Raw genomic sequence first — 112,848 nt, forward strand, 5'->3', positions numbered from 1 at the left:
CACGCCGCCAGCGTTCGTCCTGAGCCAGGATCAAACTCTCCATGAATGTTTACCCGTAATCGGGTGCACACATCACGTTGAGCGGGCATGTCATGGCCGGAATATGGCCGACACACCACTGCGTCCTCGCTGTGTTTTTTTGCCTGCAAGCATCACCCGAAGGCGACCTCACAGGTCTTTTTCAAAGGAACCTCATCCACCGAAGTGGACGGGGTATCAACTTCTGGCGTTGATTTTTGGCACGCTGTTGAGTTCTCAAGGAACGGACGCTTCCTTCGTACTCACCCTCGCGGGTTTTCCTCCGGGCTTTCGTTCTGCTGTGTTGCTTTGTTCTTGCGTTTCCGACTCTATCAGACGTTTTCCGTGTCCGATTTCCTCGGTGCTTTCCAGGTCTTCGCTTTCGCGCTTTCCTTTCCGGCGATTCCGACTCTATCAGATTCTTTTCCGTGTCGTTTCCGACCTGGATTGGAATTCCGATGGCCTTCGGAGGGCCTTTCCCTTTCGGGCGGATCAGACCATATCAGGAGTTCCTGCGGTCCGATTCCCACCCGCCCGCACGACGCGGCCGGACACACGTGTGTGCCGGGGGTTCGTGCGGGGTGGAGACGTAAACGTACTGGAGCGGGGCCCCCGGACGCAAATCCGGTTGCCCCGCTCCCGTCGGGTCGCTACGGCCGGGTCCTCATCAGACCTCGACGACGACCGGAAGGATCATCGGGCGGCGGCGGTAGCTGTCCGAGACCCACTTGCCCATCGTGCGGCGGATGAGCTGCTGGATCTGGTGCGGCTCGGCCACACCGTCGGCCGCCGCACGGGCGATGGCCTCCTCGATCTTGGTGATGACGGCGCCGAAGGCCCCGTCGTCGATGCCGGAACCGCGGGCCTGGATGTTCGGGCCGCTGACCACCTTGCCGGTGGTGCTGTCCACGACGACGTAGACCGAGATGATGCCCTCGTCGCCGAGGATCCGGCGGTCCTTGAGGGACGCGTCGGTGACGTCGCCGACCGAGAGGCCGTCCACGTACACGTAGCCGGCCTGGACCTTGCCCGCGATACGGGCCTTGCCGTCGATCAGGTCGACGACCACGCCGTCCTCCGCGATGACGATGCGGTCCTTGGGGACACCCGTCATCGCGCCGAGCTCGGCGTTGGCGCGCAGGTGGCGCCATTCGCCGTGGACCGGCATCAGGTTCCGCGGCTTGCAGATGTTGTAGAAGTACAGCAGCTCGCCGGCGGAGGCGTGGCCCGAGACGTGCACCTTGGCGTTGCCCTTGTGCACGACATTGGCACCCCAGCGGGTGAGGCCGTTGATCACACGGTAGACCGCGTTCTCGTTGCCCGGGATCAGGGACGACGCCAGGACCACGGTGTCGCCGGGGACGATCCGGATCTGGTGGTCGCGGTTCGCCATGCGGGACAGTGCCGCCATGGGCTCGCCCTGCGAACCGGTGCAGACCAGTACGACCTCCTCGGGCGGCAGGTCGTCGAGGGTCTTCACGTCCACGACGAGACCGGCCGGGACCCGCAGGTAGCCCAGATCGCGGGCGATGCCCATGTTGCGGACCATCGAGCGGCCGACGAAGGCGACCCGGCGGCCGTACTCGTGGGCGGCGTCCAGGATCTGCTGGATGCGGTGCACGTGGCTGGCGAAGCTGGCCACGATGATCCGGTGGTGGGCGTTCGCGAAGACGTTCCGCAGGACGCCGGAGATCTCCCGCTCCGGCGGGACGAAGCCCGGGACCTCGGCGTTCGTCGAGTCCGAGAGGAGGAGGTCGATGCCCTCCTCGCTCAGCCGCGCGAAGGCGTGCAGGTCGGTCAGGCGGCGGTCCAGCGGGAGCTGGTCCATCTTGAAGTCGCCGGTGGCGACGACCAGGCCCGCGCCGGTCCGGATCGCGACCGCGAGGGCGTCCGGGATGGAGTGGTTGACGGCGATGAACTCGCAGTCGAAGGGGCCGAGGGCCTCGCGCTCGCCTTCCTTCACCTCAAGGGTGTAGGGGCGGATGCGGTGCTCCTGGAGCTTGGCCTCGATGAGGGCCAGCGTCAGCTTGGAACCGATCAGCGGGATGTCCGGCTTCTCCCGCAGGAGGAAGGGGACGGCGCCGATGTGGTCCTCGTGGCCGTGGGTGAGGACGATGCCCTCGATGTCGTCGAGACGATCCCGGATGGACGAGAAGTCCGGCAGGATCAGGTCGATGCCCGGCTGCTCCTCCTCGGGGAAGAGGACGCCGCAGTCGACGATCAGCAGTCGGCCGTCGTACTCGAAGACGGTCATGTTGCGGCCGATCTCGCCGAGACCACCCAGGGGGGTGACCCTGAGGCCGCCCTTGGGCAGCTTCGGCGGCGGACCGAGTTCCGGATGCGGATGGCTCAAAAGGTTCTCCTCACCACACACGCCACGCACCCCGGAAGGCACGTGGCGCGCGTGCATTCGTGCACTTGCTGTGTCTGCTTCTGCTGTTGTTCGTTCGTGCTTATTCGGTTGTGAAGTCTGTTGTCAGAGCTGTACCCCGCCCGCAGCAAGATCGATCTTGAGCCGGGCCGTCTCTTCGGCGCTCAGTTCGATCAGCGGCAGGCGCAGCGGGCCCGCGGGCAGGCCCTGGAGGTTCAGTGCGGCCTTGGTGGTCATCACGCCCTGGGTACGGAACATGCCCGTGTACACCGGGAGCAGCTTCTGGTGGATCTCGGTGGCCTTCTGGACGTCCCCGGCGAGGTACGCCTCCAGCATGGCCCGCAGCTCGGGGGTGGTCACGTGGCCGACGACGGAGACGAAGCCGACGCCGCCGACCGACAGCAGCGGCAGGTTCAGCATGTCGTCACCGGAGTACCAGGCCAGGCCGCTGCGCGCGATGGCCCAGCCGGCGGCGCCGAGGTCTCCCTTGGCGTCCTTGTTGGCCACGATACGGGGGTGCTCGGCCAGCCGGACCAGGGTCTCGGTGTCGATCGGGACGCCGCTGCGGCCGGGGATGTCGTAGAGCATGACCGGCAGCCCGGTGGCGTCTGCGACGGCCGTGAAGTGCCGGTACAGGGCTTCCTGCGGGGGCTTGCTGTAGTACGGCGTGACCGCGAGCAGGCCGTGCGCGCCGGCGCTCTCCGCCGCGCGGGCCAGCTCCAGGGTGTGGCGGGTGTCGTTGGTGCCGATGCCGGCGACCACGTGGGCGCGGTCTCCGACGGCCTCCGCCACGGCTCGTACGAGGTCGTTTTTCTCCGCGTCGGTGGTGGTGGGCGACTCACCGGTGGTGCCGTTGACGATCAGGCCGTCGTTGCCTGCGTCCACCAGGTGGACGGCGAGACGCTGCGCGCCGTCGAGGTCGAGTGCGCCATCAGCCGTGAACGGCGTGATCATGGCGGTGAGGACCCGCCCGAAGGGGGTCTGCGGAGTCGAGATCGGAGCCATGGGTAACACGCTACTCGCTGCCATGCTCGCGGTGTCCCCTCGGGGGACGTCAACGGGGTGTTGGACGCCGGCACTGCCTGCTCGGGGGTTCAAGCAGTGCCGGGTCCGTTTGATCAGCCTAGATGAACTTTACGAAACGCCGCAATACGGACACTTCGCACTTGACTCGGCGGATCTGTACGCCAGGGGTGTACCGGGCCTTACGGGGCAACGCGTCCGTTGGCGTTGAAGGCCGCGTACGTGAGCGGCATGAGCTGCGCCCAGTGCTGCTCCATCCTCTCGCCGACCATCTCGATCTCCCGCTGCGGGAAGGACGGGACCGCCGCCAGCTCGTGCTGGGTGCGCAGGCCGAGGAAGTGCATCAGCGAGCGCGCGTTGCAGGTGGCGTACATCGAGGAGAACAGGCCCACCGGCAGGACCGAGCGGGCCACCTCGCGGGCCACGCCCGCGGCCAGCATCTCCTGGTACGCCTCGTACGCCCGTACGTAGGAGTCCTCCATGACGCGCGCGGTCAGCTCCTGCTGCGCCGGGGTGCCCTCGACGAAGACGTACTTGCCGGGGCGGCCCTCCTGGACCAGCTTCCGCTCGGCGTCGGGGACGTAGAAGACCGGCTCCAGCTCCCTGTAGCGGCCCGATTCCTCGTTGTAGGACCAGCCCACGCGGTGCCGCATGAACTCGCGGAAGACGAAGATCGGGGCGCTGATGAAGAAGGTCATCGAGTTGTGCTCGAAGGGGCTGCCGTGGCGGTCGCGCATCAGGTAGTTGATCAGCCCGCGCGAGCGCTCCGGGTCCTTGCGCAGCTCGTCCAGGGACTGCTCGCCCGCGGTGGAGACCCGGGCCGCCCACAGCACGTCGGAGTCGGCGGCGGAGTGCTTCACCAGCTCCACCGTCACCTCGCTGCGGAAACTGGGTTTCAGATCTGAAGCGGCGGTCTCGCTCACCGGGGGTCCTTCCACACGTGCGTCCTGGGGCGCGCCCACTCTACGGCGCCGCCGGCGGCCCCCCGCGCGGGCGCACGCGGCGGGCGGAGTGCCGTACGGCCGGGACACAGCGGGCGCACAGCTGACACACAGCCATGAATTTTGCCTAATGCCCCGAAAACCGGCACCAATTGAGCCGCCCGTTCGTCCTACGGGGAGAGCGCACATCCCACCCCGACCCCGAGGAGATTCGTCCTGATGTTCCTCCGGCGCGAACCCGTTCCGTTCGCCTTCGTCTCCGAAGCCGACCGTTTCCGCAGCAATGTCACTCCCCCGCCGCGCGAGCGCCTGGGCAAGGCCCAGTTGGCGGCCCGTACTCTGGTCGGGCTGACCGTGGTCGCGGGGCTCGCCGGCTCACTGCTCTTCGGGATGCCCGCGCTGCAGCCCGTCAAGGTGCCGGAGAAGTCGCAGCAGTCGGCGGCGTCCCAGGGGCGGTAGCCTCACGGGCACAGCCCAACCGAACGTGCATGTGAGTGAGGTCCAGCCGTGCCCCTGCCCTTCCTGACGGCCGACGGCGTAACCGACGCGGACGAAGACGAGGTCCTGGCCCATGCCGACCACGAGCGCTGGCGGCGGCCCTACCGCCCGGGCCCGTGGCGCGTGGCCCTCGCCGCGCTGCTGCTCCTGCTGTCCGCCTTCATGCTGCTCGCCACGATGATCGTCGCCTTCGCCGGCGGCTGGGGCGGCGCCCTGGCCTGTCTGGTGGCCGCCCTCGCGGTGCTCGGCTCGGCGCTGCAGATGCTGCGCGTCGGCGTCTGGGTGAACCGCACGGGGCTGCGCCGGGTCGGCTTCTTCCGCACCCGCACCACCGCCTGGAACGAGATCGGCGAGCTGCGCACCGTGCAGCAGCCCGTGCGCTGGCTCGGCCTGCCGCGCACCGTGCAGGGTCAGGCGCTGACCATGTCGGGGCGGGGCGAGGCGGAGCCGCCGGTGCTGCTGACCGACCACAGCGCCGACTTCCTGTCCCGGGGCGAGGCGTTCGACCGGGCCGCCGACCTGGTCGGCGCCTGGGCCGAGGAGTACCGCAGCCCGGTGCCCGCCTGACACCCGGTCCCCGGGTGGCGGGGACAGGCCGCGGGAGGCCCGTACAGGTGTCAGACCTGTACGGGCTTCTTGTCGTGCAGGGCGATCGCGCGCTGCATGGCCTTGCGCGCCCGCGGGGTGTCCCGGGCGTCGTGGTAGGCGACGGCCAGGCGGAACCAGCTGCGCCAGTCCCCCGGGGCGTCCTCGGTCTCGGCCTTGCGGCGCGCGAAGACCTCGTCGGCGGAGTCGCGCAGGATGCGGCCGTACTGGTCGCGCTCCAGCTCGTCCACGGGCAGCCCGCCCTCGGCCTCCAGCTCGCCGGCGAGCTGGTTGGCCCGGGTGACGAACTGGGTGTTCTTCCACAGGAACCAGACGCCGATGACCGGCAGGATCAGCACGGCCCCGCCGAAGGTGACGGTGAGCCAGGTGCCCTGCTGGATCAGCATCAGACCCCGGCTGCCGACCAGGACGAAGTACACGACCAGGACGGCCGCGGTGAGGAAGTACGTGATCTTCGCGCGCATCGTGAATCAGTCCGGTCAGCCCAGGTCGAGGAAGTGTTCCAGGCCGAAGGTGAGGCCCGGGGTGCGCACCACGCGGCGCGCGCCGAGCAGGATGCCCGGCATGAAGCTGCTGTGGTGCAGGGAGTCGTGACGGAGGGTCAGGGTCTCGCCCTCGCCGCCGAGGAGGACCTCCTGGTGGGCGAGGAGGCCGCGCAGGCGGACGGCGTGCACCGGGACCCCGTCGACGTCCGCGCCGCGGGCGCCGTCGAGGGCGGTGGCGGTGGCGTCCGGCTGGGCGCCGAGGCCGGCCTCGGCGCGGGCGGCCGCGATCAGCTGGGCCGTCCGGGTCGCGGTGCCGGAGGGGGCGTCGGCCTTGTTCGGGTGGTGCAGCTCCACGACCTCGACGGATTCGAAGTAGCGGGCGGCCTGGGCGGCGAACCTCATGGTGAGGACCGCGCCGATGGAGAAGTTCGGGGCGATGAGCACCCCGGTCTCCGGGGAGGCGGCGAGCCAGGTGTTCAGCTGCGCGAGGCGGTCCTCGTTCCAGCCGGTGGTGCCGACCACCGCGTGGATGCCGTGGCCGGTGAGGAACTCCAGGTTCTCCATCACCGAGCCGGGGGTGGTCAGCTCGACGGCGACCTGGGCCCCGGCCTCGGTCAGCGCCTCCAGCTTGTCGCCGCGGCCGAGCGCCGCGACCAGTTCCATGTCCTCGGCGGCCTCGACGGCCCGGACGGCCTCGGAGCCGATGCGGCCCTGTGCCCCGAGGACGGCCACGCGCAGCTTGCTCATAGTCTTTCCTTACCTCCGTACGGAAACTAGGCGACGACCTCGTCGAGGCGTGCGGCCTGCTTCTCCTTGAGCGGGCCGATCACCGCGAGCGAGGGGCGCTGGGCCAGTACATCCTGTGCCACCGCCCGTACGTCGTCCGGGGTGACCGCGGCGATCTCGGCGAGCATGTCGTCGACCGACATCTGGTCGCCCCAGCACAGCTCGCTCTTGCCGATGCGGTTCATGAGCGCGCCGGTGTCCTCCAGGCCGAGGACGGTGGAGCCGGAGAGCTGGCCTACGGCCCGCCTGATCTCCTCGTCGCCGAGTCCTTCGGAGGCGACCTTGTCCAGCTCGTCGCGGCAGATCCGCAGCACGTCGTGGACCTGGCTGGGCCGGCAGCCCGCGTAGACGCCGAAGAGGCCGGTGTCGGCGAAGCCCGAGGTGTACGAGTACACGCTGTAGGCGAGGCCGCGCTTCTCCCGGACCTCCTGGAAGAGCCGGGAGGACATCCCGCCGCCGAGGGCGGTGTTCAGTACGCCCAGGGCCCAGCGGCGCTCGTCGGTGCGGGCGAGGCCGGGCATGCCGAGGACCACGTGGGCCTGCTCGGTCTTGCGGCCCACCAGGTCGACGCGGCCGGCGGTGCGCAGGCGCTTGGTGCCGGTGCGCGGGCCGATCGGGACGGCGTCGGTGCGGGTGAGCGCGCCGGCCTTCTCGAAGGCGGCGCGGACCTGGCGGACGACCTTGTGGTGGTCGACGTTGCCGGCGGCGGCGACGACCAGGTGGGTGGGGTCGTAGTGCTTCTTGTAGAAGCGGCGGATCCGGTCGGCGCCGAGGGCGTTGATCGTGTCGACGGTGCCGAGGACGGGGCGGCCCAGGGGGCTGTCGCCGTACATGGTCTGCGCGAACAGGTCGTGGACCATGTCGCCCGGGTCGTCCTCGGTCATCGCGATCTCTTCGAGGATGACCCCGCGCTCGGCGTCGACGTCCTCCTCGCGGATCAGCGAGCCGGTGAGCATGTCGCAGACGACGTCGATGGCCAGCGGCAGGTCGGTGTCGAGGACCCGCGCGTAGTAGCAGGTGTACTCCTTCGCCGTGAAGGCGTTCATCTCGCCGCCGACCGCGTCGATCGCGGAGGAGATGTCGAGGGCGCTGCGCTTGCCGGTGCCCTTGAAGAGGAGGTGTTCCAGGTAGTGCGTGGCGCCGTTCAGGGCGGGGGTCTCGTCGCGGGAGCCGACGTGCGCCCAGATGCCGAAGGTGGCGGAGCGGACGGAGGGCAGCGTCTCGGTGACGACGCGCAGTCCGCCGGGGAGGACGGTGCGCCGGACGGTGCCGATGCCGTTCTCGCCCTTGAGCAGGGTTTGGGTACGGGCGACGGCCCGCCCCTCCGAGGAGGGGCGGGCCGTCACACGGGAACTACGCGACGTCACTTGTCGGAGTCGTCCTTGTCAGCCTCGTCCGCGGCGTCCTCGCCCTCGATCACGGGGATCAGGGAGAGCTTGCCGCGCTGGTCGATCTCGGCGATCTCGACCTGGACCTTGGTGCCGACCGCGAGCACGTCCTCGACGTTCTCCACGCGCTTGCCGCCGGCGAGCTTGCGGATCTGCGAGATGTGCAGCAGGCCGTCCTTGCCGGGCATGAGGGAGACGAAGGCACCGAAGGTGGTGGTCTTGACGACCGTACCCAGGTAGCGCTCGCCGACCTCCGGCATGGTCGGGTTGGCGATCGAGTTGATCGTGGCACGGGCGGCCTCGGCGGCCGGGCCGTCGGAGGCACCGATGTAGATGGTGCCGTCGTCCTCGATCGTGATCTCGGCGCCGGTGTCCTCCTGGATCTGGTTGATCATCTTGCCCTTGGGGCCGATGACCTCACCGATCTTGTCCACCGGGATCTTGACGGTGATGATCCGCGGGGCGAACGGGGACATGGCGTCCGGGGTGTCGATCGCTTCCATCATCACGTCGAGGATGTGGAGGCGGGCGTCGCGGGCCTGCTTGAGGGCCGCGGCCAGGACGGAGGCCGGGATGCCGTCGAGCTTGGTGTCCAGCTGGAGCGCGGTGACGAACTCCTTGGTGCCGGCGACCTTGAAGTCCATGTCGCCGAAGGCGTCCTCCGCACCGAGGATGTCGGTGAGGGCGACGTAGTGGGTCTTGCCGTCGATCTCCTGGGAGATCAGGCCCATGGCGATACCGGCGACGGGGGCCTTGAGGGGCACACCGGCGTTCAGCAGCGACATGGTGGAGGCGCAGACCGAGCCCATGGACGTCGAACCGTTGGAGCCGAGGGCCTCGGACACCTGGCGGATCGCGTAGGGGAACTCCTCGCGGGTCGGGAGGACCGGCACGATCGCGCGCTCGGCGAGCGCGCCGTGGCCGATCTCGCGGCGCTTCGGCGAACCGACGCGGCCGGTCTCGCCGACGGAGTACGGCGGGAAGTTGTAGTTGTGCATGTAGCGCTTACGGGTCACCGGGGAGAGGGTGTCCAGCTGCTGCTCCATGCGGAGCATGTTGAGGGTGGTGACGCCCAGGATCTGGGTCTCGCCACGCTCGAACAGCGCCGAGCCGTGCACGCGCGGGATGGCCTCGACCTCGGCGGCGAGGGTACGGATGTCCGTGATCCCGCGGCCGTCGATGCGGACCTTGTCCTTGATGACGCGCTCGCGGACCAGGGCCTTGGTGAGGCTCCGGTACGCGGCGGAGATCTCCTTCTCGCGGCCTTCGAAGGCCGGGAGGAGCTTCTCGGCGGCGATCTCCTTGATGCGGTCCAGCTCGGCCTCGCGGTCCTGCTTGCCCGCGATGGTCAGCGCCTGGGAGAGCTCGCCCTTGACGGCGGCCGCGAGGGCCTCGTACACGTCGTCCTGGTAGTCCAGGAAGACCGGGAACTCGCCCTCGGGCTTGGCGGCCTTGGCGGCGAGGTCGGCCTGGGCCTTGCAGAGGACCTTGATGAACGGCTTGGCGGCCTCCAGGCCGGCCGCGACGATCTCCTCGGTCGGCGCCTCGGCGCCGCCCTTGACGAGGGCGATGGTCTTCTCGGTGGCCTCGGCCTCGACCATCATGATCGCGACGTCGCCGTCCTCCAGGCTGCGGCCCGCGACGACCATGTCGAAGACGGCGTCCTCGAGCTCGGTGTGCGTCGGGAACGCCACCCACTGGCCGCGGATCAGCGCGACGCGGACGCCGCCGATCGGGCCGGAGAAGGGCAGGCCGGCCAGCTGGGTGGACGCGGACGCGGCGTTGATCGCGATGACGTCGTACAGGTGGTCCGGGTTGAGCGCCATGATCGTGGCGACGACCTGGATCTCGTTGCGCAGGCCCTTCTTGAAGGACGGGCGCAGCGGGCGGTCGATCAGGCGGCAGGTGAGGATCGCGTCCTCGGAGGGGCGGCCCTCGCGGCGGAAGAAGGAGCCGGGGATCTTGCCGGCCGCGTACTGCCGCTCCTCGACGTCCACCGTGAGGGGGAAGAAGTCGAGCTGGTCCTTGGGCTTCTTCGACGCGGTGGTGGCGGACAGCACCATCGTGTCGTCGTCCAGGTAGGCAACGGCGGAGCCGGCGGCCTGGCGGGCCAGGCGGCCCGTCTCGAAGCGGATGGTGCGGGTGCCGAAGGAGCCGTTGTCGATGACGGCCTCGGCGTAGTGGGTCTCGTTCTCCACCAGTGTCTTCTCCATTTTCGTCGTCTCCGTCCGCCGCCCGTGTGGCGGTGGACGGTTGCGGAGAAGCGCTCCTGGCGTGCGGGCCGGTCTTCGATCGAAGCATCCGGTTCGTTGCCCTCCTGGGGCATTCCGGGTGCCACTACCGAGGACCGGCGGCGTGGGAGGGCGCTCCTCCTCTTCAGTTGTGCACGTCTCGTCGTCGGACGTACACGTGCGTCCGTTCCAGATTACAAAGGGTCCGGTCCGTAGCGCACGTACAGCAAAGGGAGCGGCCCCCGGAAATGTGGGAACCGCTCCCTTCACACGTCTTACTTGGCGCCGGCCGCACCGCGGCGGATGCCGAGGCGCTCGACCAGCGTACGGAAGCGCTGGATGTCCTTCTTGGCCAGGTACTGCAGCAGGCGGCGACGCTGGCCGACCAGGATCAGCAGACCACGACGGGAGTGGTGGTCGTGCTTGTGGGTCTTGAGGTGCTCGGTCAGGTCCGAGATGCGGCGCGACAGCATCGCGACCTGGACCTCGGGGGAGCCGGTGTCGCCCTCCTTGGTACCGAACTCGGTGATGATCTGCTTCTTCGTAGCGGCGTCGAGCGGCACGCGTACTCCTCGTTTGGGTCTTCATTGCCGCCGAGTGCCCCAGGTCGAATTCTCTGGGGAGCTTCCGTGACTCGGGAGGCGGGGTCCGCTGAGCGCAGCCCCCAGAGCGTTCCGGAGGCGCGTACACAAACGGCCGTCACACAGCGTACCAGGCTGCCGCTCGGGCTCGTCTCAGCTGGTGAGAGCGCGGGCCCGGGCGTAGACATCGAGCACGGCCAGGGCCAGGGGCACCAGGCAGAGCAGGACCGCCGCCTCGGTGAGGTCGAGCAGCCGCCCCCAGAAGGGTGACAGACCCGTGCGGGGAATGACCAGCGCAATTCCGGCGAGGAGGGCCGCGCCGGCGGCGACGGCGGCCGTCAGCCAGAGGGTACGCAGGTCCAGCCCGGCCCGGTCCTGCTCCAGCAGCAGCGCTTCGCGCAGGGCGGCCGGCGGGTGCAGCGCCAGGCCGAGGACCAGCAGGGCGACGGCGGCGAGCCCGGCGGTGAGGGCGCACACCACCTGGGAGGTGTAGCGGAAGAGGCGGGCGCGCAGCAGCATCGCGAGGCCGGTGGCCAGGGCGAGCAGGCGGGCCCAGGTGCTGTCGGAGAAGCCGAGGACGGCGGCGGCGCCGACGGCGACGGCGGAGCAGCCGCCGACGAGGCCGAGCAGCATCTCGTGGCCGCGGCGGGCCTGGGCGGCGATGGCTTCGGCGTCGAGCGGGGCGGCCTGCTCGGCCGGGTCGGTGCCGGGCCGGTCGCCGTACGGCTCGGTCTCGTAGCGGTCGGGCGTCTGGTAGTCCTCGGTGGCGCTGTGCGGGGCGGCGTAGCCGATGGGCAGCCGGGCGAAGCGGGCGGACAGGCCCGGGAGGAAGGCGACGAGGCCGATGGCGACGGGGGCGCAGACGGCGGCGGTGCCGGTCGCGGAGGCCCCGGTGGCGATCGCGGCGAAGGTGGCGAGGGTGCCGGTGGCGGCGAGGAAGGTGGCCGCGACGAAGGGGGCGTCGCCGCTGGGGGTGAGGGCGACGAGGGCGACGGAGGCGACGAGGACGCAGACGCAGCCGAGCAGGAACTGGAGGCGGCCGGGGCCGTGGCCGGCGGCGGGGCCGGTGATCCCGGAGCCGGCGATCAGCAGCAGCGGCAGGGCGCCGAGGCCGAGGGCGGTGGCGGTGAGCCGGTCGCGGTAGACGCGGGCACGGACCCCGGCGACGGCGGTGAGCAGGAGGCCGAGGGCGCCCGCGACGATGCCGGGCAGGCCGTGCATGTCGTGGCGGACGGGGTCGGCGTACCAGAGGACGAGGCCGAGCATGAGGAGGAGGACGGCGGAACCGGCCAGTCCGGCGCCGCGCAGCATGTCGTCGCTCCAGCGGTGCCGGTCGCGGACGACGGCGGAGGCGACGGCGTCGGAGACGTCGTCGAAGACGGCGGGCGGCAGGGATTCCGCGAAGGGGCGCAGGCTGAGCACTTCGCCGTCGAGGACCTGCTGGGCGGCGAGGGTGCGGGCGCCGTCGAGGACGGTGCCGGAGCGGCGGACGAGGTGGAAGCCGGTGGGGGCGCCGACGGGCTGGGTCTGGCCGGTGAGCCGGAGCAGTTCGGGGTAGACGTCGGCGACGGCGATGTCCTCGGGGAGGGCCACGTCGATCCGGCTGTCGGGGGCCACGACGGTGACCCTGCAGAAACCCGTCGTCCCGGCCGTACTCACCGTTGAGACCCCCCGTGTCGGTGTTCGCGCCCGCGGCCCGATTCGCGGTTGCGCATGCTGCGCGCGTCACCCTACAGGGGGTGCGGGGCCGGGCCGCCTGGCGGAGTGGGGGCGGGGGGCGGCAAGTAGGATCGCGGTCGCGTGGGGGGAGCGCCCCCGCGTACCCGGGACTTGGGGGCGCCGGCTGTGTCGTCCCGTCCGCTGTCGAGGGATGGATGCTCCGGTGAGCCAGATCGTCGTCAAACGCCCGCCGCGGTCCCTGCCGCCGGAGGTTCCCTCCGAGGAGCTGAGGCTGGAGTCCCCGCCCGAACTGCCGCGCGGGCAGCAGGAGGGCATGCTGATGCAGCTCCTGCCGATGCTCGGCATGGGCTCGTCCGTGGTGTTCTTCTTCATGCCGGGTGCGGCGCCGTTCATGCGCATCATGGGTGTGCTGATGCTGGTGTCGACGGTGGCGATGGTGATCGCGCAGCTGGTCCGGCACCGTCGCGGTACACAGGGGCAAATGGCCGATGTGCGCCGGGACTACCTCAAGTATCTGGCCCAGACGCGGCGTCAGGTGCGCCGGACGGCGCGGGCGCAGCGGGACGCGCAGCTGTATCTGCACCCGGCTCCGGAGCAGTTGTGGTCGGTGGTCGCGGAGGGTTCGCGGCTGTGGGAGCGCCGGGTGGGCGACGCGGACTTCGGGCAGGCGCGGCTGGGGCTGGGCGTGCAGCGGCTGTCGACGCCGCTGGTGGCTCCGGAGACGGCGCCGGTGGACGAGCTGGAGCCGCTGACGGCGGGCGCGATGCAGCGTTTCCTCCAGGTGCATTCCTCGCTGGACGGGCTGCCGGTGGCGCTGTCGATGCGGGCGTTCTACCACGTGACGGTGTCCGGGGAGGCGGAGTGCGCCCGGGGTACGGCGCGGGCGGTGGTCGCGCAGCTGGCGACGCTGCATTCGCCCGAGGACCTGGTGGTGGCGGTGGTGGCCGCGCCGGGTGCGGTGGCGGCGTGGGACTGGACGAAGTGGCTGCCGCACACGCAGGTGGCCGGGCAGGTCGACGGGGCCGGTACGAAGCGGCTGTTCGGCGACGACCTGGCCGAGCTGGAGGCGCTGCTGGGGCCGCGGCTGGAGGGCCGGCCGCGGTTCAGCCGGGAGACCTCGCCGGTGCTGGACCAGCCGCATCTGGTGGTGGTCCTGGACCCGGGCTCCGCCCGGGGTGCCCTGGTGCCGCCGGACTCGGTGTTCGCGGCGGCGGAGGGCTTGCAGGGGGTGACCATCGTGGAGGTGGTCGCGGGTGAGCTGGACGAGCCGCGCGGCGGTCTGTCGGTGGTGGTGCGGCCGGGGCGGCTGCGGCTGGAGTCGGGGGCGGGCGTCGCGTACGAGGGCGTACCGGACACCCTGTCGCTGCCGGCGGCCGAGGCGCTGGCCCGGCAGCTGGCGCCGCTGCGCACGGGCGGCGGGGACGACGACGAACCGCTGCTGGCGAACCTGGACTTCACGGACCTGCTGAACCTGGGCGACGCGGCGGCCGTGGACGTGGCGCGGACCTGGCGGCCGCGGTCGGCCGGTGAGCGGCTGCGCGTACCGATCGGGGTGGGTGAGGACGGCGCCCCGGTGATGCTGGACCTCAAGGAGGCGGCGCAGGAGGGCATGGGGCCGCACGGGCTGTGCGTGGGCGCGACCGGTTCGGGCAAGTCGGAGCTGCTGCGGACGCTGGTGCTGGGGCTGGCGGTCACGCACACCTCGGAGACGCTGAACTTCGTGCTCGCGGACTTCAAGGGCGGTGCCACCTTCACCGGCATGGGCCGGATGCCGCATGTGGCGGCGGTGATCACGAACCTGGCGGACGACCTGACGCTGGTGGACCGCATGGGCGACTCCATCCGCGGGGAGCTCCAGCGCCGTCAGGAGCTGCTGCGCTCGGCGGGCAACTACGCGAACATCCACGACTACGAGAAGGCCCGCGCGGCCGGTGCCCCGCTGGAGCCGCTGGCCTCGCTGGTGCTGGTCATCGACGAGTTCAGCGAGCTGCTGACGGCGAAGCCGGACTTCATCGACATGTTCATCCAGATCGGCCGCATCGGCCGTTCGCTGGGCGTGCACCTGCTGCTGGCCTCGCAGCGGCTGGAGGAGGGCCGGCTGCGCGGGCTGGACACGTACCTGTCGTACCGGATCGGTCTGCGGACCTTCTCGGCGGCGGAGTCACGGACGGCGATCGGGGTGCCGGACGCCTACCACCTGCCGTCGGTGCCCGGTTCGGGCTATCTGAAGTTCGGTACGGACGAGATGACGCGCTTCAAGGCGGCCTACGTCTCGGGCACCTACCGTTCGGGCGGCCCGGACCTGTCGGTGGGGGCGCTGCCGGTGGAGCGGCGGCCGGCGCTGTTCACGGCGGCTCCGGTGCCGGTGGTGTACGCGGCTCCCGACCCGGCGCGGCTCGCGGCGCGGGAGGCGCGGGAGGACGACGCCCTCGCGGACACGGTGCTGGACGTGATCGTGGGCCGGCTGGAGGGGCAGGGGGTGCCGGCGCACCAGGTGTGGCTGCCGCCGCTGGACCGGGCCCCGGCGCTGGACCAGCTGCTGCCGGCGCTGGCGCCGGGCGCGGAGCGCGGGTTGCACGCGGAGGGGTACACGCGGCCGGGCGGGCTGGTCGTGCCGCTCGGGCTGATCGACAAGCCCTTCGAGCAGCGGCGCGAGGTGCTGTACCGGGACTTCTCGGGTGCGGCGGGCCATCTGATGGTGGTCGGCGGCCCGCAGTCGGGCAAGTCCACGCTGATGCGGACGCTGGTGTCGGCCTTCGCGCTGACGCACACCCCGCGCGAGGTGCAGTTCTACGGGCTGGACTTCGGCGGCGGCAGCCTGTCGTCGGTGTCGGGGCTGCCGCACGTGGGCGGGATCGCCTCGCGGCTGGACCCGGAGCGGGTGCGGCGCACGGTCGCGGAGGTGGGGGGCATCCTCAACCGCCGCGAGGAGTTCTTCCGCGCGCACGGCATCGACTCGATCGGCACCTACCGGCGCCGCCGGGCGGCTGGCGACCTGCCGCACGAGGCGTGGGGCGACGTGTTCCTGATCGTCGACGGCTGGGGCACGTTCCGCGGCGAGTACGAGGGCCTGGAGCAGGTGGTCACGGACATCGCGGCGCGCGGTCTGGGCTACGGCATCCATGTGGTGATCACCGCGGCGCGCTACATGGAGGTGCGGGCGGCGCTCAAGGACCAGATGCTGGGCCGGCTGGAGCTGCGGCTCGGCGACACCATGGACTCGGAGTTCGACCGGAAGGTCGCGGCGAACGTCCCGCAGGGCATGCCCGGCCGCGGGCAGGTGCCGGAGAAGCTGCACTTCCTGGGGGCGCTGCCGCGGATCGACGGCTCCCACGACACGGCGGACCTGTCGGAGGCGACGACCGCCTTCGTGGAGGCCGTACGGCAGAACTGGGCGGGCGCCTCGGCGCCGGGCGTGCGGCTGCTGCCGCGGCTGCTCCGCGCCGACCAGCTGCCCAAGGGCGGGGAGTTCCCCGAGCGCGGTATCGCGATCGGTATCGACGAGACCGGTCTGGAGCCGGTGTTCGTCGACTTCGACGCCGATCCCTTCCTGCTCGTCTTCGGTGAGAGCGAGTCGGGCAAGACGAACCTGCTGCGGCTGATCGCGAAGCAGATCGCGGAGCGCTACACCCCGGACCAGGCGCGGCTGGTGGTGGGCGACTACCGGCGGACCCTGCTCGGTTCGCTGCCGGAGGAGCACCTGCTGGAGTACGCGCCGATGGCGAACTCCCTCCAGATGCACATGGAGGCGCTGGGCGGGGTGTTCTCGCGGCGGCAGCCGCCGCCGGACGTCACGCCGCGGCAGCTGCGCGACCGCAGCTGGTGGACGGGCCCGGACGTGTTCATCATCATCGACGACTTCGACCTGGTGGCGACGAGCCAGGGCAATCCGCTGGGGCCGCTGGTGGACTTCCTGCCCTTCGCCCGGGACACGGGGGTCCGCTTCATCATCGCGCGCAGCACGGCGGGCGCCTCGCGCTCGATGTACGAGTCGTTCATGCAGCGGATCAAGGAGCTGGGCGCGCAGGGCCTCGTCCTGTCGGGCGATCCCGCCGAGGGCGATCTGGTCGGTACGGTGCGGCCGCGGCCGATGCCGCCGGGCCGGGGCTACTTCGTCTCGCGCCGGCGGGGCACCTCGCTGGTGCAGCTGGGCCGGATGCCGGGCGGGATCTGAGCCGTACTCCCCCGGTGGGCGGGCGGATCGGCGGAAAACTGTCCCGGCCGGGGGCGATGCCCCGATAATCGGCCGTGAAGACCGCACCACCGAGGGAGAGGCCGCTCATGGGCACCCAGCAGGAGAAGGACGAGCTGTACGCGCTCGACATCAGCGGTGTGGAGTGGGAGGGCCCGCCCGGGAGCAGCCCGGACGAGGAGCGGGTGGAGATCGCCCGGCTCCCCGAGGGGGCGGTCGCCATGCGCTCGTCGCTGGACCGGGAGACGGTGCTGCGCTACACGGCCGCCGAGTGGGAGGCGTTCGTACTCGGGGCCAGGGACGGCGAGTTCGACCTGGAGCGGCACCACCACCACTGAGGTGCCGGCCGGCACGGCGAAGGGGCGCGCCCGATGCGGGCGCGCCCCTTCGGCGCGTACGGCGCCCGGGGTGGGTGCCGTACCGGGATCAGTAGGCTTCGGTGAAGAGGGTCGACGCCCGCTTGTCGGTGGCGCGGTAGTCGTCCTTGCCGCGCTCGATGAGCTTGGCGACCTTCTCCAGCTCCGCCTGCATGGTGCTGGCCTTGCCCTTGTACTTGCCCTGGAGGGTGACGTACTCGCGGTGCGCCTCGCCGTCCCAGGTGTCGGTGACGACCTTGAGGGCCTGCTCCATCTGCTCCAGGTCCTTGATGATGTTCCCGGAGACGACCCGGATGCGGTCCGCCATCTGCTGGACGGAGTCGTACCGGACCCGGGTGCCGTCGTTCGCCGTCATGCTCTGCTCCTTCTCGCTGTGACCGACTGGAAAGCGGCGTGTGCTCAGATGCCGTCGAGGCCCGAGCGCTGGCCGGCGCCGGGCTGCGCGGTCTGGACGGCGTTCTTGAACGCGGCGCGCACCTCGTCGTCCTGGGCGTTGCTGAGGTTCTTCGTCTGCGCCACCGCGTTGTGCAGGACGCCGAGGAGCCGGCGGATCTCGTCGTGGCTGTCGTTGAGGGTGCTCTGGGCGGTGATGAAGCCGGAGGCGCCCACACCGGTCCAGCCGGCGCTGACGGTGGCGAGGATGTCGGCCAGCTCACGGGCCTGCTTGGAGACGGCGGTGCCGGTCTCCTGGATCTTGTTCTTCGCCCGGACGACCGGGTCGTCCGCAAGTCCGAAGGTGTTCGTGCTCATCGAAGCTCCTCACTTCTGAATTCGCCGGCGGGAGCGGCGGATCGTGCTGCGGAGCGGACCGGGCGGGCGCGGCTGCGCGCCGCTCGCCCCGGGTCGTCCCCCTCCGCTCCACGCGATCCCCCGATCACACTCGTGAAGCCTGCGCCCACCTTAGCCAGTTCGGCTGCGGCGCCCAACACGGGTCGGGCCCCTCTCGCGGAGGACCCGGACCGTTCACTGCAAACGCCGGCGGCGTGCGCGGGCGTCCCGGACGACGGTCGCGGTGCCCGCGATGACGGCGATCAGGACGGCGCCGATGCCGAGAGCGTACGTGCCGAGGCGTTCCTCGCGCTCCTGGGCCGACTCCGTCAGCCGCAGCGGGGCGGCCTGCGGGGCGGCGGCCGGGGGCGGGCCCGGGTCGGGCACGGGGGCGGTGGGGGGCTGCTGGTCCTGGCCGAGGGCGCGGACCGGGTCGACGACGCCCCATCCGACGTAGTCGTCGCGGCCGTTGACCGAGCGCTCGGCGGTGTTCTCGATCTGCCAGACGATCTGCTGGGCGGTCCAGTCGGGGTGCTCGGCGCGCAGCAGGGCGGCGAGCCCGGCGACGTAGGGGGCGGAGAAGCTGGTGCCGTTGTCGATGCACTGGCCGAAGCCGGGGACGGTGGAGACCATGTCGACGCCGGGGGCGGCGACGCCGATGAAGTCGCCGGGCTGGGAGAACTCGGCGCGCTCGTTGTTGCGGTCGGAGGCGCCGACGGCGAGGACCCCGGGGAAGGCCGCCGGGTAGGTCCTGCGCTTCTGGCCGCTGGTGCCGTCGTTGCCCGCGGAGGCGACGACCACGATGCCGGCGGCGAGGGCCTTGCGGACGGAGGTGCCGAGCTCGGAGTCCGCGGACAGCGGGACGTCGGTGTCCTGGGAGACGTTGATGACCTGGGCGCCCTTGGCGACGGCGTGGTCGATGGCCCGGCTCAGGGAGAGGGCGTCGCCCTTGCCCTGGCCGTCGTTCTGCCGGATCGGGATGATCGTGGCCTCGGGTGCCAGGCCGACGAAGCCGGTGCCCTCCTGGGGGCGGGCGGCGATCAGCCCGGCGACCTTGGTGCCGTGGCCGACGGCGTCGGCGGTGCCGTCGCCGCCCTTGGGGTCGACGAGGTCCTTGCCCGCGCCGGTGTCGAGGGCGGCGGTGAGCTGCGGGTTGTTCCGGTCCACGCCGGTGTCGATGACGGCGACGCGCACGCTCCGGCCGTTCCTGTCCTTGCCCTTGGTCTGCGCCCACAGCTCGTCGAGGAGCAGCCGCTGGAGGGCCCAGGGGCGGTCCGCGATCTGCTGCTTCATGGGGAAGGTGCACTCCCCCGCACCGTCGAGACCCAGGGCGTACGGGGCCCCGGGCGCGGGGGGCGGGGCGGGCGCGGCGGCGGTCAGGGCGAGGGCGGTGGCCGCGAGGGCGAGGGCGGTGGCGGCCAGGGGGCGCGCGGTGGCGGTCAGGGGGCGCGGTCGGGGCATCGGCGGCTTCCTCACGAACCCTGCGGCTGGCGGGCGGAGTTGGTGTCCAGGCGCGGCCCCTTGGACAGGAACTCCGACCACGCGATGGGCACCATGGCCGGGGCGACTCCCCCGTAGCCCAGCCTGATCTGCGCCTGGCTGGCCTCGGGCCGGGTGTTCGCGGCGCCGCCGCCCTTGGCCTGGTCGGGCGCCCCGATCCTGGACTGCTCGGTGTCGCTGTCGCCGTTGGCCTGGACGGCGTACCGCAGGCCGGTGTCGGTGACCAGGAACAGCGCGCCTCCGGCGGTGGTCTGGCGGCCCTGGACCTGGGTGTAAAGCAGGCCCGAGCCGGGGGTGACGTAGGCGCTGGTGCCGCTGGCGGTGATGTCGACGGGGAAGCCCGTGCCCGCCCAGGTGCTCAGGGTCTGGTTGCCCTGGCCGTCGACCGAGCGCAGGACGTTGCAGACGGTGTCGCGGTCCTCGGAGCCGTCCGGGCGGGCGGCCCCGGGCGGGGTGGTCCGGTTGACGGTGCCGGTCTTTCGCCGGGGCCACGCGATGTCGCCGGCGAAGGGCGTGGCGTCCGGGTCGAGGGACTGGAGGTCGGTCTCGCGGGCCTTGCCGTGCATGTCGAGGCCGTCGGTGGCCGGTGCGGAGATCAGCAGCCAGGCGACGAACTCGGACACCGGGGCCACCTTGCCGGGCAGGACCACGTAGTGCTGCGTCCCGGAGCCGGTCTGGGCCTTGAGCACCATGCCGACCTTGTTGTCGGCGGCGGCCAGGCCCGGGACCCCGGCGGCGGCGCCCGGCCTGCCGGGGAGGGCGGGGAAGGCCAGGTCGGCGCCGGGGTTGAGGGTGGCGAGCCAGTCCGGGCCGACCTGCTGGGGGGTGGCGCCCGTACCGACCTGCGCGTTGGTCATCGTCGTGGCGGCGGGGGTGCCCTCGGGGAACTTGTACCGGGTGCCTGCGGCGTCGACCAGGTAGCGCTCGTGGCCCGGGCCGGTGCTCTGCACGTACAGGGACTGGGTGTCGGTGAGCCGGCGGGCGTCGTCGGTGAGGCCCGCCTCGCGGTCGGCGAGCACGAAGGTGGCGGTCTGCACGCCGCGGCCGTTGCCGCCCGGCTGCTGGCAGACGGCCCAGCGCTTGGCCCTGCCCGCCTCCGCCGTGGAGGGCAGCCGGTCGGGGGCGTAGGGGATGCCGATGATGGGGCCGCGCGGCGGCCTGCCCGCGTCGAGCACCTTGTCCTCGACCTGGACCACCTTGAACTTCTTCGGATCCAGCAGGAGTCGGGCGGAGGCGAGGTTGAGCACGGGGTGCAGGCGGGTCTGCTCCTTGCCGTCGGCCTTCGTCGTGAGGACCACGTACCGGGTCGTGGAGTCCTTGCCGACGATGACGCGGGTCCCGGGCTCCGCCCAGCCCTTGGGAGCCGTCGGCTTGAACATGCCCCACGCGCCGAACCCGGCGAGCACCAGCGCTCCGACGACCAGGCCGGGCACGACCGCGCGCAGCGGGCGCGGCGCGCCCTCCTCGGTACCGGTCGCGGAGGGCTGGAGGAAGGCCGCCACGGTGCGCCGCTTCGCAAAGGTGTACGCGTTGAGCTCGTCGCGTCGTGATGCCATGACCGTCTGCTTCTCCCCGCACGGCCCGGCCGGTGGGTCCGGTCCCCGGGCCTCGAAAGTCGGACCGGGCACCTACTATGCCTCTTGACCGGCGGTACGCGGGGTCCGGGTAGGGTGGGGCAGCCGGGGCGCGGCCCCGGGGAGGGACGTGCACGAGTGATGGCCACGGCCGCGGAGCCGCAGACCGGCACGCCCGGACCCGTACGCGGTGGGGTGACCCCGCATCCTCAGTCGAGCGCCGCCCGCTTCGGCCCGTTCCGACTGCAACAACTCGTACTCCTCCAACTCGCGGCCGCCGTGCTGCTGGTGGCGTGGGTCGTGGAGCCGCTGCTGCTGCTCCCCGCCGGCGCCCTCGCGGCGGTGCTGGCGGTGCTCGCGCTCGTACGCCGCCACCGGCGCTCCCTGCCGGAGTGGATCGGCGGGGCGCTGGCCCTGCGCGCGCGGCGCCGCCGGGCCGCCGCCTTCACCGTCCCGGCGGGGACCGAGCCGGGGCTCGCGCCGCTCGTCGAGGCGGATCCGGCGCTGCGCACCCTGACGTTCAGCGACCGCGACCGGCGGCCGGTGGGGATGGTCGGGGACGGGACCTTCCTGACGGCGGTGGTCCAGGTGGACACGGACGCCACGGCGCTGCGGCCCGAACGGGGCGCGCGGCCGCTGCCGCTGGGTCTCGTACGGGATGTGCTCCAGGTGGACGGGATCCGGCTGGAGTCGGCGCAGCTGGTGCAGCACACGCAGCCGGCGCCGGCGCCGCATCTGCCCGAGCGGTCGATGGCCGCCCTCAACTACGCGCCGTTGCAGGCCCGTTCGGGGACTCCTGCGGTGCGGCTGACGTGGATCGCGCTCAAGCTGGACCCGGAGCTGTGCCCGGAGGCGGTCGCGGCGCGCGGGGGCGGGCCGGCGGGGGCGCAGCGGTGTGTGGTGCGGGTGGCGGACCAGTTGGCGAGCCGGCTGGCGGGGGCCGGGTTCACGGCGAGCGTGCTGACGGAGCAGGAGCTGACGGCGGCGCTGGCGACCTCCTCGTGCGCGAACCCGATGGCGATCACCCAGGCGGGGCGCGCGGCGAGCACGGGCCGGCGTACGGAGGAGACCCCGCGGACCTGGCGCTGCGACGACCGGCGGCACACCACGTACTGGATCGGCCGCTGGCCGCAGCTCGGCGGCGGTGCCGGGGCGGCGGGGCTGCCGCAGTTCGTGGCGCTGCTGACCGCGCTGCCGGCGCTGGCCACGAATTTCAGCCTGACGCTGGCTCCGGCGCAGCGGCAGGGTGTGACGCTGACCGGGCATGTACGGGTGACCGGGCGCAGTGATGAGGAACTGGTCGCCGCGCGGCGGGAGCTGGAGCGGACGGCGCGCGGGGTGCGGGCCGGGCTGGTCCGGCTCGACCGTGAACAGGTGCCGGGGCTGCTGGCCTCGCTGCCGCTGGGAGGGGCGCGGTGAGGCGCGGCGTGAGGGGCGGCGTGAGGGGCGGTTTCGGGCTGGTCGGGCCGCGCCGGGAGCGGCATACGGTGCCGGCGGCGGAGCTGGACGCGCTGGGGGTGCCGGTGGGGGACGACGGGGTCGTCATCGGCGTGGACGCGGAGGGGCGGCCGGCGGTGCTCGGCGTGAACCGGCCGACGCCGTACGAGGTGACGCTGATCGGCGGCCTGTGGACGGCCCAGGTCCTCGCGCTGCGCGCGGCGGCGACGGGGGCGCGCGTGGCGGTGGAGACGGGGCGCGGGCAGGTGTGGTCCGCGCTGGCCCGGGAGGCGGGGGGCGGGCAGCCGTGCGTGACCCTGCACGACGTGGGCCGGGTCCCGCCGCAGGGCGCGTCGGCGGGCAGCCCGGTCCTGGTGATCCGCGACTGCGGCATGCGGCCGCCGCGGGGCCGGGTGGCGGCAGCCCCCTGGCAGTCGGTCCTCACCCTGCTCCCGTACCTGAGCCCGACGGCCCCGAGACTGCTGACCCAGTCCTCCGTGGCGGGCATCCAGCGCGTCTCCCCGGACGAGGCCACCCAACTGGCCCCCCTCCTCGGCCTCCCACAGCCGGCGGTGGACGCCCTCCCGACGCTGGGCGACGGCGTCACCCTGTGGTGCACCCCAAGAGACCGCCGCTTCGCCCTGACCCAGGCCACGGAAACGGAAACGGCGCTACTGGGGGCGGCACGGCGGATCGACTGATTGGGGGGGCGGGGGGGGCTTCGGGCTCGGCCCGACGGGGGGTGCGGGCTCGGCCCGACTGGGTTGCGAGCTCGGCCCGACGGGAGTTACGGGCTCCGCCCGGCGGAGGTACGGGCTCGGCCCGGCGGGGCCGAAGTGGCAGGTTGAGCTGATGGGCTCCGCACGGCGGGGGTGGGGCCCTGAGGCGTACTTGGCTCGGGGCATAAAGGAACGAGCTGGACGCAAGCCCCACGCTTCGTCGGACTGGGGCCACCGCCCGCACGCGGGAGGTGTGTACGCAGCGGACGGGGTCACGAGCTTCGCGCGACGCGGGCGTACGCGGTGGGCTGGGGTAATGCGCCCGGCCCGGCGCAGGCGACGGGCTCCGCCCAGAGGGGTGTTCGCGGTGGGCCGCAGCCGCGAGCTGCGCACGGCCGGGACGTATGTGGTGGGCAGGGCCACGAGTCACGCACGGCAAGGGAGTACATGGCGACGGGAACATGAGAGTGGCAAGGCGCGGGGTTATGTAACGGACGGGGCCGCGGGGCCGACGTACTGGGCAGCGGGCACCGCCGGCCGGGGATGCGGCGGGCTGGGGCCGTGGGTCCGGCGCTGCGGAGCTGGACGCAGCGGCCTGCGGTCATGAGCCTTGCCCCGCAGGGGGCATCGGCGGGGGCGGGGCCACGAGCCGTGCTCGGCCGGGACGTAGAGGTGGGGTGGACAGGAGCCATGGGCCCCGCACGGCGGGGGAAACAGGGCGGATGGTTGGCGCGTGCTCCGCATGGTGGGGGCATACGCGGCGGACGGGGGGCGTGGGCCCCGATTAGGCTGGGCGCAGGCGCGGCGCGCGGAGGTTGGCGCCGGACCAGTGTTCGACGAACCAGGAGGACCAGTGAGCGGCGATCGGAACGAGAGGCGCGGCGGGACGTGGGACGTCCCGACGGACGATCAGTCCGACGCGGAGCCCGAAGTGACGGGCGAGTTCACCATCGACTACACCCCGCCGGCCTGGTACACGCAGAGCGCTTCGCCTGCCGTGCAGGTACCGGGGCTGCCCGAGGGCAGCGGCTTCGAGCCGCACCGCGCGTCCGACGTGGAGTCGCCGTCGACGATGCGCATCGCCCCGCCGGCTCCCCGCACCCCGTCGGACTCGGCCCCGCTCCAGGCCCCGCCCCTGCCGTTCGGCCCGGAGGCCCAGCTTCCGGAGCCGGAGGCCATGCCTGCGGCGCCGCTTGACGGGCCGGAGGCCGTGCCTGCGGCTCCGCTGGGCGTGCCTGCTCCCGCCGCAGTGCCTGTGGCTGAGCTCGCCGAGCCTGCGGAGCCGCTGGGTACGCCCGCACCTCCGGAGGCCGCGCCTGCGATGCCGTCTGCACAGCCCGAGGCCCTGCCTCCGGCGCCGCCGCACGCGCCCGCTCCCGTCGCGGCGCCCGCAGCACCGGCCGTCCCGCCTGCGGTGGCGCCCGCCGCGCCTGCGGCACCGTTTGCCGCACCCGTTCCGGCGGACGTCTCCCACCAGGACCCGTACGCGACACCTGCCGACGCCGTACCCCCGGCGGCCGAGACTCCGGCCGTACCGGCACCCGTATCGGTGAACGGCAACGGCTCGGGCTCGTACGCAACTCCCGCCGACGCCCCGGCCGTACCGGCTCCCCCGGCGCCGCTGGGCGCGCCCGGCCCGGTGGGCGGTGCCGACCAGGATCCGTACGCCGCGCCCGCGGCGGCGGTCGCACCGGCTCCGCTCGCGGCACCCGTACCGGTGAACGCCGACGGCTCGGGGTCGTCTGCGACTCCCGCGGATGCCCCGGCCGTACCGGCGCCGTCTGGCGCGCCGGTTCCGGTCGATGCCGACAACCGGGACTCGTACGTGCCTCCGGCGCCACCCGCGCCGGTGAACGCCAACGGCCCCGACCCGTATGCGGCTCCCGCCGGCAGCGTGTCCCCGGCGCCCGAGGTCCCTGCCGCGCCTCCGGCGCCCCCGGGCGTGGCCGCACCGGCTGACGTTGCCGCCGGTCCGGCTCCGTACGTCGCGCCTCCGGCGCCGCCCGGGGCGCCCACCCCTCCTGGTGCCGTCGGCCCCGAGCTGCCCGCCGCGCCGCCCGCGCCGGGCCACACCGGCGGGGTGGACTCGTACGGGAACCCCGTGGACGCCGCGCCCCCGGCGCCGTTCGGGGCGTCCGCCCCTGCCGCCGCCCCGGCCCCGGGCGGGTTCGCGCCGCCGGCTCCCGGGCAGGAGCCGTACGCCATGCCCGCGCCCGTCGATGCGGCTCCGTCGGCGCCGCCCGCGCCCGCCGGATCCGCGCCTCCGGCGCCTGGTCAGGAGCCGTACGGCATGCCTCACGCCCCGGCACCCGCCGCGCCCGCTGACGCCGCCCCGTCCGCGCCTCCGGCTCCCGGCCAGGAGCCGTACGCCATGCCCGCCCCCTCGGCAGCCGCCGCGCCTGCGGCGCCCGGGCAGGAGCCGTACGGCGTGCCGCAGGCGGCCGGGTCCGCCGGGTTCGGTGGGGCCGTCAGTCCTGGGGAAGGGGCGGCGTCCCACGGGGAGAACTCGTTCGGGGGACCCCCCGCGCCGCAGGGCGGGTATGCCTTCCCGCCCGCGGGGCCGGGCGCCCCGCAGTCCTACGACCCCCGCGCCGCCGGGCAGTGGCCCACCGGCCAGGCCAACCAGCCGCAGGCGCAGCCGCATCCGCAGGCCCAGCCCCACGCCGGCGCCCCCCTCGGGTACACCGCCGCCGTCGAGCTGTCCTCCGACCGGCTGCTGCGCGGCAAGCAGAAGCCGCGCAGCAACAACCCCGCCGGCGGCCGCTTCCGCTTCGGCGGGAAGGCCGCCGAGGCCGAGCGTCAGCGCAAGCTGGAGCTGATCCGTACCCCGGTCATGTCCTGCTACCGCATCGCCGTCATCAGCCTCAAGGGCGGCGTCGGCAAGACCACGACCACCACCGCTCTCGGCGCCACCCTCGCCACCGAGCGCCAGGACAAGATCCTCGCCATCGACGCGAACCCGGACGCCGGCACCCTCGGCCGCCGCGTCCGCCGCGAGACCGGTGCGACGATCCGGGACCTGGTCCAGGCGATCCCGTACCTCAACTCGTACATGGACATCCGCCGGTTCACCTCGCAGGCGCCCTCCGGCCTGGAGATCATCGCCAACGACGTGGACCCGGCCGTCTCGACCACCTTCAACGACGAGGACTACCGCCGCGTCATCGAGACCCTGGGCCGCCAGTACCCGATCATCCTCACCGACTCCGGCACCGGCCTCCTCTACTCCGCCATGCGCGGCGTCCTGGACCTGGCCGATCAGCTGATCATCATCTCGACCCCGTCCGTGGACGGCGCCAGCAGCGCCAGCACCACCCTGGACTGGCTCTCTGCCCACGGCTACGCCGACCTCGTCTCCCGCTCCCTCACCGTCATCTCCGGGGTCCGCGAGACCGCCAAGATGATCAAGATCGAGGACATCGTGCAGCACTTCGAGACCCGCTGCCGCGGTGTGGTCGTGGTGCCGTTCGACGAGCACCTGGCGGCCGGCGCCGAGGTGGACCTCGACCTGATGCGGCCCAAGACGCGCGAGGCGTACTTCAACCTCTCCGCGCTCGTGGCCGAGGACTTCCTCCGCGCGCAGCAGGCTTCGCAGAACCAGTGGGGCGCCCAGCAGCAGCACCAGCCTCAGCCTCAGCAGCACCACCAGCCGCCCCAGCCTCAGGCTCAGGCTCAGCCCCAGCCGTACGGCCAGCCCCAGGCGCAGCCCCCGTACCAGCAGCAGCCCCAGGGGCTGCCCCAGGGTCAGCCCCAGCCCTACGGCCAGCCGTACCCCCAGCAGCAGCCCCAGCCCGGCCAGCCCTGGGGCCAGCCGCAGCAGCCCCCGCGCGACCCCCGCCTCGGCTGACCGGCCCCGGCACCGCCCACCCGGCGGCCCCGCACGCGAAGGGCCCGTACCACCCCGGAGGACCACGAAGGATCCGGAGCGGTACGGGCCCTCGCCCGTTCACACGACCCGCGCTCAGCGCCCGCTGTCGTACGCGTCCGTCAGCACCCGCGCCCGCTTCACGTCGTCCGCGATCGCCTCCAGCAGCCCGTCCAGCGACTCGAACTTCGCCATCCCCCGCACATAGGCCAGGAATTCCACGGCCACGTGCTTGCCGTACAGGTCCAGCCCGATCCGGTCGATCGCGTACGCCTCCACCGTGCGCTCGGTGGCGTCGAACTGCACGTTCGTCCCCACCGAGATCGCCGCCGGCATCCGCTCGCCGTCCGCCGTCAGCCAGCCCGCGTACACCCCGTCCGCCGGGATCGCGGTATGCGGCGCCGTCTCCACGTTCGCCGTGGGGTAGCCGAGCTCGCGCCCGCGCTGCGCGCCGCGCACCACCACGCCCTCGACCCGGTGCGGGCGTCCCAGGATCTCGGACGCGCCGTCCATGTCGCCCTCGGCGACGAGCCGGCGCGCCAGCGTCGAGGAGAACGGCACGCCGCCGCCCGCCGTGCCGCGCTCCACCAGGTCCACGACATCGACCTCGTAGTCGTAGGTGGAGCCCAGCTCGCGCAGGAAGTCGACGTTCCCGGCGGCCCGGTGGCCGAAGCGGAAGTTCGGGCCCTCGATGACGGCCCGCGCGTGCAGCTTGTCGACGAGCACCTTGACGATGAAGTCCGCCGGGGACAGCTGCGAGAACTCCGCCGTGAACGGCAGGATCAGCAGCGCGTCCACGCCCAGCCCGGCCATCAGCTCGGCACGGCGGTCGTAGGGGGCCAGGATCGGCGGGTGGCTCCCGGGGCGGACGACCTCGCTCGGGTGCGGGTCGAAGGTGACGACGACGGACGGTACGCCGAGCTCGCGCGCGGTGGCCACGGCCCGTCCGATGATCAGCTGATGTCCCCGGTGCACGCCGTCGTAGGAGCCGATGGTGACGACGCTGCGTCCCCAGTCCTGGGGGATGTCCTCCAAGCCACGCCAGCGCTGCACTGTGACCGCTCCTCGCCCGAACCCGGTTGGTCGTTGAACTGATTGCCGATTGCAGGTCTAAGACTGCCATGCCGGTGGCCCGCGGCCCGCATCGGCGTCCGCTCGCCGCCCGGCCGGTGCCGGGGGTGGCCGCCGACCGCCGCCCGGCCGGTGCCGGGGGTGGCGACCGGCGTGGCGCCCGCCCGGTGCCCGCCGTGGGACCGCCGCCGCCGCGGAAGCTCAGGTCACGTCCGCGGCCGAGCCGCACAGGGTCTCCACCGTCCGCCGCGCGCCCGGCCCCAGCAGGGCCGCCGCGTCCCCGCCCGACTCCGCGAGCCAGCCCGCCACCACCGCCCCGAAGGCCGGTTCGGCGCGGGCCAGCTCCACCGTGCGCCGCTCGAAGACCGCCGGGCCGCCCGGGGCCCGCAGCAGCCGCCGCCCGGTGCGCCGCAGCAGCTCGCGCGTGCGCGCCCGCGGGCGTCCCCCGGTCCCGGCGGCGAGCGCCCCGAGGAAGGCGTCGAGCACGCGCGGGTCCGCCTCCTCCCGCAGCAGTACGGCGGCCAGCTCGCCCCGCAGCGGATACGAGGGCTCCCCGCCCGGCGCCCCCAGTACGGCCGCCAGCTCCACCCGGACCTCCACGGGCGCGTTCCGCAGCAGGTCCAGCACCAGCGGCCGCACCACCGCCTCGGCCGCCGGGCCCTGCTCCAGCCGCCGGTCGACGAAGTACGCGGCGTCCGGCGCGGCCCCGGGACACCGCGCGAGGTGGTCCCGTACGAGCTCACCCGCGCGCCGGGCCAGCCCCGGCGTGGTCAGCGCCGCCAGGGCGCGCAGCACCTCCCCGTCGGCCCGGGCCCGCAGCGCGGCGAAGACCTCGTCCTGGTCGGGCAGTACGGGCAGGGCCGCGACCAGCGCCGCCGCGGGCAGCCGGGAGCCGGGCGCGGCCTCGCGGAAGGAGGCGAGGGCGGCGGGCAGGTGGCGGGCGCGCACCAGCGGGTCGCGCAGCAGCACGGCCAGGGCGCTGCCGTGCAGGGCGGCGTCGGCGGGGCGGGCGAGCAGGGACTCGGCGGCGCGGCGCAGGAGGTCGCGGTCGGCGGGGGTGCGGACGTGGGGGGCGGTGGCGAGGGCGTGGGCGGCGGCCGCGGCCCGCCGCGCGGGGCGCTCGTCCCGCGCCCAGCGGTCCACGGCGCGGGAGAGGGCGGAGGGCTCCTCCTCCGCGAGTACGGCGAGCAGTTCGTCGGCGCGGGGATGCGCGGCGGTGACCAGCGCCTCGGCGAGCTCGTCCACGGCCGGGCCGCGGTGGGTGTGCAGGAGGGCCTGCGCGGCGGTGGCGACGGTGGCCCCGGGGCGGCCGCGCAGCCGGCGGCCGTCGTCGAACCAGGCGCAGAGCAGCGGCTGGACGCGCCGGGGGTCGCGGACGAGGCGGCGGGCGACGGCGTCGAGGTAGCGGTCGCCGGGGGCGGCCACGGCGGGGTCGGCGGGCAGCAGGCGGCGCAGCAGGCCGAGGCGGTCGGGCTCGTCCAGGCGGAGCCGGTTCCAGAACCGGCCGCCGAACTCCCCCGGGCCGGCCCGGACCACGTGCTCGGCGAGGGCGTGCAGGACGGGCAGGTACGGGCGGGCGTCGGGGAGGCCCAGCAGGGACTCGCGCAGCAGCCGGGCGGCCCACCAGAGCCGTTCCGGTGCGGTGGCGTCGGCCTCGACGGCGTCGGCGGGGTCGGCCGTGAGGGCGTCGAGGGCGCGGACGAGGGCGGTGAGCTCCTCGCGCAGCCGGTCCTCGGGGAGGCGGCGCAGGGCTTCGCGTACGGGCCCGAGGCGGTGCCGGGGCACGAGCGGGCCGGGGGCGGCGGGGCCGTGCACGAGGGAGGCGAGCGCGGCGCGGAGGTCGAGGTGGCCGCCCTGGATCCAGTCGGACAGTTCCTCGTGCGCGAGGCGGTAGCCGGGGCCGGCGGGCACGAGCAGGCCCTCGGCGAGGACGGCGGAGGCCCAGCCGGTGCGCCGGGGGAACAGCTCCTCGAAGGCGGCCCGGTCGAGCCGGCCCTGGCCGCGGCCGAGGCAGCGGCGCGCGGCCTCGTGCACCCGCCCGGCCACGCGGGCGGCGAGCCTCCGGATGCCGGGGCCGTGCACGGGAGCGTGCACGGGGGCGTCGGCGGCGGCGATACGGGTGGCCGTGCGCAGGCAGAGGAGGTCCAGGTGCGCGGCGAACACCTCCTCGCGGCCGGGGCGGCCGGCGGTGACCCCGGCGGCGCGGATCCCGGCGAGCAGATGCAGGGTGAGCGGGTGACGGGCGTCGGCCCCGGCCACGGCGCCGGCGGGGATCCCGAGCCGGGCCCGCAGGATCTCGCCCTCGGCGGCGCTGAGATCCCCGAGAACCAGCGCGGGCGGCAGCCCCCCGCCCGCGGCGGCGGCAGCCCGCACCGGGACATGCAGGGCGCCGGGCGGATAGAGGGCCCCGGCCCCCTCCCAGTACTCGGCCCGCGCGACGACCACGAGCCGCGCCCCGACCTCACCCAGCCACGCCACGGTGGCCGCACTCCACTCCCCCATCCGCCGGGCAAGCCCAGGGGCCATCTCCTCCACCCCGTCCAGCACCACCAGCAACCCCCGCCCACCCCCCACCGCAACCCGAGCCACCCTCTCCCCGAGCGGCACAGGCACCCCCGCACCAAAGCCCTGCGCCCCACCCGCACCCGTGACGTACGGACGCTCGCACGCCCCCGGCGCCCCGGACGCCGCCCGGTCACCCCACCGGGGCAAAGCCCCGAGGCCAGCGCGGGCAGCCACCGAGTCGCCAGCGACGGCCCCGGGCGGCACGGCCCAGTCACCCCAGCTCGGGAAATCGCCCCGCCGGGATGACCCCGCGAGGGCGGCCTGAGACGCCGCCGAATCACCGAAGTTGGACTCGCACTGCCCGGCCCAGCCACCCCGGGCCGAGCCCGCCGCATCGACCTGCCCGGACACCGCTTCACCAGAGACGGGCCCACGCCAGCCGCCCCGGACACCCGGTGCCGGATGATCGCTCCGCAGGGTCGAATCCACGACGGCGGCCTGACCACAAACCGGTTCGCCGGAGGCGGCTCCCCGCTGGCAGGCCCACTCACCCCCGGGCAGGGAATCGTCACGCCGAGACGAGGCTGCGACGGCGCCCTGGGCAGACGCCGCGTCGCCGCAGGCGGACCCACGCCGGTCAGCCCAATCACCCCGGTCGGGAGAATCGTCACGCCGGGGCCTAGCCGAGACAGCCGCCGGGGCGGACGCCGATTCGCCGGAGGCGGGCGCGGGCCAGACGGCCCGGTCACCCTCGGACGCAAAGTCGTCCCGCCGGGGCGAAGCCGCCGCGGCCGCCCGAGCAGATACCGCGTCGCCGGAGGCGGCCCCGCCCCGGTCAGCCCAGTCACCCCGAGCCGGGAAATCATCACGTCGGCACGAGCCCGCAACAGCAGCCTGACCCGACACCGGTTCGCCGCAGGCGGGTCCGCCCCCGTCAGCCCAGTCGCCGAGGTCGGGAGAATCGTCACGCACGGGCGTAGCCGCAACACCCGCCCAGGCGGACGCCGAGTCGTCGGAGGCGGGCGTGGGCGGGACGGCCCGGTGGTGCCCGGGTGCAAAATCGTCACGCCAGGGCGGAGCCGCCAAGGCCGACGCCCAGTCGCCGGAGGCGGGTTCCCACCAGGCATACCGGGGCGGGGGGTCCTCCCGCCCCGGCGACGCCGGCAGTGCTGCCTCGGCGGCTGTCAGGGCGCGGTTCGCGGCGTCCGCCAGCGACGTGTCCGTCGCGTGGAGGTCGGCGCCGTGGAGCCAGAGGGTGGGGGCCGGGTGGGGGCCGCGCGCGCGGTCGGCGGTCAGGGCGGCCAGGGCCGTGGTGCGGCCTGTGCCGGGGTGGCCCACCAGGGCCAGGACGGGGCGGGGGCCCGCCGTGAAGGCGGCCAGTCCGGCGGCGAGGACCGGGCGCGGCACCAGGGTGGGCGGAAGGGGCGCCGCGCAGGTTCTCGCCGTGAGTTCCAGGGCTCCCGCGAGGTTGAGGTCCGCCCCGTGCCCCGGCACGGTCGCCCCGTTGTGTTCAAGGAGCGCGGCCAGCGGCCCGCCCGGGTCGGTCGCGGCGGCCGCGCGCAGGGCCACCGCGAAGACGCCCGGGCGCGAGGCGCAGACCAGGGCGGTGCCCAGGACCGCGAGGACCGCTCCGGTCTCCGCGTCGAGCACCGGCGCCCCGCACACCGCACCGCCCAGCGCGAGCGCGTCCCGCCCGTCGGTGCCGATCGCGAGCTCCACGGCCACCCCGTCCGGCACGGGCCACCCCGGCCGGCGGCCCCCCGCCGCGGACGCGACCCGCGCGCCCCCGAGGACCCGCGCCTGCCGCCACCCGCGCGCGGGCAGCCGTACGTACGTCCCCGGTGCGACCTTCCCCCGTACCGCCACCGGAAGCGGCCGCACCCCCAGCCCGTCCGTCCGGACGAGGGCCAGCGCGAGCCCGGGCAGCACGGTGACGTCCGCCGCCCCGGCCTCCCAGGTCCGCCCGGCCGCCGAGCCGCCCGCGCGCAGCACCAGCCCGCCCGGACCGGCCACGGCCTCATGGGCGGTGATCACCGTCCCCCGGTCGTCGGCGACGAATCCGCTGCCGCGCTCCCGCCCGGCCGGATCGCAGATCGTCACGAGCTCCGCCATGGCCGCACCACTCCCGTACCGCTGTACCGCTCCCCCGCCGCACCCCCGTGCTCACGACGGTAGGCAGGTGAAGATCGGCACGGAAAGCACAGGCGGCGAACGCGCCCCCCTACGCTCCCTCCATTCACTCCGAGCGCCTGCTCAGACGGGTGAATACAGGGGTCCGGATGGATAGAGACCTACCCGAGGGGGGTCGTGGAGCGGTGAGCGGCACCGCGTGTGCGCTCACCGCTCCACGTCAACACCCGGCGGAACACCCGGCGGAACAGCCGACGGGATCGGCCGAACCGCCGACGGGATCGGCGGAACAGCCCACGGGCTCAGACGAAGACCGCGAGGGACTTCGCCTTCCCGTTCTTGCTCTCGACCAGCCCGAGCAGCTGCCCCTCGGGGCCGAAGACGGCCACCGTGCGGCCCTCCCCGTACTCCTCCGGCATGTCGATCCGGACACCGTTGGCGAGCAGCGAGGCCCGCCGCGCGTCCAGGTCCCAGCGCGGGAAGGCCGCGGCCGCCGCCTCGCCGATCGGCATGACGGTCAGCTCCTCCTGGAGCTGGTCCAGGGTGCGCGCCCGGTCGAGCTTGTACGGCCCAACCCGCGTGCGCCGCAGCGCCGTGAGGTGGCCGCCGACACCGATGTCGGCGCCCAGGTCGCGGGCGAGGGCGCGGATGTACGTACCGCTGGAGCAGACGACGGAGACGACCAGGTCGACGACCTTCGTGCCGTCCTCGGCCTCCGCCTCCCGCATGTCGTACACCTGGAACGACGAGATGGTCACCGGCCGGGCCGGGATCTCGAAGTCCTCGCCGTCGCGGGCGCGCTTGTAGGACCGCACGCCCTTGATCTTGATGGCGCTGACCTTCGACGGGACCTGCATGATCTCGCCGCTCAGCTTGGCGATCCCCGCGTCCACCGCCTCCCGGGTGACCCCGGTGGCGTCCGCGGAGGAGGTGATCTCGCCCTCGGCGTCGTCCGTCAGCGTGTTCTGGCCGAGCCGGATGGTGCCCAGGTACTCCTTCTCCGTGAGCGCCAGGTGCCCGAGGAGCTTGGTGGCCTTCTCGACACCGAGGACCAGCACGCCGGTCGCCATCGGGTCGAGCGTGCCGGCGTGCCCGACGCGGCGGGTCTTCGCCATCCCGCGCATCTTGGCCACCACGTCGTGCGAAGTGAAACCGGACGGCTTGTCGACGATGACAAGGCCGTCCGGTGTCTTCCCCTGCGTGCTCATTCCGCGGCCGCGTCCTCGGCGTCGTCGTCCTCATCGGGCTTCTTGTACGGGTCGGCCTCGCCGGCGTACTGGGCGCCGGAGGACACCTCCCGCACCTGGGCGTCGGAGGCGCGCGCCTTGTCGAGCAGGTCCTCGATGGTCTTCGCGTTCTCCGGGAGGGCGTCCGCCACGAAGGTCAGCGTGGGCGTGAACTTGGTGCCCGCCGCCCGGCCGACCGCGGATCGCAGGACGCCCTTGGCGCTCTCCAGGCCCGCCGCGGCGCTGGCCCGGTCCTCGTCGTCGCCGTAGACCGTGTAGAAGACCGTGGCCTCCCGCAGGTCGCCGGTGACGCGGGTGTCCGTGATGGTCACGTGCGTACCGAGGCGGGGGTCCTTGACACCGCGCTGCAGCTTCTCCGCCACCACCTCCCGGATGAGGTCCGCCAGCTTCTTCGCCCGCGCATTGTCGGCCACTGGTCCGTCTCCTTCTTTTCTTGCAGACAAGCAATCAGTCTTCATCACCGTGGAACCGCCGCCGTACCGACAGCAGCTCCACTTCCGGACGCGCCGCGACCAGCCGCTCACAGCGGTCGAGTACGTCCGACACGAACCCCGCGTCCCCGCTGACCAGGGCTACCCCTATACGGGCCCTGCGGTGCAGGTCCTGGTCTCCCACCTCGGCCGCGCTCACGGAGAACTTGCGCTGGAGCTCGGCGACGATGGGCCGGACGACGGAGCGTTTCTCCTTCAGCGAGTGGACGTCGCCGAGGAGCAGATCGAAGGACAGAGTCCCCACGTACATGCAGTTCCGGATGTCCCGCCGGTTCGGGTTCGGTGGCTGCCGGGCCGTCGCCCGGCAGGGTCACCAGAACCGTACACGCAACGGCCGGGGCCGATCGACGGATATTCCGCCGACCGGCCCCGGTGTGAAGCGTTACGACACGGTGCGAACCGCCTCGCGCTTACGCGCGCGGCTTCTCGCGCATCTCGTACGTCGCGATGACGTCGTCGATCTTGATGTCGTTGTAGGAGCCGAGGTTGATACCGCCCTCGAAGCCTTCGCGGATCTCGGTGACGTCGTCCTTGAAGCGGCGCAGACCGGAGATGGTGAGGTTCTCCGCGACGACCTTGCCGTCGCGCAGCAGGCGCGCCTTGGTGTTGCGCTTGACCTCGCCGGACCGGATGAGGACACCGGCGATGTTGCCCAGCTTGGACGAGCGGAAGATCTCGCGGACCTCCGCCGTACCGAGCTCGACCTCTTCGTACTCCGGCTTGAGGAGACCCTTGAGGGCCGCCTCGATCTCCTCGATGGCCTGGTAGATCACCGAGTAGTAGCGGACGTCGACGCCCTCGCGGTCCGCCATCTGCGCGGCACGGCCGGCCGCACGGACGTTGTAACCGATGACGATGGCGTCGGAGCCCATCGCCAGGTCGATGTCGGACTCGGTGACCGCACCCACACCGCGGTGCAGGACGCGGATGTCGACCTCTTCACCGACGTCGAGCTGGAGCAGCGAGGACTCGAGAGCCTCGACCGCACCGGACGCGTCGCCCTTGATGATGAGGTTGAGTTCCTGGACCAGACCGGCCTTGAGGACCGAGTCCAGGTCTTCCAGGGACACCCGGCGGACGCGCTTGGCGAAGTTGGCGTTGCGCTCACGCGCAGCACGCTTCTCGGCGATCTGACGGGCGGTGCGGTCCTCGTCGACGACGAGGAAGTTGTCGCCGGCGCCGGGGACGTTGGTGAGACCCAGGACCAGGACGGGGGTCGACGGACCCGCTTCCTCGACGTTGTTGCCCTTGTCGTCGAGCATGGCGCGCACTCGGCCGTAGGCGTCGCCCACGACCATCGTGTCGCCGACGCGGAGGGTACCGCGCTGGACGAGGACGGTGGCGACGGCGCCGCGGCCGCGGTCGAGGTGGGACTCGATCGCGATGCCCTGCGCGTCCTGCTCCGGGTTGGCGCGCAGGTCGAGCGAGGCGTCGGCGGTGAGGACGACGGCCTCCAGCAGGGAGTCGATGTGCAGACCCTGCTTGGCGGAGATGTCGACGAACATCGTGTCGCCGCCGTACTCCTCGGCGACCAGACCGAACTCGGTGAGCTGACCGCGGACCTTGGTCGGGTCGGCACCCTCGACGTCGATCTTGTTGACCGCGACGACGATCGGGACGCCGGCGGCCTTGGCGTGGTTCAGCGCCTCGATCGTCTGCGGCATGACGCCGTCGTTGGCCGCGACCACGAGGATCGCGATGTCGGTCGACTTGGCACCACGGGCACGCATGGCGGTGAACGCCTCGTGACCGGGGGTGTCGATGAAGGTGATGCGGCGCTCTTCGTCGTTGACCTCGGTGGAGACCTGGTACGCACCGATGTGCTGCGTGATGCCGCCGGCCTCGCCCGCGACGACGTTCGTCTTGCGGATGGCGTCGAGCAGTCGGGTCTTACCGTGGTCGACGTGACCCATGACGGTCACGACCGGCGGACGCGGCAGCAGGTACTCCTCGCCGCCCTCGTCCTCGCCGAACTCGATGTCGAAGGTCTCCAGGAGCTCGCGGTCCTCCTCCTCCGGGCTGACGATCTGAACCTGGTAGTTCATCTCGCCCGCGAGGAGCTGGAGGGTCTCGTCGGAGACGGACTGCGTGGCAGTGACCATCTCGCCGAGGTTCATCATGACCGCGACCAGCGACGCCGGGTTGGCGTTGATCTTCTCCGCGAAGTCGGTGAGGGACGCACCGCGCGACAGGCGAACGGTCTCGCCGTTGCCGCGGGGCAGCATCACGCCGCCCACGGACGGGGCCTGCATGGCCTCGTACTCCTGGCGCCTCTGACGCTTCGACTTGCGGCCGCGACGGGCCGGACCGCCGGGACGGCCGAAGGCACCCTGCGTGCCACCACGGGCACCGGGACCACCGGGACGCCCGCCGAAGCCGGGACGGCCGCCGCCACCGGCGCCGGCCGGGCCGCCGCCGAAGCCGCCGCCACCCGGACGGGGACCGCCGAAGCCGCCACCGGCCGGACGCGAGCCCGGACCGGCCGGACGGCCGGCGAAGCCGCCGCCGGGACGACCGGCGCCACCGGGACGGGGACCGCCCGCACCGGGACCACGGCCACCGGGGCCGCCACCGGGACGGGGACCGGGACCACCGGCAGCGGGACGCTGCGGCATCATGCCCGGGTTGGGACGGTTACCGCCGGGAGCACCACCGGGACGCGGGGCGCCGCCCTGCGGACGGGGCATGCCGCCCGGGGTCGGACGGGCGCCGCCGGGACCCTGCGGGCGCGGAGCGCCGCCGGGACCGCCCTGCGGACGGGGAGCACCCTGGCCGCCGCCGGCGCCGGGGGCACCGGGACGCGGGGCGCCGGCCGGACGGGGCGCCTGCGGGCGCGCCATGCCGGTGGAGCCGCCGGAGGTGAACGGGTTGTTGCCCGGACGGGGACCGGCCGGACGGGCGCCCTGCGGGCGCGGGGCCTGCGAGCCGCCGGGACGGGGGGCCTGCGCACCGGGGGTGGCACCGGCCGGGCGCGGGGCGCCGGGACGGGCACCGCCCTGGCCCGGGGCCGCCGGACGCTGCTGCGCCGGACGGGGACCGGGGGCCGCGGCGGGACGCGCCGGGGCGGCCGGGGCCGCCGGAGGCGCGGAGAACTCGGTCGCCACGGGAGCCGCCGGAGCGGGCTTCGGGGCGGCCGGGGCCTTCGGGCCGGGACGCGGGCCGGGGGCGGCGGGCGTCACGGGTGCTGCGGCCGGGGCCTCGGCGGCGGCCGGCTTGGGGGCCGGGGCGCCGGGCTTCGGGGCAGCGGGACGTGCCGCGGCGGCCGGGGAGGGCGCCGCGGGCTTGGCGGGCGCGGCCTTGCGGGGCGCGCCGGGCTTCGCAGCGGACTTGCCGGCGTTGCCGCCGGGCCCCTGCAGTGCGTCAGTCAACTTGCGTACAACGGGCGCCTCGATCGTCGAGGACGCCGAACGGACGAATTCACCGAGTTCTTGGAGCTTGGCCATGACGACCTTGCTCTCCACCCCGAACTCCTTGGCGAGTTCGTATACCCGGACCTTAGCCACTTCGCTCCTTTTAGGTCCGGGTTACGCCGGACCGTCGCTACTTCATGGGCGTACTCATCGCGTACTCATCGAGTGCTCATCGCAATCTCGACCTACTTCCAACTCGCGAGGTACCTGACCGCACGGGGATCCGTGCCGTACTACTTCTTTACGGTGTGGCCTCTGCTTCACCGGCCACGGCGTCGCGCAGGCTCACCGTGTCGAGCGCTCCGGCGGACCGTAGGGCCCGCGGGAACGCGCGGCGGCGGACCGCCTGGTCGAGGCAGACCACGGCAGGGTGCAGGTACGCACCCCGGCCGGGCAGCGTACCGCGAGGATCAGGGACGCATTCGTCCCCGACCGCCACGATGCGCAGCAGATCGCTCTTGGCCGCTCGCTCCCGACACCCCACACAGGTTCGTTCGGGGCATGCGCGGGCTTGCGTCCGGCCAGACACGCCTAAGTCTACCTCCCCGCACCGACCTCTCCCCCGACGAGTGTCGGGAGAAAAATCGAACGGCTGTCGTGTTGTCTTGATCCGCTACCTCGGCAGCGGCCTTCCGAAACCTGTCTACCGTCCCGGAAGGCCGGGACGGTACCGGTTTATTCCCCGCCGCGCTCGCGCTCGTCACCGGCGTCCGGGGACACCTCCGTGTCGGGACGGATGTCGATGCGCCAGCCGGTGAGCCGTGCGGCGAGGCGGGCGTTCTGGCCCTCCTTGCCGATGGCCAGCGAGAGCTGGTAGTCGGGCACGGTCACCCGGGCGGACCGGGAGTCCCAGTCCACGACCTCGACCTTGCTCACCCGGGCGGGTGAGAGGGCGTTGGCGACCATCTCGGCCGGGTCGTCCGACCAGTCGACGATGTCGATCTTCTCGCCGTGCAGCTCGGCCATCACATTGCGCACGCGGCTGCCCATCGGGCCGATGCAGGCGCCCTTCGGGTTGAGGCCCGAACGGGTGGAACGCACCGCGATCTTGGTGCGGTGACCGGCCTCACGGGCGATCGCCCAGATCTCGACGCTGCCGTCGGCGATCTCCGGGACCTCCAGCGAGAACAGCTTCTTCACCAGGTTCGGGTGGGTGCGCGAGAGGGTCACGGACGGACCGCGCACGCCCTTCGCTACCCGTACGACATACGCCTTGAGGCGCAGCCCGTGCGGGTACTCCTCGCCGGGGACCTGCTCCTGCACCGGCAGGATGGCCTCCAGCTTGCCGATGTCGACCAGGACGTTCTTCGGGTCCTTGCCCTGCTGCACCACACCGGTGATGACGTCGCCCTCGCGGCCGGCGAACTCGCCGAAGGTCAGGTCGTCCTCGGCGTCGCGCAGACGCTGGAGGATCACCTGCTTGGCGGTCGTCGCGGCGATCCGGCCGAAGTCCGACGGGGTGTCGTCGAACTCCTTCGGCTCCTGGCCCTCTTCGAGGTCCCTCGGGTCCTCGGTCGCCCACACGACCACGTGACCGTTGGTGCGGTCCAGCACGACGCGGGCGCGGCGGAAGCTCCCGTCGGTGCGGTGGTACGCGATGAGGAGGGCCGACTCGATCGCCTCGACGAGCAGGTCGAAGGAGATCTCCTTCTCCCGGACCAGACCCCGCAGGGCACTCATGTCGATGTCCACGGCTACGCCTCCTCTTCCTTCTTGTCCTTGCGGTTGAACTCGATCTCGACACGCGCCTTGGCGATGTCGGTGTAAGCGATGCGGCGGGCGGTCGCCTTGCGGCCCTTCACGCCCGGGACTTCGAGGTCCAGGCCCTCGTCGTCGGCTGCGAGGATGCGGGCGACCAGTTCCCCGGCCTCCTGCTCACCTCCGGCGGACAGCTGGAACTTCACCAGACGGCCCACGGCCCGCAGGTAGTGACGGCGCTCGGTCAGCGGGCGGTCGGCGCCCGGCGAGCTCACTTCGAGGACGTACTCGTCCTCGCCCATCACATCGGATTCGTCGAGCGTGTCGGAGACCTCGCGACTCAGCTCGGCACACGCGTCCAGTTCCACGCCCTCGTCGGAGTCCACGATGATCCGGAGCATCCGGCGCTTGCCCGCGCGCGACAGCTCGATCTCTTCGAGGTCCATGCCCCTGGCGGCGACGAGCGGCTCCAGCAGTCCGCGCAGCCTGTCGCTCTGGGTGGTGCTCATCCGGGTGACTCCTCGGCCGCGTGTGCTGTTGTGGTTTCCGTCGTGTGTCGTGTCAAAGGGTATCCGGTGTCGGAGGGTGTTGCCGTCCGCCCGCCGGACGGGCCCCCGGGTACGGTGATCACACCCCCGCCCCCGCCATCAGCCCCGTCACCACCCGGAGGACGTCGCCGTGTCCTTGACCCCGCCTTCGAGACCCTCGCGCCGGAGCCTGCTCACCGGAGCCGCCGGAGCGGCCGGTGCCGCACTGCTGACGGGGTGCTCCGACAGCCCTTCCTCCGGCGCGACCGCCGCCCTCTCACTCGAACGGCGGATGCGCGAGGCGGCCGTCCGTGACAGCGAGCGACTGCTGGAACGTTACGACGCCACCACCGCCGCCCACCCCTCCCTCGCGCCGCGCCTCGCCCCGCTGCGGGCCGCCGTCGCCGCGCACACCGCCGCCCTCTCCCCTTCGGCCCCCTCCCGGCCCTCCTCCTCCGCCACCCCGTCCGGCGGTACCGGCGCCGCCGCGCCCACCACGGGCGCCGCGGCCGTGCCGCCGAAGCCCGCCGAGGCGCTGACCGACCTCGCCGACGCCGAGCGGACCCTGTCGGAGTCCCGGACCATCGACCTCGCCGGGGCCCCCGGGGAGCTGGCCCGGCTGCTGGCCTCGGTGGCCGCCTGCGGCGCCGTACACGCCCACCTGCTGACCTCGAACCCGGGAGCCACCGCGTGAAGCCCGAGCCCGCCCCCGCCGGCGGATCCCTCGCCGCCGCCCAGGCCGCCCTCGCCGCCGAGCACGCGGCCGCCTACGCCTACGGGGTGATCGGCGCCCGGAGCACCGGCCCGCGCGCGACCGAGGCCCGCGAGGCGTACGGGGTCCACCTCGCCCGGCGCGACGCCCTCGTGCGCACCGTCCGCGAGCTGGGCGGCGCGCCCCGGCCCTCGGAGGCCGCGTACACCCTGCCGTTCCCGGTGCGCACCCCGGCCGACGCGGAGCGGCTGGCGGCGGTGGTGGAGGACCGGGTGGCGGGGGCCTACTCCGATCTGGTGCGGGCCGCGGAGGGCCCGCTGCGCCGCGAGGCGGCCGACGCCCTGACCGCGGCGGCAGTGCGCGCGGCGCGCTGGCGCGGGGTCGGCGTAGCCTTCCCTGGGCTCGCGGAACGCGCGTAGCGAGCCCTCACCAGCTGAAAGGGATCACGCACGCATGGCTTTCGAACCGCCGCAGCGGCTTGTACGGGCGCTCGGCGAGCTGCCGGGGACGGCGCAGGACACGGACTGGCTGGGGCGGCTGCCCGCCCTGGCCGAGGCCGCGCTCGACCGGCGCGGGATGCGGGCCCAGCGGGTGCAGGCCCCGGGCGGGCGCAGCAGCCTGCTCCTCCTCGTCAGCTACCCGGACGGCACCCCGGCGGCCCTGAAACTGGCGCCCCCGCAGGCCCGGCCCGACCGGGAGCTGGCCGCGCTGGCGCACTGGGGCGGCTTCGGCGCCGTACGCGTGCTGGACACCCGGCATCACGAGGAGGACGGGGCGCTGCTGCTGGAGCGGCTGCACCCGGAGGTCTCGCTGCGCTCCCTGCCCGAGGCCAAGGCGCTGCTGGAGGCGAGCGGCACCCTGCGCCGCCTGTGGGTGGCCCCGCCCGCCGGGCACGTCTGGGAGTCGGTGGCGGAGCGTACGGAGGCCCAGGCGGAGGCCCTGGGCTCGGCCCCGGCGGAGGTACGGGAGCTGGCCGGGGCGGCGCTGGCGGCGCGCGCGGAGCTGGTGGCGGCCCCGCCCGAGGAGCTGCTGCTGCACGGGAACTTCCGGCAGGGCAAGGTCCTGGCCGGCGAGCGCGCGCCGTGGCTGACGGTGGGCCCGGACCCGCTGGTCGGTGAGCGGGCCTACGATCTGGCGCGGCTGGTCCGGGACCGGCTGGAGGACCAGGTGGCCTCCTCGGCGGGGGCGGCCGGGGCCCGGCGGCGGGTGAACAAGCTGGCGGACGCGCTGGACGTGGACCGGGAGCGGCTGCGCGGCTGGACGCTGTTCCGGGCGGTGGAGTCGGGCGTACGGGCGGTGGCGGCGGGGCGGCGGCGGGATGCGGAGCTGCTGCTGGAGTTCGCCTCCTGGTTGTAGGGCATGTTGGAGGGCATACCGTAGGAAAGGTAGGTATGTCGGGCAGGGGGCCGTGATGGTCGAAGAACTGCTGACAGCGGTGGTCGTGGCGGGCGTGGGTGTCGCCGCCTACATGGGCGCCGCCGCCCGGGTGGTGAAGCAGTACGAGCGGGGGCTGGTCTTCCGCTTCGGCAGGCTGCGGGAGGAGATCCGGCCGCCGGGCTTCACGGTGATCGTTCCGGTGATCGACCGGCTCCGCAAGGTCAACATGCAGATCGTGACCCTGCCCGTACCGGCGCAGGAGGGCATCACCCGGGACAACGTGACCGTGCGGGTGGACGCCGTCGTGTACTTCAAGGTGGTGGACCCGGCGAGCGCGGTCGTGGCGGTGGAGGACTACCGCTTCGCGGTCTCGCAGATGGCCCAGACCTCGCTGCGGTCGATCATCGGGAAATCCGACCTGGACGATCTGCTGTCCAACCGGGAGATGCTCAACCAGGGGCTGGAGCTGATGATCGACAGCCCGGCGGTGGGCTGGGGCGTGCAGATCGACCGGGTCGAGATCAAGGACGTGTCGCTGCCGGAGACGATGAAGCGGTCGATGGCGCGGCAGGCGGAGGCCGACCGGGAGCGGCGGGCGCGGGTGATCAACGCCGATGCGGAGCTGCAGGCTTCGCACAAGCTGGCGGAGGCGGCCGAGGTCATGTCGGAGCAGCCCGCAGCCCTGCAGCTGCGGCTGCTGCACACGGTGGTGGCGGTGGCCGCCGAGAAGAACTCCACACTGGTGCTGCCGTTTCCGGTGGAGCTGCTGCGGTTCTTGGAGCGCGCGGCTCCGGCGGTGCCGGGGGCGGGGGCGCCGGTGCGGGATGACCCGGCCTCGGCCGGCCCGGCTTCCGAAGGCCCCGGGTCGGTCGGGGCCGGACCGGAGCCTCCGGGGGGTGGGGTGGAGGCTGTGGATCCGGCTCCTGTGGATCCGGCTCCCGGGGCTCCGGCGCTGGGGGCCGGCGGGCCCGAGGGGCCGTTGCCGGACGAGTCGCCGCCGTAGGCGCGGGGCGGGAGTTTCTCTCCCCGCCCCGCCCTTTCGCCGTTTCCCGGGGCTCCGCCCCGGACCCCGCGCCTCAAACGCCGGCGGGGCTGGAAGTGGGGCTGATCTCAGACTTCCGTGAGCTTCGAGAGGGCTTCGCTCAGCGGGAGTTCCTCGCGGGTGCCCGTCGGGCGGTGCTGGAGTTCTACTATGTCCTCCGCCGAGCGGCGGCCCGCCACAAGGATCCACGGGACGCCGATCAGCTCCGCGTCCGTGAGCTTCACGCCCGGGGAGAGGCCCGGGCGGTCGTCCAGGAGGACCCGCAGGCCCGAGGCGGCCAGGGTGTCCGCCGCCTGTTCGGCCAGGGCCAGCGGGACGGCCTTGCCCGCCGCCACCACGTGCACGTCCGCCGGGGCCACCTCCGCGGGCCAGCACAGGCCGCGCTCGTCCGCGGTCTGCTCGGCCAGGGCCGCCACCGCGCGGGAGACGCCGATGCCGTAGGAGCCCATCGTGACCCGGACCGGCTTGCCCTCGCGGCCCAGCACGTCGAGGCCGAAGGCGTCGGCGTACTTGCGGCCGAGCTGGAAGATGTGCCCGATCTCGATGGCCCGGTCGAGCCGCAGGCCCGCGCCGCAGGAGGGGCAGGGGTCGCCCGGCTCCACGACCACCACGTCCAGGTACTGGTCCACCTCGAAGTCGCGGCCGCAGACCACGTTGCGGGCGTGCGTGTCCGCCCGGTTGGCCCCGGTCACCCAGGCGGTGCCGGGGGCGACGCGGGGGTCGGCCAGGTAGCGGACCTTGTCCAGGCCCTGCGGGCCCACGTAGCCGCGTACGAGGTCGGGGCGGCCGGTGAAGTCCTCGGCGGTGACCAGCTCGACGACGGCCGGGGCCAGGTGCTCGCCCAGCTTGCCGAGGTCCACCTCGCGGTCCCCCGGTACGCCGACGGCCACGATCTCGCCGTCGACCTTGACCAGGAGGTTCTTGAGGGTCGCGGAGGCGGGCACGCCCAGGTACGCCGCCAGGGTATCGATGGTCGGGGTGTCGGGGGTGTCCACCTCCTCCAGCGGCGGGTGCTCGGCGGCGACCGGCGCCAGGGCGAAGGTGACGGCCTCGGTGTTGGCCGCGTAGGCGCAGGAGGGGCAGTCCACGAAGGTGTCCTCGCCCGCCCCGGCGGGGGCCAGGAACTCCTCCGAGGCCGAGCCGCCCATGGCGCCCGAGACCGCGGAGACGATCCGGTGGTCCAGGCCCAGCCGGCGGAAGATGCGGACGTACGCCTCGCGGTGCAGCCGGTAGGACTCGGCCAGGCCCTCGTCGGACACGTCGAAGGAGTAGGAGTCCTTCATCTGGAACTCACGGCCGCGCAGGACGCCGGACCGTGGCCGCGCCTCGTCCCGGTACTTGGTCTGGATCTGGTACAGCATGACCGGCAGGTCCTTGTACGAGGTGCACTGGTCCTTCACCACCAGGGTGAAGATCTCCTCGTGGGTGGGGCCGAGCAGGTAGTCCGCGCCCTTGCGGTCCCGGAGCCGGAAGAGCAGGTCGCCGTACTCCGACCAGCGCCCGCTCACCTCGTAGGGCTCCTTCGGCAGCAGGGCCGGCAGCAGCACCTCCTGGGCGCCGATGGCGTCCATCTCCTCACGGACGATGCGCGAGACGTTGTCCAGGAGCCGCTTGCCGAGCGGCAGCCAGGTCCACACCCCGGCGGAGCTGCGCCGGACGTATCCGGCGCGCACCAGGAGCCGGTGGCTGAGGGTTTCGGCGTCGGCCGGGTCCTCGCGGAGGGTCTTGGCCATGAGGCGGGACATGCGCTGCACGTGTTTCGTGGACATGCCGGGAGGTTACCGGGGTGCCCTCGGCCCCCGGAAACGGATTCAGCCCCTGGCCAGCGGGAGCGGGGCGCCCATGACCGCGTACGGGAGGCTCGCGCTCGGGAAGTGGACCTGGCGGGCGAGGTCGGTGTAGCCGAGGGCCCGGTAGAGGCCGCGGGCGGGGCTCTCGGTGTCGATGGCCGAGAGGATGGAGCGGGGCTCGGCGGCCTCGTCGGTGAGGGTGGTGATCAGGCCGCGGCCGATGCCGTGGCCCTGGAAGCCGGGGTGCACGTGCAGCTCGGTGATCACGAAGGAGGCGTCGAGCCAGCCGTCGTGCCCGCCGGCCCGCAGATAGGGCTCGACGACCGTGGACCACCAGTGCGTACGGTCGTTCGGCATGCCGTAGACGAAGCCGGCGAGGGCGCCGTCCTCGGCGAAGGCCCCGAGGGCGCGGGCGCCCCGGCAGGTCATGTGGCGCTGGACGATGTAGCGCCGGATGCCGACCTCCTCCTCGCTGAGGCCGAAGGCGACGGCCTGCACGCGCAGGGCCTCGTCCACGCGGCCGGCGAGGTCGAGGGGGCCGATACGGACTCCGGATGGCAGCATGCGGCGACCTTACTTCGGGGTAGGGGTGCGCCGGAATGCCACGGCGGGGCCGGTGGCCGGTGTCAGAACAGGACGCTCATGAAGGCGCCGACCTCGCGGAAGCCGACCCGGCGGTAGGCGGCGCGGGCGGCGGTGTTGAAGTCGTTCACGTAGAGGCTGACCACGGGGGCGACATCGCGCAGCGCGTGGGCGACGACGGCGGCCATCCCGGTCTCCGAATGCCCCTGGCCGCGGAACTCGGGGGCCACCCAGACGCCCTGGATCTGGCAGGCGCGGGCGGTGGCGGCGCCGATCTCGGCCTTGAAGAGGACCTTGCCGTCCTCGACGCGGGCGAAGGAGCGGCCGCCGGCGACGAGTTCGGCGACACGGGCCTGGTAGAGCAGTCCGCCGTCCCCGGCCATGGGCGAGACGCCGACCTCCTCGGTGAACATGGCCACGCAGGCGGGCATGATCAGGTCCATCTCGTCCTTGCGGATGCGGCGGACCCGGGGGTCGGCCTCCACGGTGGTGGAGGGGCGCTCGATGACCATGAGGGGCTGGTGGGAGCGGACATCGCGGGCCGGTCCCCAGCTGGGCTCCAGCAGCTGCCACAGCAGCCGGGTGGCCCCGGCGGGGCCGACGATGGAGGAGCAGCGGCGGCCGGTGCGGCGGGCCCGGTCGGCGAAGGCGCGGACGGCGTCGGGGCTCGCGCAGACGGGGACGAGGTTGGCGCCGGCGTAGCAGAGGGAGCGCAGCTCGCCGTCGGCGTACCAGCCCCACATCTCGCCGCCCAGCCGCCAGGGGTCGAGGCCCGCGACCTGGACCCGGGAGGTGACGAAGGCGTTCTCGACCGGCTCGCGTCCGAGGACTTCGAGCGCGGCATCGAGATCACTGGGCTCAAGGACCCGGGTGGTGGTCTGCGTCAACACTGGGGCCTCACCATGCAAGTCTGCTGATCTCCGCACTGTACCCGGAGGGGCCGGGCGATGCCGCGTCCAGAGGTCACGAAAAGGCCCCGGCCCCGCTCCCGAACTGCGGGAACGGGGCCGGGGCCGACAGGCGGGATCCCCGGGTGCGGGGTCCTCGGGCTCAGACCCCGATGGCGACGGAGGGCTCGCCGCTGGCGACGCCGTCGGCCTCCATCTGCGCGGCGATCTTCATCGCCTCCTCGATCAGGGTCTCCACGATCTTGGACTCGGGCACGGTCTTGATGACCTCGCCCTTCACGAAGATCTGGCCCTTGCCGTTGCCGGAGGCGACACCGAGGTCGGCCTCGCGGGCCTCGCCGGGGCCGTTGACGACGCAGCCCATGACCGCGACGCGCAGCGGGACCTCCATGCCCTCCAGGCCCGCGGTGACCTCCTCGGCCAGCTTGTAGACGTCGACCTGGGCGCGGCCGCAGGAGGGGCAGGAGACGATCTCCAGGCGGCGCGGCTTGAGGTTCAGGGACTCCAGGATCTGGATGCCGACCTTGACCTCCTCCGCCGGCGGGGCGGAGAGGGAGACGCGGATGGTGTCGCCGATGCCCTCGGAGAGCAGGGCGCCGAAGGCGACGGCGGACTTGATGGTGCCCTGGAAGGCGGGGCCGGCCTCGGTGACGCCGAGGTGCAGCGGGTAGTCGCAGGCGGCGGCGAGCTGGCGGTAGGCGTTGACCATCACGACCGGGTCGTTGTGCTTGACCGAGATCTTGATGTCGCTGAAACCGTGCTCCTCGAAGAGGGACGCCTCCCACAGCGCGGACTCGACCAGCGCCTCGGGGGTGGCCTTGCCGTACTTCTTGAGCAGACGGGCGTCGAGGGAGCCGGCGTTCACGCCGATGCGGATCGGGGTGCCCGCGTCCTTCGCGGCCCGCGCGATCTCCTTGACCTTGTCGTCGAACTGCTTGATGTTGCCGGGGTTGACGCGGACGGCGGCGCAGCCGGCGTCGATCGCGGCGAAGACGTACTTCGGCTGGAAGTGGATGTCCGCGATGACCGGGATCTGGGACTTCTTGGCGATCACGGCGAGGGCGTCGGCGTCGTCCTGGGTCGGGCAGGCGACGCGGACGATGTTGCAGCCGGAGGCGGTCAGCTCGGCGATCTGCTGGAGGGTCGCACCGATGTCGGAGGTGCGGGTGGTGGTCATCGACTGGACGGAAATGGGCGCGTCACCGCCGACGGCCACGGAGCCGACCTGGATCTTGCGGCTGACCCGGCGGTCGGCAAGCTTCGTCGGCACGGACGGCATTCCGAGAGAGATGGCAGTCATCTGCTGTGCAACCCCAAGGTGTGGATCAAGGTCCCGAGATCGGCGGGCTCCGGCCTTCGAGGTTACGCCAACCACGGGACGCCCCGTGCATCCGAGGGGGTGCGCCACCCGAACGCGGGGAGCCGGGCACGATCCGTGCCCGGCTCCCGGAGGCGTGCGGCGGAGCGCCGCCGCGCCTAGGTGATCTTGATGGGGTTCACCACGTCCGCCACCATCACCAGCAGCGTGAAGCAGATGAACAGCCCCGCGACCACGTACGCCACGGGCATCAGCTTCGCCACGTCGAACGGGCCGGGGTCGGGCCGCCGGAACACCCGGGCGACCTTGCGCCGCAGCGATTCCCACAGGGCGCCGGCGATGTGCCCGCCGTCGAGCGGGAGCAGCGGCAGCATGTTGAACAGGAACAGCGAAAGGTTGAATCCGGCCAGCAGGTTGAGGAAGAAGACCAGCTGGTGCTGGGCGGGGATGTCGAGGGTGAAGATCTCACCGCTGACGCGGGCCGCGCCCACCACGCCCATGGGGCTGTCCTGCTTGCGCTCGGCCCCGTTGAAGGCGGCGTTCCACAGGTCCGGGACCTTGGAGGGCAGGGCGACCAGCGACTGCACGCCGGCCTCCATCATCTCGCCCATGCGGTCGACGGACTGGCCGAAGGACTGGGGTACGTAGCCGGCCGCGGGGGCGAAGCCGAGGAAGCCCGCGGTGACGTACTCGTCCTTGACGTAGCGGCCGCTGCCGTCGGTCCTGGCCACCTTGTTCTCGATCAGGTTCGCCCGGAGGTCCAGGCGCTGCCCGGCCCGCTCGACGGTGATCGTGGCGGGGCCGACGGTGGCGCGGATGTCCTTCTGGAGCGCCGACCAGTCCCCGACCGTCCGGCCGTTGAAGGCCACGATCTTGTCGCCCGCCTTGAGGCCGGCGGCCTTGGCGGGGGCGGCCGGGTCGGTGGGCTGGCACTTGTCGCGCTTCTCGCTCTGCTGGATGACGCAGTCGGAGACGGTGGCGACCGAGGTGGTCTGGGTGTTCAGCCCGAAGGTCATCAGCGTGGTGAGGAAGATCGCCACGGCGAGGACCAGGTTCATGAAGGGCCCGGCGAACATCACGATCACGCGCTTCCACGGCTTGCGCGTGTAGAAGAGCCGGCTCTCGTCGCCGGGCTGCAGCTCCTCGTACGCGGCCGAGCGCGCGTCCTCGATCATCGACCGGAACGGCGAGGTGGAGCGGGCGGTGACCTTGCCGTCCTCGCCGGGCGGGAACATCCCGATCATGCGGATGTAGCCGCCCATCGGGATGGCCTTGATCCCGTACTCGGTCTCGCCCTTCCTCCGCGACCAGATGGTCGGGCCGAAGCCGACCATGTACTGCGGCACCCGGATGCCGAACAGCTTGGCCGTGGAGAGGTGCCCCAGTTCGTGCCACGCGATGGAGACCAGCAGGCCGACCGCGAAGATCACGATTCCGAGCACCGTCATCAGAAGTGTCATGCGCGCGCCTCCGCGGCGGCCCGCGCCGCCATCTCCCGCGCCCGGGCTCTGGCCCAGGTCTCTGCCTCAAGGACGTCCTCGACGGTCAGGGAGGTTCCGGATGCCGGGTTCCCGTGCTCGTCGACCACGGCAGAGACCGTATCCATGATTGCTGTGAACGGCAGCCGTCCGGCGAGGAACGCCTCCACGCACTCCTCGTTGGCCGCGTTGAAGACGGCCGGGGCGGTGCCGCCGAGGGCGCCGACGTGGCGGGCCAGGCCGACGGCCGGGAACGCCTCGGTGTCCAGCGGGAAGAACTCCCAGGTGGAGGCGGTGCTCCAGTCGAAGGCGGGGGCGGCGTCCGGGATCCGGTGGGGCCAGCCGAGGCCGACGGCGATGGGGCCGCGCATGTCCGGCGGGGTGGCCTGGGCGAGGGTGGAGCCGTCGGTGAACTCCACCATCGAGTGCACGTAGGACTGCGGGTGGACGACGACCTCGATCTGCTCGAAGGGGATGTCGTAGAGCAGGTGGGCCTCGATGACCTCCAGGCCCTTGTTGACCAGCGTGGCCGAGTTCACCGTGATCACCGGGCCCATGGCCCAGGTGGGGTGCGCGAGGGCGTCCTCGACGGTCACCTCGGCCAGCTCGGCGCGGGTACGGCCGCGGAAGGGCCCGCCGGAGGCGGTCACCACGAGCTTGCGCACGTCGGCGCGGGTGCCGGCGGCGAGGGCCTGGAAGAGGGCCGCGTGCTCGGAGTCCACCGGGATGATCTGGCCGGGCTTCGCCAGCGCCTTGACCAGCGGGCCGCCGACGATCAGCGACTCCTTGTTGGCCAGGGCCAGGGTCCGGCCGGCCCGCAGCGCGGCCAGGGTCGGCGCGAGGCCGATGGAGCCGGTGATGCCGTTGAGGACGGTGTGGCACGGGGAGGCGGCCAGCTCGGTCGCGGCGTCCGGCCCGGCCAGGATCTCGGGCAGCGCCTCACCCGGCCCGTACTGGGCGCTCAGGGCCTCTTTCAGGGCCGGTACGGCGTCCTCGCGGGCCACGGCCACCTTCTCGGCCCGCAGCAGCCGGGCCTGCTCGGCCAGCAGCCCGACCCGGCCGCCGGCGGCGGACAGGGCGGTGACCCGGAAGCGGTCCGGGTTACGCAGGGCCAGGTCGATGGCCTGGGTGCCGATGGATCCGGTGCACCCGAGGATGACGATGTCCCGGCGGCCGGCCGCGGGGTCGAAGAGGAGGTGCGGATCGGCGAGGGGGGCTGGACGGTCGCTCATGCCCCCATTGTTGCCGCAACTCGGGACGGCCAGGACACGCAGTCCCCCGGAAGACACGGCCCTACGGTACGGAACCGGCCGCGGCGGCTGCCTCGCACAGCTCCGGCACCGTCCCCGTGAAGTCCGGCAGCGCCCGGGCGGCCCGCCACCACGCCCCCGGGTCGTCCCCGAGGGCGGCGGTCAGCCGCGCGGTCTCGGCGTGCGCGGCGAGCACGGGGGCGGGCCAGTCGTGGCGGTCGGGGCCGTCCGCGTCCCCGAGCCAGTGGTCCTCGTCCAGGGCCCAGCAGGCGGGCACCTTGTGCCGGATCACGTCCTCACCGGTGAGCAGCCCGCGGGCGAGGCAGTCCCGGATCCAGCGGATGTCCTCCCGGACGGAGTCCATGGGCACCGCGAGGCTGACGAGAGCCAGCGCCCGCTCCGCCGTGAACTGTCCGGGCTCCCACTCCCCGCGGGGCTCGGGCGGATCCTGCGCCGCCCGCGGCCCGAGCAGCCGGAGCACGGGCCCGAGGGGGGACCGTACGGGCTCCCCGGCGGCGGGGCCGGCCGCGAGGGCGGGATCCCCCGCGGCGATGGCGGCCACCAGCTCCGGCAGCGGGCCGCGGAAGCCGGGGGCGTGGTGTTCCAGGGCCTCCCAGTGGCGCGGGCTGCCGCCGAGCGGGGCCAGGGCGCGGGTGAGGGCGGTGCGCATCCCGGCCTGTTCGGGCAGGGACCAGCGCAGCCCGGTGGTGGCGGGGTGGTCCGCGAGGCGCAGGGCGAGGTGGGCGGGGGCGAGGTGGGAGACGAGCTCCTCGAAGGTGGCCAGCCCCATGCGGACGGCGCGGACGGGCGGCCGGTGCCAGGCGCCCCGGGCCTCGTACGCCGGGCACGCGCGGGTGTCGAGCAGCGCGAGGCAGGTCTCCAGGGGCAGCCCGCCGGCCAGCAGCAGGGCCTCCACGGCGCCGGGCGGCAGGGGGTCCCGGGCGTGCTCGCGCAGGAGGGCGGCCGGGTCGAGCCGGTCGTGCGGCACGCGCAGCAGGGTGAGGGGGGCGCGGGGGCGGCGGCCGTGCCGGCGCAGCAGCGCGAGCAGGGCCTCCTGGCCGAGCGGACCGGGCCCGGCGGGGGCCAGCAGCCCGGGGGCGGGGCCGGGACGGGCCGCGTACCGGGCGGGGCCGGGCAGGCCGGGCAGCGGGCGGCCGACGACGCGGGGGTTGCGGGCGATGTAGCCGCGGTCGGTGTCGCTGCCGTGGCGCAGCAGCAGGGTCACGGTGGGCGCGGACAGCCAGGCGTCCCGGCAGAGGTATTTGCGGGTGGGGCCGTCGAGCCGGTGGATCACGTCGAGGACGACGTGGTCCGGTGCGTGGCGCAGCAGGTGCGCCACGCACCAGGCCAGCCGTCGGCTGGTGCGGTCTTCCTGGGCCGTCGGCATCGTTCGTCCGCCTCGCGCTGTGCTCGCGGGCGCCGCCGGGGCGGCCGCCCGCTCATCCTCGTACGTCTGTCCGACGTCCGGCGATGATCGCAGGTCAGCGGAGGGGGCGGTGGACGTTTTCCCGAGTCGGCGGTCCGGGTGTGGCGTCCGCGATCCAGGGGCCGTCCCCGGAGGCGTCGAGCACGCCCTCCTCCAGCCAGGCGTAGGTGCCGGACAGGACACCGGCGACGACCTTGCGGTCGAGGTCGTCGGTGTTGGACCAGAGCCTGCCGAACAGCTCCTCCACGCGCAGCCGGGACTGCTCGCAGAAGGCGTCGGCGAGCTGGTACGCCTCGCGGCCGTGCTCTCCGGAGGCGCGCAGGTGCTCGGCGCGCACGCACGCGGCGCTCATCGCGAAGAGCTCGGCGCCGATGTCGACGATCCGGCCCAGGAAGCCCTGCTTGGTCTCCATCCGGCCCTGCCAGCGCGACATGGCGTAGAAGGTGGACCGGGCGAGTTTGCGGGCGCTGCGCTCGACATAGCGCAGGTGGGCGGAGAGGTCGGGGTGGCCGCCGGGGTGGAAGGCCCGGTAGCTGCCGGGGACATGGCCGGGGCCGGCGGCCAGCTTGGGCAGCCAGCGGGCGTAGAACCCGGCGGCGCGGGCGCCGGCCCTGGCCTTCTCGCCGAGGTCCTTCTCGGGGTCGATGAGGTCTCCGGCGACGGAGAGGTGGGCGTCGACGGCCTCCCGGGCGATCAGCAGGTGCATGATCTCGGTGGAGCCCTCGAAGATCCGGTTGATGCGCAGGTCGCGGAGCATCTGCTCGGCGGGCACGGCCCGTTCGCCGCGGGCGGCCAGGGACTCGGCGGTCTCGAAGCCGCGGCCGCCGCGGATCTGGACCAGCTCGTCGGCCATCAGGCAGGCCATCTCGGAGCCGTAGAGCTTGGCGAGGGCGGCCTCGATGCGGATGTCGTTGCGGTCCTCATCGGCCATCTGGGAGGAGAGGTCGACGACCGCTTCGAGGGCGAAGGTGGTGGCGGCGATGAAGGAGATCTTGGCGCCGACGGCCTCGTGCTGGGCGACGGGCCGGCCCCACTGCTCGCGGACGGCCGACCACTCTCGGGCGATCTTCAGGCACCATTTGCCGGCGCCGACGCACATGGCGGGCAGTGAGAGCCGGCCGGTGTTCAGCGTGGTGAGGGCGATCTTGAGCCCCGCGCCCTCGGCGCCGATGCGCTGGTCGGCGGGGACCCGCACCCGGTGGAAGCGGGTGACGCCGTTCTCCAGTCCGCGCAGGCCCATGAAGGCGTTGCGGTTCTCGACGGTGATGCCCGGGGAGTCGGCCTCCACGACGAAGGCGGTGATGCCGCCGCGGTGGTTCTCGCTGCGGGGGACGCGGGCCATGACCACGAGCAGGTCCGCGACGACCCCGTTGGTGGTCCACAGCTTCACGCCGTCGAGCACGTAGGCGTCGTCGCCGTCGGGGACGGCCGTGGTGGCCAGGCGCGCCGGGTCGGAGCCCACATCGGGCTCGGTGAGCAGGAAGGCGCTGATGGCGCTGGTGGCGCAGCGCGGCAGGTAGGCGTCCTTCTGGGCCTGGGTGCCGAACATCTTCAGCGGCTGGGGCACGCCGATCGACTGGTGCGCCGAGAGCAGGGCGCCGATGGCCGGGCTGAGGGAGCCGACGAGGGCGAGGGCCTTGTTGTAGTAGACCTGGGTCAGGCCGAGGCCCCCGTACTTGGGGTCGATCTTCATGCCGAGGGCGCCGAGCTCCTTGAGCCCGCGCACGGTCTCGTCGGGGATCCTCGCCTCGCGTTCGATGCGGGCGGCGACGCCGTCGGCGAGCTGGGCCTCGCAGAACTCCCGCAGCCGGGCGAGGAACGCCTCGCCGCGCCGGACGTCCTCGTCGGGCGGCAGGGGGTGCGGGTGGATCAGGTCGAGCCGGAACCGGCCGAGGAAGAGCTCCTTGGCGAAGCTCGGTTTGCGCCAGTCCTGCTCGCGGGCCGCCTCCGCGACCTGCCGTGCCTCGCGCTCGGTCACCTTGGGCCGGGCGCCGCCTGGCTGGACCGGCTGTGCGGGCTGTGCGGGCTGTGTTGCCGACATTCGGGGCTCACCTCGCCGCTGGTACGGGTCGTTACCGATGGGTGCTACCTGTGAGTCGTACCCTGCCCCGCCCGGTGGGAAAAGCGGGGACGGTCCAGCCGGGGGAACGGCGGCGGCCGGGTGGCGTTCTGCCGGCCGGGAAAAGGGGGACGGCCGGAGCCCCCGCACAGTTCGGGCTCCGGCCGTCGGCTCGTTGGCCGTACGAGATCAGATGTCGAGGCCGGTCAGGACCAGGACCCGCTCGTACGTGTAGTCGTCCATCGCGTAGCGGACGCCCTCGCGGCCGACACCCGACTGCTTGACGCCGCCGTAGGGCATCTGGTCGGCACGGTAGGAGGGGGCGTCGCCGATGATCACGCCGCCGACCTCCAGCTCGCGGTGGGCGCGGAAGGCGGTCTGGACGTCGTGGGTGAAGACGCCGGCCTGGAGGCCGAACTTCGAGTCGTTGACCGCGGCGAACGCCTCGTCGGTGTTCTCGACCCGCAGGAGGGTCAGGACCGGGCCGAAGACCTCCTCGGTGGCGAGCTTGACCCCGTCCGGCACGTTCGCCAGGACGGTGGGCTCGTACGAGGCGCCCTCGCGCTTGCCGCCGGTGAGCAGCTTGGCGCCGGCCGAGACGGCCTCGTCCACCCAGGACTCGACGCGCTGGGCGGCGGCCTCGGAGACGAGCGGGCCGACGTCGGTGGCCGAGTCGGACGGGTCACCGGTGACCTGCGCCTGGACCTTCGTGACGACCTTCTCCACGAGGCGGTCGTAGACGGAGGCGTCGGCGATCACGCGCTGCACGGAGATGCAGGACTGGCCGGCCTGGTAGTTCGAGAAGGTCGCGATACGGGTCGCGGCCCAGTCCAGGTCGGTGTCGGAGGACCAGTCGTCCAGGACCACGGCCGCCGCGTTGCCGCCGAGCTCCAGGGTGCAGTGCTTGTGGGGCACCGACTGCTGGATGGCGTAGCCGACGGTGTCGGAGCCGGTGAAGGAGATGACGGGCAGGCGCTCGTCCTTGACCAGCGCGGGCATCTTGTCGTTCGCGACCGGCAGCACCGACCAGGAGCCGGCCGGGAGGTCGGTCTCGGCCAGCAGCTCGCCCAGGATCAGGCCGGACAGCGGGGTGGCCGGGGCCGGCTTGAGGATGATCGGCGCGCCGACGGCGATGGCCGGGGCCACCTTGTGGGCGCACAGGTTCAGCGGGAAGTTGAACGGGGCGATACCGAGGACCGGGCCCTTGACGAAGCGGCGGGTCAGCGCGAGGCGGCCGACACCACCGGCGTCGGTGTCGAGGCGCTGGGCCTCTCCGCCGTTGAAGCGGCGGGCCTCCTCGGCGGCGAAGCGGAACACGGACACCGCACGGCCGACCTCACCGCGGGCCCACTTGACCGGCTTGCCGTTCTCGGCGGAGATCAGCTGGGCGATCTCCTCGGTGCGCTCGGCGAGCCGCTTGGACACGTGGTCCAGGGCCGCGGCCCGTACGTGGGCGGGGGTCGCGGAGAACTCCGCCGTCACGGCGTACGCCGCGGCCACGGCCTCTTCGACCTGCTCGTCGGTGGGCACGCTGACGGTGGCGACCGTCCGGCCGTCCCACGGGGAGTGGACGTCGAAGCTGTCCTCGCCGGTGGCCTGGCGGCCGGCGAGCCAGAAGGCGTGGGTGGAAGTCATGCGAATCCCGGCCCTTCGGATGGGTGCGGTGGGTCCTGACCCCTCCACCGTAGGACTCCGCGGGCGTTTCGGCGTTTGTCCCTGATGGAGCGGCGGGTCGGCCCGCTTCGCCGGTTTGGCGCGGTCACCGGCCGCGCCGTGATCTCTCAGGCGGGGGTGGAGGTGGCTTTCAGGGCGAGCCACAGCTCCATGCGGACGTCCGGGTCCTCCAGGGAGCGGCCCAGGATCTCCTCGACGCGCTTCATCCGGTAGCGCAGCGTGTGCCGGTGCACGCCCAGGTCGGCGGCGGCCGCGTCCCACTGGCCGTGCCGGGAGAGCCATGCCTGGAGCGAGGCCACCAGGTCCCCGCGGCCGGTCGCGTCGTGCTCGCGGAGCGCGCGCAGGGTGCCGTCCGCGAAGGCCCGTACGGCGTCGTCGGCCAGCAGCGGCAGGACCGAGCCCGCCGCCATGTCCTCGTGCTCCACCATCGGGCGGCCCCGGCGGCGGGCCACGGCCAGCGCCTGGTCGGCCTGCTTGAGGGCCGCCGCGACCCCGCCGGGCCCGGCCGGTGCGGACATCCCGATGACCAGCTCGTCCGGCTCGGGCCCGGCCGCCTCCCGGCCCCGGCGGGCCTCCAGGGCCTCCGCGTGGTCCGCGCACGCCTGGACGGCCGCCCCGGCGTCGCAGGCCAGGACGAGGAGCCGGCCCGGTCCGGGGACCACGAGCAGGGCCTCCCCGCTCCGGGCGGCCGCCGACTCGACGGTGTCGGCCAGCAGCGCCAGGCCCTCCGGCTGGGCGGTGCCGGGCAACGCGGGCTCGGCCGCGATCAGCCGGAACGGCGCGTCCAGCAGGGAGCCGTAGAGGTCGCCGGCCACGGCGCGGGCGTGGTCCGGCTCCCCCGCCAGCAGCATCCGCAGCACCGCCGCGCCCAGCCGGGCCTCGGCGTCGTGCAGGGAGCGGGAGCGCTCGGTGGTGAGGGTCAGCAGGGCGACGGCGGAGTGCACGGCGTAGCGCTCGGCCGTGCCCAGCGGGGCGCCGGTGCCGACGGCGAGCGCGCCGCGCGCCCGGCGGCCGGTGCCCAGGGACTGGAGCTCGACGCGGTCCTCGGAGCCGCCGACCACGGCGCTGGCGGGCGCGGGCCGCTCCCGCAGCCGCTCCACGTCGGCGGTGAGCCGGGCGGCGCGGCGCGCGGCCCATTCGGGCGCGGCGGCGACCACCGCGCCCGAGGCGTCGTAGAGCGCGGCCCAGCCGTGCACGTGGGCGGCGAGCCGGGTGAGCAGTTCGGCGGGGCCGTCGGCGGAGAGCGCGGCGCGGGTCAGCTCGCGCTGCGCCTCGAAGCCGGCGGTGACGGCCCGGTACTGGTCGGCGGCGAGGGCGGCGGAGACGGCCTTGCTGATGGCGAGGAACGGGGTCCGGCGTGGCACCTCCAGCAGCGGCATGTCCTCGGCCCGCGCGGCCTCGACCAGGGCCTCGGGCACCGCCTCGTAGTTCACGCCGATCGCGAAGCCGATGCCGACCACTCCGGCCGCGGCGAGGCGGCGTACGTAGGCGCGCATCTCCCGCGGGTCGTCCGCGTCCAGCTTCATGGCGGTGATCAGGAGCAGTTCGCCGCCCTCCATATAGGGGACGGGGTCGGCGAGCTCGCTGACGTGGGCCCAGCGCACGGGGGTGTCCAGCCGGCCCTCCCCGGCCCGGACGCCGAGCTTGAGGGCCGAGTGCTGGACGAGGGAGGCGAGGGTCAGCGGCATCGGTTACCAGGGGCCTTAGCGGGAGGGGGCGGCGTAGGGAGGGCACAGGGGGCGCTAACCACCGCGGCGGGGGCGGGGGCCGGGGCGGGGCCACCGGCCGCGCATTTCGCCGCGCCGTACGAACGGCCCCTCTCGATTCTGCCACCCCGTACGGGTCGCGTCGCGGCTCAGCCCACCCCGTCCAGCCGTACGAGCAGCGGCGCGGCCCGCTCCCCCCGCACGCTGGTGAGCGAGAGCACGGCGTGGCCGGGGGGCACGGCGTGCGCGAGGTCGGAGGCGGACCAGCGCTCGCGCTCCACCTGGCGGACGGTCACCGCGTCGGTGGTGACGGCCTTGCCGGTGACGATCTTGCGGAAGGCGTGGATGGCCCGGGTCAGCGGCTGGTCGGCGAAGACGGTGCGGTGGGTGACGTCGCGGGTCTCCACCCACTCGGTGCCCCATGCCTCGGCGAAGCGCTTGCCGTCCCAGGTGGTGACCCCGGAGAAGGCCATCCGGCAGCCGACCGCGCCGAGCAGCGGGGTCCGCAGCTCCTCGGGTACGTCGTCCAGGGTGCGCAGGGTGAGCAGGACGCCCGCGTGCGCCGAGCGCAGCCGCTGTACGCCGCGCACGGTCTGCGCGGTCAGTGTGTGCGAGGCGTCGTCGAGGGCGAGGAAGGCGAAGAGCGAGCGGTCGGCGCGGGCGGTGGCGGCGGCGGTGAACTGGGCGAGCAGCAGCCGGGCCAGCATCCGGGAGGCGTCGGCGTGCGCGCGCTCGGGCAGGTCCACGCGGACCCGGACCGGGTGCTCCAGGGCGCGCAGCGAGAAGGGGCGCCCCTGGCCGGTGGTGTCGAAGAACCCGGCGAAGGCGGGCCGGTCCAGCAGCGCCACCCGGTCGGCGAGGGCCGGGCCGGGGTCGCCGGGGGCGCCGTGCTGGCGGATGCGCGCTTCGAGCTCGCGCAGCATCGGGTGCGGGGCGGCCAGCTCGCGGCGCAGGGCGTCGAGGGCGGCGGGGACCTGGTCGAGCAGTTCGCGCAGCTCGGGGACGGAGGGGAAGCGGCCGTACGCCGCCCGGAACGGGCCGAGGAGCTGGGCGAGGGCAGTGGCGGCGCGGCGGACGTCGGTGCCGGGGACGTCGGCGACGAACGCCTCGGCGAGGAGGGTGGCGGCCTCGTCGGGGTCGGTGGCGCCGCCGTAGAGGTCGAGGTCGTGGACGGAGGCGGGGTCGCCGATGCGGACGACGACGTCGTAGGCGTCGTCGGGGCCGAGCTGCGCCCCGGCCGCGCCGACGGCGACGACGGCGGCCTGGCCGGCGAGGGCCTGGAGGGCGAGGCTCTCGACGACGGGGCGGACCAGCCGGCGGGTCTTGCCGGTGCCGGAGGGGCCGACGGCGAGGAGGGAGGTGCCGAGGACGTCGGGGTCGAGGGCGAGGGAGGTGCCGCGGCGGGGGTAGGGGTTGCGGATGCCGTCGTCGACGGTGCCGAGCAGCACCTGGCGGGCCAGCAGATCGTGCCGGGCGGCCCGGACGGGCAGGTCGCGCGCGCCGGAGGGGTGCAGGCAGGCGGCGGCCCCCTTGTCCCGCACGGCGTCCCCGAAGGCCCGCATCCGCGAGGGATCGACCCGCACGGACTCCCAGGCCCGCCGGATCCGCGCATAGTCCACATCATTCATCCCCCCACTCCCCACGACCCCCTCCAGCCGCTCCGCCACATCCCCCATCCCGGCCCCACGCACCTCGGACCACCGCAGGGGGTCGTCGTCCGAGGGGTGCTGCGCCGCGGGTCCGGCGGGCGTGGCCGCAGCAGCGGCCGCCGGCGGCGTGGAGCGGCCCCGCGGGCCCCGCCACCCCGCCAGCCGGACGAAGAGGTAGACCACCGGTCCGTACAGCACCGCGTACAACAGGGCGGTGGCGAGCCTGCCCGCGCTCCCCATCTCGCGGTAGGGAAGGTGGCCGAATGCCAGGGCGTCCGCGGGCAGGGTCTTCGTCGCGATGAGCATCGTGACGAACAGCGCTACAGCTGCCGCGCCTGCGATCCGCGCGCCGGAGCCGCGCACCGCGACGAGCCGTTCGAAGGCCAGGCCCCAGGCTCCCAGCCGGCTGAACCAGAAGACCAGCGCTCCCGTCAGCAGCAATTCATATGCCTGCAAGGCCGCTGCGCCGCGGTGATCGGTGGCTCCGCCGCCGAACTCCCACCAGTCCCGGGGTGTGAAGAGCTTCAGCGGCACGTCGGCGTAGGGGATGTAGTTGTTGGTCAGCAGGGACCAGAGCAGTACGCAGGCCAAGAAGGAGATGACCGCACCGATCAGCAGCGATCGGTCGGTGGCGGCCTCTGCCTCCTCCCCCTTCCGGGGCTCGTATCCGAACCGCCAGACCCCCGGTTCGGTCTGCGGCCGCGGGGCCCGGACCCAGTCCGCGAGGGTGGGGCCCACGCTGGGCGCGTGGACCGGTTTCGGCGGGGCCGTGGGAACGCGCGGCGGGGCGGAGGGAGGGGTGGTCGGTCCGGGAACGTGGCCCCCTCGCGTCGCGTGACCGTCGTACGTGCCCTCGGTGTCCATGAAACCCCTGCCCCCTGCCCGTGACGTGCCCTGCGGCGCTCAATCTAGTGCCCGGTACCGGGCCTGGGGCGCGTACAGCGGCACTCCCCACAAGACGCGTCTCTCTGCCTTCCTATGGCCGTCGCGGACAAGGACACGTTGAGATCACTACCGAACGGAGCATGCAGGACCCCCGCTCGCGGGCCTAGCCTGCGGACAAAGAGACAAGTGCGTCCGAAAACACCCCCCAGGAGCCCTCTATGACCGCTGTCCCGCAGGAGCGCAAGATCGTCACCGCGATCCCCGGCCCCAAGTCGCAGGAGCTGCAGGCCCGTCGCCTGGAGACGGTGGCCGGTGGCGTGGGCTCCGTGCTGCCCGTCTTCACCGCCCGCGCCGGCGGCGGGATCATCGAGGACGTCGACGGCAACCGCCTCATCGACTTCGGCTCCGGCATCGCCGTGACCTCCGTCGGCGCCTCCGCCGAGGCCGTCGTACGCCGCGCGTCCGCGCAGCTCGCCGACTTCACCCACACCTGTTTCATGGTCACCCCGTACGAGGGCTACGTCGAGGTCTGCGAGGCCCTCGCCGAGCTGACCCCGGGTGACCACGCCAAGAAGTCGGCCCTGTTCAACTCCGGCGCCGAGGCCGTCGAGAACGCCGTCAAGATCGCCCGTTCGTACACCAAGCGCCAGGCCGTCGTCGTCTTCGACCACGGCTACCACGGCCGCACGAACCTCACCATGGCGCTGACCGCGAAGAACATGCCCTACAAGCAGGGCTTCGGCCCCTTCGCCCCCGAGGTCTACCGCGTCCCGGTCGCCTACGGCTACCGCTGGCCCACCGGTGCCGAGAACTGCGGCCCCGAGGCCGCCGCCCAGGCGATCGACCAGATCAGCAAGCAGATCGGCGCCGAGAACGTCGCCGCGATCATCATCGAGCCGGTCCTCGGCGAGGGCGGCTTCATCGAGCCGGCCAAGGGCTTCCTGCCCGCCATCGTGAAGTTCGCCAACGAGAACGGCATCGTCTTCGTCGCCGACGAGATCCAGTCCGGCTTCTGCCGCACCGGCCAGTGGTTCGCCTGCGAGGACGAGGGCATCGTCCCCGACCTGATCACCACCGCCAAGGGCATCGCGGGCGGTCTGCCGCTCGCCGCCGTCACCGGCCGCGCCGAGATCATGGACTCCGCCCACGCGGGCGGCCTGGGCGGCACCTACGGCGGCAACCCGGTGGCCTGCGCCGGCGCGCTCGGCTCCATCGAGACCATGAAGGAGCTCGACCTCAACGCCAAGGCGAAGAAGATCGAGGCCGTCATGAAGGCCCGTCTGACGGCCATGCAGGAGAAGTACGAGATCATCGGCGACATCCGCGGCCGCGGTGCGATGATCGCGATCGAGCTGGTCAAGGACCCGGTCTCCAAGACCCCGTTCCCGGAGGCGGCCGGCGCGCTCGCCAAGGCGTGCCACGCCGAGGGCCTGCTCGTCCTCACCTGCGGCACCTACGGCAACGTGCTCCGCTTCCTCCCGCCGATCGTCATCGGCGAGCACCTGCTGAACGAGGGCCTGGACCTCATCGAGGCGGCCTTCGCCGCCATCGGCACGGACACCGTCTGAGCCCGGTACGGACGCCTTCCGGGCCCGGGGTGAACGCCCTCCGGGCCCGCGCGTACGACCACGTGCTCGAAGGGCGGGAACGTCCGAGCGCACGATCCACCCCCTACCGACGGTAACGGGCGGACGCTGTGAAGAAGGTGTGGGGGGCCGATGGCGGGAACGCGTTCCCGCTGTCGGTCCCCCTTCCGCTGCCGTACGGTTTCTGCAGATGAGTGAGAAAGCTCGCCCCCGGGCCACCGGAGGCGATACCGGTACAGAGCTTCCCCAGCGCCGTACTGGGCATGCGTTCGCGCACACTCCTCGCCGATCGGACGGCCGTCCGCCCCAAACCCCCCGGGGCGTCCGGCGTGCCGGTCCGGGCGGCCGTCCCGGAACCATCCCCCCTGTTCCGGGACGGCCGGCCATCTTCCGAGGCGCCCTCGCCGCCTCCGCGCTCTGCATCCTCCTCCTCGCGCTGATCACCTGGCAGGTCCTGGCCGGCGGCCCGCTGCTGGACCCGGACGCCCGGATCAGCCGCGCCCTGGTCCGTACCGTGCCCGACGCCGTCACCGAGCGCCTGTCGGACCTCGGGAACATCCCGGTCGCCGTACCGGTGCTGGCGCTGGCCGCCGCGTACGCCGCCCTGCGCGGGAACCGCCGCGGCGCCGCGGCCGCGGTGGTGGCGATGGCCCTGGTCCCGGCCCTCGTGGTGCCGCTCAAGGCGTGGACGGGCCGGCCGGGACCGCTGGAGCCCTGGGCCGCGGGCTACTTCCCCTCGGGCCACACCGCCACCGCGTTCGTCGCGTACACGGGCGCGGCCCTGCTCCTGCGGCCCTACGCCGGCCGCCGCCGGCCGGTGGCCGCCGCCCTGGTCCTGACGGGGGCGACGGCCACGGGGCTGGTGCTGCGCGGCTTCCACTGGCCGCTGGACGTGCTGGCCAGTCTGCTGCTGTGCACTCCGCTGCTGCTGGCGGTCAGGTGGTCCTGCCGTAGTACGCGTCGAAGTTCCGGCTGAACTCCCAGCCGCCGAAGCGGTCCCAGTTCACCGACCAGGTCATCAGGCCGCGCAGGCCCGGCCAGGTGCCGTGGGTGCGGTAGCTCCCGCAGTCGGTGTTCCGCGTCAGGCAGTTGAGCGCCTTGGTGACCTCGGCGGGCGAGGTGTGCCCGTTGCCCGCGTTCGGGGTGGCCGGCAGGCCGATGGCCACCTGGTCCGGGCGCAGGGCGGGGAAGACCCGGGAGGTGTTCCCGGCGACCGGGAAGCCGGTGAGCAGCATGTCGGTCATGGCGATGTGGAAGTCCGCGCCGCCCATGGAGTGGTACTGGTTGTCGAGGCCCATGATCGGGCCGGAGTTGTAGTCCTGGACGTGCAGCAGGGTGAGGTCGTCGCGCAGGGCGTGGATGACGGGCAGGTACGCGCCGGCCCGCGGGTCCTGGCCGCCCCAGGGGCCGGAGCCGTAGAACTGGTAGCCGAGCTGGACGAAGAAGGTCTCGGGGGCCATGGTCAGGACGAAGCCGGGGCCGTAGCGGGCCTTGAGGGTCTTCACCGCGGAGATCAGGTGGACGATGCCCGGGGTGGTGGGGTTGCGGAAGTCGGTGTCGCCGGTGGCCAGGGAGAGGGAGTGGCCCTCGAAGTCGATGTCGAGGCCGTCCAGTCCGTACTCGTCGATGATCCGTCCGACGGAGGAGACGAAGGTGTCGCGGGCGGCGGTGGTCGGGAGCTGCACCTGGCCGTTCTGGCCGCCGATGGAGATCAGCACCTTCTTGCCGGCGGCCTGCTTGGCGCGGACGGCGGCCTTGAACTCGGCCGGGGACTCCACGTTCGGGCATTCGGCGACGGGGCAGAGCCGGAAGCGGATGTCGCCGGAGGTCACCGAGGTGGGTTCGCCGAAGGCGAGGTTGATGACGTCCCAGGAGGCGGGTACGTCGGCCATGCGGACATGGCCGGAGCCGTTGGCGAAGCTCGTGTGCAGATAGCCGACGAGGGCGTGGGCGGGCAGTCCGCCGCCTCCCCCGCCGCCGGTGCCGGTGGTCACGGAGACGGGCGCGCTCGGCGCGGACTCGCCCGCCGCGTTCACGGCGCTGACGCGGAAGGTGTAGGCGGTGGCGGGCGCGAGTCCGGTGACGGTGGCCGAGGCGGAGCCCGTGGGCAGGGGCGCGGCGCCGTCGCGGTGGACGGTGTACGAGGTGGCCCCGGGCACCGCCGTCCAGCCCAGCAGCACCGAGGAGGACGAGGTGGCGGTGGCCGTGAGGCCGGTGGGGACGGCCGGGGGCCGGGGCTGGCCGGGGCCGCCGGGGTCGGGGCCGACGAGGGTGACGTCGTCGGTGAGATGGGCGGGCTGGCCGTACCAGCCGTGCGTGAACACGGTGACCGAGGTGGTGGCCGGGCCGGTGCGGAAGGTGGTGCTCAGCTGCTTCCAGGCGCCCGGGCTCTGCGTCCAGGCGGAGACGTCGGTGGTACCGGTGCCGCTCGCGCCGAGGTAGACGTACGCGCCCTGCACCCAGGCGGTGAGCGTGTACGCGGAGTCGGGCGCGACGGCGACGGTCTGGGCGCAGCGGGCGTTGTCCTGCCCGGCCGGGGTGGCCCGCAGGGCGGAGCCGCCGCCGTGGACGGGGGAGGTGACGGCCGCTCCGCTCCCGGCGGAGCAGTTCCAGCCGTCGAGTCCGGCTTCGAAGCCGCCGTTGCGGACGAGGTCGGCGTCCGCCGCCGCGGCCGGCGGGCCCGCGGCGAGGAAACCGGCGGCCGCCAGGGCGGCGGCCGTGAGGAGGGACCAGGCTCTGCGCACAACTGCCTCCGGAGCATGGGGGGATGGAGCCAGGCTGCTGTCCCGTGAACGGCACAGCGGCGCCCAAGATGGTCCAGACCAATACCCCTGTCAAGGGTTGCGGCACTCCCCCGCCAGCACCTGGGCGGCCGCCTCGTGCATCGCGAGCTCCAGCAGGGCCGGGTCGGTGAGGGTGCCGCGGCCGTCCGGGAGCACCGCCCAGCGCACCCCGCCGGTCGCGCGGCCCGGGTACGGGACCACGATCCAGGTCCCGCTGCCCGCGCCCCGTACCCCCGTGCCGATCCAGCGGGAGGCGGTGCCCGGCGGGACGAAGAAGCCCATTCTGGACTCGCCGAAGTCCGCGAGCACCGGTCCGGGCCGGTCGAGCAGCCGGCCGAGCACGTCGAGGGTGGCCTGCCCCAGCTCCCCCGGCAGGATCAGCACGTCCCAGAGCCGGCCGGCGGGCAGCAGGGCCACCCCGAGGGGGTTGCGCTCCCACTCCCACCGGCAGGCGTCCGGGTCCGGCGCCGCCGAAACCAGCCAGTCCACCGCCGTCTTGTCCCCCGGGGTCTTCATCGCCGGGCCTCCGTTCCCTGTAGGTGAGGCGTTCTCACCAGCAGAGAGCGGGGCGGGGCCGGGCTATGACGCGGGTTTCACCACCTCGTGAAGGTGAACCGGGTCACATGGTGAACGGCGTCAGCGGCGCGAACGGCGGCAGCGGCGCGAACGGCGGCCCGACGGCGCGGCCCACCGCCCCGGCGTCCCGGTCAGCTGTCGAAGCCGAGCCCGAGCCGGTCCATCACCTTGAGCCACAGGTTCCGGTGGCCGCCCCGGGCGTCCGCGCGGGCCAGCGACCACTTGGTGAGGGCGATCCCGGTCCAGGCGAAGGGCTCGGGCGGGAACGGCATCGGCCGGGTGCGCACCATCTCCAGCCGGGTGCGCTCGGTCGACAGCCCGTCGAGCAGGTCGAGCATCACCTCCGCGCCGAAGCGGGTGGCGCCCACCCCGAGGCCGGTGTAGCCGGCGGCGTAGGCCACCTTCCCGGAATGGGCGGTCCCGAAGAAGGCCGAGAAGCGCGAGCAGGTGTCGATCGCGCCGCCCCAGGCATGGCTGAACCTGAGTCCTTCCAGCTGCGGGAAGGCGGTGAAGAAGTGCTCCGCGAGCTTGAGGTAGGTCTCGGGGCGGTGGTCGTACTCCGAGTCGAGCTTCCCCCGGTAGGGGTAGATCGCGTCGTAGCCGCCCCAGAGGATCCGGTTGTCCTTGGTGATCCGGAAGTAGTGGAACTGGTTGGCGCTGTCGCCCAGCCCCGGCCGGTTCTTCCAGCCGACGGCCGCGAGCTGCGCCTCGTCCAGCGGCTCGCTCATCAGCGCGTAGTCGTACACCGGGACGGTGAACGGCCGGATCCGCTTGACCAGCGAGGGGAAGATGTTGGTGCCCAGGGCCACCCGGCGGGCGAGGATCGTGCCGTAGGGGGTCTCCACCGTCATGCCGCGGCCCGCCGGGGCGAGCTTGAGGCCGCGGGTGTTCTCGTAGATCCGCACCCCGAGGTCCAGGCATGCCTGCTTGAGGCCCCAGGCCAGCTTCGCCGGGTTGAGCATGGCCACGCCGTCGCGGTCCCACAGGCCCGCGAGGAAGGTCGGGGAGTCGACCTCGGCGCGCACCGCCTCGCGGTCCAGCCATTCGGAGCCGTCGGCGAGGCCCAGGCGCAGGGCCTCCTGGTGCAGTTCGCGCAGCTCCTCGACCTGGTGCGGCTCGGTGGCCACGTCGATCTCGCCGGTGCGCTCGAAGTCGCAGTCGATGCCGTAGCGGGCCACCGCCTCCTCGATGGCGTCGAGGTTGCGGGCGCCCAGCTCCTCCAGCTTCGCCAGCTCCCCCGGCCAGCGGGCCAGGCCGTTGCCGAGGCCGTGGGTGAGGGAGGCGGCGCAGAAGCCGCCGTTGCGCCCGGAGGCGGCCCAGCCCGCCTCCTTGCTCTCGATGATCACGACATCCCGCCCGGGGTCGCGCTCCTTGGCGATCAGCGCGGTCCACAGCCCGCTGTACCCGGCGCCGATGACCAGCAGGTCGCAGCGCTCGTCGGAGGTCAGGGCCGGCTGGGGGGCCGGCCTGCCGGGGTCGTCCAGCCAGTAGGAGACCGGCTTCGCTTCGGAAAGGGATTTCGCAGCACTGCGCATGGCGACTGGGGCCATGTCTTCCAACTCCCTACGGGAACGTACGAGAAGCACGGGGCCGCGGAACTACTGCGGCTGTGCCTTCTTGCGGCGGTTGCCGGCCCACTGGCCGGCGAGGACCACCAGCACCGCGATGACGAACATCGCCGTGCCGATGACGTTGATCTGCACGGGCGTACCGCGCTGGGCCGATCCCCACACGAACATGGGGAAGGTGACGGTGTTGCCCGAGTTGAAGTTGGTGATGATGAAGTCGTCGAACGAGAGCGCGAAGGAGAGCAGCGCTCCCGCCGCGATTCCGGGTGCGGCGATCGGCAGGGTCACCCGTACGAAGGTCTGCACCGGCCCCGCGTAGAGGTCGCGGGCGGCCTCCTCCAGCCGGGGGTCCATGGACAGCACGCGCGCCTTGACCGCGGCGACGACGAAGCTGAGGCAGAACATGATGTGGGCGATCAGGATCGTCCAGAAGCCCAGCTGGATGCCCATGTTGAGGAAGAGCGCGAGCAGCGAGGCGGCCATCACGATCTCCGGCATGGCCATGGGCAGGAAGATCAGCGAGTTGACCGCGCCGCGCGCCCGGAACCGGTAGCGCACGAGGGCGAAGGCTATGGCGGTGCCGAGGGCGGTCGCCGCGAGCGTGGACCACAGGGCGATCTGGAGCGAGAGGCCGAGGGAGCCGCACAGGTCGGCGACGCCGCAGGGGTCCTTCCAGGCGTCGAGGGAGAACTCCTGCCAGGCGTAGTTGAACCGCCCCGAGGGGTTGTTGAAGGAGAAGACGGTGACGACGAGGTTCGGCAGGATCATGTACGCGAGCGTGCCGAGCCCCGCGATCACGACCAGGTTGCGCCGCAGCCAGGCGAGGGGGGTGCGCATCAGACCAGGTCCTCCGTCCCGGCTCGGCGGATGTAGACGGTGACCATGATCAGCACGATGGCCATGAGAATGAACGACAGCGCGGCCGCCGTCGGGTAGTCGAGGATCCTCAGGTACTGCGACTGGATGACGTTGCCGATCATCCGGGTGTCCGTGGAGCCGAGCAGTTCGGCGTTGACGTAGTCGCCGCTCGCCGGGATGAAGGTGAGCAGGGTCCCCGAGACCACGCCCGGCATGGACAGCGGGAAGGTCACCTTGCGGAAGACCGTGGCGGGGCGTGCGTAGAGGTCCCCGGCCGCCTCGTGGAGGCGGGTGTCGATGCGCTCCAGGGAGGAGTACAGCGGCAGGATCATGAAGGGCAGGAAGTTGTAGGTCAGACCGCAGACCACCGCGAGCGGCGTGGCCAGCACCCGGTCGCCCTCGGTCATGCCGAGCCAGCTGGTGACGTCGAGGAAGCCGACGCTGTTGAGGGCGGCGACCACCGGGCCGCCGTCGGCCAGGATCGTCTTCCAGGCCAGGGTGCGGATCAGGAAGCTGGTGAAGAACGGGGCGATGACCAGCACCAGGAGCAGGTTGCGCCAGCGGCCCGCCTTGAAGGCGATCAGATAGGCCAGCGGGTAGCCGAGCAGCAGGCACAGGGCGGTGGCGGTGCCGGCGTAGAGCAGGGAGCGCAGGAACTGCGGCAGGTACTCGGTGAAGGCGTCCCAGTAGGTCCGGAAGTGCCAGGTGACCTCGAAGCCCTCTTCGAGGGAGCCGGTCTGCACGGAGGTGGACGCCTGGTACACCATCGGCAGCACGAAGAAGACCAGCAGCCACAGGATCCCGGGGAGCAGCAGCCAGTACGGGACCAGCCGCTTGCGTACGGACGCCTTGTGGACCGGCGGTTCGGTGGCGGCGGGCGCCTGGGGCGGCGCGGCGGTGGCGGTCACGCGCTCGCCCCGGCGGTCTCGGCGCCCGCGTCGCCGACGGTGCCGGCGAGCGGGGACTGTCCGGCGTCGAGCCCGAAGGTGTGCTCCGGGTTCCAGTGCAGGACCACCTCGGTGCCCGGGACCAGGCGGGCGTCGCGTTCGATGTTCTGGACGTAGACCTCCAGCCCGGGGCAGGCGGGGCTGTCGACCACGAACTGGGTGGAGACGCCGATGAAGGAGGAGGCGGTGATCCGGCCGGTGACCTTGTTCCGGCCGGCCGCGACCGTGTGCTCCTCGTCGGCGGGGACCAGGGAGATCTTCTCGGGGCGGACGCCGACCAGCAGCTTCCCGCCGGTGCTCGGTGTGGTCGAACATCGGGCGGCGGGCAGCCGCAGGGCGGTGCCGGAGGCCAGGACGGTCACCTCGGAGCCGGCGGACCCCACGGCGGCCTCGATGAGGTTGGAGGTGCCGAGGAAGTTCGCGACGAAGGTGGTGCGGGGGTTCTCGTAGAGGTCGGCGGGGGCGCCCAGCTGCTCGACGCGGCCGCCGTTCATGACGGCGACCGTGTCGGCCATCGTCATGGCCTCCTCCTGGTCGTGCGTGACGTGCACGAAGGTGATGCCGACCTCGGTCTGGATCCGCTTGAGCTCCAGCTGCATCTGGCGGCGCAGCTTGAGGTCGAGGGCGCCCAGGGGCTCGTCGAGGAGGAGGACCTGCGGGTGGTTGATCAGGGCGCGGGCGACGGCCACGCGCTGCTGCTGGCCGCCGGAGAGCTGGTGGGGTTTGCGCTGGGCGAACTGACCGAGCTGGACCAGTTCCAGCATGTCGTCGACCTGCTTGCGGACGGACTTGATGCCGCGGCGGCGCAGGCCGAAGGCTATGTTCTCGAAGATGCTCAGGTGCGGGAAGAGCGCGTAGCTCTGGAAGACCGTGTTCACCGGGCGCTTGTAGGGCGGCAGGTGGGTGACCTCGCGGCCGCCGAGGTGGACCGTGCCGGTGGAGGGCTCCTCCAGGCCGGCGATCATGCGCAGGGTGGTGGTCTTCCCGCAGCCGGAGGCGCCGAGCAGGGCGAAGAAGGAGCCCTGGGGGATGGTGAGGTCCAGCGGGTGCACGGCGGTGAAGGTGCCGTAGTGCTTGCTGATCCCGGAGAGGCGGACGTCGCCGCCCTCGGTCGTGTCAGTCATGGATGGGTCCCGGGGTCGGTGGGGCGAGGAGGTCAGGGGGAGGAGCCCGCGGCGCGGGGCGGGGCGGGGCCGCGGGGCGGGGCCGGGCCTAGGCGCCGATGAGTTTGGCGAACTTCTCCTCGTACGCCGTCTCCTCCTCGCTCGTGAGGGAGCGGAAGGCGTGGGACTTGGCGGTCATCGCCTTGTCCGGGACGATCAGGGTGTTCTCGGCGAGCCCGGCGTCGATCTTCGCCAGCTCCTCGCCCACGCCCTCGACCGGGCAGACGTAGCTGATGTACGCGGCCAGCCGGGCGGCGACCGGGAGCTCGTAGTAGTAGTCGATGAGCTGTTCGGCGTTGGCCTTGTGCCGGGCCCCGGCGGGGACGAGCAGGTTGTCGCTGGAGGTGATGTAACCGGCGGCGGGCACGGCGAACTTGATGTCCGGGTTGCCCTCCTGGAGCTGGATGACGTCGCCCGCCCAGGCCAGGCAGGCCGCGAGGTCGCCCTTGTCGAGGTCGGAGGTGTAGTCGTTGCCGGTGAAGCGGCGGATCTGGTTCTTGTCCACGCCCTTCTGGAGCCGGCCGACGGCCTCGTCGAAGTCGGCGGTGGTGAAGGAGGCGGGGTTCTTGCCCTGGTCGAGCAGGGTCATGCCGACGCTGTCGCGCATCTCGGTGAGGAAGCCGACGCGGCCCTTGAGGGAGGGGTCGTCGAGCAGCTGGGTGACCGAGTCGACCTTCTTCCCGCCGGTCGCCTTCTCGTTGTAGGCGATGACGGTGGATATGCCGGTCCAGGGGTAGCTGTAGGCGCGGCCCGGGTCCCAGTCGGGGCTGCGGAACTGCGGGGACAGGTGGGCGTAGGCGTGCGGCAGGCGCGCCGGGTCCAGCTTCTGGGCCCAGCCCAGCCGGATGATGCGGGCGGCGAGCCAGTCGGTGACGACGATCAGGTCGCGGCCGGTGTCCTGGCCGGCCGCGAGCTGCGGTCTGATCTTGCCGAAGAACTCGACGTTGTCGTTGATGTCCTCGCTGTACTTGACCTGGATCCCGGTGCGCTGGGTGAACTCCTCCAGCGTGGGCCGGGACTTCTCGTCCTCGCTGGTGTCCATGTACTCGGTCCAGTTGGAGAAGACGAGCTCCTTCTCCGCGGCCGAGTGGTCGTCGGAGGCCGCGGCCGCGTCCCCGGGGCGTTTGGCCGGCGGGATACCGCAGCCGGCCAGGGCGGAGAGCCCGCCGAGGGTGAGCGCTCCGACGCCGGAGGCGCGCAGCAGCGAGCGGCGGGTGAGGGCGCCGCGCCCGCCGGTGAGGCTGCGCCGCATCGCGGCGAGTTGCGCCGCCGAGAGGCGGCCGGGCTCGAACTGCTCCATGCTGTGTGGCCTTTCGGGAGGAGTACCGCTGGTCAGGCGGTGGGCGGCTGTCGGTCCCCGAAGATGGTGCGGTGCCAGTCCTTCGCGGCGACCGCGGTGTTGTCGTACATCACATGCTTGACCTGCGTGTACTCCTCGAAGGAGTAGGCCGACATGTCCTTGCCGAAGCCGCTGGCCTTGTAACCGCCGTGGGGCATCTCGCTGATGATCGGGATGTGGTCGTTGACCCAGACGCAGCCCGCCTGGATCTCCCGGGTGGCGCGGTTGGCACGGTAGAGGTCCCGGCTCCAGGCCGAGGCGGCGAGACCGTAGGGGGTGTCGTTGGCGAGGGCGATGCCCTCGTCGTCGGTGTCGAAGGGCAGGACGACGAGGACCGGGCCGAAGATCTCGGACTGGACCACCTCGCTGTCCTGGGCGGCTCCGGTGACGAGGGTGGGCCGGTAGTAGGCGCCGTCGGCCAGTTCCCCGCCCGGCACCTCGCCGCCGGTGACGACGGTGGCGTAGCCGCGGGCGCGCTCGACGAAGCCGGCCACGCGGTCGCGCTGGGCGTGCGAGACGAGCGGCCCGAGGTCGGTGGTGGGGGCGAAGGGGTCGCCGAGGCGGACGGTCTCCATCAGCTCGGCCACCCGGGCGACGAAGGCGTCGTGCAGGGGGCGCTGCACGTAGGCGCGGGTGGCGGCGGTGCAGTCCTGGCCGGTGTTGATGAGGGAGGCGGCGACGGCGCCGTGCGCGGCGGCCTCCAGGTCGGCGTCGTCGAAGACGAGGAAGGGGGCCTTGCCGCCGAGCTCCAGGTGGAGCCGCTTGACGGTGGCGGTGGCGATCTCCGCGACGCGCTTGCCGACGGCGGTGGAGCCGGTGAAGGAGGTCATCACCACGTCGGGGTGGCCCACCAGGTGCTCCCCCGCCTGGCGGCCCGCGCCGGTGACGATGTTGATCACGCCGTCGGGCAGTCCGGCGTCCTTGGCCGCCTGCGCGAACATCAGCGAGGTGAGCGGGGTCAGCTCGGCGGGCTTGAGGACGATGGTGTTGCCCGCCGCGATGGCCGGGAGGATCTTCCAGGCGGCCATCTGGAGCGGATAGTTCCAGGGGGCGATGGAGCCGACGACCCCGATCGCCTCCCGGCGTACGTAGGAGGTGTGGTCGCCGGAGTACTCGGCGGCGGCCTGCCCCTGGAGGTGGCGGGCGGCGCCCGCGAAGAAGGCGGTGTTGTCGATGGTGCCCGGTACGTCGAACTCGGTGGACAGCTTGAGCGGCTTGCCGCACTGGAGGGATTCGGCGTACGCGAAGTCCCCCGCCTGCTCGGCCAGTACGGCGGCCAGCCGGTGCAGGGCGTCCGAGCGCTCGCCGGGGGTGGCCCCGGACCAGCCCGGGAAGGCCCGCCGGGCGGCGGCCACGGCGGCGTCGACGTCCGCCGTGCTCGCCAGCTCGTAGGTGAGGACCTCGTCCCCGGTGGCCGGGTCGATCACGGTGTGTGACCGGCCGGAGGTGCCGGACCTGAGCTGTCCGTCGATGTACTGCGCGCCGTCTGCGAAGCGGTCCTTGACCTGGAAGCGGTTGCCCATCACGCTCTCACGCTCTCCGTAGCTACAGTTCGAGCTACAGCTCGAATTGAGTGCCGATCCTGGCAGAGGTGATGCCCTCGGCCAAGTGATTCCGTTGTTGCCTTTTGATTACGCGACGGAATCGGTCGACCATGTGTCGAGGCGCGCCGGAAATCCCGTACGAAGTGTCCGTGGCGGGTGCCAGACTCGCGTGCATGGAGATGATCGAGGACCTGATCAAGCAGGTCAGTAGCGGTGAACGGGTGAAGTACCTGCCCTTCTGGGGCCACCGGCCGCTGCCCGACGGCCGGCTCGGGCCGAGCTGCCTGAGCCAGTGGTGGCCCTCGCCCTTCACTGTCGGTGACGTCCGGTACGAGACGGCCGAGCACTGGATGATGGCCGGGAAAGCACGGCTCTTCGAGGACGCACGGGCCGAGCGCGACGCGGTGGCGGCGAGGACCCCCGCCGAGGCGAAGAAGGTCGGGCGGCTCGTGCGCGGCTTCGACCCGGCGGTCTGGGAGCGGGAGCGGTTCGCCCTGGTGGTCGAGGGCAGCGTCCACAAGTTCGGCTCCGACCCGGCGCTGCGCGGCTATCTGCTGGGCACCGGGGAGCGGGTGCTGGTGGAGGCGAGCCCGATGGACCGGATCTGGGGCATCGGCCTCGCCGCCGACGACGAGCGGGCGCTGGACCCGGCCCGGTGGCGCGGGCTGAACCTGCTGGGCTTCGCCCTGATGGAGGCCCGCGGCCGGCTGCGCGCGAGCGCCGCCTGACGGGCCGCGCCCTGCGGGCCGCCGGTCGTCCCCAGTTACCCGGCCCCGGCCCCGGCCCCCGGTCAGACCTTCTCGCGGACCCGGGAGTTGTCGTACGGGCTGGGCGGGACGTCGTCGGTCGGGCCCTGGTCCATCAGGCCCACGAACAGGGCGGCCGTCATCAGCGCGCCCAGCGCGATACCGACGGCGCCGAGGATGATGCCCGCGAGGGCCATCCCGCCGTTGTCGGCCTCGCCGCGGGTGGCCTTGCCCTTGCCGACGGCCCCGAAGACGACCGCGGCGATGCCGAGCGCGAGACCGATCAGGCCGACGACGCAGCCGAGCACCGAGAGGATGCCGAGCACGAGGGCGGTGACCCCGAAGCCGTTGCTGAGCGGCCGGCCGTACGCCGGGTAGGCGCCCGGGGCCGGGTAGCCCGCCGGATATCCCGCGTCACCGGGGTACCCGGGGTGCGCCGGCTGCGCGGAGTACCCCGGGGCGCCCGGGTAGCCGTAGCCGGGCGGGGTCGGATATCCGTAGGCCGGCGGGGCGGCGCCGGCTATCGCCTGCGGCGGCGGGGGCGGCTGCGCGCCCGGCATCCCGGCGAGCGTCGGCCCCTCGTGCACGGACGGCGGGGGCACGGCCCCGCCCGGCGGGTTCTGCTGCTGTTTGCCCAGGTCCACCACCGGCCGCTCGGGCGGCGCCCACGGGTCTCGCGGCCCGGAACTGCTGTCACTCATGCGGAGCCCCCTCTCGTACAGCCATGCTACGGGCTGCCACCGACGGTCACGGGCGTGCCTACGATGAGGGGTCCTGCCCGCACCCGCGTCCTTCCGGAGGCATCCCCCATGACCGACCTGCACCCCTTCATCGCGGGGCTGCCCAAGGCCGAACTGCACGTGCACCACGTCGGATCGGCGTCCCCGCGCATCGTGTCCGAGCTGGCCGCGCGCCACCCCGACTCGAAGGTACCGACCGATCCCGAGGCGCTGGCCGACTACTTCACCTTCACCGACTTCGCGCACTTCATCGAGGTCTACCTGTCGGTGGTCGACCTGGTCCGGACCCCCGAGGACGTCCGGCTGCTGACCTTCGAGGTCGCCCGCGACATGGCCCGGCAGAACATCCGCTACGCCGAACTGACCATCACCCCCTACTCCTCCACCCGCCGCGGCATCGACGAGACGGCCTTCATGGCCGCCATCGAGGACGCCCGCCTGGCCGCCGAGAAGGAGCTGGGCGTCATCCTGCGCTGGTGCTTCGACATCCCCGGCGAGGCCGGCCTGGAGGCCGCCGCCGAGACCGCGCGGCTCGCGGTCGAGCACCGCCCCGAGGGCCTGGTCTCCTTCGGGCTCGGCGGACCCGAGATCGGCGTCCCGCGCCCGCAGTTCAAGCCGTACTTCGACCAGGCCCGCGCCGCCGGCCTGCGCAGCGTGCCGCACGCGGGCGAGACCACCGGGCCGGAGACCGTCTGGGACGCCATCCGCGAGCTGGGCGCCGAGCGCATCGGCCACGGCACCAGCGCCACCCAGGACCCGGAGCTGCTGGCCTACCTCGCCGAGCACCGGATCGCCCTGGAGGTCTGCCCGACCTCGAACATCGCGACCCGCGCGGTGACCGACCTGGACCGGCACCCGGTCAAGGAGATGGTCGCGGCGGGCGTGCTCGTCACCATCAACAGCGACGACCCGCCGATGTTCGGCTCCGACCTCAACAACGAGTACGCGGTGGCCGCCCGGCTCCTCGGCCTGGACGAGCGCGGTCTCGCGCAGCTCGCCAAGAACGCCGTCGAGGCGTCCTTCCTGGACGAGCCCGGCAAGGCGAAGCTCCACGCGGAGATCGACACGTACACGAGCGAATGGCTCGCACGCTGAAATCCCCCTGAGAATGGGGGCATGCGCACCCTGACTGCCGTCGGCCACCGCGGCGATCCCTACCGGTTCCCCGAGAACACCCTGCCCTCGATCCGCTCCGCCTTCGCCCGCGGGGCGGACGCGGTCGAGATCGACGTGAGACTGACCCGGGACGGGGTGCCGGTCCTGCTCCACGACGAGTCGCTGCGGCGGCTGTGGGGCCATGACGTACGGCTCGACGAGGTCTCGGCGGCGCAGGTGAAGGAGCTGACGGAGGGTGGGGTGCCCACCCTCCGCGAGGCCCTGACGGCCGCCGGGCCCGGCCGGCTGATGCTCGATCTGCCCGGGGCCACGCCGGAGGCGGTCCGTACGGTCGTGGGCCAGGTCCGCGAGTGCGGGGCGGGCGAGCGCACGTACTACTGCGCGGGCCCCGACACGATGCTGGCGGTCCGGGCCGCGGACCCGGGCGCGGAGATCGCGCTGACCTGGACCACGCTGTCCCCGCCGCGCCGGGTGCTGATCGACGCGGTGACCCCGCGCTGGCTCAACTACCGCTTCGGGCTGGTGAGCCGGGAGCTGACGGACGCCCTGCACCGGGACGGGCTGCTGGTGTCGGCCTGGACGGCGGACACCCGGCGGACGATGAAGGCCCTGCTCGCGGCGGGTGTCGACGCGATCACCACGAACCGGGTGGACACCCTGACGGCCGTCCGGTCCCGCTTCGGCCGCTGACCCGGAGGGCCCCGTACCGCGTACCGGTCACGGGACCGGCAGCGCCTCCAGCCGCTTGATCATGCGGCGCAGGACCAGCAGGGGGATGACGCCGAAGACGCCGAAGGCCATGTCGATGACGCTCCACCAGCCGGGGATGCCCCGGATCGGGCCGCAGATCAGGGCCAGGGGGATGACCCCGGCGCAGGCGATCATTCCGGCGTCGACGATCCAGAGGTTGCGGACCGGGTCGCGGTACACCCCGTAGAAGAAGACGGCTATGACGAGGTGGGCGAAGGCGAGCCAGTCGGTGCCGTAGAGGAGGAAGGGGTAGTCGGCGTCGGCCCGGTCCAGGCCGTCGCCGACCCGGCGCAGCCACTCGTGGTCGATCAGGGCGTTCGCCCAGCGGAGCTCGGTGACCAGGGGGAAGGCGGTGAGCCCGCTGAGGACCAGGCAGACGAGGAACAGGATCAGCCAGGCACGGATACGCCGCTGGAGGGCGCTTCTCTCGCTCATGGAAGAAGCCTACACGCGGAATTGAACACGTTCAGCACATTTCCTGAACGTGTTCAATCCGCTGTGCGCGGGGCGGTCAGAGGCCGACGATCGCGTTCCACCTGCGGGCCAGGGCGCGGCGCTCCACGGAGGTGATGTCCCGGGCCACCGCCAGCCGCCGGCGCATCTCCTCGTCCGGGAAGACCAGCGGGTTCCCGGCGAGTTCGGCACGCTCCCGGTCGCCGGAGCCGGCCAGGACCTCGCGGGCCGCCGGGACCGGGCAGACGTAGTTGACGGAGGCCGCGAGCTCGGCGGCCACCTCCGGGTCGTAGTAGTGGTCGACCAGGGCCTCCGCGTTGGCCTTGTGCCGGGCCAGGTTGGGCACCAGCAGGCTCTCCGCCCAGAGCTCGCCGCCCTCCTCGGGCACCACGAACTCGATGTCCGGGTTGTCCGCCTGGAGCTGGATGGCGTCACCGGAGTACGCCTGGCAGGCCAGCACGTCGCCGCTGCTCAGGTCCGAGGTGTAGTCGTTGCCGGTGAAGCGGCGGATGTGCCTGCGGCGCACCAGGTCCTCGACGCGGTCGCACATCCGGTGGAAGTCGGATTCGGTCCAGCGCGTGACGTCCACCCCGTCCCCCTGCATCAGCAGGGCGAAGGACTCGTCGAGACCGGAGAAGAGGGTGACCTTGCCCGCCAGGTCCGGCTTCCAGAGATCCCGTACGGACCTGATCTCGCGGCCCAGCGCCCGGCGGTCGTAGGCGATCCCGGTGATCCCGGACTGCCAGGGGACGGTGTGCAGCCGGCCCGCGTCGAAGGCGGGGGACCGCAGCTGCGGGTCCAGATGGCGGCCGACGTTGGGCTGCGCCTCCCGGTCCATCCGCTGCGCCCAGCCGAGGTGGACGAAGCGGGCGGCCATCCAGTCACTGACCACGACCAGGTCGTGGCCGGTGTCCTGGCGGTTCATCAGGGCCGGGCCGACCTTGCCGAAGAACTCGTCGTTGTCGTTGATCTCCTCGGTGTAGCGGACCTCGATGCCGGTCCGCCGCGAGAAGGCGTCCAGCGTCGGCCGGCGCTCCTCGTCCTCCTCGTCGGTGTCGATGTAGAGCGGCCAGTTGGAGAAGGAGACGCTGCGCTCCCCCTCCGAGCGGTCCGGGCCCCCGCGCCGCTCCTCGGGTACGTAGGCGGCGGGCACCCCGCAGCCGGTGAGTGCGGCCGACAGGCCCGCGGCACCGAGTCCGGAGAGCATCGCACGGCGGGAGAAGGCGAGTTCAGGCATGCGCACAGCCTCGGGGAACGCAAAAGGGGCGGGCAATAGACAGGGTGTCTACTGCCCGCCCCCACAACGCTCAGCTGTGAACGGTGTGCGCGGCGCGGCCCGTCAGCAGGCGGGCACGGTCAGCCGTCTAGCACGGTCAGCCGTCGAGCGAGGTCATCACGTGCTTGATGCGCGTGTAGTCCTCGAAGCCGTAGGCGGAGAGGTCCTTGCCGTAGCCGGACTTCTTGAAGCCGCCGTGCGGCATCTCGGCGACGAGCGGGATGTGGGTGTTGATCCACACGCAGCCGAAGTCCAGGTTCTTCGACATCCGCATCGCGCGGCCGTGGTCCTTGGTCCACACGGAGGAGGCGAGGGCGAACTCGACGCCGTTCGCGTACTCCAGGGCCTGGGCCTCGTCGGTGAAGGACTGGACGGTGATGACGGGGCCGAAGACCTCGTTCTGGATGATCTCGTCGTCCTGCTTGAGGCCGGAGACCACGGTCGGGGCGTAGAAGTAGCCCTTGTCGCCGACCTGGTGGCCGCCCGCCTCGACCTTGGCGTGCGCGGGCAGGCGCTCGATGAAGCCCGCGACCTGCTTGAGCTGGTTGGGGTTGTTCAGCGGGCCGTAGAGCACGTCCTCGTCGTCGGGCGCGCCGGTCTTGGTGTCGGCGGCGGCCTTGGCGAGGGCGGAGACGAACTCGTCGTGGATGGACTCGTGCACGAGCACGCGGGTGGCGGCCGTACAGTCCTGGCCGGCGTTGAAGTAGCCGGCGACGGCGATGTCCTCGACGGCCTTGGCGATGTCGGCGTCCTGGAAGACCACGACCGGGGCCTTGCCGCCGAGCTCCAGGTGGACGCGCTTGACGTCCTTCGACGCGCTCTCGGCGACCTGCATGCCGGCGCGGACCGAGCCGGTGATGGAGGCCATCGCCGGGGTGGAGTGCTCGACCATGGCCTTGCCGGTCTCGCGGTCACCGCAGATGACGTTGAAGACGCCCTTGGGCAGCACCGAGTCGATGATCTCCGCCATCAGCACGGTGGAGGCGGGGGTGGTGTCCGAGGGCTTGAGGACCACGGTGTTGCCCGCGGCGATGGCCGGGGCGAACTTCCACACGGCCATCATCATCGGGTAGTTCCACGGCGCCACCTGGGCGCATACGCCGACCGGCTCGCGGCGGATGATCGAGGTCATGCCGTCCATGTACTCGCCGGCCGAGCGGCCTTCGAGGAGCCGGGCCGCGCCCGCGAAGAAGCGGATCTGGTCCACCATCGGCGGCAGCTCCTCGCTGGCCGTGAGGCCCAGCGGCTTGCCGGTGTTCTCCGACTCGGCGGCGATCAGCTCGTCCGCCCGCGCCTCGAAGGCGTCGGCGATCTTCAGCAGCGCCTTCTGGCGCTCGGCGGGGGTGGTGTCGCGCCAGCCCGGGAAGGCGGCCGCGGCGGCGGCCATGGCGGCGTCGACATCGGCCTGGCCCGAGAGCGGGGCGGTGGCGTACACCTCGCCGGTGGCCGGGTTGACCACCTCGGTGGTGCGCCCGTCGGCGGCGTCCTTGAACTCCCCGCCGATGTAGTTGCGCAGACGACGCAGTTCGGTGGTCACTCCAGCCACACTCCTGATCACATGTCCAACGGTTGAGACAAATACCAAGCCTAGCCCCTACGCGGAGGCTTTCGACAGGCCCGGACGGCACCAACTACGAAATCAGTGACATCGGAGTCGCCAAACAACGAATTTCATCGGTTCCGTCTTGCGGAACAGACGACTCCTCGTGCACAGTGAGCTCGTGGTCAGTCGAAGCGCAGATTCCAGGAACAGACAACCGTCCCCTTCGGTCGATGCTGTGTCCCTGGCGATCATCGAGCAACTGCAGGAGGACGGCCGCCGTCCCTACGCCTCCATCGGCAAGGCCGTCGGCCTCTCCGAGGCGGCCGTGCGCCAGCGCGTGCAGAAGCTGCTCGACCAGGGCGTCATGCAGATCGTCGCCGTCACCGACCCGCTCACCGTGGGCCTGCGGCGCCAGGCGATGGTCGGCATCAACGTCGAGGGCGACCTCGACCCGGTGGCCGACGCGCTGACCGCGATGGCCGAGTGCGAGTACGTCGTGATGACCGCGGGGTCGTTCGACCTGATGGTGGAGATCGTCTGCGAGGACGACGACCACCTGCTCGAAACGATCAACAAGAAGATCCGCACGCTCCCCGGCGTGCGATCAACCGAAAGCTTCGTTTACCTGAAGCTGAAGAAGCAGACCTACATGTGGGGAACTCGATAGCCCGTGAGCCAGGACCTCTCCAAGACCGCGTACGACCACCTGTGGATGCACTTCACCCGCATGTCCTCGTACGAGAACGCACCCGTCCCCACCATCGTGCGTGGTGAGGGCACCTACATCTTCGACGACAAGGGCAAGCGCTACCTCGACGGTCTCGCCGGACTGTTCGTGGTCAACGCCGGTCACGGCCGCAAGGAACTGGCCGAGGTCGCCTACCGCCAGGCCCAGGAGCTCGCCTTCTTCCCCGTGTGGTCCTACGCCCACCCGAAGGCCGTCGAGCTCGCCGAGCGCCTGGCGCAGTACGCCCCGGGCGACCTGAACAAGGTCTTCTTCACCACCGGCGGCGGCGAGGCCGTCGAGACCGCCTGGAAGCTCGCCAAGCAGTACTACAAGCTGCAGGGCAAGCCCACCAAGTACAAGGTCATCTCGCGTGCGGTGGCCTACCACGGCACCCCGCAGGGCGCCCTGTCCATCACCGGCCTGCCGGCCCTCAAGGCCCCCTTCGAGCCGCTGGTCCCCGGCGCGCACAAGGTGCCGAACACCAACATCTACCGCGCCCCGATCTACGGCGACGACCCCGAGGCGTTCGGCCGCTGGTGCGCCGACCAGATCGAGCAGCAGATCCTCTTCGAGGGCGCCGACACCGTCGCCGCCGTCTTCCTGGAGCCGGTGCAGAACGCCGGCGGCTGCTTCCCGCCGCCGCCCGGGTACTTCCAGCGGGTCCGCGAGATCTGCGACGAGTACGACGTGCTCCTCGTCTCCGACGAGACCATCTGCGCCTTCGGCCGCCTGGGCACGATGTTCGCCTGTGACAAGTTCGGCTACGTGCCCGACATGATCACCTGCGCCAAGGGCATGACCTCGGGCTACTCCCCGATCGGCGCCTGCATCATCTCGGACCGCCTCGCCGAGCCCTTCTACAAGGGCGACAACACCTTCCTGCACGGCTACACCTTCGGCGGGCACCCGGTGTCCTCCGCGGTGGCCATCGCCAACCTCGACATCTTCGACAAGGAGGGCCTCAACCAGCACGTGCTGGACAACGAGGGCGCCTTCCTCAAGACGCTGCAGAAGCTGCACGACCTGCCGATCGTCGGCGACGTCCGCGGCAACGGCTACTTCTACGGCATCGAGCTCGTCAAGGACAAGGACACCAAGGAGTCCTTCACGGACGAGGAGACCGAGCGCGTGCTCTACGGCTTCCTCTCCAAGGCGCTCTTCGAGAACGGCCTGTACTGCCGGGCCGACGACCGCGGCGACCCGGTCATCCAGCTGGCCCCGCCGCTCACCGCCGACCAGGGCACCTTCGACGAGATCGAGGGCATCCTGCGCACGGTGCTGACCGAGGCGTGGACCAAGCTCTGAGCGGCTTCCACCGGACCGGCACCGCTCTGTGAACAGTCTGAGGGTGCAGTAGTCCGATCACACGGCCCGGATCCTTCGTTCGAGTGAGAACGCGAGGGTCCGGGCCGTGTGCTGTCACCGTCCGGGCGGTTCATCTCTTTACATCGCAGTGGCGCCGGTGACCGATGCGGGCGCCGTTTCGTTCCCCCGGACGGAGGTGTACGCCATGGTGTCCCCACCGGACATCGCCCCGCCTGACAATGACGTCCTCTGGGCGAGTTCCCTGCACTACTCCCACAACGGTGCCCCCGGTCTCGCCGGGGTCTCCCTCGGCGTGCGCCAGGGCGAGATCCTGGCCCTGACCGGCCCCCGCGGCAGCGGCAAGACCACCCTGCTGCGCTGCCTCTCCGGGCAGCTGCGCCCCTCCGAGGGCGAGATCTTCTTCAACGGCGTCCCCGTGCACGCCCTGGGCGACCTGGCCCGGGAGCGGCTGCGCCGCGACCGCTTCGGCTGGATCGGCCCCGTGCCGCAGCTGCTGCCGGAGCTGAAGGTGTGGGAGAACGCGGCGCTGCCGCTGCTGCTCTCCGGCTCCTCCCACCGCGCCGCCAAGCAGGCGGCCTGCGCCTGGCTGGACCGGTTCGACATCGCGGGACTCGCCCGCAAGCGGCCCGCCGCCCTGACCCGCGCCGAGTGCCAGCGCGTGGCCCTGGCCCGGGCCCTGGTCACCGTGCCCTCGGTGATCTACGCCGACGAGCCGGCGGCCCCGCTGCACCGCGCCGAGGGCGCACTGCTGCTGCGGGCGCTGACCACCGCGGCCCGCTCCCACGAGATCACCGTGCTGCTGGCCACCGACGACGAGGCCACCGCCGCCGTCGCCGACCGGGCCGTGGCCCTGGTGGACGGCCGGCTCGCCTCCGCGGCTCCCGCCGCCCCGGCGCTCCCCGACACCCCGGAGGGCCAGGCCGCGTGCTCGCTCTCCGCCTAGCCCGCGGCTCCCGGCCCGTCGTCCAGGCCCGGCGCCTGCTCGTCGCCGCCGCCTCCGCCGGGACCGGCTTCCTGCTGCTGTGGGTGCTCGCCTCCGCCGTCGACCGGCCCGCCGGATCGTTCCCTCGCCTGCTGTGGGCGCTGATCCCGGTGGCCGTCACCGTCCACCTCGCCGTCACCGTGGCCCGTGCCGACCCCGCGACCCGGCCCCGCGAGGGGCTGGACGCCGCCGGGCTGGGACCCGTACGGCTCGGGATGGCCGCGGCGATCTCCACCGCCGTCGCCTGCGCCCTCGGCAGCGCCGTCGCCCTGGCCGTCTTCCTCCACCTGCGCGGGGACCTGTCCGGGCTGCCCTTCGACGGGGCCGGGGCCCGCCTGCTGCACGGGGACCAGCCGCTGCCGCTGGCGGCCGCCCTCACCCTGCTGGCGCTGGTCCCGCTGGCCGCCTCGGCCGCCACCGTGCTCGCGCTGCGCCCGCACCGGGCGCTGTCCCCGCAGGCCGCGCTGCCCTGGGGGATCACCCTCACCGCCTGCGGTTTCGCCGTCGAGGCGTACGGGGGCCGCGGGCTCGGGATGCTCGCCGGCTGGTCGCTGACCGCCGTCGGCCTCGCCCTCGCCGGTCCGGGCCTGGCCCACGCCGGCGGCAGCCTGCTCCAGGCGGTACGGCCGGGCGGGCTGCGGCTGCTGGCTGGGCGGGCCCTGCAGGAGCAGGCGCCCCGGATCGGCCCGGCGCTCGGTGTGCTGTGCTCGGTCGCGGCCGGCGCCCTGACCGCGCTCGCCCTGCGCGACCGGGGCGGGCTCCAGGTCCCGCTGGGGCCGCTGACCTGGCCGGCCGTGACCTTCGTCGCCCTGTGCGCCACCGCGACCCTTCTCACATCGGCGGTGGAGGGGCGCCGTGGCGGACCCTCCTGGCGGGAGGCCCTGCTCGACCTGGGCGCCCCCGCCAAGGTCCTGCGTACGGCGGCCGGTCTGCGGGCCACGGCCCTCGTCGCGGTGTGCCTCCCGCTCAGCTTCGGTGTGGCACAGCTGACGTCCCTGGCACTGACCCGCTGACCCGGACAGCCCTTAGGGTGGGCCGAATGGTCAACCCAGACATCGAGATCGAGACGCTCGCCGAATTCGACCAGGTCGCGGCGCGCGGCTCGCTCAGCGGCTACCGGATCCAGTCGGTCAACCTGCTGGAGCGGACCTTCGCCCTGCTGTCCGCCGACACCTCGGCGGCCGTGTTCCTCGGCTGCCCGATGGAGCCCGACGCGGCGGCGAAGGTCCGCGCCGACGGCGCGCTGGTCTTCCCGCCCGTCCCCGGTCTGCCCTTCGACCCGTACCGGGGCCTGCTGTACACGCCGGAGGAGCTGTTCACCGGCCTCCCCGGCGGGTACGAGGCCACCCCGGACGCCGAGGCGTACGCCTGGTTCCAGGAGACCAAGGCCGACGGCGACATCTACTCCTCGATGCTGCGCGCCCTGCACGACGACGCGATATCCGACGCCCTCGACGAGCACCTGGCCGGTGCCCGCGTGGTCGGCGTCATGGGCGGCCACGCCCTGTCCCGCGGCGGTACGGACTACCGGGGCGCGGCCGAGCTGGGCCGGACCCTGGCCCGCTCCGGGCTGACCGTCGCCACGGGCGGCGGCCCCGGCGCGATGGAGGCCGCCAACCTCGGCGCCTACCTGGCGCCCGCCCCCGACGAGGCCCTGCCCGAGGCCCTGGAGATGCTGGCCAAGGCCCCCTCCTTCACGCCGTCGGTGTCCGACTGGGCGACCGCGGCCTTCGCCGTACGGGAGCGCTGGCCCGCCGGCGGCGACTCGGTCGGCATCCCGACCTGGTTCTACGGGCACGAGCCGCCGAACGCCTTCGCCGGCCATGTCGCGAAGTACTTCGCGAACGCCGTCCGGGAGGACGGGCTGCTGGCCCGCTCCAACGCCGGTGTGGTCTTCCTGCCCGGCGCGGCCGGCACCGTGCAGGAGATCTTCGACAACGCGACCCCGAACTACTACGCCTCGCGCGGCGAGCCGACGCCGATGGTGCTGGTCGGGCGTACCCACTGGACCGAGCAGCTGCCGGCCTGGCCGCTGCTGCGGGCGCTGGCCCGCGGCCGGGACATGGAGTCGCGGATCGCGCTGGTGGACTCGGTGGACGAGGTCCCGGGCGCACTCGCCGCGATGAGCTGAGCCGCGCAGGCAACTTCCGGGCCGATTCCCACGTCTGGCAGAGGTACCGCACAACCTGCCAGACGTGAACGGAGCCCTCGGTGCTCATTGGCTTGCTGACCGCAGTCGCGGCGTCCATCTGCTACGGCACGGGCTCCGTGCTGCAAGCCGTCGGATCCCGCCGCGCCGCCCGGATGTCCCCGGCGGCCGCCGGGGTGACCGCGCACGGCGGACCGAATCTGTCGTCCACCGCGAAAGCGGCGATGACCTGGGAGTTCATCCTCGGCACCATCCTGGACTTCGTGGGCTTCGGGCTCGGCGCCCTGGCGGCCCGGCTCCTTCCGCTGTTCCTGTCCCAGACGGTGATCAGCGCCAACCTGGTGATCACCGCCGTGCTCAGCGTGAAGATGCTGGGCATCCGGCTGAGCCGCAAGGAGTGGGCCTCGATCGCCACGGTCTGCACCGCCCTGGTGCTGCTGGCGACGGCGGCGGGCCACGAGGGCGGCCACCACGCGCCGATGTCCACGCACTGGTGGCTGCTGGGCATCACCGTGCTGCTGATGGCGGGCGGCACGGTGGCCGTACGCCTCCTCGGCGGCGGGGCGGCGATCCTGGCGGGCCTGCTGTCGGGCCTGGGCTTCGGCGCCCTCGGCGTCGGCGTGCGCATCCTCGACGGCGTCGACCCCTTCGACCTGGGCACCCTGCTGGCCGACCCGGCCCTCTACGCCATCCTGGTGGCCGGTGTCGGCGGCATGTACCTGCACACCGTCGCCCTGCAGATCGGCTCGGTGAACGGGGCCACGGCGGCGCTGGTCGTCGGGGAGACCGTGCTGCCGGGGGCGATCGGCGTGCTCTGGCTCGGGGACGCCTCCCGGCCGGGGCTGGCCTGGCTCGCGGTCCTCGGCTTCGTGATGGCGGTCGCGGGCGCCGTGGCGGTGGCCTGGTACGGCAAGCACGAGGCGGCGGAGGAGGAGAGCGCCCCGGTGCCGCAGCCGGTCGGCTGACGGCCCGGCGGAGGGCCCGGCGGGCGGCCCCACCGGCGGCCCGCCGGGTGGCGTCACCCGGTCGGCCGCCCCCGGTGGTGGCTCCGCCCCCGCTGCCGCTTGCTGGAGCGGGGGAGAGAGTGAGGGGCCATGGAGCCCACGACCGACCGGCTCAAGACCCCGCGGGCCGCCGGCCTCGCGGGCGTCGCCTTCGCCCTGCTGCTCGCGGCGGCCATCGTGCTGCTGCGCATCGCCGTGCCCTCGGGCAGCGCCGACGAGACCATCGACCCGGACCGGCGCTGGGCCATCCAAGTGGCCCTGGAGATCGTGCCCTTCGCGGGCATCTTCTTCCTCTGGTTCATGGGCGCCCTGCGCGCGCACACCGGCCCGGCCGAGGACCGCTTCGTCGCCACCGTGTTCCTGGGCAGCGGCTTCGTCTTCGTCGCCACCCTGTTCGCCGCCGCGGCCGCCGCGGGCACCGTGCTGTCCGAGGCCACGCCCTCCGACTTCGGCCGCCACTACGCCTACACCCTCCTCGCGACGTACGCCATGCGGGTGGCGGCGGTGTTCGTCCTCGCCACCTCGACCATCGCCCGCATGCTCGGGGTCTTCCCCCGGTCGCTGGCCCTGCTGGGCACCCTGATCGGCCTGGTGCTGCTCGTCATCGGCTCCGGGGTGCCCTGGTCCGAACTGCTCTTCCCCTTCTGGGCGCTGGTCATCAGCCTGCACATCCTGCGGGGCCGCCGAGGCAACCCGCCGGCCGCCCCCGAAGCCCGCCCGGACCCCGCCTGACCCCGCCTGAGCTGGGGTGACGTACTCCGGCAGGCGGCCCCGGGGCCCCACGTGCATGCTGGTGACAGGGGAGGACCCGGGGGTGACGGGGAGGAACAGCCGAGGGAAAGGCAGATCCGTCATGAGGCTTGTCGTCGACCTCAACCGCTGCCAGGGATACGCCCAGTGCGCTTTCCTCGCTCCCGATGTCTTCGCCATGCACGGCGACGAATCGCTGCTCTACAACCCGCAGGCGCCCGCCGAGCAGCGCGAGGACGTCCTGCGCGCCGTGGCCGCCTGCCCGGTCCAGGCCATCCTCCTCGAACTCACCGACGAGGACATGGCGCACCTGCCGGCCGCCGCGGAGGCCGCGGCCGCCGCCGGCCCTGCCCCCGGAGGAACGCGGTGACCGCAGCCGGAACGCACGACGGAGCCCTGGAGCGCCTCAAGCGCGACGGCCGCATCGTCATCGTGGGCGCCTCGCTGGCCGGCCTGCGGGCCGCCGAGACCCTGCGCGACAAGGGCTTCGCCGGTTCGCTCACGCTGATCGGCGACGAGCCGTACGAGCCGTACGACCGGCCCCCGCTGTCCAAGCAGGTCCTGCTGGGCAACGCGGTCGCCGACCACACCGCGCTCCCCCGCCGCCGGGCCGTCGACGCCGAGTGGCGGCTCGGGGTGCCCGCCACGGGCCTGGACATGTCGGCCCGTACGGTCCGGCTGGGCGACGGCGAGGAGGTCCCGTACGACCGGCTGCTCATCGCCACCGGGGTGCGTGCCCGGCCCTGGCCGAACGAGGAGGAGGGCTCCCTGGAGGGGGTCTTCGTCCTCCGCACCCGCGACGACGCCGAAGGGCTCCAGCGGGCCCTGGCGGCGGGCCCGCGCCGGGTGCTCGTCATCGGCGCCGGATTCACCGGCTCCGAGATCGCCTCCGCCTGCCGGGAACGCGGCCTGGAGGTCACCGTCGCCGAACGCGGCGGGGCGCCCCTGGTCGGCGCGCTCGGCGGGGTCATCGGCGAGGTGGCCGCGGAGATGCACCGCGAGCACGGGGTCGACCTGCGCACCGGGGTCATGGTGACCTCCCTGGAGGGCGACCCCTCCGGGCGGGTGCGCGCCGCCCACCTCTCCGACGGCTCCACCGTCGAGGCGGAGGTGGTGGTCGTCTCGCTGGGCGCGCAGCGCAACACCGAATGGCTCGCCGGTTCGGGCCTGGGGGCCGGGCCGCGCGGCATCGCCTGCGACGCGGGCTGCCGGGCCTTCGACATCCGGGGCATCGTCACCGACGACATCTATGTGGCGGGTGACGTGGCACGTTCCCCGCACGCCCTGTTCGGCTACCAGTTTCTGTCGCTGGAGCACTGGGGCAACGCCGTGGCCCAGGCCGACACCGCCGCGCACAACATGCTCAGCGAGAGCGCCGACCGCCGACCCCACCTGTGGGTCCCGGCCTTCTGGTCCTCGCAGTTCGGTGTGAACATCAAATCGGTGGGGGTGCCGCCGATGGGGACGGAGATCCTCATCACCCAGGGCTCCCTGGGCGAGCGTCGGTTCGCGGCCGTGTACGGCTACCAGGGCCGGGTGATCGCGGCCGTCACCTTCGACAACTGCCGCTGGCTGCCCTTCTACGAGCAGCAGATCGAGAGCACCGCGCCCTTCCCGCCGCCCTTCTCCACGGTCGACCGCCGCCCCGAGGGCAACAAGCCGCGGCCGGCGGACTTCCCGGACCCCTCGGTCCCCACGCACGGCCCCACCATCACCCTCAGCGGCTACTCGCCGGCCGACCGGAAGATGACCTTCACCCCCGGACGATGACCTTTCACGAGGATCACGAGGATCACGAGGACCCGTCATGACCCAAGCCATCCTGCGGGAGATCATCGACTACGCGAACCGGGCGAATCCGTACCCGCTGTACGAGGAGCTGCGCAAGAACCCGGTGTCCCACGACGGGGACGGCCCGTACGTGATCAGTACGTACTACGAGATCCACAGCCTGCTGCACGATCCGCGGATCAGCTCCGACTCCCGCAACCTCAAGTCCAGCGGGGACGACCCCCTGAGCGGCCAGGACGAGGAGGCGGGAGCGGCGGCCCTGCCCCCGTCCTTCCTCAAGCTGGACCCGCCCGACCACGACCGCCTGCGGCGTATGACGAACCGGCCGTTCGGGCCGCCGCACGCCCCGCACCGGGTGCACGACATGCGCGAGGAGCTGGGGGGCCTGGTCTCCGGGCTGATCGACTCCATCGCCAAGGACGGGAACCTGGACCGGGTGGACCTGGTCGACCAGTTCGCGTACCCCTTCCCGGTCACGGTGATCTGCCGGCTGCTCGGGGTCCCCCGCGAGGACGAACCGCGCTTCCACGTCTGGGCGGAGACCCTGGCCGCCAGCCTGGACCCGGACCCGGACGCCGATCCCGCCGAGCGCGGCAAGGGCTCCATGGACGCCCGCATGGAGCTGGGCATGTACCTGGCCGGGCTGATCGAGGAGCGCCGCAAGAACCCGGGCGACGACATGCTGTCCCAACTCGCCACCGCGGACGGCCCGGACGGCGCGATGACGACCATGGAGGCGCTGAGCACCTCCGCGCTGCTGCTCATCGCGGGCCACGAGACCACCGTCAACCTCATCACCAACGGCATGCTGACGCTGCTGCGCCACCCGGACGTCCTGCGGCGGCTGCGCGAGAACCCGGACCTGGCGGTCCCGATCGTCGAGGAACTGCTGCGCTACGAGCCGCCCGTGCAGCTGCTGCCGCAGCGCACCACCCTGTCGGACGTGGAGATCGGCGGGGTCACCATCCCCAAGGGCGCCTCGCTGTGGCTGATGCTGGCCTCCGGCAACCGCGACCCGAAGCGGTTCGAGAACCCGGACCGCTTCGACCCCGACCGCCCGGACATCCAGCACCTCGGCCTCGGCAGCGGTATCCACAGCTGCTTCGGCGCCCCGCTGGCCCGGCAGGAGGCCCAGCTGGCCCTGAGCGAACTGGCCCGCCGGCTGGAGAACCCCCGCCTGCTGGAGGACCCGCCGACCTACCGCCAGAACGCCGTCCTCCGCGGCCCCCGCCACCTCCCGATCGCCTGCGACGGCATCCGGCCCTAGACCGCCTCTTCCGGTTCCTCGGGCAGGAGGACCACCTCGGCCGGGGCGAAGGTCACCGCGACCTCCTCGCCCTCGGCCGGGGCCCCGGCCAGCGGGCACTCCGCCTCCAGCGGTGGCCCCGTACGCGGGCGCAGCCGGAGGGTGACGTGCGTACCGCGGAAGGTACGGGACTCCACCGCGCAGCGCAGGCCGTCCGGGCCGGGCACCACCCCGGCCGGGCGGACCAGCAGCCGCTGCTCGCCCTGCGGTGATCCGGCGGGAACGGGGATCTTGCCCCAGGCGGTCACCGCCCACGGGCCCGAGACCGTCGCCGGGACCACGTTCTCGAAGCCGAGGAAGCGGGCGACGAACTCCGAGGCGGGCCGCTGCCACACCTCCAGCGGGGTCCCGGCCTGGGCGATCCGGCCGTCCCGCATCACCACCACCCGGTCCGCCAGGGCGAACGCCTCCCCCTGGTCGTGCGTGACGGCCAGCACGGTGGTGCCCAGCCGCGAGAACAGGCCGCGCAGCTCCACCACGAGCCGTTCGCGCAGGCCCCGGTCCAGCTGGCCGAGCGGTTCGTCCAGCATCAGCAGCCGCGGCGAGGGGGCCAGCGCGCGGGCCAGGGCCACCCGCTGCTGCTCGCCGCCCGAGAGGGAGGCCACGGCCCGGCCCTGGGCGCCGGGCAGCCCGACCAGCTCCAGCAGTTCCGCGACCCGGGCGGCGGAGGCGGCCCGCCCGTCGCCGCGCATCCGCAGGCCGAAGGAGACGTTCGCGCCGACGTCGCGGTGCGGGAAGAGCTGGTGGTCCTGGAACATCAGGCCCACGCCCCGCCGGTGCACGGGTACGGCGGCCTGGTCGGCGCCGCCGAGCAGCACCCGGCCCCCGGAGACCTCCTGGAGGCCCGCGACCACCCGCAGCAGGGTGGACTTGCCGCTTCCGCTCGGGCCCAGGACACACACGATCTCGTGCTCGGCGACCGCGAGGTCCACCCGGTCCAGGGCGGGCCCGGCCGCGCTCCCGCCGAAGCGGACCGAGACCCCTTCCAGGCGCAGCAGGCTCATCAGAACTCCCCGGAGGTGTTGTCGGGTCGCAGTCGCTCCAGCACCAGCAGGGACACCGCGCACACCAGCATCAGAATCGTGCTCAGGGCCATCGCCTGCCCGTAGTTCAGCTCGCCGGCCCGCCCCAGCAGCCGCGCCACGGCCACCGGGAGCGTCGGCCGGTCCGGCCGCGCGATGAAGACGGTCGCGCCGAACTCCCCGAGGGAGACGGCGAAGGCGAACCCGGCCGCGATCAGCAGCGCCCGCCGCACCAGCGGCAGGTCCACCTCCCGCCAGGCCCGCAGCGGCGAGGCACCGAGCACGGCGGCGGCCTCCCGGAGGCGGCCGTCGACGGCGCGCAGGACCGGCAGCATGGTCCGTACGACGAAGGGCACCCCCACCAGCGCCTGCGCCAGCGGCACCAGGATCCACGAGGTCCGCAGATCCAGCGGCGGCTCGTCCAGGGTGATGAGGAAGCCGAAGCCCACGGTGACGGCGGACACCCCGAGCGGCAGCATCAGCAGCGCGTCGAAACCGCGGGTGAAGGCCCCGCCGCGGCGGGTGAGGGCGGCGGCCGCGAGCCCGCCGACGAACAGGGCGATCCCGGTCGCGGCCAGCGCGTACTGCAGGGAGTTCCCGATCGCCTCCAGCGGCGGCACCAGGAAGGTCCCGCCCCCGGCGCCCGCTTCGCCCAGCGCCCGGTAGAAGCCGAAGCCGTAGCCGCCGGGGGCGTCGAGGGAGCGCTCGACGAGCACGCCCAGCGGCAGCACGATCAGCAGCGCGACGGTCAGCAGCACCCCGCCGAGCAGGCTGCGCTGCGCCCAGCCGCGCGGCGGGTGCGTGGTGCGGCCGGGGTCCACCAGCCGCAGCGCGGTCTCCCGGCGGCGCACGGTCCAGGCGTGCACGGCGAGGATCGAGCCGATCGCGGCGAACTGCACCATCGTCAGCACGGCGGCGGTCGGCAGGTCCAGCAGCTGCGCGGTCTGCCGGTAGACCTCCACCTCCAGGGTGGAGTAGGCGGGCCCGCCGAGGATGAGCACGACGCCGAAGGAGCTGAAGGTGAACAGGAAGACCATCAGCGAGGCGGCGGCCACCACGGGCGCCAGCGCCGGCAGGGTCACCCGCCGCCAGGCCGTGAAGCGCCCGGCGCCGAGGACCCGGGCGGCCTCCTCCTGGCGCGGGTCGAGCTGGGCCCACAGCCCGCCGACCGTGCGCACGACGACGGCGTAGTTGAAGAAGACGTGCGCGAGGAGGATGGCCCACACGGTGGTGTCGAGCCGGACCCCGAGCGTTTCGTCCAGCAGCCCGCCACGCCCCAGCAGGGCGAGGAAGGCCGAGCCGACCACCACGGTCGGCAGCACGAAGGGCACGGTCACCACGGCTCGCAGCAGCTGCTTGCCGGGGAACTCGAAGCGCGCGAAGACATAGGCGCCGGGCAGCGCGATCACCAGGGTGAGCACGGTGGACACGAGCGCCTGCCAGGTGGTGAACCAGAGCACGCCGGCGATGTCCGGCCGGCCCAGCACCTCGCCGAAGCGGCCGAACTGCCATCCGTCGTCGGTCCTGAGGCCCCGGCCCACGATCGCGGTGACCGGGTAGGCGAAGAACAGGCCGAAGAAGGCCAGCGGCAGGGCCATCAGGGCCAGCCGTACGAGCGCCGCCCGCGGTCCCCCGGCCGCGGACGGGACGGGGCCCGGCGCGGCGCCCCCCGACGCCGCACCCGTGCCCCTGCCTGCGGTGCCGCCTACTTCACGACGGTCGAGGTCCACGCCTTGACCCACTGCTCACGGTTCTTGGCGATGTTCTCCGGAGTGACGTTCTCCGGCTTGTCGATCACCACGCCGTGCTTGGTGAACAGCTCCGGCAGCGCGGCGTCCTTGGTCACCGGGTTCACGAACATCTGGAGCGGCATGTCCTCCTGGAACTTCTTGCTGATCAGGAAGTCCAGCAGCGCCTTGCCGCCCGCCTCGTTCTTCGCGCCCTTGAGCAGGCCCGCGAACTCGGTCTGGCGGAAGCAGGTGCCGGTGGAGACGCCCGTGGGCGCCTCGGCCGGCTGGGGCTCCCCGTACAGCACCTCGACCGGGGGGCTGGAGGCGTAGGAGACGACCAGCGGGCGGTCGCCCTTGGCCTTCTTGCCGCCCGCGGAGCCGGAGAAGCGCTCGTTGTACGCCTGCTCCCAGCCGTCGACGACCTCGACGCCGTTGGCCTTGAGCTTGGCCCAGTAGTCCTTCCAGCCGTCCTCGCCGTACTTGCCGACGGAGGCGAGCAGGAAGCCGAGGCCGGGCGAGGAGGTCGCGGCGTTCTCGGTGACCAGCAGGTTCTTGTACTCGGGCTTGATCAGGTCGTCCAGCGTCTGCGGCGGGGCGAGCTTCTTGTCGGCGAAGTACGCCTTGTCGTAGTTGACGCAGATGTCGCCGGAGTCGACGGGGGTGACCCGGTGCTCCTTGTCGAGCACGTACTCGGGCTTCACCCCGTCCAGGCCCTTGGCCTCGTACGGGGTGAAGATCCCGTTGTCGAGGGCGCGGGAGAGCAGGGTGTTGTCCACGCCGAAGAAGACGTCGCCGCGGGGCGAGCCCTTGGTCAGGATCTCCTGGTTGAGCGCGGTGCCCGCGTCCCCGGACTTGAGGACCTTGACGGTGTAGCCGCTCTCCCTCTCGAACTCCTTGAGGACCGTGTCGGTCACGTTGAAGGAGTCGTGGGAGACGAGGGTGACGGTGGTGGACTTCGGGGCGTCGCTCGCGCCCGCGCCCTTGTCCTTGGTGTCGCCGCCGCCGCAGGCGCCGAGCGTGGTGACGCCCAGCGCGGCCGCGAGCGTGGCGCCCGCGATCTTCCTGGTGGTGCTCACTGGTGAATTCCTCCTGGGATGTCCAGGAGAAGACGCGGCCCTGGCCGGCGCTCTCTCGGAGCGGACGCCGGGCAGGGCGCAACAGCTTGAGTGGTGACCGAACTTCCTACCCCGAATGACCGGGGCGAGGTTCAGAGGGTCTGCGGATGACGGATACCGCACTCTCAGCGCTGTGGCGCTCCCCTGTCGGAATATGAAATTGGTTCGGCCACAGGGTACCCCGTGGCCGAATCGCTTCGAACAGAATCGGAACCTAGCGCTCCGAAGCGGCCAGCTGGCCGCACGCGCCGTCGATCTCCTGCCCGCGGGTGTCCCGTACGGTCACGGGCACGCCGTGCCGGGCGATCGCCTCGACGAACGCCTTCTCGTCCTCGGGCCGCGAGGCGGTCCACTTGGAGCCGGGCGTCGGGTTCAGCGGGATCAGGTTGACGTGCACCCGCTTGCCCTTGAGCAGGCGGCCGAGGAGGTCGCCGCGCCACGCCTGGTCGTTGATGTCGCGGATCAGGGCGTACTCGATGGAGATCCGGCGGCCGGACTTCTCGGCGTACTCCCAGGCCGCGTCCAGGACCTCGCGGACGTTCCAGCGGGTGTTCACCGGGACCAGGGTGTCGCGCAGCTCGTCGTCGGGCGCGTGCAGCGAGACGGCCAGCCGGCACTTGAAGCCCTCGTCGGCGAAGCGCAGCATGGCCGGGACCAGGCCCACCGTGGAGACGGTGATCCCGCGCTGGGACAGGCCCAGGCCGTCGGGCTCCGGGTCGGTCAGGCGGCGGATGGCGCCGACGACGCGGTTGTAGTTGGCCAGCGGCTCGCCCATGCCCATGAAGACGATGTTCGACAGCCGCGCCGGGCCGCCGGGGACCTCGCCGTCGCGCAGGGCGCGCATGCCGTCGACGATCTGGTGCACGATCTCGGCGGTGGACAGGTTGCGGTCCAGACCCGCCTGGCCGGTGGCGCAGAACGGGCAGTTCATTCCGCAGCCGGCCTGCGAGGAGATGCACATGGTGACCCGGTCGGGGTAGCGCATCAGCACGGACTCGACCAGCGTGCCGTCGTGCAGCTTCCACAGGGTCTTGCGGGTGGTGTCGTCGTCGCAGGAGATGTGCCGGACGACGTTCATCAGCTCGGGCAGCAGCTCCTGCTGGAGCTTGCTGCGGGAGCCCGCGGGGATGTCCGTCCACTCCGCCGGGTCGTGCGCGTAGCGGGCGAAGTAGTGCTGGGAGAGCTGCTTGGCCCGGAAGGGCTTCTCACCGATCGCGGCGACCGCCTCGCGGCGCTCGGCCGGGGTCATGTCGGCGAGGTGCCGGGGCGGCTTCTTCACCCCGCGGGGAGCGACGAAGGTGAGCTCACCCGGAGCGGGACGGGGGGCCATGCGGTACTCCTCAGTACGACGAGGTGGGGGTCACCCCGCGCGTCGCAGGGCCGGTCCGCGGCGCGGCCGCTGGACGGAAAGGGCGCGCCGCATCACGCGGCGCGCCCTCCAGGATAACCCGACCCGCTCCCGTCGGCCGGTGCCGCCGGAACCGGCCGCCCGGCTCAGCCGGTGCCGACGAAGGCCGCCAGCAGCAGCCACACCACCGGGGCGGTGGGCAGCAGCGAGTCCAGCCGGTCCATGATGCCGCCGTGCCCCGGCAGCAGGGTGCCCATGTCCTTGATGCCCAGGTCCCGCTTGATCATCGATTCGCCCAGGTCGCCCAGCGTGGCGGAGACCGCGACCGCCAGGCCGAGCAGCAGGCCCTGCCACCAGGCGCCGCCGTCGATCAGGAACTCCATGCAGAGCGCGCCGGCCACCATGGCGAAGGCCACCGCGCCGAACAGTCCCTCGCGGGTCTTCCCGGGGCTGATGCGCGGCGCGAGCTTGGTCTTGCCGAAGCGCCAGCCCACCGCGTAGGCCCCGGTGTCGCTGACCACGGTCAGCAGCAGGAAGGTGATCACGCGCTGTGGGCCGTCGTCCGGCGTCAGCAGCATCGCGACGAAGGTGGCCAGGAAGGGCACGTAGAACGCGGCGAAGGCGCCGGCCGTGACGTCCTTGAGGTAGTCCTCGGGCGGCTCGGTCATCCGCCAGACCAGCACCGCCAGCACGGTCAGGGCCATGGCGATCCAGGCGCCCTCGGCCCCGCGGACGTACCCGGCGATGACCATGGCGGCGCCGCCGACCGCGAGCGGGACCAGCGGGGCCTTGATGCCCTTCTTCTCCTGGAGCCGGGAGGTCAGCTCCCAGAGGCCGACGACCACCGCGACCACGACCACCCCGACGAAGACCGCCTTGACGATCAGCAGCGAGGCGAAGATCACCGCACCGAGACCGACACCGACCCCTATCGCGGCCCGCAGGTCCCGTCCCGCGCGCTTCTTCGGCGGCGGAGGCGAGGAGTCCTGCGGCTGCTGGGCATGCGGGGGCGGGGGGCTGGGCATGGGCTCCTGCGGCGGCGTATCGGCGCGGAAGAGGGAGCCGCCGTCCGAGGCGGCCCCCCGATCGCGTGCTTCCCGGTCGTCGAAGTCACGGCCGGCGGCATCGGGCACGAAGTGCATGGGCCGAGTGTGAGGGCCCACCTGCGCATCGTATGCGGGACCCGCCGGAACCGGCTCCGGCTGCCAGGAAGAGTCGTTCATCAGACTTCGAGGAGCTCGGCTTCCTTGTGCTTGAGGAGCTCGTCCACCTGCGCGACGTACTTCGCGGTGGTGTCGTCGAGCTCCTTCTCCGCGCGGCGGACCTCGTCCTCGCCGGCCTCCTTGTCCTTGACCAGCTTGTCGAGGGCGTCCTTGGCCTTGCGGCGCACGGAACGGATGGAGACCTTGGAGTCCTCGGCCTTGTTCTTGGCGACCTTGATGTACTCCTTGCGACGCTCACCCGTCAGCTCGGGGAAGGTCACCCGGATGATCCGGCCGTCGTTGCTCGGGTTGACCCCGAGGTCGGAGTCGCGGATGGCCTGCTCGATGTTGCGCAGCGCGGACGCGTCGAACGGCGTCACGATGGCCATGCGCGGCTCGGGGACCGCGAAGGAGGCGAGCTGGTTGATGGGCGTGATGGCGCCGTAGTAGTCCGCCACGATCTTGTTGAACATCGCGGGGTGCGCACGGCCGGTGCGGATCGCGGCGAAGTCCTCCTTCGCGACGACGACGGCCTTCTCCATCTTCTCCTCGGCCTCGAGGAGGATTTCTTCGATCACCACGTGCTCCTGCATGTCTTGAATGGATGGTTCAGGCGGGCGGGCCGGTCCGGGCTCCGGTCCGGCGGCGGACCGCTCAGGCCCGGGTTTCCTCGTCGCTGACGAGCGTGCCGATCTTCTCACCCTTGACGGCGCGCGCGATATTGCCCTCGGCCAGCAGCTCGAAGACGAGGATCGGCAGCTTGTTGTCCCGGCAGAGGGTGATCGCGGTCGCGTCCGCGACCTTGAGGTCGCGGGACAGGACCTCGCCGTACTCCAGCGCGTCGAACTTCACCGCGTCGGGGTTCTTCTTGGGGTCGGAGTCGTAGACCCCGTCGACACCGTTCTTGCCCATGAGCAGGGCCTCGGCGTCGATCTCCAGGGCGCGCTGGGCGGCCGTGGTGTCGGTGGAGAAGTAGGGCATGCCCATGCCCGCGCCGAAGATGACCACGCGGCCCTTCTCCAGGTGGCGCACGGCACGCAGCGGGATGTACGGCTCCGCGACCTGGCCCATGGTGATGGCGGTCTGCACGCGGGAGTCGATGCCCTCCTTCTCCAGGAAGTCCTGGAGGGCGAGGCAGTTCATGACCGTACCGAGCATGCCCATGTAGTCGGACCGGGCCCGGTCCATGCCGCGCTGCTGGAGTTCGGCACCGCGGAAGAAGTTGCCGCCGCCGATCACGACGGCGATCTCCGCGCCGTCGCGGACCACCGCGGCGATCTCGCGCGCGATGGCGTGGACGACGTCGGGGTCGACGCCCAGTCCTCCGCCACCGGAGAAGGCTTCGCCCGACAGCTTCAGCATGAAGCGGCGGCCCTTCTTGAACTGGTCGCTCTTGTCGTCGGATGCGGTGTGGGGGTCCACGCCCTGATTCATGGAGATCTCCTCGTGCACATACGAAGAAGGCCATTGCCGGTGGGTCCTCGCGGTTCCCTCTACGGCAATGGCCTCCTCGTCAGATCTGCGGTCGCCTCGCGCAAGCGCGGACGACTGCTTCAGACCCTACCGGGGTCCGGTGTCCGTCGCGTACGGACGGACTCAGATGCCGACCTTGATGCGGGTGAAGCGCTTCAGGGTGACACCGGCCTCGTCCAGGACCTTCTGGACGGACTTCTTGTTGTCCAGGGCGTACGCCTGGCCGAGCAGCGTGGCGTCCTTGAAGAAGCCGTTGACGCGACCCTCGACGATCTTGGCGATGGCAGCCTCGGGCTTGCCCTCCGCGCGGGTGACCTCTTCGGCGATGCGGCGCTCGGACTCGACCTTCTCGGCCGGGACGTCCTCGGCGGACAGCCACTGCGGGGCGAACGCGGCGATGTGCTGCGCGACGCCGCGGGCGACCTCGGCGTTCTCCTTGTCGAGCTCGACCAGGACGCCGATCTGGAACGGCAGGTCGGGCATCGTGCGGTGCATGTACGCGGTCACGTAGCCGCCGGTGAACTGCGCGAAGCGGTCCAGGACGATCTTCTCGCCGAGGTTGGCGTTGGCCTCGTCGACGAAGGCGGTGACGGTCTGGCCGGGCTTGATCTCGGACGCGAGCAGCGCCTCGATGTCGGCCGGCGAGGTGGCGGCGACGTGCGCGGCCAGCTCGTTGGCGACGGCCAGGAACTTCTCGCCCTTGGCGACGAAGTCGGTCTCGCACTTGAGCTCGACGATGACACCGGAGGTGTTGTCGTCGGCGATCAGGGAGACAACGGCACCGTTCTCGGCGGAACGGCCCTCGCGCTTGGCGACGCCCTTCTGACCCTTGATACGGAGGGCTTCCTGGGCCTTGTCGACGTCACCGTCGGCGTCCACGAGCGCGTTCTTGCAGTCCAGCATGCCGGCGCCGGTGAGCTCGCGGAGCTTCTTGACGTCAGCGGCGGTGTAGTTCGCCATGAGTCTGTGATTCTCTCTCGAAGTCGTAGATCTACGGGTGAACGGCGGAGGCGCCGCGCGCTGGGCGCGGCTCCCCCGCCGTCATCGTCCGTGCTGTGAGTGCCCGGCGCGTGAACGCCGGGCTCCCTCAGTGGGTCAGCCCTGCTCGGCGGCCGGGGCCTCGGTGGCCTCCGCGGCCGGAGCCTCGGCGGCCGGAGCCTCGGTGGCCTCCGCGGCCGGAGCCTCGGCGGCGGCCGGGGCCTCAGCGGCGTCGTCGGCCTTCTTGTCACCCTCGAGCAGGTCGCGCTCCCACTCGGCGAGCGGCTCGGCGGCGGCCTTCTCGCCCGGCTTCGAGTCGCCGGTCGCGGCGCCGGAGCGGGCGATGAGGCCCTCAGCGACGGCGTCGGCGATCACGCGGGTGAGCAGGGTGACGGAGCGGATCGCGTCGTCGTTGCCCGGGATCTTGTAGTCGACCTCGTCGGGGTCGCAGTTGGTGTCGAGGATCGCGACGACCGGGATGTGGAGCTTGCGCGCCTCACCGACGGCGATGTGCTCCTTCTTGGTGTCGACGATCCAGACGGCGCTGGGGACCTTCGACATCTCGCGGATACCACCGAGGGTCTTCTCCAGCTTGGCCTTCTCGCGGGAGAGGACCAGGAGCTCCTTCTTGGTGAGACCCGAGGCGGCGACGTCCTCGAAGTCGATCGCCTCAAGCTCCTTCAGACGCTGGAGGCGCTTGTAGACGGTGGAGAAGTTGGTGAGCATGCCGCCGAGCCAGCGCTGGTTGACGTACGGCATACCGACGCGCGTCGCCTGCTCGGCGATGGCCTCCTGGGCCTGCTTCTTGGTACCGACGAACATGATGGAGCCACCGTGCGCGACGGTCTCCTTCACGAACTCGTAGGCGCGGTCGATGTACGACAGCGACTGGAGCAGGTCGATGATGTAGATGCCGTTGCGCTCCGTGAAGATGAAGCGCTTCATCTTCGGGTTCCAACGGCGGGTCTGGTGACCGAAGTGGACGCCGCTTTCCAGCAGCTCCCGCATCGTGACGACGGCCATGGCCATCTCCTTGGTTTCTCGGTTTGGTTCCTGACGCCCCACCGCGCCCTGCCCCCTGAGAGGGGACCGAGAGACGCTGTCACCAGGCCGTTTCGGGCTGGCGCCGGGGCGTGCGAAGTCGACCCGGTGACCCGGATCGCCACAAGAAGTGTACGGGACCCGGCGGTATGCCGGGTGACGCCGTTGTCCACAGGCGGCGGACTGTCCACAGGCCGCCGCGCCGGGCCGGGGCGGGCGGGACCCTGGGGCCATGACGACACTGCTGCTCAGCCTGCTTCTGACCCTGCTCCCGGTGGCGGCGGCGGTACCGCCACGGCCCGTGGTCCGGCCGCTGCCCGCGCCGCTGTCGGTGGCCCGCTGGTGGGATCCGCCGCCGACGCCGTACGCGGCCGGCCACCGCGGGGTGGACCTCGCGGCCCCGGTGGGCGCGGAGCTGCGGGCCGTCGCCGCGGGCCGGGTGCACCACGCGGGGCAGGTCGCGGGCCGCGGGGTGCTGTCGCTGGCCCTGCCGGGCGGACTGCGCACCACCTACGAGCCGGTACGCCCGCTGGTCGCGGAGGGCGAGCGGGTCGAGGCGGGGCAGGTGGTGGCGGTGCTCACGGCGGGCTCGCACTGCCCGGAGCCCTGCCTGCACTGGGGCCTGCTGGCGGGCGAGACCTACCTCAACCCGCTCGGCCTGCTGGCCCGCCCCACACCGCGCCTGCTGCCCGCGGAGCCCCAGGGCCCCGCCGGGTGACGTGTCAGCCCTGGCGGCTGACGCCGCGCAGGGCCATGGCGACGGCGGTCTCGGTCACCACGTCCGGGTCCTCGGCGGCGCCCAGCTCGATCCGCCGGGCCGCGGCGTCGACCACGCCCTGGAGGAGCATGGCGGACAGCCTCGGCTCGGGCTGGCCAAGGGCGCCGAGGGCTTCGACGATCATCGCCACGAGCCCGCCGTGGGCGGCCCGGATCTTCTCGCGGGCGCCCGCGTCGAGCTCGCTCGCGGAGATGGCCACCACCGCGCGGTGGCGGCGGTCCCCCACCAGTCCCAGCTGGCTGCGGACGTACGCCTCGATCTTGGCCTCGGGCGACTCCTCCCGCGCCATCGCCGCCTCGATCTCGGCGGCCCAGACGGGGAAGTCCACGGCGCACAGCTCTTCGACCACGGCCGCGCGGGACCGGAAGTACTCGTACACGGAGGACCGGGCGAGGCCGGTCCGCTCCGCCAGGGCGGGGAAGGTCAGCGCTTCCGTCCCGCCTTCGGACAGCAGGGTGCGCGCGGCGTCCAAGAGGGCGCCGCGCTGCATCGACCGGTGCTCGGCCACGGAGGCCGCTCGAATCCTGGGCACCCTTCCACTCTACGGAGGGGGTGCAAGCTCACCGCCCCACATCTGCCAACTTTGCGCGGAGTTGCAGAACGGACTTGGTGTGGATCTGGCTGACGCGGCTCTCGGTGACGCCCAGTACATTGCCGATCTCGGCGAGGGTCAGGCCCTCGTAGTAGTAGAGCGTGACCACGGTCTTCTCCCGTTCGGGCAGGGTGTTGACCGCCCGGGCCAGCAGCCGGCGCAGCTCGCGGTCCTCCGCGACCTCCACCGGGTCGTCGGCGGCGGTGTCCTCCAGGGTGTCCATCAGCGAGAGCCGGTCGCCGCCCTCACCGCCGACGTGGAGCAGTTCCTCCAGGGCCACCACGTTCGCCAGCGACAGCTGGCTGAACACGGCGTGCAGGTCCTCGACGCCGATCCCCATCTCCGCCGCGACCTCGCTCTCGGTCGGGGTGCGCCGCAGCTGGGCCTCCAGCGTGGCGTACGCCCGCTCCACGGCGCGGGCCTTCTGGCGGACCGAGCGGGGGATCCAGTCCAGCGCCCGCAGCTCGTCGATCATGGCGCCGCGGATCCGGGTGATCGCGTAGGTCTCGAACTTGATCGAGCGGTCGATGTCGAACTTCTCGATGGCGTCGATCAGGCCGAAGACCCCGGAGGAGACGAAGTCCGCCTGCTCCACATTGGGCGGCAGGCCCACGCTGACGCGGCCGGCCACGTACTTGACCAGCGGCGAGTAGTGCAGGATCAGCTGCTCCCGCAGCCTTCCGTCACCGGAATCCTTGTACGAGCGCCACAGCACCTCCAGGGACGAGGGCGCGGTGGGCCGCACGCCGCCGCGGGCAGCGGGGGGCACGGCGGCGCGGTCGGACCCTGAGGTGTGTGGGGGCATGCTTCGCCTTTGCCGGAGCGGGATTCCTTGGGAGCGTAGCGTGACGAGAGTGTCGCGGTGCGCGAAGAGTACGGGATGGCGCGGGGGCCGAGGGGCGCCCCGCGCGGCGCGGGCGACCCGGGACCGGCGCCTCGCGCCCGGTCCCGGCGACCGCCACCGGCAGCACCGCGTCTCTCATCGGCTTCACTCTTTCACCGGAACTCCCCAGGTCAACGACCGCCTCGCCGGACGGTTCCGCTTTCCGCCCCGCCGTCCTCCTTTCCTGGGCCCAACCGCCAGGCGTCGCCCTGCCGTTCGACGAACCCCAGAGAGTGAAGTTCGTACAGTCTGCCGATGACTTCATCGGTGCCGGTGCCGCAGGCACGTGCCAGCTCCCCCGCCGACACCGGGCCCGCGGCCGGTACGGCTTCGAGCACGCGGGCGGTCCCGGGCTCCAGCAGGTCCCGCGCGCACACCGGCCCGCGCCGCTCGGGGGCCAGCTCCCCGATGGCACCCACCAGTTCGACCACCTCGTCCGCGTCGGTGACGAGCACGGCCTCGCCCCGCAGCAGTTCGTGCACCCCGCCCGAGAGCCCGCTGGTGGCGGGACCGGGGACGCCCATCGTGAAGCGCCCGAGGCGCTGGGCCCGCCGGGCGGTGACCAGCGAGCCGCTGCGGTGCGCGGCCTCCACGACGACCGTCCCGCGGGTGAGGGCGGCGATGACCCGGTTGCGCAGCACGAACCGGCTCGGCGTGGGATGGCTGCCCGGCGGCAACTCGCCCAGGACCAGGCCCTGTGCGGCGATCCGGCGCAGCAGCCCGGCGTGGCCGCGCGGGTAGGCGACGTCCACCCCGCAGGCGAGCACGGCCACCGTGGCTCCGCCGGAGGCGAGGGCCCCGCGGTGCGCGGCCCCGTCGATCCCGAAGGCGGCACCGGAGACCACCACCCAGCCGCGCTCGGCGAGCCCGGCGGCGAGGGTCTGCGCCATGTGCGCGCCGTACGGGGTGCAGGCCCGGGCGCCCACCACGGCCACCGAACCCAGCGCCCAGCGGCGCAGGTCCGGCCGGCCGCGCAGCCACAGCCCGACGGGCCGTTCGTCGCCGAGGTCGTCGAGCTGGGTCGGCCACTCCGGCGAGCCCGGGCAGACGAAGCGGCCTCCCACCGCGGCGGCCACCGCCAGGTCCCGGCGCGGATCCGCCAGCGCGGCCCGCCCCCGGTAGCCATCGAGCCGCTCCGGCTTCACCCCGGGCGGGCTCTCCCAGACGGCCCGACGGTCGGTCAGCAGCCGTATCAGCCCGGCAGCCCCGTGCTCCCGCAGCCATCGCCCGCCATGCGGATCGCCCGGCTCCAGGACCCGGGTCAGCGCGGCCCGCGCCAGCAGCTCCTCGTCCTCCTCGCCGGTGCCGGTCATGTCCCCACCCCCGGCACCGCCATCGCCCCGCGGGCGATCCCGGTCCTCAACTCCAGCGCCACGGCCACGTCCAGGGCCTCGGGCCGGTCCCTCCCCCGCAGGTCGGCCACGGTCCAGGCGACCCGCAGCACCCGGTCCAGGCCGCGCGCGGTCAGCAGCCCCCGCTCCAGCTCCCGCTCGGCCGGGGCCAGCGCCCCGGGTGCGGCCTGCCAACGGGTCCTCAGTTCCTGTCCGGGCACTTCGGAGTTGAGCCGCCACGGGGTGCCGGCGAACCGGGCCCCGGCGCGTTCCCTGGCCTCCCGCACCCGGTGGGCCACGGCGGCCGTGGGCTCGCCCCGGCCGCCCCGCCCGAGCAGGTCGCTGCGGGTCACGGGCTCCACCCCCACCCGCAGGTCGACCCGGTCGAGCAGCGGCCCGGACAGCCGCGCCTGGTAGCGGCGGATCACGGAGGGCGGGCACTCGCAGCCGGTGCCGAGCAGCGTGTGCCGCCCGCACGGGCAGGGGTTCGCCGCGAGCACCATCAGGAACCGCGCGGGCAGCCGCACCACCCCGGCGGCGCGGGCGACCACCACATGCCCCGACTCCAGCGGCTGGCGCAGGGCGTCCAGGGCCCGGCTGTGGAACTCGGCGGCCTCGTCCAGGAAGAGAATTCCGCGGTGTGCGAGGGAGACCGCCCCGGGCCGGGGGATCCCGCTCCCGCCGCCCACCAGGGACTGCATGGTCGCGGAGTGGTGCGGTGCGCAGTAGGGCGGCCGGGAGACCAGCGGCTCCCCCGGCGGCAGGATCCCCGCGACGGAGTGCACGGCCGTGACCTCCACGGAGTCCTGGCGGCTGAGCGGCGGCAGGATCCACGGCAGCCGCTCGGCCAGCATCGTCTTGCCCGCACCCGGTGGCCCGCTGAGGAAGAGGTGGTGCCCTCCGGCGGCGGCCACCTCCAGGGCGCGGCGCGCCGTGTGCTGCCCGGCCACGTCCGCGAGGTCGGGGAAGTCCGCCCCCTCCCCGCCGCCCCGGCCCGGCGCGAGCCCGGTTCCCAGCCCGGCCCCGGGCACCAGCAGCCCGGCGAGCATGGGATCGGGGCGGCCCGGCGGTTCGCCCGGCTCCTCCTCGGGGACGGGCCCGTCGGTGAGGACGGCGATCAGCTGGCGCAGGCTGCGGACGCCGAGCACGGCCACTTCGGGCACCAGCGCGGCCTCGGCGGCGCACTGCTGCGGGACGACCACCTGCCGGTAGCCGGCCTCGGCCGCGGCGAGGACCGCCGGGAGGATCCCCCGGACCGGGCGGACCCGGCCGTCCAGCCCCAGTTCCCCGATGAGCACGAGGTCGGCGATGGCCGCCGGGTCGACCACCTCGGCCGCCCCCAGCACAGCTGCGGCGACAGCGAGATCGAAGCCGGCGCCGGACTTCGGTACGGAGGCGGGGCTGAGCCCCACCGTGAGCTTCTTCTGCGGCCAGGCTGTGCCCGAGTTGACCACGGCGGCACGCACCCGGTCCCGGCTCTCAACGAGGGTCTTGTCCGGCAGCCCCACCAGGGTGAAGGCCGCCACGCCGGGCTCCAGGCCCGCCTGTACCTCGACCACCACCCCGTCGACGCCGACGAGGGCCACCGAGCAGGTGCGTGCGAAGCCCATCAGGCCACCCCCCTGACGTGTTCCACCCGGGCGGCACCGCGCCGGGGCAGCAGGACCCCGACGAGGTCGATGCGCACGCCGCCCGGCGGTGGCCCTCCGTGGTCGGCGAGCCAGCGCCCCGCGAGCCCTCGTAGCCTCTCGGCCTTCGAGGACCGCAGCGCCGCCATCGGATGCTCGAAGTCACCCGCGCGCCGGGTCTTCACCTCGCACACGACGAGGGCGTCCCCCTCGCGCGCGACGATGTCGATCTCCCCGCCGCGGCACCGCCAGTTCCGCGCGATCACGGTCATCCCGGCCTCGGTCAGCCGCCGGGCGGCGAGATCCTCGCCGTACCGCCCCAATGCCTGTCGTGCCACGCCCTTCGCGTTCATCTCGGCACCACCTCCGGCACCGACGATCCCGCGCCCCCGCCCACCGTGTGGATCTTGGTGGACAAACGGGCGGTTGTGGATAACTCCCTCACCCTTCCGGGTGAACCACCCCCCTCCCGGCCCTCCCGCGGCCCCGCGGACCGATCAGCTGCCGGGCAGTTCGAGATCGCTCTTGTTGAGCTCCTCGATGTTCACGTCCTTGAAGGTCAGCACCCGGACCTGCTTCACGAAACGCGCCGGCCGGTACATGTCCCAGACCCAGGCGTCCGCCATCGAGACCTCGAAGAACACCTCGCCCTGGACCGAGTGCACCTGCATCTCGTAGTCGTTGGTCAGGTAGAAACGGCGTTCGGTCTCGATCACGTACTTGAACAGCCCGACGACGTCGCGGTACTCCCGATAGAGCTTCAGCTCCATCTCGGTCTCGTACTTTTCGAGGTCCTCGGCACTCATGGCATGTTCCCCTTCAGCCGTGCGTCCCCCTATTGTGCGCCAGTGCCGTGCGCCCCTAAACGATTTCCGGGGCCAGGACCACCGGCGCGCCCGGAGGACCGTCGACGAGCAGCGTACGGAGCAGCTCGGCGAGTGTGGTCGGGTACACCGTCTCATGGGCCGAGAGAAGTTCCTCGGAGGTCCACCACCTCGCTCCGCTCACGCTGCGCCGTTCCAGTGCGGTGAGCCCCGCCATCCGGGTCTCGGTCTGGCTGGTCCTGGCCAGGAAATACCACTCGTCCTGCTCCCAGCGCCGCCCGTCGAAGGGGAAGGAGCAGTAGCGGTGCCACAGCACCGGCCCCAGCTCCACCTCGGTGATCCCGGTCTCCTCGGCCAGCTCGCGCAGCGCGGCCTGCTCCCGGCTCTCCGCGCCCTCCAGCCCGCCGCCCGGGGTGAACCACCAGTCGTCGGAGGGGTCGGCCGGCTCGAAGCCGTGCAGCAGCAGGATGCGGTCCGCCGGATCCAGCAGGATCACCCGCGAGACCTGCCGGGCCTCCACGTGCCCGCCGCCCGGCCCGCCGGGCACCGACACCGGCCCGCTCCCGCCCGCCCCGTCAGCTGGCACCGGCCCGCTCCCGCCGCCCGCGCCCCAGGACCCGTACGAGGGGCCCGTAGGCCGCCCCCAGCACCACCAGGGCGGCGCCCACGGCCACCACGATCACCTGGAGCAGCAGCGGCCCGGCCTGCGAGACACCGCCGGGCAGCCCCGCGTACGTCCGGGGCCGCTCCACCATCGCCAGGGAGGGCCAGGCCACCGCGTCGACGCGGGCATTGACGTCCGAGCGGGGCACGGTGCCCTGGCCGGCCTCCTGCAGGTGGGACCGCGAGTCCAGGGAGGCGGCGCGGCGGTCGCCCAACAGGAAGAGGTTCCCCTCGGGGACCACCACCTCGAAGGGGGTGCCGGGGGCGGCCGCCGCCTGGCCCGGCGGCATGGCCAGACCGCTGTCCGGGCGGGTGGTGTCGGCGTAGGACTCGTCGAGCGGGGTGCCGTTGACCGTCAGCCCGCCGCCCGCGTCGCAGCACTTCACGGTGTCGCCGCCGACGCCGACGACCCGTTTGACCATGGGCAGGTCGCTCCACATGGAATCAGTGAAGACCACCACGTCGCCCCGGCGCACCTTGGCGCCGTCGATGCGCTGGGCCAGCACCCGGTCGCCGGGCCGCACCGTCGGCATCATCGAGTCCGTCGGGACGGTGTAGGGGCGGTAGACCACCGCGCCCCACACGAAACCGCCGAGGAAGAGCGCAAAGCCGATGGCCACGGCCAGTCCCGACAGCACGCTGCCGAGACCGCCGCGGCCATCCTTGGTCCCGCGTATCGCTTCTGTTCCGCCCATTGCAGCGCCCCCACACCTCGGGATCGTCGGTCTGGGCGGCACCCTACCCGTCGGTACGGCCCGTGGTCAGCCTCCGGCGGCGCCACATGACCAGCGGCACCGCGCCCGCGAGCCCCAGCGCGGCCGGGCCGAGCCCGACCGGCGCGAGACCGGCGGCCCCGAGGCCGAGCGCGGTGGCCGCGGCCTGGTTGCCGATGCCCGGCTGGTCGAAGGTGTCCGGGACCGGCAGGGTGGACCAGCGGGTGACCGGCCACGCGATCACCACGGCCCGCCCAACGACCTTGTCCACCGGCACGAACCCCTGGGTGGAGTCCTGCATGTGGTAGCGGGAGTCCTGGGAGTTCTGGCGGTGGTCGCCCATCACCCAGATCTTGCCCTGGGGCACCTTGATCGGGCCGAACGGCGCGTCGTCGCACGGGGTGTTGCCGGGGTAGATGTACGGCTCGTCCAGCGCCTTGCCGTTGACGACGACCGGTCCCCCCTTCTTGCACTCGACCGTGTCCCCGCCGATGGCGATGGTCCGCTTGATCAGGTCCTTCTCCTCCGCGGACGGCATCAGGCCGATCCAGCTGAGGGCCTTCTGCGCGAAGTTCGGTTCCGGAGTGGGCTCGCCCGACAGCCAGTTCGCGGGGTCGTGGAAGACCACGACCTCGCCGCGCTCCGGCTCGGAGCCGAACCACGGGGTGAGCTTGTCCACCAGCACCCGGTCCCCGCGCTGCAAGGTGTCCTGCATCGAGTCGGAGGGGATCGAGAACGCCTGGACCAGGAAGGTCTTGATCAGCAGGGCCAGCAGCAGGGCGATGCCGATGAGGAGCGGGAGCTCCTTCCAGAACGAGCGGTGCGATTGCGCCTCGGCGCCGTCCTCATCGATCTCGTTCCCGACGGCGTCGTGCGGTCGCTCCTCGCCCTCGTCGCGTCCGGATCGGGCGCCTACCGCCACATCCCCCACATCCACTCCTCTTCTCGCGCTTGCCGCCCGCGTCACGATCGGACACGGGCCCTCCCCTCCCTTAACGAGCGGGAGTTCCCTAAGGCTCGGGAGACCGAGGACACACTATGCGAACGGCGCGCCCGGACGGCGCCGCCTGCGCCCGCGTCCGGACCGCCGCGCCTGGTCCGGCACCATGCGGAAGGTCGCCGGCTGCTCGACGCGGGTCCAGTGCCCGAAGGGCCAGGCGATCACCACGGCCTCCCCGACGACCCCGTCCTCGGCGATGGTGCCCTGGAAACCCTCGTCCAGGTGGAAGCGCGAATCGGCCGAATTGGCCCGGTGGTCGCCCATGACGAAGAGCCGCCCGGCGGGGACCTGCACCTCGAACGGAATATCGGAGGGGGTGTTCCCGGGATTGACGTACGGCTCGTCCAGCGGGGAGCCGTTGACCGTGACCCGGCCCTGGCCGTCGCAGCACTTGACGGTGTCGCCGCCGACGCCGATGACCCGCTTGATCAGGTCCTGTTCGTCGGAGGAGGGCAGCAGGCCGATGAAGGTCAGGGTCTGCTTGATCTGCTTGACCACGACCGGGTCCGGGGCGGGCCGGGCCGCCTCGCCCTTGAGCCAGCCGCCGGGGTCCTTGAAGACGACCACGTCACCGCGCTCGATCTTGGAGCCGAACCAGGGCGTCAGCTTGTCCACCAGGACGCGGTCGCCGATCTGGATCGTCTGCTCCATCGAGCCGGACGGGATGAAGAACGCCTGCACCAGGAAGGTCTTGAGGAGCAGGGCTATGCACAGCGCGGCCACCACCAGCAGCGGCAGCTCGCCCGCCCGGCGCGTACGCCGGCGCCTGCGGATCTTGCGCGCCGTACGCCGGCGCTCGGCCCGGCCGCCCAGCACGACCACGGGATCCCGCTCCGGCTCGGACTTGCGCTGCCGCCGGCCGCGCGGCGGCTCCGGCTCGGCCTCCCGCTCCGCCCGGCCGCGCCGGCGCTCCGGTTCCGGCTCGCGCCGGCCACGCGGCCGCTCCGGTTCCGGTTCCCGCCGCCCGCGCGGCCGCGGCGGCTCCGGCTCGCGCTCCTGCCGGCCCCGCGGCCGGCCGCGGCTACCCATGCCTGCCGCCGGTCCCGCCCGACCGCGCGAGCGGCCAGCCGATCCAGTCGGCCCGCCCGATCACCTTCTCCACCGGCACCATCCCCCCGCCCGGCTCGCCCAGGTGGTCCCGGGAGTCCCGGGACTGGGAACGATGATCTCCCATGACCCACAGGGTCCCCAGGGGTACGACGATCCGGAACGGCACCGTCGAGGGCGCGTCACCGGGATACAGATAAGGCTCCGCCAGCGGGACCCCGTTGACCGCGACCCGGCCGCCCGCGTCGCAGCACACCACGTCGTCCCCGCCGACCCCGACGACCCTCTTCACGAAATCGGTGTCCGACGGCTCGGCCAGCCCCAGCGCCGAGGCGGCCCCGTGCACCAGCCCGCCGACCGGCCCGCGGCCGGCGCTCTCCGGGACGAAGGAGCCCGTGCCGTCGAAGACCACCAGGTCCCCGCGGCGCGGCTGCTCGCCGAAGCGGTACGCCAGCTTGTTGACCAGGACCCGGTCCCCGACCGCGAACGTCGGCTCCATGGAACGACTCGGGATCAGGAAGGGCTGGACCACGAAATTGCTGAACAGCAGCAGGAACACCGTGCAGACCACGCCCAGCAGCCCGGCCCGCCGCCAGGTCAGCTGCCGCCCGGAACCGGCCGCTCCGGCCTCTTGGGTCTCCCCGTCCGCCCCCGCCCCGCGCGCCCGGGAGAACGCAGAACGCGGCCGCTCCTCCCCCGTTCCGGAGGAAGAGTGACCGCGCTGCGTGTGAGGTGCTTCGGTGTCCATCGGGTGCGAGCCTATCCGGCCGCCCGCGGACACCGTGGGCGACCTTACTTGTCGCGCTTCTCCTTGATCTTCGCGGCCTTGCCGCGGAGCTCACGGAGGTAGTACAGCTTCGCACGGCGCACGTCACCGCGGGTGACGAGCTCGATCTTCTCGAAGATCGGGGAGTTCACCGGGAAGGTGCGCTCCACGCCGACGCTGAACGAGACCTTGCGAACGGTGAAGGTCTCGGAGACGCCAGAGCCCTGGCGACGGATGACAACACCCTTGAACTGCTGGATACGGGAGCGGTTGCCCTCGATCACGCGGACGTGCACGTTGATCGTGTCACCCGGGCGGAAGGCCGGGACGTCCGAGCGCAGCGAGGCGGCGTTGACGCCATCGAGCAGGTGAGACATGTTCTTCGTCTGCTTTCTTCGCATGACGCCACAGGTCGCCAGTGCGGGTTTCCGTAGAGAATTCGGTCGCCGTGCCACCCGGCGGACGACGGTCCCCCTGTGGCAGGGGCGTCCGGCGGGCACACAACAGCCGCCTATTCTTCCACGGCCTCCGGCCTGCGCCAAAATCGGCCGTCGGAAGTCGGCCGCCAGCCCAGGATGGAGAGGATCTCGCGGTCCTTCTTGTCGAAGGCGGACGCCTCGCAGCGCTCGATCAGGTCGGGGCGGTGGCGCGCGGTCCGGCGGAACGCCTCGTCCCGGCGCCAGCGGGCGATCTTCCCGTGGTGCCCGCTGAGCAGCACGTCCGGGATGTCCCGGCCGCGCCACACCGGGGGCTTGGTGTAGACGGGCCCCTCCAGCAGGTTCGCCATCTCGCCGGGGGCGAAGGAGTCGTCCCGGTGCGATTCGGCGTTGCCGAGCACCCCGGGCAGCAGCCGGGCCACGGCCTCGGTGACGACGAGTACGGCCGCCTCGCCGCCCGCGAGCACGTAGTCCCCGATGGAGACCTCGTACACCGGCAGGCGCGTGGCGTACTCGTCCATGACCCGGCGGTCGATGCCCTCGTAGCGGGCCGGGGTGAAGATCAGCCACGGGCGCTCGGAGAGCTCCACGGCCAGTTCCTGGGTGAAGGGCCGGCCGCTGGGCGTGGGGACCACCAGGACGGGGCCGTGCGCGCCCGCCTCGTAGCCGTCGGCCAGCGCCTCGTCCAGCGCCTCGCCCCAGGGCCCGGTCTTCATGACCATGCCGGGGCCGCCGCCGTACGGGGTGTCGTCGACCGTGTTGTGCCGGTCGTGGGTCCAGTCCCGCAGGTCGTGGACGTGTACGTCGAGCTGGCCGCGGGCGCGGGCCTTGCCGACGAGGGAGACGTTCAGCGGCTCCAGGTACTCCGGGAAGATCGTGACGACGTCGAGCCGCATCAGGCGTCGCCCTCGGAGCGCTCGGAACCCTCAGCGCCCTCGGCCTCCGCGTCCCGCGCCGACGCGATCACCGCGCGGTCGTCGATCAGCCCCGGCGGCGGGGTGATGACGCAGCGCTGCTCCTCCAGGTCGATCTCGGCGACGATCTCCTCCACGAAGGGGATCATCACCTCGGTGCCGTCGGGCCGCTCGACGATGAAGAGGTCCTGCGAGGGCAGGTGGGAGATCTCGGTGATCCGGCCGATCTCGGTGCCGTCCTCCAGTACCACGTCCAGGTCCATCAGCTGGTGGTCGTAGTACTCGTCCTCCTCCTCGGGCAGCTCCGCCGGGTCCACGTCGGCGATCAGGAGGATGTTGCGCAGGGACTCCGCGCGGGTGCGGTCCTTCACGCCCTCGAAGCGGAGCAGGAGCCGGCCGCTGTGCACCCGGCCCGTCTCGATGGTCAGCGGGCCCGCCGAAGCCGGGTCGGTGCGCAGCACGGCACCGGGGCTGAGCCGCAGTTCCGGCTCGTCCGTGCGCACCTCGACGGTGACCTCACCCTTGATGCCGTGGGCGCGGCCGATCCGCGCGACTACCAGCTCCACTGTCTGTTGCCTCTCCTGATTCAGACGACGACGGGCCGGGGCGGGCACAATGCCCTCCCCGGCCCGTGCCGGTGGTTCAACTGCTCAGCGGACCTGGTCCACGTCGACGAGGTCGACGCGGATACCGCGGCCGCCGATGGCGCCCACGACGGTACGCAGGGCACGCGCGGTGCGGCCGTTGCGGCCGATCACCTTGCCGAGGTCGTCGGGGTGGACCCGGACCTCCAGCACCTGCCCGCGGCGCAGGTTGCGCGAGGCGACCTGCACATCGTCGGGGTTGTCCACGATGCCCTTCACGAGGTGCTCAAGAGCCTCCTCGAGCATGATCAGCCCTCGGTCGACTCGGCGGCGGCCTCAGCCTCGTCCGCCTTCTTGTCGGCCTTCTTCTTCTGCGTGATGGCCTCGCCCTTGCCCTCGCCGATGCCCTCGAGGGCCTTGGCGAACTCGTCGAAGGAGCGACGCTTGTCTTCCTTCGTCGCCGGCTGGAGCAGCGGCGCGGGGGCCGGGAGACCCTTGTGGGCCTGCCAGTCACCGGTGAGCTTCAGGATGGCGAGAACGGCCTCGGTCGGCTGGGCGCCGACGGAGAGCCAGTACTGGGCGCGCTCGCCGTCGACCTCGATGCGCGAGGGGTTGTAGGTCGGCTGGTAGATGCCGATCTCCTCGATCGCGCGGCCGTCCCGGCGGGTGCGGGCGTCGGCGACGACGATGCGGTAGTGGGGAGAGCGGATCTTACCGAGGCGCTTGAGCTTGATCTTGACTGCCACTGGAGTGGTGTCTCCTGAACTTGACGTGGTAGGGCACATGAGATGCCACGTGGGGTTGCGGTACTCGGATGCCCGATGGACGCGTCAGCCGGAGGAGAGAGGGGTCCTGTGCGACTGTCGAGTACAGCTAGCCATTGTGCCATACGCCCGCGGGTGCCCGGCCGGCGGGACGGATCTTCCCGGCCGGACGGGCCCGCACGTCATGCCCGCCGCGTACGCCCGGTGGCGCGGGGCCTCAGGAGGCCGCCGCGATGGCCACCTCGGGGATGCGGAAGGGCTTCATGCAGCCGCCGCACACGATCGGCGCCTGCGCGAGCACGGAGGGGACCACCCGTACGTTGCGCCCGCAGTCGCAGACCGCCTTGACGCGCACGCCCCCGCCGGAGGAGCCGTGTCGCGCGGCGGGCCCGCGGAAGCTGCGCTTGGTGTCGGCCGCGGTGGCGGCAGTGTGCGCCTTGAGCGCCCGCTGGAGGCGCTCGATGGTGGGGCGGTAGCGCCGCTTCGCCTCGGGGTTGAGCGTGACCAGGGAGAAGCCGCTGCTCGCATGCGGCTCGTCGGAGTGGTCGAGGCCCATCTCCTCGGCGATCGCGAGGAACCGGCGGTTGTGGTAGCGGCCGGCGCGCGAGGTGTCGCGGACGCCGCGGGCGGCGGCGATGCCGTGGACTGCCTCGTGCAGCAGTCGCTCGAAGGAGAGCTCGGCGCCGCAGGCGGACGAGGACTCTCCGATCAGGGACTCGGGCGCGGCAAGGTCAGGCAGCTCGGGGTGGTACCGCTGAATGTCGGCCCACGCCTGCGCCAGCTCTGCGGCGAGAACAGGTGGTGTCGTGCTCACGTCGTGACAACGAGCCGGGGTGCCCGGGTGTTCCGATTCCGGGCCATTCCAAATTTTTTGCACGTACCAGTCAGTTCAGCCTGATGCGTCCCGACGAGGACGGGTGCGCCGAACCCCGGAGGAGTCGGTACGTAACGCCGACCAGACGGACCGGCCCCGGCGCCCCGCCCCCCCCCCCGGCCCGGGGGCCGGCGCCCGCGGCG

At 72.7% G+C, this 112,848-nt stretch carries 97 protein-coding genes, 1 pseudogene and 1 riboswitch; of the genes and pseudogenes, 27 read left to right on the plus strand and 71 right to left on the minus strand.

The window, feature by feature from the left end:
• Positions 1-685: 685 nt before the first annotated feature.
• The 3 genes from ABZ873_RS11560 to thyX form a co-directional block, all read right to left on the minus strand.
• A complete protein-coding gene (locus tag ABZ873_RS11560; RefSeq protein WP_360868826.1) occupies positions 686-2,371 on the minus strand; it encodes a ribonuclease J in 1,686 nt (561 codons plus the stop codon).
• A gap of 123 nt (positions 2,372-2,494) precedes the next feature.
• Positions 2,495-3,394, minus strand: coding sequence for a 4-hydroxy-tetrahydrodipicolinate synthase (gene dapA / locus ABZ873_RS11565; RefSeq protein WP_360868829.1), 900 nt, complete (start codon positions 3,392-3,394; stop codon positions 2,495-2,497).
• Between the two features lie 200 nt (positions 3,395-3,594).
• Positions 3,595-4,335: an FAD-dependent thymidylate synthase gene (gene thyX, locus ABZ873_RS11570; RefSeq protein ID WP_360868832.1), complete on the minus strand. Its 741-nt coding sequence runs from the start codon at positions 4,333-4,335 to the stop codon at positions 3,595-3,597.
• Positions 4,336-4,572: 237 nt separating this feature from the next.
• Between thyX and ABZ873_RS11575 the strand changes: the two genes are divergently transcribed.
• Positions 4,573-4,812 carry a hypothetical protein gene (locus ABZ873_RS11575; protein ID WP_360868834.1) on the plus strand — a complete coding sequence of 80 codons (240 nt, stop codon included), beginning with the start codon at positions 4,573-4,575 and terminating at the stop codon, positions 4,810-4,812.
• Positions 4,813-4,860: 48 nt separating this feature from the next.
• Entirely contained in the window at positions 4,861-5,418 is a 558-nt protein-coding gene (locus tag ABZ873_RS11580; protein WP_360868837.1) for a hypothetical protein, read from the plus strand.
• A gap of 50 nt (positions 5,419-5,468) precedes the next feature.
• Here the strand turns inward: ABZ873_RS11580 and ABZ873_RS11585 are convergent, their stop codons facing one another.
• The 6 genes from ABZ873_RS11585 to eccD form a co-directional block, all read right to left on the minus strand.
• Positions 5,469-5,921: a hypothetical protein gene (locus ABZ873_RS11585; RefSeq protein WP_360868839.1), complete on the minus strand. Its 453-nt coding sequence runs from the start codon at positions 5,919-5,921 to the stop codon at positions 5,469-5,471.
• 15 nt (positions 5,922-5,936) lie between these two features.
• Complete coding sequence (dapB, locus tag ABZ873_RS11590; protein WP_360868841.1) at positions 5,937-6,689, minus strand: 4-hydroxy-tetrahydrodipicolinate reductase; 753 nt, start codon at positions 6,687-6,689, stop codon at positions 5,937-5,939.
• 26 nt (positions 6,690-6,715) lie between these two features.
• Positions 6,716-8,095 carry a pitrilysin family protein gene (locus tag ABZ873_RS11595; protein ID WP_360868844.1) on the minus strand — a complete coding sequence of 460 codons (1,380 nt, stop codon included), beginning with the start codon at positions 8,093-8,095 and terminating at the stop codon, positions 6,716-6,718.
• A complete protein-coding gene (locus tag ABZ873_RS11600; RefSeq protein WP_360869063.1) occupies positions 8,092-10,314 on the minus strand; it encodes a polyribonucleotide nucleotidyltransferase in 2,223 nt (740 codons plus the stop codon). Before ABZ873_RS11600 ends, ABZ873_RS11595 begins: the two co-directional genes overlap by 4 nt.
• Before the next feature lie 308 nt (positions 10,315-10,622).
• Entirely contained in the window at positions 10,623-10,910 is a 288-nt protein-coding gene (rpsO, locus tag ABZ873_RS11605; RefSeq protein ID WP_360868846.1) for a 30S ribosomal protein S15, read from the minus strand.
• 171 nt (positions 10,911-11,081) lie between these two features.
• Positions 11,082-12,587, minus strand: a complete 1,506-nt coding sequence (eccD, locus tag ABZ873_RS11610; protein WP_360868849.1) for a type VII secretion integral membrane protein EccD — start codon at positions 12,585-12,587, stop codon at positions 11,082-11,084.
• 223 nt (positions 12,588-12,810) lie between these two features.
• On the opposite strand from eccD, the gene eccCa reads away from it, so the two are divergent.
• Both eccCa and ABZ873_RS11620 read left to right on the plus strand, forming a co-directional pair.
• Entirely contained in the window at positions 12,811-16,782 is a 3,972-nt protein-coding gene (gene eccCa, locus ABZ873_RS11615; RefSeq protein WP_360868852.1) for a type VII secretion protein EccCa, read from the plus strand.
• A 107-nt stretch (positions 16,783-16,889) separates the two neighbouring features.
• A complete protein-coding gene (locus tag ABZ873_RS11620; RefSeq protein WP_360868855.1) occupies positions 16,890-17,138 on the plus strand; it encodes a DUF397 domain-containing protein in 249 nt (82 codons plus the stop codon).
• Between the two features lie 88 nt (positions 17,139-17,226).
• On the opposite strand, the gene ABZ873_RS11625 is transcribed toward ABZ873_RS11620, so the two are convergent.
• From ABZ873_RS11625 to eccB, 4 genes are all read right to left on the minus strand, one after another.
• Entirely contained in the window at positions 17,227-17,532 is a 306-nt protein-coding gene (locus ABZ873_RS11625; RefSeq protein WP_360868858.1) for a WXG100 family type VII secretion target, read from the minus strand.
• 44 nt (positions 17,533-17,576) lie between these two features.
• A complete protein-coding gene (locus ABZ873_RS11630) occupies positions 17,577-17,927 on the minus strand; it encodes a hypothetical protein (RefSeq protein ID WP_360868861.1) in 351 nt (116 codons plus the stop codon).
• Between the two features lie 213 nt (positions 17,928-18,140).
• On the minus strand, positions 18,141-19,406 hold the full coding sequence (gene mycP / locus ABZ873_RS11635) for a type VII secretion-associated serine protease mycosin (protein WP_360868864.1): 1,266 nt from the start codon (positions 19,404-19,406) through the stop codon (positions 18,141-18,143).
• Positions 19,407-19,417: 11 nt separating this feature from the next.
• Positions 19,418-21,001 (minus strand): type VII secretion protein EccB, encoded by a 1,584-nt coding sequence (gene eccB, locus ABZ873_RS11640; protein ID WP_360868867.1) that lies wholly within the window; start codon positions 20,999-21,001, stop codon positions 19,418-19,420.
• Positions 21,002-21,160: 159 nt separating this feature from the next.
• Between eccB and eccE the strand changes: the two genes are divergently transcribed.
• From eccE to ABZ873_RS11655, 3 genes are all read left to right on the plus strand, one after another.
• Entirely contained in the window at positions 21,161-22,438 is a 1,278-nt protein-coding gene (gene eccE, locus ABZ873_RS11645; protein ID WP_360868870.1) for a type VII secretion protein EccE, read from the plus strand.
• A 20-nt stretch (positions 22,439-22,458) separates the two neighbouring features.
• Complete coding sequence (locus ABZ873_RS11650) at positions 22,459-23,157, plus strand: hypothetical protein (protein WP_360868873.1); 699 nt, start codon at positions 22,459-22,461, stop codon at positions 23,155-23,157.
• An 871-nt stretch (positions 23,158-24,028) separates the two neighbouring features.
• Positions 24,029-27,022, plus strand: a complete 2,994-nt coding sequence (locus ABZ873_RS11655; RefSeq protein ID WP_360868876.1) for an SCO5717 family growth-regulating ATPase — start codon at positions 24,029-24,031, stop codon at positions 27,020-27,022.
• 114 nt (positions 27,023-27,136) lie between these two features.
• Here the strand turns inward: ABZ873_RS11655 and ABZ873_RS11660 are convergent, their stop codons facing one another.
• The 9 genes from ABZ873_RS11660 to rimP all read right to left on the minus strand — a co-directional run bounded on the left by ABZ873_RS11660 (position 27,137) and on the right by rimP (position 40,101).
• Positions 27,137-28,093, minus strand: a complete 957-nt coding sequence (locus ABZ873_RS11660; protein ID WP_360868879.1) for a bifunctional riboflavin kinase/FAD synthetase — start codon at positions 28,091-28,093, stop codon at positions 27,137-27,139.
• 219 nt (positions 28,094-28,312) lie between these two features.
• The gene (locus ABZ873_RS11665; RefSeq protein WP_360868881.1) at positions 28,313-32,728 is read right to left on the minus strand and encodes a hypothetical protein; all 4,416 of its coding nucleotides are present in this window, start codon (positions 32,726-32,728) and stop codon (positions 28,313-28,315) included.
• Between the two features lie 320 nt (positions 32,729-33,048).
• On the minus strand, positions 33,049-33,954 hold the full coding sequence (gene truB, locus ABZ873_RS11670) for a tRNA pseudouridine(55) synthase TruB (protein ID WP_360868884.1): 906 nt from the start codon (positions 33,952-33,954) through the stop codon (positions 33,049-33,051).
• Positions 33,951-34,406: a 30S ribosome-binding factor RbfA gene (rbfA, locus tag ABZ873_RS11675; protein WP_360868887.1), complete on the minus strand. Its 456-nt coding sequence runs from the start codon at positions 34,404-34,406 to the stop codon at positions 33,951-33,953. The genes truB and rbfA overlap by 4 nt, the downstream gene beginning before the upstream one ends.
• Positions 34,407-34,440: 34 nt before the next feature.
• On the minus strand, positions 34,441-34,734 hold the full coding sequence (locus tag ABZ873_RS11680; RefSeq protein WP_030227569.1) for a DUF503 domain-containing protein: 294 nt from the start codon (positions 34,732-34,734) through the stop codon (positions 34,441-34,443).
• Positions 34,735-34,894: 160 nt separating this feature from the next.
• Positions 34,895-37,987 carry a translation initiation factor IF-2 gene (infB, locus tag ABZ873_RS11685; RefSeq protein WP_360868891.1) on the minus strand — a complete coding sequence of 1,031 codons (3,093 nt, stop codon included), beginning with the start codon at positions 37,985-37,987 and terminating at the stop codon, positions 34,895-34,897.
• Positions 37,988-38,135: 148 nt separating this feature from the next.
• Positions 38,136-38,423, minus strand: a complete 288-nt coding sequence (locus tag ABZ873_RS11690) for a YlxR family protein (RefSeq protein WP_360868894.1) — start codon at positions 38,421-38,423, stop codon at positions 38,136-38,138.
• A 146-nt stretch (positions 38,424-38,569) separates the two neighbouring features.
• Complete coding sequence (gene nusA / locus ABZ873_RS11695) at positions 38,570-39,586, minus strand: transcription termination factor NusA (RefSeq protein WP_360868897.1); 1,017 nt, start codon at positions 39,584-39,586, stop codon at positions 38,570-38,572.
• 2 nt (positions 39,587-39,588) lie between these two features.
• Positions 39,589-40,101 carry a ribosome maturation factor RimP gene (gene rimP, locus ABZ873_RS11700; RefSeq protein WP_360868900.1) on the minus strand — a complete coding sequence of 171 codons (513 nt, stop codon included), beginning with the start codon at positions 40,099-40,101 and terminating at the stop codon, positions 39,589-39,591.
• A 169-nt stretch (positions 40,102-40,270) separates the two neighbouring features.
• On the opposite strand from rimP, the gene ABZ873_RS11705 reads away from it, so the two are divergent.
• The 4 genes from ABZ873_RS11705 to ABZ873_RS11720 are packed head-to-tail and all read left to right on the plus strand — an operon-like array spanning position 40,271 to position 43,211.
• Entirely contained in the window at positions 40,271-40,813 is a 543-nt protein-coding gene (locus ABZ873_RS11705) for a hypothetical protein (RefSeq protein ID WP_360868902.1), read from the plus strand.
• Entirely contained in the window at positions 40,810-41,250 is a 441-nt protein-coding gene (locus ABZ873_RS11710) for a ferritin-like domain-containing protein (protein ID WP_360868905.1), read from the plus strand. The genes ABZ873_RS11705 and ABZ873_RS11710 overlap by 4 nt, the downstream gene beginning before the upstream one ends.
• A 34-nt stretch (positions 41,251-41,284) precedes the next feature.
• Positions 41,285-42,187: an aminoglycoside phosphotransferase family protein gene (locus ABZ873_RS11715; protein ID WP_360868908.1), complete on the plus strand. Its 903-nt coding sequence runs from the start codon at positions 41,285-41,287 to the stop codon at positions 42,185-42,187.
• Between the two features lie 55 nt (positions 42,188-42,242).
• The gene (locus ABZ873_RS11720; protein WP_360868910.1) at positions 42,243-43,211 is read left to right on the plus strand and encodes a slipin family protein; all 969 of its coding nucleotides are present in this window, start codon (positions 42,243-42,245) and stop codon (positions 43,209-43,211) included.
• 107 nt (positions 43,212-43,318) lie between these two features.
• Here ABZ873_RS11720 and ABZ873_RS11725 read toward each other — a convergent pair whose 3' ends face one another.
• From ABZ873_RS11725 to ABZ873_RS11775, 11 genes are all read right to left on the minus strand, one after another.
• On the minus strand, positions 43,319-45,019 hold the full coding sequence (locus ABZ873_RS11725) for a proline--tRNA ligase (protein WP_360868913.1): 1,701 nt from the start codon (positions 45,017-45,019) through the stop codon (positions 43,319-43,321).
• 42 nt (positions 45,020-45,061) lie between these two features.
• A complete protein-coding gene (locus ABZ873_RS11730; protein WP_360868915.1) occupies positions 45,062-45,604 on the minus strand; it encodes a GNAT family N-acetyltransferase in 543 nt (180 codons plus the stop codon).
• Positions 45,605-45,666: 62 nt separating this feature from the next.
• On the minus strand, positions 45,667-46,512 hold the full coding sequence (locus ABZ873_RS11735; RefSeq protein ID WP_360868918.1) for a GNAT family N-acetyltransferase: 846 nt from the start codon (positions 46,510-46,512) through the stop codon (positions 45,667-45,669).
• 160 nt (positions 46,513-46,672) lie between these two features.
• Positions 46,673-47,830 (minus strand): flavodoxin-dependent (E)-4-hydroxy-3-methylbut-2-enyl-diphosphate synthase, encoded by a 1,158-nt coding sequence (gene ispG, locus ABZ873_RS11740; RefSeq protein ID WP_360868921.1) that lies wholly within the window; start codon positions 47,828-47,830, stop codon positions 46,673-46,675.
• Between the two features lie 176 nt (positions 47,831-48,006).
• Positions 48,007-49,308 carry a site-2 protease family protein gene (locus ABZ873_RS11745; protein ID WP_360868924.1) on the minus strand — a complete coding sequence of 434 codons (1,302 nt, stop codon included), beginning with the start codon at positions 49,306-49,308 and terminating at the stop codon, positions 48,007-48,009.
• The gene (gene dxr, locus ABZ873_RS11750; RefSeq protein ID WP_360868926.1) at positions 49,305-50,558 is read right to left on the minus strand and encodes a 1-deoxy-D-xylulose-5-phosphate reductoisomerase; all 1,254 of its coding nucleotides are present in this window, start codon (positions 50,556-50,558) and stop codon (positions 49,305-49,307) included. The genes ABZ873_RS11745 and dxr overlap by 4 nt, the downstream gene beginning before the upstream one ends.
• A gap of 61 nt (positions 50,559-50,619) precedes the next feature.
• Positions 50,620-51,963, minus strand: a complete 1,344-nt coding sequence (locus ABZ873_RS11755) for a hypothetical protein (RefSeq protein ID WP_360868929.1) — start codon at positions 51,961-51,963, stop codon at positions 50,620-50,622.
• Between the two features lie 94 nt (positions 51,964-52,057).
• Positions 52,058-54,043, minus strand: a complete 1,986-nt coding sequence (locus ABZ873_RS11760; protein ID WP_360868932.1) for an acyl-CoA dehydrogenase family protein — start codon at positions 54,041-54,043, stop codon at positions 52,058-52,060.
• Positions 54,044-54,250: 207 nt separating this feature from the next.
• Positions 54,251-55,696 carry an aldehyde dehydrogenase family protein gene (locus ABZ873_RS11765; protein ID WP_360868934.1) on the minus strand — a complete coding sequence of 482 codons (1,446 nt, stop codon included), beginning with the start codon at positions 55,694-55,696 and terminating at the stop codon, positions 54,251-54,253.
• 146 nt (positions 55,697-55,842) lie between these two features.
• The gene (locus ABZ873_RS11770; RefSeq protein ID WP_360868936.1) at positions 55,843-57,423 is read right to left on the minus strand and encodes a PucR family transcriptional regulator; all 1,581 of its coding nucleotides are present in this window, start codon (positions 57,421-57,423) and stop codon (positions 55,843-55,845) included.
• Between the two features lie 167 nt (positions 57,424-57,590).
• Positions 57,591-59,954 (minus strand): ATP/GTP-binding protein, encoded by a 2,364-nt coding sequence (locus tag ABZ873_RS11775; protein WP_360868939.1) that lies wholly within the window; start codon positions 59,952-59,954, stop codon positions 57,591-57,593.
• 239 nt (positions 59,955-60,193) lie between these two features.
• On the opposite strand from ABZ873_RS11775, the gene gabT reads away from it, so the two are divergent.
• A complete protein-coding gene (gene gabT, locus ABZ873_RS11780; RefSeq protein WP_360868941.1) occupies positions 60,194-61,543 on the plus strand; it encodes a 4-aminobutyrate--2-oxoglutarate transaminase in 1,350 nt (449 codons plus the stop codon).
• A gap of 532 nt (positions 61,544-62,075) precedes the next feature.
• Positions 62,076-62,537: a phosphatase PAP2 family protein gene (locus tag ABZ873_RS11785; RefSeq protein WP_360868944.1), complete on the plus strand. Its 462-nt coding sequence runs from the start codon at positions 62,076-62,078 to the stop codon at positions 62,535-62,537.
• Here ABZ873_RS11785 and ABZ873_RS11790 read toward each other — a convergent pair.
• The 8 genes from ABZ873_RS11790 to ABZ873_RS11825 form a co-directional block, all read right to left on the minus strand.
• The gene (locus ABZ873_RS11790) at positions 62,497-64,305 is read right to left on the minus strand and encodes a glycoside hydrolase family 18 protein (RefSeq protein WP_360868947.1); all 1,809 of its coding nucleotides are present in this window, start codon (positions 64,303-64,305) and stop codon (positions 62,497-62,499) included. The genes ABZ873_RS11785 and ABZ873_RS11790 overlap by 41 nt on opposite strands.
• Positions 64,306-64,395: 90 nt before the next feature.
• Positions 64,396-64,860, minus strand: a complete 465-nt coding sequence (locus ABZ873_RS11795; RefSeq protein ID WP_360868949.1) for a hypothetical protein — start codon at positions 64,858-64,860, stop codon at positions 64,396-64,398.
• 191 nt (positions 64,861-65,051) lie between these two features.
• Entirely contained in the window at positions 65,052-66,470 is a 1,419-nt protein-coding gene (locus ABZ873_RS11800) for an FAD-dependent oxidoreductase (RefSeq protein WP_360868951.1), read from the minus strand.
• A gap of 48 nt (positions 66,471-66,518) precedes the next feature.
• Entirely contained in the window at positions 66,519-67,325 is an 807-nt protein-coding gene (locus ABZ873_RS11805) for an ABC transporter permease (RefSeq protein WP_360868954.1), read from the minus strand.
• Complete coding sequence (locus tag ABZ873_RS11810) at positions 67,325-68,254, minus strand: ABC transporter permease (protein WP_360868957.1); 930 nt, start codon at positions 68,252-68,254, stop codon at positions 67,325-67,327. Before ABZ873_RS11810 ends, ABZ873_RS11805 begins: the two co-directional genes overlap by 1 nt.
• Complete coding sequence (locus ABZ873_RS11815) at positions 68,251-69,417, minus strand: ABC transporter ATP-binding protein (protein WP_360868960.1); 1,167 nt, start codon at positions 69,415-69,417, stop codon at positions 68,251-68,253. Before ABZ873_RS11815 ends, ABZ873_RS11810 begins: the two co-directional genes overlap by 4 nt.
• Positions 69,418-69,505: 88 nt before the next feature.
• Positions 69,506-70,756, minus strand: coding sequence for a spermidine/putrescine ABC transporter substrate-binding protein (locus ABZ873_RS11820; RefSeq protein ID WP_360868963.1), 1,251 nt, complete (start codon positions 70,754-70,756; stop codon positions 69,506-69,508).
• 32 nt (positions 70,757-70,788) lie between these two features.
• A complete protein-coding gene (locus ABZ873_RS11825) occupies positions 70,789-72,318 on the minus strand; it encodes a gamma-aminobutyraldehyde dehydrogenase (protein WP_360869065.1) in 1,530 nt (509 codons plus the stop codon).
• 194 nt (positions 72,319-72,512) lie between these two features.
• Between ABZ873_RS11825 and ABZ873_RS11830 the strand changes: the two genes are divergently transcribed.
• On the plus strand, positions 72,513-73,067 hold the full coding sequence (locus tag ABZ873_RS11830; protein WP_360868966.1) for an NADAR family protein: 555 nt from the start codon (positions 72,513-72,515) through the stop codon (positions 73,065-73,067).
• A gap of 62 nt (positions 73,068-73,129) precedes the next feature.
• On the opposite strand, the gene ABZ873_RS11835 is transcribed toward ABZ873_RS11830, so the two are convergent.
• The gene (locus ABZ873_RS11835) at positions 73,130-73,786 is read right to left on the minus strand and encodes a DUF4190 domain-containing protein (RefSeq protein WP_360868969.1); all 657 of its coding nucleotides are present in this window, start codon (positions 73,784-73,786) and stop codon (positions 73,130-73,132) included.
• A gap of 108 nt (positions 73,787-73,894) precedes the next feature.
• On the opposite strand from ABZ873_RS11835, the gene ABZ873_RS11840 reads away from it, so the two are divergent.
• Complete coding sequence (locus tag ABZ873_RS11840) at positions 73,895-74,920, plus strand: adenosine deaminase (protein WP_360868972.1); 1,026 nt, start codon at positions 73,895-73,897, stop codon at positions 74,918-74,920.
• 21 nt (positions 74,921-74,941) lie between these two features.
• The gene (locus ABZ873_RS11845) at positions 74,942-75,631 is read left to right on the plus strand and encodes a glycerophosphodiester phosphodiesterase (RefSeq protein ID WP_360868975.1); all 690 of its coding nucleotides are present in this window, start codon (positions 74,942-74,944) and stop codon (positions 75,629-75,631) included.
• Positions 75,632-75,658: 27 nt separating this feature from the next.
• Here the strand turns inward: ABZ873_RS11845 and ABZ873_RS11850 are convergent, their stop codons facing one another.
• The 3 genes from ABZ873_RS11850 to ABZ873_RS11860 all read right to left on the minus strand — a co-directional run bounded on the left by ABZ873_RS11850 (position 75,659) and on the right by ABZ873_RS11860 (position 78,957).
• On the minus strand, positions 75,659-76,126 hold the full coding sequence (locus ABZ873_RS11850; RefSeq protein ID WP_360868978.1) for a hypothetical protein: 468 nt from the start codon (positions 76,124-76,126) through the stop codon (positions 75,659-75,661).
• A gap of 76 nt (positions 76,127-76,202) precedes the next feature.
• Entirely contained in the window at positions 76,203-77,381 is a 1,179-nt protein-coding gene (locus ABZ873_RS11855) for a spermidine/putrescine ABC transporter substrate-binding protein (protein WP_360868981.1), read from the minus strand.
• 136 nt (positions 77,382-77,517) lie between these two features.
• On the minus strand, positions 77,518-78,957 hold the full coding sequence (locus ABZ873_RS11860) for a gamma-aminobutyraldehyde dehydrogenase (protein WP_360868984.1): 1,440 nt from the start codon (positions 78,955-78,957) through the stop codon (positions 77,518-77,520).
• Positions 78,958-79,126: 169 nt separating this feature from the next.
• On the opposite strand from ABZ873_RS11860, the gene ABZ873_RS11865 reads away from it, so the two are divergent.
• The 10 genes from ABZ873_RS11865 to ABZ873_RS11910 all read left to right on the plus strand — a co-directional run bounded on the left by ABZ873_RS11865 (position 79,127) and on the right by ABZ873_RS11910 (position 88,959).
• A complete protein-coding gene (locus tag ABZ873_RS11865) occupies positions 79,127-79,630 on the plus strand; it encodes an Lrp/AsnC family transcriptional regulator (protein ID WP_266605461.1) in 504 nt (167 codons plus the stop codon).
• A 3-nt stretch (positions 79,631-79,633) separates the two neighbouring features.
• The gene (locus ABZ873_RS11870; RefSeq protein ID WP_360868987.1) at positions 79,634-80,995 is read left to right on the plus strand and encodes an aspartate aminotransferase family protein; all 1,362 of its coding nucleotides are present in this window, start codon (positions 79,634-79,636) and stop codon (positions 80,993-80,995) included.
• Between the two features lie 205 nt (positions 80,996-81,200).
• Positions 81,201-81,959, plus strand: a complete 759-nt coding sequence (locus tag ABZ873_RS11875) for an ATP-binding cassette domain-containing protein (RefSeq protein ID WP_360868990.1) — start codon at positions 81,201-81,203, stop codon at positions 81,957-81,959.
• Entirely contained in the window at positions 81,941-83,011 is a 1,071-nt protein-coding gene (locus ABZ873_RS11880) for a hypothetical protein (RefSeq protein WP_360868993.1), read from the plus strand. Before ABZ873_RS11875 ends, ABZ873_RS11880 begins: the two co-directional genes overlap by 19 nt.
• Before the next feature lie 26 nt (positions 83,012-83,037).
• Positions 83,038-84,129 (plus strand): Rossmann fold nucleotide-binding protein, encoded by a 1,092-nt coding sequence (locus tag ABZ873_RS11885; RefSeq protein WP_360868996.1) that lies wholly within the window; start codon positions 83,038-83,040, stop codon positions 84,127-84,129.
• An 80-nt stretch (positions 84,130-84,209) separates the two neighbouring features.
• Complete coding sequence (locus ABZ873_RS11890) at positions 84,210-85,112, plus strand: hypothetical protein (protein ID WP_360868997.1); 903 nt, start codon at positions 84,210-84,212, stop codon at positions 85,110-85,112.
• A 129-nt stretch (positions 85,113-85,241) separates the two neighbouring features.
• Entirely contained in the window at positions 85,242-85,883 is a 642-nt protein-coding gene (locus ABZ873_RS11895) for a hypothetical protein (protein ID WP_360869000.1), read from the plus strand.
• Positions 85,884-86,004: 121 nt separating this feature from the next.
• Positions 86,005-86,271, plus strand: a complete 267-nt coding sequence (locus ABZ873_RS11900; RefSeq protein WP_360869002.1) for a ferredoxin — start codon at positions 86,005-86,007, stop codon at positions 86,269-86,271.
• The gene (locus ABZ873_RS11905; RefSeq protein ID WP_360869005.1) at positions 86,268-87,671 is read left to right on the plus strand and encodes an FAD/NAD(P)-binding oxidoreductase; all 1,404 of its coding nucleotides are present in this window, start codon (positions 86,268-86,270) and stop codon (positions 87,669-87,671) included. Before ABZ873_RS11900 ends, ABZ873_RS11905 begins: the two co-directional genes overlap by 4 nt.
• Positions 87,672-87,708: 37 nt before the next feature.
• Complete coding sequence (locus ABZ873_RS11910) at positions 87,709-88,959, plus strand: cytochrome P450 (protein WP_360869008.1); 1,251 nt, start codon at positions 87,709-87,711, stop codon at positions 88,957-88,959.
• On the opposite strand, the gene ABZ873_RS11915 is transcribed toward ABZ873_RS11910, so the two are convergent.
• From ABZ873_RS11915 to rpsB, 9 genes are all read right to left on the minus strand, one after another.
• Positions 88,956-90,002: an ABC transporter ATP-binding protein gene (locus ABZ873_RS11915; RefSeq protein ID WP_360869011.1), complete on the minus strand. Its 1,047-nt coding sequence runs from the start codon at positions 90,000-90,002 to the stop codon at positions 88,956-88,958. The two genes, ABZ873_RS11910 and ABZ873_RS11915, sit on opposite strands and share 4 nt — an antisense overlap.
• Positions 90,002-91,618: an iron ABC transporter permease gene (locus tag ABZ873_RS11920; protein ID WP_360869068.1), complete on the minus strand. Its 1,617-nt coding sequence runs from the start codon at positions 91,616-91,618 to the stop codon at positions 90,002-90,004. Before ABZ873_RS11920 ends, ABZ873_RS11915 begins: the two co-directional genes overlap by 1 nt.
• Before the next feature lie 107 nt (positions 91,619-91,725).
• Positions 91,726-92,826 carry a thiamine ABC transporter substrate-binding protein gene (locus ABZ873_RS11925; protein ID WP_360869014.1) on the minus strand — a complete coding sequence of 367 codons (1,101 nt, stop codon included), beginning with the start codon at positions 92,824-92,826 and terminating at the stop codon, positions 91,726-91,728.
• 85 nt (positions 92,827-92,911) lie between these two features.
• Positions 92,912-93,021, minus strand: a riboswitch (TPP riboswitch).
• Positions 93,022-93,079: 58 nt separating this feature from the next.
• Complete coding sequence (gene rlmN / locus ABZ873_RS11930) at positions 93,080-94,195, minus strand: 23S rRNA (adenine(2503)-C(2))-methyltransferase RlmN (RefSeq protein WP_360869017.1); 1,116 nt, start codon at positions 94,193-94,195, stop codon at positions 93,080-93,082.
• 164 nt (positions 94,196-94,359) lie between these two features.
• Positions 94,360-95,436 (minus strand): phosphatidate cytidylyltransferase, encoded by a 1,077-nt coding sequence (locus tag ABZ873_RS11935; RefSeq protein ID WP_360869020.1) that lies wholly within the window; start codon positions 95,434-95,436, stop codon positions 94,360-94,362.
• Positions 95,436-95,993, minus strand: a complete 558-nt coding sequence (gene frr, locus ABZ873_RS11940; protein ID WP_030028670.1) for a ribosome recycling factor — start codon at positions 95,991-95,993, stop codon at positions 95,436-95,438. Before frr ends, ABZ873_RS11935 begins: the two co-directional genes overlap by 1 nt.
• Positions 95,994-96,069: 76 nt before the next feature.
• Entirely contained in the window at positions 96,070-96,849 is a 780-nt protein-coding gene (gene pyrH / locus ABZ873_RS11945) for a UMP kinase (protein WP_037928730.1), read from the minus strand.
• A gap of 162 nt (positions 96,850-97,011) precedes the next feature.
• Complete coding sequence (gene tsf / locus ABZ873_RS11950) at positions 97,012-97,848, minus strand: translation elongation factor Ts (protein WP_030650996.1); 837 nt, start codon at positions 97,846-97,848, stop codon at positions 97,012-97,014.
• A 135-nt stretch (positions 97,849-97,983) separates the two neighbouring features.
• Entirely contained in the window at positions 97,984-98,889 is a 906-nt protein-coding gene (gene rpsB / locus ABZ873_RS11955) for a 30S ribosomal protein S2 (protein ID WP_360869024.1), read from the minus strand.
• Between the two features lie 250 nt (positions 98,890-99,139).
• Here rpsB and ABZ873_RS11960 point away from each other — a divergent pair, with 250 nt between their 5' ends.
• Positions 99,140-99,625: a M23 family metallopeptidase gene (locus ABZ873_RS11960; RefSeq protein ID WP_360869027.1), complete on the plus strand. Its 486-nt coding sequence runs from the start codon at positions 99,140-99,142 to the stop codon at positions 99,623-99,625.
• Between the two features lie 4 nt (positions 99,626-99,629).
• Here the strand turns inward: ABZ873_RS11960 and ABZ873_RS11965 are convergent, their stop codons facing one another.
• The 17 genes and pseudogenes from ABZ873_RS11965 to ABZ873_RS12045 all read right to left on the minus strand — a co-directional run bounded on the left by ABZ873_RS11965 (position 99,630) and on the right by ABZ873_RS12045 (position 112,645).
• Entirely contained in the window at positions 99,630-100,193 is a 564-nt protein-coding gene (locus ABZ873_RS11965; protein WP_360869071.1) for a helix-turn-helix domain-containing protein, read from the minus strand.
• A 52-nt stretch (positions 100,194-100,245) separates the two neighbouring features.
• Complete coding sequence (gene whiG / locus ABZ873_RS11970; RefSeq protein WP_360869029.1) at positions 100,246-101,082, minus strand: RNA polymerase sigma factor WhiG; 837 nt, start codon at positions 101,080-101,082, stop codon at positions 100,246-100,248.
• Positions 101,083-101,291: 209 nt separating this feature from the next.
• Positions 101,292-102,473 carry a DNA-processing protein DprA gene (dprA, locus tag ABZ873_RS11975; protein WP_360869031.1) on the minus strand — a complete coding sequence of 394 codons (1,182 nt, stop codon included), beginning with the start codon at positions 102,471-102,473 and terminating at the stop codon, positions 101,292-101,294.
• Positions 102,470-104,101, minus strand: coding sequence for a YifB family Mg chelatase-like AAA ATPase (locus ABZ873_RS11980; protein WP_360869034.1), 1,632 nt, complete (start codon positions 104,099-104,101; stop codon positions 102,470-102,472). The genes dprA and ABZ873_RS11980 overlap by 4 nt, the downstream gene beginning before the upstream one ends.
• The gene (locus ABZ873_RS11985) at positions 104,101-104,472 is read right to left on the minus strand and encodes a YraN family protein (protein WP_360869037.1); all 372 of its coding nucleotides are present in this window, start codon (positions 104,470-104,472) and stop codon (positions 104,101-104,103) included. Before ABZ873_RS11985 ends, ABZ873_RS11980 begins: the two co-directional genes overlap by 1 nt.
• 144 nt (positions 104,473-104,616) lie before the next feature.
• Positions 104,617-104,925 (minus strand): DUF2469 domain-containing protein, encoded by a 309-nt coding sequence (locus tag ABZ873_RS11990; protein WP_005311352.1) that lies wholly within the window; start codon positions 104,923-104,925, stop codon positions 104,617-104,619.
• A gap of 55 nt (positions 104,926-104,980) precedes the next feature.
• Positions 104,981-105,496, minus strand: coding sequence for an NUDIX hydrolase (locus ABZ873_RS11995; RefSeq protein WP_360869074.1), 516 nt, complete (start codon positions 105,494-105,496; stop codon positions 104,981-104,983).
• A 22-nt stretch (positions 105,497-105,518) separates the two neighbouring features.
• The gene (gene lepB, locus ABZ873_RS12000; RefSeq protein ID WP_360869040.1) at positions 105,519-106,301 is read right to left on the minus strand and encodes a signal peptidase I; all 783 of its coding nucleotides are present in this window, start codon (positions 106,299-106,301) and stop codon (positions 105,519-105,521) included.
• A gap of 43 nt (positions 106,302-106,344) precedes the next feature.
• Positions 106,345-107,241, minus strand: coding sequence for a signal peptidase I (gene lepB / locus ABZ873_RS12005; RefSeq protein ID WP_360869043.1), 897 nt, complete (start codon positions 107,239-107,241; stop codon positions 106,345-106,347).
• Positions 107,165-108,123: pseudogene (gene lepB / locus ABZ873_RS12010) on the minus strand (signal peptidase I); the annotation flags it as partial. The gene lepB (ABZ873_RS12005) and the pseudogene lepB (ABZ873_RS12010), both read right to left, overlap by 77 nt.
• A 217-nt stretch (positions 108,124-108,340) precedes the next feature.
• Positions 108,341-109,114 carry a signal peptidase I gene (gene lepB / locus ABZ873_RS12015; RefSeq protein ID WP_360869046.1) on the minus strand — a complete coding sequence of 258 codons (774 nt, stop codon included), beginning with the start codon at positions 109,112-109,114 and terminating at the stop codon, positions 108,341-108,343.
• A gap of 44 nt (positions 109,115-109,158) precedes the next feature.
• A complete protein-coding gene (gene rplS, locus ABZ873_RS12020; RefSeq protein WP_360869049.1) occupies positions 109,159-109,509 on the minus strand; it encodes a 50S ribosomal protein L19 in 351 nt (116 codons plus the stop codon).
• A 134-nt stretch (positions 109,510-109,643) separates the two neighbouring features.
• Positions 109,644-110,465 carry a tRNA (guanosine(37)-N1)-methyltransferase TrmD gene (gene trmD / locus ABZ873_RS12025; RefSeq protein WP_360869052.1) on the minus strand — a complete coding sequence of 274 codons (822 nt, stop codon included), beginning with the start codon at positions 110,463-110,465 and terminating at the stop codon, positions 109,644-109,646.
• Positions 110,465-111,049: a ribosome maturation factor RimM gene (gene rimM, locus ABZ873_RS12030; protein ID WP_360869055.1), complete on the minus strand. Its 585-nt coding sequence runs from the start codon at positions 111,047-111,049 to the stop codon at positions 110,465-110,467. Before rimM ends, trmD begins: the two co-directional genes overlap by 1 nt.
• A gap of 84 nt (positions 111,050-111,133) precedes the next feature.
• Positions 111,134-111,373, minus strand: a complete 240-nt coding sequence (locus tag ABZ873_RS12035; protein WP_007266827.1) for an RNA-binding protein — start codon at positions 111,371-111,373, stop codon at positions 111,134-111,136.
• 2 nt (positions 111,374-111,375) lie between these two features.
• A complete protein-coding gene (gene rpsP, locus ABZ873_RS12040) occupies positions 111,376-111,813 on the minus strand; it encodes a 30S ribosomal protein S16 (protein ID WP_360869058.1) in 438 nt (145 codons plus the stop codon).
• 235 nt (positions 111,814-112,048) lie between these two features.
• A complete protein-coding gene (locus ABZ873_RS12045; protein ID WP_360869060.1) occupies positions 112,049-112,645 on the minus strand; it encodes a hypothetical protein in 597 nt (198 codons plus the stop codon).
• Between the last annotated feature and the right edge of the window lie 203 nt (positions 112,646-112,848).

The sequence above is a fragment of the Streptomyces sp. NPDC047014 genome (assembly GCF_040644195.1).
GTDB lineage: Bacteria > Actinomycetota > Actinomycetes > Streptomycetales > Streptomycetaceae > Streptomyces.

Coding starts and splice junctions, on each gene's coding strand:
- lepB (WP_360869046.1), bottom strand. CDS start 109,114: ATGGACACCGAAGCACCTCACACGCAGCGCGGTCACTCTTCCTCCGGA.
- ABZ873_RS11845 (WP_360868975.1), top strand. CDS start 74,942: ATGCGCACCCTGACTGCCGTCGGCCACCGCGGCGATCCCTACCGGTTC.
- dxr (WP_360868926.1), bottom strand. CDS start 50,558: ATGAGCGACCGTCCAGCCCCCCTCGCCGATCCGCACCTCCTCTTCGAC.
- ABZ873_RS11830 (WP_360868966.1), top strand. CDS start 72,513: ATGGAGATGATCGAGGACCTGATCAAGCAGGTCAGTAGCGGTGAACGG.
- ABZ873_RS11765 (WP_360868934.1), bottom strand. CDS start 55,696: ATGACTTCCACCCACGCCTTCTGGCTCGCCGGCCGCCAGGCCACCGGC.
- ABZ873_RS11855 (WP_360868981.1), bottom strand. CDS start 77,381: ATGCCTGAACTCGCCTTCTCCCGCCGTGCGATGCTCTCCGGACTCGGT.
- rlmN (WP_360869017.1), bottom strand. CDS start 94,195: ATGGCCCCCCGTCCCGCTCCGGGTGAGCTCACCTTCGTCGCTCCCCGC.
- truB (WP_360868884.1), bottom strand. CDS start 33,954: ATGAGCACGCAGGGGAAGACACCGGACGGCCTTGTCATCGTCGACAAG.
- ABZ873_RS11960 (WP_360869027.1), top strand. CDS start 99,140: ATGACGACACTGCTGCTCAGCCTGCTTCTGACCCTGCTCCCGGTGGCG.
- ABZ873_RS11990 (WP_005311352.1), bottom strand. CDS start 104,925: ATGAGTGCCGAGGACCTCGAAAAGTACGAGACCGAGATGGAGCTGAAG.
- ABZ873_RS12035 (WP_007266827.1), bottom strand. CDS start 111,373: ATGCTCGAGGAGGCTCTTGAGCACCTCGTGAAGGGCATCGTGGACAAC.
- ABZ873_RS11620 (WP_360868855.1), top strand. CDS start 16,890: ATGGGCACCCAGCAGGAGAAGGACGAGCTGTACGCGCTCGACATCAGC.
- ABZ873_RS11760 (WP_360868932.1), bottom strand. CDS start 54,043: ATGTCGGCAACACAGCCCGCACAGCCCGCACAGCCGGTCCAGCCAGGC.
- dapB (WP_360868841.1), bottom strand. CDS start 6,689: ATGAGCAAGCTGCGCGTGGCCGTCCTCGGGGCACAGGGCCGCATCGGC.
- ABZ873_RS11885 (WP_360868996.1), top strand. CDS start 83,038: ATGGTCAACCCAGACATCGAGATCGAGACGCTCGCCGAATTCGACCAG.
- mycP (WP_360868864.1), bottom strand. CDS start 19,406: ATGCCCCGACCGCGCCCCCTGACCGCCACCGCGCGCCCCCTGGCCGCC.
- ABZ873_RS11895 (WP_360869000.1), top strand. CDS start 85,242: ATGGAGCCCACGACCGACCGGCTCAAGACCCCGCGGGCCGCCGGCCTC.
- ABZ873_RS11805 (WP_360868954.1), bottom strand. CDS start 67,325: ATGCGCACCCCCCTCGCCTGGCTGCGGCGCAACCTGGTCGTGATCGCG.
- lepB (WP_360869040.1), bottom strand. CDS start 106,301: ATGGGCGGAACAGAAGCGATACGCGGGACCAAGGATGGCCGCGGCGGT.
- ABZ873_RS11840 (WP_360868972.1), top strand. CDS start 73,895: ATGACCGACCTGCACCCCTTCATCGCGGGGCTGCCCAAGGCCGAACTG.
- trmD (WP_360869052.1), bottom strand. CDS start 110,465: ATGCGGCTCGACGTCGTCACGATCTTCCCGGAGTACCTGGAGCCGCTG.
- pyrH (WP_037928730.1), bottom strand. CDS start 96,849: ATGAATCAGGGCGTGGACCCCCACACCGCATCCGACGACAAGAGCGAC.
- dapA (WP_360868829.1), bottom strand. CDS start 3,394: ATGGCTCCGATCTCGACTCCGCAGACCCCCTTCGGGCGGGTCCTCACC.
- ABZ873_RS11835 (WP_360868969.1), bottom strand. CDS start 73,786: ATGAGTGACAGCAGTTCCGGGCCGCGAGACCCGTGGGCGCCGCCCGAG.
- ABZ873_RS11795 (WP_360868949.1), bottom strand. CDS start 64,860: ATGAAGACCCCGGGGGACAAGACGGCGGTGGACTGGCTGGTTTCGGCG.
- ABZ873_RS11585 (WP_360868839.1), bottom strand. CDS start 5,921: ATGCGCGCGAAGATCACGTACTTCCTCACCGCGGCCGTCCTGGTCGTG.
- ABZ873_RS11825 (WP_360869065.1), bottom strand. CDS start 72,318: ATGGGCAACCGCTTCCAGGTCAAGGACCGCTTCGCAGACGGCGCGCAG.
- ABZ873_RS11815 (WP_360868960.1), bottom strand. CDS start 69,417: ATGACTGACACGACCGAGGGCGGCGACGTCCGCCTCTCCGGGATCAGC.
- whiG (WP_360869029.1), bottom strand. CDS start 101,082: ATGCCCCCACACACCTCAGGGTCCGACCGCGCCGCCGTGCCCCCCGCT.
- eccB (WP_360868867.1), bottom strand. CDS start 21,001: ATGGCATCACGACGCGACGAGCTCAACGCGTACACCTTTGCGAAGCGG.
- ABZ873_RS11625 (WP_360868858.1), bottom strand. CDS start 17,532: ATGACGGCGAACGACGGCACCCGGGTCCGGTACGACTCCGTCCAGCAG.
- ABZ873_RS11980 (WP_360869034.1), bottom strand. CDS start 104,101: ATGGGCTTCGCACGCACCTGCTCGGTGGCCCTCGTCGGCGTCGACGGG.
- rimP (WP_360868900.1), bottom strand. CDS start 40,101: ATGAGCACCACCCAGAGCGACAGGCTGCGCGGACTGCTGGAGCCGCTC.
- ispG (WP_360868921.1), bottom strand. CDS start 47,830: ATGACTGCCATCTCTCTCGGAATGCCGTCCGTGCCGACGAAGCTTGCC.
- rplS (WP_360869049.1), bottom strand. CDS start 109,509: ATGTCTCACCTGCTCGATGGCGTCAACGCCGCCTCGCTGCGCTCGGAC.
- ABZ873_RS11920 (WP_360869068.1), bottom strand. CDS start 91,618: ATGGCCCTGCCGCTGGCCTTCTTCGGCCTGTTCTTCGCCTACCCGGTC.
- gabT (WP_360868941.1), top strand. CDS start 60,194: ATGACCGCTGTCCCGCAGGAGCGCAAGATCGTCACCGCGATCCCCGGC.
- ABZ873_RS11935 (WP_360869020.1), bottom strand. CDS start 95,436: ATGAACGACTCTTCCTGGCAGCCGGAGCCGGTTCCGGCGGGTCCCGCA.
- ABZ873_RS11850 (WP_360868978.1), bottom strand. CDS start 76,126: ATGAGCGAGAGAAGCGCCCTCCAGCGGCGTATCCGTGCCTGGCTGATC.
- ABZ873_RS11665 (WP_360868881.1), bottom strand. CDS start 32,728: ATGGCGGAGCTCGTGACGATCTGCGATCCGGCCGGGCGGGAGCGCGGC.
- ABZ873_RS11775 (WP_360868939.1), bottom strand. CDS start 59,954: ATGGACACCGAGGGCACGTACGACGGTCACGCGACGCGAGGGGGCCAC.
- ABZ873_RS11725 (WP_360868913.1), bottom strand. CDS start 45,019: ATGTCCACGAAACACGTGCAGCGCATGTCCCGCCTCATGGCCAAGACC.
- ABZ873_RS11900 (WP_360869002.1), top strand. CDS start 86,005: ATGAGGCTTGTCGTCGACCTCAACCGCTGCCAGGGATACGCCCAGTGC.
- ABZ873_RS11820 (WP_360868963.1), bottom strand. CDS start 70,756: ATGGAGCAGTTCGAGCCCGGCCGCCTCTCGGCGGCGCAACTCGCCGCG.
- ABZ873_RS11910 (WP_360869008.1), top strand. CDS start 87,709: ATGACCCAAGCCATCCTGCGGGAGATCATCGACTACGCGAACCGGGCG.
- ABZ873_RS11720 (WP_360868910.1), top strand. CDS start 42,243: ATGGTCGAAGAACTGCTGACAGCGGTGGTCGTGGCGGGCGTGGGTGTC.
- eccE (WP_360868870.1), top strand. CDS start 21,161: ATGGCCACGGCCGCGGAGCCGCAGACCGGCACGCCCGGACCCGTACGC.
- ABZ873_RS11680 (WP_030227569.1), bottom strand. CDS start 34,734: ATGTACGTGGGGACTCTGTCCTTCGATCTGCTCCTCGGCGACGTCCAC.
- rpsB (WP_360869024.1), bottom strand. CDS start 98,889: ATGGCCGTCGTCACGATGCGGGAGCTGCTGGAAAGCGGCGTCCACTTC.
- ABZ873_RS11755 (WP_360868929.1), bottom strand. CDS start 51,963: ATGCCGACGGCCCAGGAAGACCGCACCAGCCGACGGCTGGCCTGGTGC.
- ABZ873_RS11915 (WP_360869011.1), bottom strand. CDS start 90,002: ATGAGCCTGCTGCGCCTGGAAGGGGTCTCGGTCCGCTTCGGCGGGAGC.
- ABZ873_RS11745 (WP_360868924.1), bottom strand. CDS start 49,308: ATGACACTTCTGATGACGGTGCTCGGAATCGTGATCTTCGCGGTCGGC.
- ABZ873_RS11770 (WP_360868936.1), bottom strand. CDS start 57,423: ATGCCGCTGACCCTCGCCTCCCTCGTCCAGCACTCGGCCCTCAAGCTC.
- ABZ873_RS11575 (WP_360868834.1), top strand. CDS start 4,573: ATGTTCCTCCGGCGCGAACCCGTTCCGTTCGCCTTCGTCTCCGAAGCC.
- ABZ873_RS11730 (WP_360868915.1), bottom strand. CDS start 45,604: ATGCTGCCATCCGGAGTCCGTATCGGCCCCCTCGACCTCGCCGGCCGC.
- ABZ873_RS11875 (WP_360868990.1), top strand. CDS start 81,201: ATGGTGTCCCCACCGGACATCGCCCCGCCTGACAATGACGTCCTCTGG.
- ABZ873_RS11630 (WP_360868861.1), bottom strand. CDS start 17,927: ATGAGCACGAACACCTTCGGACTTGCGGACGACCCGGTCGTCCGGGCG.
- ABZ873_RS11985 (WP_360869037.1), bottom strand. CDS start 104,472: ATGAACGCGAAGGGCGTGGCACGACAGGCATTGGGGCGGTACGGCGAG.
- ABZ873_RS11800 (WP_360868951.1), bottom strand. CDS start 66,470: ATGGCCCCAGTCGCCATGCGCAGTGCTGCGAAATCCCTTTCCGAAGCG.
- tsf (WP_030650996.1), bottom strand. CDS start 97,848: ATGGCGAACTACACCGCCGCTGACGTCAAGAAGCTCCGCGAGCTCACC.
- dprA (WP_360869031.1), bottom strand. CDS start 102,473: ATGACCGGCACCGGCGAGGAGGACGAGGAGCTGCTGGCGCGGGCCGCG.
- ABZ873_RS11715 (WP_360868908.1), top strand. CDS start 41,285: ATGGCTTTCGAACCGCCGCAGCGGCTTGTACGGGCGCTCGGCGAGCTG.